The sequence below is a fragment of the Arthrobacter sp. 01N444 genome (assembly GCF_056399305.1).
The window spans coordinates 1-114,155 of sequence record NZ_JBFTRB010000005.1; the positions used below are offsets into that span (position 1 = coordinate 1).

A 114,155-nucleotide genomic window follows, 5' to 3' on the forward strand; every position below is an offset into this window, starting at 1 on the left:
GGCCCGGCAAATTCAACCAATTCAATACAATAAATTGGTATCAACAAACTTGGCACACTATTGAGTTCTCAAACAACAGACACACCCGGCACCACCACAACCAACAAACAGTCAAGGATCGCTCCGGAGCAACTTTTCAAACTTACCCGGCCGCTTCACCCTAGTCAAATCGGCGATCCGGACTCATTCTTGCCATAGGCTTCTGGGTCTTGGTGGCCGTTCAACTCCGGGGAGCAGCGCGGAAATAAACTCTACCACCACTTGGGCCGGCTGACAAAGCGGCACCGAAGACGGTGCAGAAAAGCCCGGAATCACGGGGATTCCGGGCCTCTCGCAAACACTTCCCTACGCGCGCCAGGTCTGCTGTCCGGGCGCTGCGCCTAGCCCAGCGGCTTGAAGTACGCGGCCCCTAGCGGAGGCAGGGTGACGGTGAGCATGGCCGGCTGTCCGTCCAGGCCGTCCTTCGTCGCGGTCAGGGTTCCGGTGTTCTCCACCCCGGAACCGCCATAGCTGGCGGCGTCGGTGTTGAGCACTTCCTGCCACTCGCCGGCGGCCGGGACGCCGAGGAGGTAGTCCGTGTGCGGCCCGCCGGAGAAGTTCACGGCGCAGACCAGCGGGTTGCCGTCGGCGTCACGGCGGATGAACGTCAGCACATTGCGGTCCGAGTCTCCCCCATTGATCCACTGGAACCCTTCGGGCTGGTTGTCCCGCTCGTACAGTGCCGGCGTGGAACGGTAGAGCTCGTTGAGGTCCTTGGTCAGGAGCTGCATGCCGTTGTGTGCCGGGATGTCCGCGAGCCACCAGTCCAGGCCGTACTGCTCCGACCACTCCGCTTCCTGGCCGAATTCGGTGCCCATGAAGATCAGCTGCTTGCCCGGGTGGGCCCACTGATATCCCAGGAATGCGCGCAGGTTTGCCAACTGCTGCCACCGGTCACCGGGCATTTTGCGCAGCATGGAGCCCTTGCCGTGCACAACTTCATCGTGGCTGATGGGCAGCAGGAAGTTTTCCGTGAAGGCGTAGACCATCGAGAACGTGATGGTGCCGTGGTGCCACCGGCGGTTGTACGGGTCCTCGGCCATGTATTTGAGCGAGTCGTGCATCCAGCCCATGTTCCATTTGAGGCCGAAGCCCAGGCCGCCGCCGCTCGTGGGCGCCGTGACGCCCGGGAATGCGGTGGATTCTTCGGCAATCATGACCGCGCCGGGGTGGGTTTTGTAGACCGTGGCGTTGACCTCCTGGAGGAAGGAGATCGCTTCCAGGTTTTCGCGGCCGCCAAAACGGTTTGGCTGCCACTGACCCTCTTCGCGGGAGTAGTCGAGGTAGAGCATGGAGGCGACGGCGTCCACGCGGAGCCCGTCGATGTGAAACTCATCGAGCCAGTACAGGGCGTTGGCCACCAGGAAGTTACGCACCTCCCTGCGGCCGAAGTCGAAGATCAGCGTTCCCCAGTCCGGGTGTTCGCCCAGGTTCGGATCGGCGTGCTCGTACAGTGCTTCGCCATCAAACCGGGCCAGGGCCCACTCGTCCTTGGGAAAGTGCGCCGGGACCCAGTCGAGGAGGACGCCGATGCCGGCTTGGTGGAGTTCGTCAACGAGGTGGCGGAATTCGTCCGGGTGCCCGAAGCGCGAGGTCGGCGCGAAGTACGAGGTGACCTGGTAGCCCCACGAGCCGCCGAAAGGGTGCTCGGCCACAGGCATGAACTCCACGTGGGTGAAGCCGAGCCATTTGACGTATTCCACGAGTTCCTTGGCCAGTTCGCGGTAGCCCAGCCCCACCTTCCAGGAACCGAGGTGGACCTCGTAAACACTCATGGCCGAGTTGTGCGGATCGCGGGCGGCGCGGGCCTGCATCCACTCGGCATCCTTGAAGACGTAAGAGGGCTCCACTACCCGGGATGCCGTCAGCGGCGGGACCTCGGTGCCGAAGGCCAGCGGGTCCGCTTTTTCCACCCAGTATCCGTGCCGGGTCCTGAGTTCAAATTTGTAGCACGCCCCTGCTACAACCCCGGGAATGAAGACTTCCCACACACCGGTGGAACCGAGGGAGCGCATGGAGTGTTCGCGGCCGTCCCAGCCGTTGAAGTCGCCCTTGACGCGCACTGCCTGGGCGTTCGGGGCCCAGACGGCGAAGGACACGCCGTCGACGTCGCCAAGCGAGGACTTGTAGTGCTGCACGTGCGCGCCGAGGACATCCCACAGACGCTCGTGCCGGCCCTCACCGATCAGGTGCAGGTCTACTTCGCCGACGGTTGGCAGGTAACGGTAGGGGTCGTCCATGACCTGGGGCTCGTGGTCTTTGTAGATCACCTCGAGCCGGTAATCCGGCACATGGCCGCGCTCGAGCGGCTCCATCACGGCCACCCATACGCCGCTCGATTCGTGCGTCATGGGCGTCGAACCTGCCGACGTCACGACCGAGACCGCTTCCGCCAGGTGCTTGACCGTCCGGATGGTGACATGGCCATGGTCATCGAGATGGGCGCCGAGGACCGAGTGGGGCGCGTGGTGTTCGCCGCTGGAGACCCTTGCAAGGGTCTCGCCATCCACGGGCAGTGGTGTGCCGGGCCGATCGATACGTGCTGATCCTGTCATTTTTATACCTTCCGCTGCGGCTTCGGCGGCGACGCCGGAACCTGTACTGCCGAGGAGACGACGCGATGCGTTCACCGGGATGGAGAGCCAGTCCGGCCTGTTCCTTAGTTCGTAGATGACTTCGTAGAGGGCTTTGTCGAGCCACAGCGCCACAAAGAGCGGCGAGTCGCGGTCGATGCTGCCGGGAATGACGTCGGCGTAGCCGGCCAGGAAGGCCTCAGCGCAGTCATCCGCCCAGGTCCCGGGCACCACGGCTCCGGGGTTTTCGCGGACGGCGGCTCCGGCGGCGTAGTCGAAGGACCGCAGCATGCCGACTACGTCGCGAAGGGCGACGTCCGGGAAGTTGCGCTCGGAGATGGGGCGCAGGGGCTCGCCCTCGAAGTCGAGGATGGCCCAGCGCGGGGGGCCCCCCGGCTCGCCCGGGACCATGCTGCCAGGCACCTGCAGGATTTGCCCGAGGTGGAGGTCGCCATGGATACGCTGGAGCGGGCCTGCGCTGGTGCCCTCGAGCCGGCCGAGGAGACCGTTCAGCGCTTCTTCGTAAGGCCCGACAGCCTGGCCGGCCTGGGCCCAGGACTGACGGACGCGCTCGGCTACTCCCGGCGCGATGTCCTGCCCCGGCGCAGATTCGGCGGCTGTGCCCAGGGCCTCGGCGAGCCGGCGGTGCACGGTGGCCGTGGCCGCGCCCAGCGCGTGGGCTTCTGCAGCGAACCCGATCCCCCGGCTGGCCGCGTCCACGGCTAGCCGCCACGCATCGAGTCCGCCGGCGAGGAATTCGTGCGCCACAGCCAGCTCACCGGAGGCGGGACGGACAGTGGCGGGACGGCGGGCATCTGATGGCTCCGCCCCTGCTGCGGCCGCCGGCACCTCCCACTCGCCAGCCACCCAGCCAAGGGTTGCCGGGACCTCCGCGGTGTGTCCCGCAGTCAGCGCCGCACCGATTTCAACCTCGGGATTCTGGCCTTCGGACAGCACCCGGAAGAACTTCACGATGGCGACTGTGCCGCCGTCCTCGTCGTCGACGATCACCGAGCTGTTCGATTGCTCGCCCGAGAGGACCTTGACCTTGCCTGTTGCGAACGGCAGGCGGTAGCCGGACTCCACCAGGTGGCCGGTGGCGTTGCCCGACGGCGTCGTTGCGCCGTGCCGCATGAGCTCCAGCCAGGCGGCGACGAAGGAGGCGTCGTGGACGCCGTCGTACACCCACTGGTGGGCGGCATCAGCGCGGGTGCCGGGAAGTTCGCCGATGAGCGCGCGTTCTGCCCCCGGCAGGGGTTCTGGCCGGAAACTGAGCGGCACCTGGACGACGTCGGTGCGGCTGCCGCCGGGCGTGGGGTAGGACACCGCGACCAGCAACACCTCGAACGTGGCCCCGCCGGCGGCGGTCTCAAGGCGCAGGCCGCCCGCCGGTTCGAAGGTGAACTCGGCGGTCTTGACAGGGAACCATCGCTGGCGCGGGAGCCAGGCGCCAAGCAGTCCGCTCAAGGCCGGGGTAAGGGCTGGTCGCGTCATCTCAACCCTCGATGGACAGGACGGGCATCGCCTGTGTGAACGGGGATGCCGGGTTGGAGGCGGCGGAACGGATCCGCAACCAGAAGAAATCGTGGCTGCCCAGGGTCAGCGTCAGCGTTCCGTCATCGCCGATGGCCGGGAAGGCCTGGCCGCCGAAGACGTCCCGGAGGCCGCGGCCGGCGAAGTTCGGCACCCGCAACGTGGCAGCCACGGGGTGCTGTGAGAGGTTGAAGGCGCACAGGATGGTCTCGGCGTCCTCACCGGCGGCGTTGCCTTCCGGGAGCTCACGCAGGTAAGCGAGGACGACGTCGTGGTCAGCCTCCACATGCTTGAATCCGCCGAGCCCGAAGGCGGGGTGGTTCTTGCGGACGCTCAGGATCTGGCGGGTCCAGCGCAGCAGGGACCCCGAATGTGCGGCCTCGGCCTCCACGTTCGCCATGCTGTAGTTGTAGACCAGCGACTGGATCACCGGCAGGTACAGCTTGCCCGGGTCGGCGCTGGAGAACCCGGCGTTCCGGTCCGGGTTCCACTGCATCGGGGTGCGGACCGCGTCACGGTCCTCGAGCCAGATGTTGTCCCCCATGCCGATCTCGTCCCCGTAGTACAGGAACGGGCTGCCCGGCAGGGACAGCAGCAGGGCGTTGATCAGCTCGATCTCGGAGCGGGAGTTATCCAGCAGCGGGGCCAGCCGGCGCCGGATGCCGATGTTGGCGCGCATGCGCGGATCCGGCGCGTACCAGCCGAGCATCGCGGCGCGTTCGTCGGAGGTGACCATTTCCAGCGTCAGTTCGTCGTGGTTGCGCAGGAACGTGCCCCACTGGGCACCTTCGGGAATGTCCGGCGTGTCCTTCATCGTCTCGATGATGGGGGACGCCTTCTGGTCCCGCAGCGCGTAGTACAGCCGCGGCATGATCGGGAAGTGGAACGCCATGTGGCATTCCGGTTCCTCTTCGGTGCCGAAATACTCCACCACTTCGGCGGGCGGCTGGTTGGCCTCGGCAATGATCACGCGGCCCGGGTAGCTTTCATCGACCATCCGGCGCAGCTGGCGGAGGAATTCGTGGGTCTGCGGCAGGTTCTCGCAGTTGGTGCCCTCCTCCTCGAACAGGTAAGGGATGGCGTCCGCCCGGAAGCCGTCGATGCCCTGGTCCAGCCAGAACCGCACGACGTCGAAGAGCGCGTCAATGACCTTGGGGTTCTCGAAGTTCAGGTCGGGCTGGTGGCTGAAGAACCGGTGCCAGAAGAACTGCCGGCGGATGGGGTCGAAGGTCCAGTTGGATTCCTCCGTGTCCACGAAGATGATGCGGGCGTCTTCGTACTTCTCGTCCGTGTCGCTCCACACGTAGAAGTCGCCGAAGGGACCATCCGGGTCCTTGCGTGACTCCTGGAACCACGGATGCTGGTCGGAGGTGTGGTTCAGCGGAAGGTCGATGATCACCCGGACGCCGCGGGCATGGGCCTCGGCCACGAGCCGTTTGAAGTCGCTGATGGTGCCGAACTCGTCCAGCACGGAGTTGTAGTCCGAGATGTCGTAGCCGCCGTCGCGCAGCGGTGACTGGAAGAAGGGCGGGAGCCACAGGCAGTCCACCCCCAGCCACTGCAGGTAGTCCAGTTTCTCGATCAGGCCGTGGAAGTCACCCGAGCCGTCTCCGTTGCCGTCGGCGAAGCCCCGGACGAGCACCTCGTAGAAGACCGCCTTGCGGTACCAGAGGGGATCGTGCTGGAGACCCGGGGCATTCAATTCAAAGCTCCCCCTCGGGCTGAAGTGCTGGCTCGGGTTCTGCGGGCTAAAACTCACTGGCACTACCTCCGGATGCTAAGAATGTGAACGGGCTCGACGTGCGGGTCCAGGCGGACGTAGTTGTACTCCCCCCATTCCCAACTCTCGCCGGTCAGCAGGTCATCAACCATGAAACGGCCGTTGTGCGTGAAGTTCTCCGGGTCCAGTTCCAGCGCCGGCAGGTCCAGGGACACCGTGCTCTCCCGGGTGCCGTGCGGGTCCACGTTGACGACGATGATCAGGGTGTCCTTGGTCCCGTCCGCGAGGGTCTTGTGCTTGGAGAACACCACGGTGGAGCTGTCCGAGCTCTGGTGCACCGTCAGGTTCTGCAAATCCCCCAGGGCCGGGTGCGCGCGCCGGATCCCGTTGAGCCGGGTCAGGTACGGGGCCAGGGTGCGCCCCGATTCTGCCGCCGCGTCCCAGTCGCGGGCCTTGTACTCAAACTTCTCGTTGTCGATGTACTCCTCGGCGCCCGGGCGCGCCACGTGTTCGTAGAGCTCAAAGCCGGCGTACACGCCCCAGATGGGGCTTGCCGTCGCGGCCAGGGCGGCACGGATCTTGAAGGCCGCCGGGCCGCCGAACTGCAGGTATTCGGTGAGGATGTCCGGGGTGTTGACGAAGAAGTTCGGCCGGAAATAGGCCGCCGACTCGTGGCTGACCTCCTGGAAGTACGTCTCCAGTTCTTCCTTGGTGTTCCGCCAGGTGAAGTAGGTGTAGGACTGCTGGAAGCCTGCCCGGCCAAGAGCGTGCATCATGGCCGGGCGGGTGAACGCCTCGGCGAGGAAGACGACGTCGGGGTGCTTCTTATTGACCTTGCCGATCAGCCATTCCCAGAACCAGACGGGTTTGGTGTGCGGATTGTCCACCCGGAACACTTTGACGCCGTGGCTGACCCAGAGCATCACAATCCTTAGAATTTCGTTGGACAGCCCCGCGGGGTCGTTGTCGAAATTCAGCGGGAAAATGTCCTGGTATTTCTTTGGCGGATTCTCCGCGTAGGCAATAGTGCCGTCGACGCGCGTGGTGAACCATTCCGGGTGGCTTTGCACCCACGGGTGGTCGGGCGCGGCCTGCAGGGCCAGGTCCAGGGCCACCTCGAGTCCCAGCTCACCGGCCCGTGCCACGAAGGCGTCGAAGTCCTCGAAGGTGCCCAGATCCGGGTGGATGGCGTCGTGGCCGCCCTCGTGGGATCCGATGGCCCACGGCGAACCGGGATCGTGCGGTCCGGCGATCAGGGTGTTGTTCGGCCCCTTGCGGTGCTGGCCGCCGATCGGGTGGATCGGCGGCATGTAGATGATGTCAAAGCCCATGGCGGCGACGGCGTCGAGGCGCTGCGCGGCGGTGCGGAAGTTGCCGGAGGTCCATTCCCCCGTGTCGTGGTTGCGCACGGCACCTTCGGAGCGGGGGAAGAATTCGTACCAGGCGCCGGCTCCGGCAAGCGTTCGCTCCACCAGCAGCGGGTAGGGCTCGGAAACCGTCACAAGTTCGCGGATGGGCTGGCGTTCGACGACGGCGGCGACGTCGGCGCCGAAGCCGGCGGCGAGGCGTTCCTCGGGTGTCCGGGACGTATCTGAGAGGACGACGACGGCCATCCGCAGCGTTCTGCGGTCACCAGAGGGGCGGGAGGCGTCTTCGGAGGCTTCAGCCAGCAGGGCGGCACCTTCGGACAGCATGAGCTCGACGTCGATGCCGGCCTCCACCTTGACCTCGGCGTTGTGGTGCCAGGTGCCGTAGCGGTCGTGCCAGGCCTCGATGACGAAGGACCAGTTGCCAGTGGCGGGCGGGGTCAGGAGGCCTTCCCAGCGGTCCGTGCCCATTCCCCGGGGTCCGCTCGGCGGGGCGAGGCGGACCCGCTGCCGCTCTTTGCCGCGTGGGTCGAGCAGGACGGCGCTGACCCCGAGCTGGTCGTGTCCCTCCCGGAACGCGGTGGCTCCCACGACAATGGTTTGGCCCTCGACCGCTTTGGCGGGAAACTTTCCGCCCTCCACCGAAGGCTGCACGGCGGTGATCGGAAAGCGGCCAAATCGAAGGCCATCCGTGATCAGGGCCTTGGGCTTTTGCTTGGACACGGCGCTGGTTCGCGAGTTATTCGTCACAGCCTCGACGTTATCTACAAAACGGCCAGAATGCTAAGGCCTCGAACGTTTTCCGGAGGTTTCTGGTTCTGGTCGGAGTGATATCCGTCATTTACGGGAAAGAATCTTAAAGCAGTTCCGGGGCAACGACTTGTCCGTTAGTGTTTCGCTGGTGAAGGCAATCCGCAGATTTACCGTCCGAACCGTACTCCCGGAGTCGATCCGGCCGCTGGCCCGGCTCGCCACCAATCTCCGGTGGTCCTGGCATCCGCCCACCCGGGAGCTTTTCGAGGGGCTCAACCCCGGGATCTGGGCGGAGAGCGCCCACGACCCCGTGACTTTCCTGGGCCTGGTCAGCCGGGAAGAGCTGCAGCGCCTCGCCGCGGACCAGGACGTGGTGCGGCGCGTCCACGCCGCGGCCGACGACCTCGACCAGTACCTGGAACAGCCGCGCTGGTACCAGAGCCTGGGCGACGGCGCGCCGGCATGCATCGCCTACTTCTCGCCGGAGTTCGGCATCACCGAGGTCCTGCCCCAGTACTCGGGCGGCCTTGGCATCCTGGCCGGGGACCACCTGAAGGCGGCCTCGGACCTTGGCGTGCCGCTGATCGGCGTCGGACTCCTGTACCAGGCCGGCTACTTTAAGCAGTCGCTCTCCCGGGACGCCTGGCAGCAGGAAACGTACCCGGTCCTCGACCCCGACGGGCTGCCCCTGACGCTCCTGCGCGAGGCCTCCCCGGACGGCAACGGCAAACCGGTCCAGATCTCCCTGCCGCTTCCCCAGGGCCGGCGCCTGCTGGCGCACGTGTGGCGGGCCGACGTCGGACGTGTGCCGCTGCTGCTGCTGGATTCCAACGTTCCGGGCAACGACGAGGCTGCCCGCGGCATCACCGACCGCCTGTACGGCGGCGGCGGAGACCACCGGCTGCAGCAGGAGCTCCTGCTGGGCATGGGCGGGGTCAAGGCGCTGCGGGAGTTCCAGCGGCTCACGGGTGTCCCCGCGCCGGAAGTCTTCCACACCAACGAGGGCCACGCCGGGTTCCTCGGCGTCGAGCGGATCCAGGAATTGATGTCCGGCACGGCGCCGCTGAGCTGGGAGGAGGCCCTGGCCGCCGGGCGGGCGTCCACGGTGTTCACCACCCACACGCCGGTGCCGGCGGGGATCGACCGCTTCGAAATCTCCCAGATTCAGCACTTCTTCGAAGCCGGCCTCGCCCCGGACGTCCCGGTGGCCAAGATCCTGGACCTGGGCCGCGAGGACTTCGCCGACGGCAACCCGTTCGTGTTCAACATGGCCGTGATGGGGCTGCGGCTGGCCCAGCGGGCCAACGGTGTGGCCAAACTGCACGGCGTGGTCTCGCGCGGGATGTTCTCCGCCCTCTGGCCGGGCTTCGACCACTCCGAAATCCCCATCACCTCCGTCACCAACGGCGTGCACGTCCCCACTTGGGTGGACCCCCGCATCGCCGCGCTGGCGCGGGACCACTTCGGTGCCGAGGCGGAGGCGCAGGGACGGTGGGACCTGGCCTACAACGTCACCGACGAGGACCTCTGGGCGTTGCGGCGCGAGATGCGGGTGTCCCTGGTCGAGGATGTCCGGCGCCGGCTCCGGGCCGCGTGGAAGAAGCGCGGCGCGGCCGACGCCGAGCTGGCGTGGACGGACTCCGTCCTGGACCCGGACGTCCTGACCATCGGCTTTGCCCGCCGCGTGCCGACCTACAAGCGGCTGACCCTGATGCTGCGCGACCCGGAACGGCTCAAGGCGCTGCTGCTGCACAAGACGCACCCCATTCAGCTGGTCATCGCAGGGAAGTCCCACCCGGCGGACGATGCCGGCAAGAAGATGATCCAGGACCTCGTCCGGTTCACCGACGACCCCGCCGTGCGGCACCGGATCGCGTTCCTGCCCAACTACGACATCGCCATGGCCCGGACCCTGTTCCCCGGCTGTGATGTGTGGCTGAACAACCCGCTGCGCCCCTTGGAGGCCTGCGGTACCTCCGGCATGAAGGCTGCCCTGAACGGTTCGCTGAACCTCTCGGTCATGGACGGCTGGTGGGATGAGATGTACGACGGCGAGAACGGCTGGGCGATCCCGACCGCCAACAACGACGCCTCCCCGGAGGAACGCGACGACATCGAGGCGGCGGCTCTGTACGAGCTGCTCGAAACGCAGGTGGCGCCGCGGTTCTACGGGCTGACCGTATCCGACGCCGCGGGCGCTGCCGGACCGTCCCAGCCCGGCCCGCAGGCCGTGCCTACGCACTGGGTTTCGATGATCAAGCACACCATGTCCCACCTGGGCCCGGCGGTTTCCGCGGAACGGATGCTCCGGGACTACGTCAACGTCCTGTACCGGCCCGCCGCGATCGCAGGACGCCACGCTGTGGCGGACAACTACGCCCAAGCCAAGGCCCTGGCGGCATGGAGCTCACGGGTCCGGGCCGCATGGCCGCACATCCAGGTCGAACACGTCGACTCGGTGGGGGTCTCCGAGGACCCGCAGATCGGCGATCTGCTGCAGGTAAATGCATACGTGGCGCTGCGTGAGCTCTCACCGGACGACGTCTATGTTGAGGTGGCCTACGGCCGGGCCGAGGACACCGACGAGCTGACGGACATCACGGTCGCGGAGCTCAAGGCCGCCGAAGACCTCGGCAAGGGCCGGCACCTCTTCAGCGGCACGCTGGTGATCGACCGTTCGGGGTCCTTCGGCTACACCGTGCGTGTGCTCCCCAAGAACGATGCCCTGGCCTCAAAAGCGGAGCTGGGCCTGATCGTCAACGCCTGACCGTCACCACGTGGCGTGCTAGCTCTCTTTAGAGGCAGACGGCGATGACGTCCAGGCTCTTGCCGGCGTAGCCTTCGGCGTCCTGCAGCGTTTCGCAGATGACGCCGAAGGAGCGGTCCGCGCGGAGCGCGGCGGGCACCTGCCAGATGAACGTGACAGGGGCCTCGCCGTCGTCTGTCACGGCATCCGCGACGTCGTGCAGCGAATCGTGCAGGGCATCCAGGTCTGTGCCGTAGTCCTCGGGGACGTCCAGGAGCTCGCCGAACGTGTCCAGGACCGCCTGCTTGGTGTCGGCGGCGGGGACCACCAGGGCGCGCCGGCCGGCGTCGCCGATTTGCGCCGTGAGTTCTTCGATGGTCCAGGTCTCTGCCGAGTAAATCTTCATGGGGTCCTTAATCTCGAATTGTTTAGGTGCGGTAGATATTGATCGTGTTGGCCTGGACGAGGTCGCGCTCACCGGAGGCGACGCGGGCGCCCTGACGCCGGTCATGGAGTTCGGACGTCGTCACGCGGAGTTCGAAGAGCCGGTGCCCGGTGCCGTCCTCGTTGCTCAGCCGTGGCAAGGTGACCTTGACGTCGTCGGCGCCGCCGTTGACCACCACGAGGCCGTCGACGTGCCCGTCGTCGGACCCGAGCAGGAGCTGGATCACCCGGTGGCCGGGGTCATGCCACGTGTCGGCGGACATTGGCCGGCCGTCCACATCGAACCAGTGGAAGTAGGACTGGTTGTCACGCGCCGGGTAATCATGCGGCTGGCTGGCCAGAAACTCCTTGCGCAGCCGGATGACGCGCTTGGTGGTGCGCAGCATCGCATGGGATTCCGTGGTGCTGGTCCAGTCGATCCAGGTCAGTGCATTGTCCTGGCAGTAGGCGTTGTTGTTCCCCTGCTGGGTCCGGCAGATCTCGTCCCCGGCGGTGATCATGGGTACGCCCTGGGAAATCATCAGGCAGGCCATCAGGTTCCGCCTGCTTTGGGCGCGCCGGGCGAGGATCTCGCCGTCTTCAGTGGGGCCCTCGAAACCGTGGTTGTAGCTGCGGTTATCGCCGTGGCCGTCCCGGTTCTGCTCGCCGTTGGCCTCGTTGTGCTTGCGGTCGTAGGCCGTCAGGTCGGCCAGGGTGAAGCCATCGTGGGCCGTGATCAGGTTCAGCGAGGCGAGCCGGGACCGGCCCGAGGACTCGAACAGGCGGGCGGAACCAGAGAGGGCGTCCGCGAGGCGGGCCACCGGGCCGCCGCTGCCGCCGCCGTCGATCGCTGCGCGGTCGGCGAGCCAGAAGCTGCGGACGGCGTCGCGGAAATGATCGTTCCAGTCCACCCACCCGGCGGGAAACCGGCCGGTCTGCCAGCCGCCGTAGCCCACGTCCCAGGGTTCGGAAATCAGCTTGACGCCGGACAGGACCGGATCGGCTCCGACGGCGACGAGGAAGGGGTGCCGCGGATCGAATTCGTTGGCGCTGTTACGGCACAGCGTGACGGCGAGGTCGAAGCGGAACCCGTCGATGTGGAACTCGCTCACCCAGTAGCGCAGGGAATCCAGCACCAGCTGTACGACGCGGGGTTCGCCGAAGTTCAGGCTGTTGCCGCAGCCCGTGGTGTCCACGTACCTGCCGTGGCCGTCGTTGCGGTAGTACTGCATCTCGCCCAGGCCGCGGAAGCTCAGGGTGGGACCGTCCGTGCCGCCCTCGGCGGTGTGGTTGTACACGACGTCGAGGATGACCTCGAGCCCGGCGGCATGCAGCAGCTTGACCATGCCCTTGAACTCGTCCTGGACCGCGTGGGCGCCGGCGGCCTGGGCGGCCTCGGTGGCGTAGCCCGGATGCGGGGCGAAGAATGCGGCCGTGTTGTAGCCCCAGTAGTTCGTTAGCCCGAGCTGCTGCAGGTGCGGCTCGTCCACGTGGAAATGCACGGGCAGGAGCTGGACCGCCGTGACGCCCAGCGAGATCAGGTGCTCGATCATGGCCGGGTGGGCCATCCCGGCGTACGTCCCCTGCAGGTCCTCCGGAATGTCCGGGTGCAGCTTCGTCTGGCCCCGGACGTGGGCCTCGTAGACGATCGTGTTGCGCCACGGGACCCGCGGGCTGCGGTCCAGACCCCAGTCGAAATCGTTGCCGACCCGGACGCTGGTGATCAGCCCCTCGCGTTCGTCGACGGCCCGGCCGTAGGGGTCCATCAGCAACGGCTGCTCGCCGACGGCATCGAAATTCGTGGCGGGCATGGACAGCGGGAGGGCCTCGTGTTCCGGGGAGGACCGGAAGCCATAGCGCGAGCCGGCGGGAATGCCCTCAACAATTCCGTGGTGGACGCCGTCGGTGACGTTGGGCAGTGTCTTCACCTGCCAGGTTCCCCCAGGCGCCTGATATTCGATCTCCAGCGTGGTTACGCCGGGCGCGTAGACGGCCACGTTGGCGAACGCGCCCCGGGGATCGTCCACTGCCGGCGACCCGGTATGTGGAACGCTGATCCCCAGCGGAAACGCCCGCGAAGCGTCTACGGTGGAAGCGGTATCTATGTAAGACATAACCATTGCTTAAAGCTTAGCCGGGCCAGACAAATGGCCCCCGTTTTCGTTTTCATGACGTTTTGCAGTGTACGGACCGCCGCACTGCATACTGTAATGGAGCGCCGAGTTGGAGGTAATTGTGCGCGTTGCACTAGCCCAAATAATTACCGGCCGTGACGTGGCCGCAAACCTGGACCTCGTGGACGCCTATGCGCGCCAGGCCAAGGCCGGCGGCGCGGACCTGGTGGTGTTCCCGGAAGCCACCATGCGGGCCTTCGGCAATTCGCTCCTGGATATCGCCGAGCCGCTGGACGGCCCGTGGGCATCCCGCGTCCGCGCCCTCGCCGCGGAGCTCGGCATCGTGATCGTCGCCGGCATGTTCACTCCCGGCACCGCCGGCAACGGCGCCAAGGTGCGCAACACCCTGCTGGTCACCGGCCGCGGCCTCGAGGCCAGCTACGACAAGATCCACCTGTTCGATGCTTTCGGTTTCGCCGAGTCGGACACGGTTGACGCCGGCACCTCCCCCGTCACCTTCGAGCTCGACGGCGTGACGTTTGGCCTCGCCACGTGCTACGACGTCCGCTTCCCGGACCTGTTCACGGAAAACGCGGACCGCGGCGCCGACGTCAACATTGTGTGCGCCTCCTGGGGCTCGGGCCCCGGCAAGGCCGAGCAGTGGAAGCTACTGGCCCGAGCCCGCGCCCTGGACTCCACCACCCTGGTCCTCGCCTGCGGCCAGGGCGACCCCGCCAGCGTGGGTCACCCGGTCAAGGGTTCCGCCCCCACCGGCGTCGGGCATTCCGTGGTGGTCTCCCCCATGGGCGACGTCCTCGAAGAACTCGACGGCGCCCCCGGCCTGCTATTCGCGGACTTCAACACCGACGCCGTCCAGGAAGCCCGCACCAAACTCCCGGTCCTAGCCAACCGCCACAGGTTCTAAGTATCTGATCTTCTAGGCCAAGGTTTCTGGTTGTGGTCACCCGCCGCGTGCAACGGCGACTTGCCGTCGCTTAGACACCTCCCGCCGCCTACTTCGGCCGCTGGGCGGCCTCATCCGGCTCTGGTCGGCGATGCGCTCCTTTGCAGGACCCCGGCGCCCGCTCGAATTAAGCCCCGCCGTGGGACTACTTCAGCAAAAGAACGCTCCCTCACGTTTCGCACGCTAAAGGCACACGCTCCCTCACGTCTCACGTGCTAAAGGCAAACGCTCCCTGCGGAATCGCGCGTAGGTGACAGAGGCCTCTTCTGTTCGCGCCTTAAATGCAAAGGCTCCCCCACAAGATGTGAGGGAGCGTTTGCCATCCACCCGACAAAGGTGAGGGAGCGTCACAGACGGAACCGGAGTTTTGCAACGGAGCGCATCGCCGACCAGAGACGGTGAAGGCCGCCCGCGGCCGAAAGCGTCGACGGGAGGAAGGGAAGCCCCGAGGGCCCCGAACTGAGCTTGCGAAGTTTGGGAAGGGGCCGACCGCTAAGCGACGGCAAGCCTACGGTTCCGGCGGAACCCAACCCCGACTCAGGTGACTGGGAACTGAACCGCCACCGGAGCACGGACTACTTAGCGGCGCGCTGGCGGGAGATCTCGTAGAGGGAGATGCCGACGGCCATGGAGGCGTTGAGCGATTCCATGGCGGAGTCGATCGGGATGGAGACGATCTGGTCGCAGTTTTCGCGGACCAGGCGGCTCAGGCCCTTGCCCTCGGAACCGACGACGATGCACACCGGTTCGGTGGCCAGGGTGAGCTCGGGCAGCGAGACGTCGCCGTCACCGTCGAGCCCCAGGACGTAGATCCCCATGTTCTTGAACGCCTTGAGCGTGTTGTTCAGGTTGGCCGCGCGGGCGACCGGGACGCGGACGGCTGCACCGGCGCTGGTCTTCCAGGCCGACGCGGTGACGCCCACGGAGCGGCGCTCCGGGACGACGACGCCGTGGCCGCTGAAAGCCGAGACGGAGCGGATGATCGCGCCAAGGTTTCGGGGATCGGTGATGCCGTCCAGCGCGACGAAGAGCGGGGCGTTGGCTACGTGGCCCTTCTTCCAGGCCTCGAGGGTTTCTTCGGCGAGCTCGTACGCGTCCTGGTATTCGTACGGCGGGATCTGCAGCACGAGGCCCTGGTGGATGGCGTCGTCGGTCATCCGGTCGAGCTCGGGCTTGCCGGTTTCCATCAGCGGGATGCCGCGTTCGGCGGCCAGCTTCAGGGATTCCTTGACGCGGTCGTCCATTTCGATGCGGACGGCGACGTGCAGGGCCTTGGCCGGGATGCCGGCGCGCAGGGCTTCGACCACCGAGTTGCGCCCGGTGACGACCTCTTCGGTGGCGCGCCCCTTGGGACCGGAGCGGCCGGTGCGGGCGGCGGCGCTCGTAGTCCGGCTTCCGCTGGCGCGCTTGGCCTCGGAGCGTTCGGCGAGCTGCTTGTTTTTGAACGCCTTGTGGTAGGGGCGGTCCTCCGCCTTCGGCGTGGGGCCCTTGCCCTCAAGTGCCTTGCGGCCGTGACCGCCGGTTCCGACGGAGGGGCCCTTCTTCAATTTGACCGAGCGGCGACCGTTGTTGGCCATGAGTTTCACCCTTTAAATACGCGATTCGTTGATAAGTCTGACCTCCAGTCTACTGACCCGAGTAAAATCCACGATTTCGGGGTGGCCCGGAACGGACGACGGCGGCCCACTTCACCGGCCGCCGGCAACGGGCTTCAGCCGCGCTTGAGGCTCCAGCTCGCCCCGTCCGGGCCGTCCTCGACGACGACGCCGGCTGCGGCCAGGGTGTCCCGGATGGCGTCGGACGCTGCCCAGTCCTTGGCGGCCCGGGCGTGGGCGCGCGCCTCCAGCTGAGCCTCGACCAGGACGCCAAGGGCGGTGTTGGCTTGTTCGTCGGCCGCCGGCGTTGCGGTGGCGTTGAGGCCGAGGACGTCCAGCATGGCGGTGACGCTGGCCAGCGCCTGGCCCGCGGCGTCGAGGTCGCCGTCGGTGAGAGCCGTGTTGCCGGCGCGGACGGTGTCGTGCAGGACGGCGAGGGCCTGCGGGACGTTGAGGTCATCGTCCATGGCCACCCCAAAAGCTTCCGGGACAGAACCAGCGGATGCCTCCGGTCCCGGGTCGGGCAGGACCCGGCTTGCGCGGCTGAGGAAGCCGTCGATCCGCTCGACGGCGGCGGCCGCTTCCTGCAGGGACGTCGGCTGGTAGTCCAGGACCGAGCGGTACTGCGCCTGCCCGAGGTAGTACCGGACAACGCGGGGCGGGGCGATCTCGAGCATTTCCGTCGGGCTGACGGTGTTGCCGATGGACTTGGACATTTTCTCGCCGGCGTAGGTGACCATCCCGTTGTGCATCCAGAAGTTGGCGAAGCCGTGGCCTGCCGCCTGTGACTGCGCCATTTCGTTTTCGTGGTGCGGGAAGCGCAGGTCCAGGCCGCCGCCGTGGATGTCGAACTCGGTGCCGAGGTATTTGGTGACCATCGCGGAGCATTCGAGGTGCCAGCCCGGGCGGCCGGCGCCCCACGGCGAAGACCAGCTCGCCGTCGTCGGCTCCCCGTCCTTGTAGCCCTTCCACAGCGCGAAGTCGCGGGGGTCCTTCTTGCCGCGGGGGTCCGCGTCAGGGGCGCCCTGCATGTCGTCGAGCTTCTGCCGCGTCAGCGAGCCGTACTTGGACCAGGAACGTACATCGAAGTAGACGTCGCCGGAGTCGTCCAGGGCCGGGTAGGCGTGGCCGCGGTCGATCAGCTGCTGGATGAGGGTGTGCATTTCCGGGATGTGGCCGGTGGCGCGGGGCTCATAGGTGGGGCGGGAGACACCCAGGGTGTCATAGGCCTTGAGGAATTCCTGCTCGTAGCGGTAGGCCAGGGCCCACCATTCCTCGTTGCGGAGGGCTCCGGGCTCGTCTTCAAAGTCGGCGCCGAACGAGGCGGCTGACTTGGCAAGGATCTTGTCGTCGATGTCGGTGACGTTGCGGACTGCCGTCACCCGGAAGCCGCGGTACTGCAACCAGCGGGTCAGCTGGTCGAACGCGATGGCCGAGCGGATGTGGCCGACGTGTGGCATGCCCTGGACGGTGGCTCCGCAGTAGTACAGGCTCACCTTGCCAGGTACCAGGGGGACGAAGTCGCGGACTTCGGCGGATGCAGTGTCGTAAAAGCGCAGGGTCACCGCTCCAGATTAGCCGATGGCGCTCCGGGGCCCGACCCGCGGCTTTGCCGGCACGGCGCAGGCCGGCATGCCGGCCGCCGGGGGCCGCCGGGGCGGCGACCTACTTGCAGTATTGGCCGATCTTGTTGATCTGCTCCGTGAGCTGGGCCGTCTGTTGGTCGGTCTTGGTTCCCGTAGGGCTCGCCGCAACCTGCTTCATGATCTCGGCCATCTGCTGGATCGGGGCGCCCACCTCCGGCGCTACCTTGTCCGCAACCTCCTGGTAGTGCTGGCCAATCTGCCCGGCCTGCTCCTTTGCGCTCCCGGAGGGCACGAAGGTGTCGGTGTTGAGGAACTTACAGCTTTCCTCGACGCTGAGCTTCGGAGTGGCGCTAGGCGTTTGGGGCGCTGTCGTGGAGGCGGCACAGCCGCTCAGCATGGTCCCTGCCACGAGTACGACGGCGGTCAGCAGCTTCTTCACGGCAGGTCTCCTGGCAGTTCGGAACGGGTGTCTCGCTTGGGTCTTCACTCAAGCCTAGGGGACCGGGGCCGGCGGTGCTTAACCAGCGGCGCCCAACCGGCGGTGCTTCACCTGCTGTGCTAATCCTGCGGTGCTTAGCCTGCCGGATACACGAGCGCTGTTGCCACGGCCGAGATCCCCTCGCCGCGGCCGGTGAACCCGAGCCCGTCGCTCGTGGTGGCTGTGACGCTCACCGGCGCCGCGGCAGCGGCACTGAGGACCTGCTGGGATTCCTCCCGCCGCGGGCCGAACTTTGGCCGGTTGGCCACGAACTGGACGGCGATGTTGCCGATTTCGAATCCGTGGGCGCGAACAATCCGGGCGGCCTCGGCCAGCAGGGTCACGCCGGATGCTCCGGCATATTCGGGCCGGTCCGTACCGAAGTGCGTGCCCAGATCCCCGATCCCGCAGGCCGAGAAGAGCGCGTCGGCGGCGGCATGGGCCACGGGGTCGCCGTCTGAGTGGCCGGACAGACCCCGCTCCCCCTCCCAGAAGAGGCCGCCGAGCCACAGCGGCTGCGGCTCGTCCTCGGCGGCGAAGGCATGGACATCGATGCCGATCCCGGTCCGGGGAATGACCGGGGAAACGACTGGCGGGTTGGTGGACATGCTCATCCCTCCACCCAGCGCAAGCCCAGGGGTCCTTCGAGAAGGCCTTCTGCCAGGATCAGGTCCAGGGGCGTGGTGATCTTCAGGGACTGGCTGGCGCCGCGTACCGCGTGGACCGGGACCCCGATGAGCTCCACGAGCATCGCGTCGTCCGTGACGAGGGCGGCCTGGCCGGCGTCGAACCCGGAGGCAGCTTCGTGGGCGCGCTTGAGGGTGCTCAGGGCGAATCCCTGCGGTGTCTGCACGGCGCGGAGCGATTCCCGGGGCGCTGTCCCGGTGACCAGTTCGGGGGCCACCGCGGCGCCGTCGCCGGTGGTCGGTTCGACGGTCTTGACGGTGTCGACGACCGGTATCACCGGAATGACGGCCGAGGCACCGGCGCCGAGCGCCGCTGCCACGCGGTGAAAGACGGCTTCAGGCGTCAGCGCCCGGGCGGCGTCGTGGACCAGCACCGATTCGATATTGGGCAGGAGGGCCGCCATCGCTGCGCGGACTGAATCGGCGCGGTCCGCACCGCCGTCGACGACCGTCACCACGGGAGCCCGGACGCCGGAGCCCGACGCCGCGCCGGAGTGTCCGGCCGCAAGCTCCTGCGTGAAGGCCTCGCACAGCGCCCGCAACTCGGTGTCGCCCGGGGGGAGCGCAATGCAGATCTGCTGTGCGATCCCGGCAGCCGCCACACCGCGGAGGGCGTGGGTGAGGATGGTGTCCCCGCCGAGAGGGACTTTTGCTTTCGGCATGCCGTAGCCCAGGCGCTGGCCGGAGCCGGCGGCTACAACTATGACCGCTGTGGCGGGACCGGGCTGTGACGTATTCGCCTGTGACGTATTCGTCGGTGCAGTATCCATGGGCACAAGACTACGTCCCCGCGCCTCGGACCGGGGCGCTCAAAGGGACCACAACCGATAGCGCAACGGAGAGGGCGGCCGCTGAAAAAGGGCAAAAAGAAGCCCCGGCGGCTGACGCCACCGGGGTTCGATTCTTATCTGCGCCGGCCCTGCTGGGCCGGCCCTGTGCTAGGAAGCCAGGACCTCGTCGAGAACGCTTGCAGCCTTCTCTTCATCAGTCTTCTCAGCCAGTGCCAGTTCCGAAATCAGGATCTGACGGGCCTTGGCCAGCATGCGCTTCTCTCCCGCGGAGAGACCCCGGTCGTGATCACGGCGCCAGAGGTCGCGGACGACCTCGGCTACCTTGATGACGTCACCGGAAGCAAGCTTTTCCAGGTTTGCCTTGTAGCGACGCGACCAGTTGGTGGGTTCTTCAGTGAACTCGGCCCGCAGCACGTCGAACACGTGCTCCAAGCCTTCCTTGCCCACTACGTCCCGAACCCCTACCAGGTCAACGTTTTCTGCTGGAACTTCAATGGTCAGATCACCCTGAGCCACCTTGAGCTTGAGATACATCTTCTCTTCGCCCTTGACAGTGCGCATCTTGATTTCTTCAATTTTGGCTGCACCGTGGTGAGGGTAAACTACTGTCTCGCCGACCTCAAAAACCATGTGGACATTCCCCTTTCCCGCAGACCAGTTTATCACGATTAAGGCATACAACTGGCATCAAAAGGTGCCTGGAACCGCATGAATCCGGGGAAAATGGCCTCAATCCGCCCCCTCAAACCCCTTGACGAATGCGGATAATAGTGCCTGCGGCCCTAACTGCCAAGAGGTTTCCGTCCCCCGCCGAGCCGGGTCCCGCCGCCGGTGACGCACGCTTGGCCGCGCTTGTGTGTAGTCGCCGAATCCTTGTTTGCGGCCGATTGCGGCTAGGCTATGGCTGAATAATGTTTCAAGACTCTCAAGGAGTGCGTGACGTGCGTTTCACTGCGATGAACCGGGGCCAGCGCGGCAAGCTGGCAATGGCAACGGCTGCACTTGGCATCGGCCTGTTGTCCCTGACCGGCTGCGGCTACATCAACGCCCAGCAGACCACGGAGCAGTACGCGGCCTCGGACGGAACCCGGACTGATCTCGGTGCGCTGCAGCTGCGCAACTTCATCATCGTCTCCGATGGCGAGGACAAGCCGGGCCGCGTGATCGGCGCCGTGTACAACACCTCCTCCAATGACGTGGTGCTGACCATCAAGGGTGCGGAGGGCTCGCAGACCCAGGTTCCGGTAAAGAAGAACTCCTACACCATGCTCAACGACTCCACCGACGCCGCGATCCTGAACCCGGCCGGCGCCAAGCCGGGCGCCGTCCTCGATGTCACCATCTCCGAGAACGGCACCAACAAGGAAGCCAAGTTCACGGTTCCGGTTATGGACGGCACAATCGTCGACTACAAGTCGTACCTGCCGACGCCGGCGCCCACCGAGTCCGGCACGGCCACCTCGACGGAGACGGCTACGCCGACCGAGACGGCCACGCCGACGCCGAGCAGCACGGCCGGCCACTAGCTTCAACGGCTGGACCTATTGCAAAAGGAGGGGCACCTGCAGGTGCCCCTCCTTTTGTGTGTCCCCTGATGTTCAACTGCACCGGACTTCCAGCGGCCCAGCAGTCCGGCAGCCCGGCAGCAGCGGCCGCCGGGCTGCCTCTTCCGATCTTTAGGGCTCGAACTTGTAGCCCAGCCCCCGGACGGTGATCAGGTACCGCGGCGCGGACGCATCCGGCTCGATCTTGCTGCGCAGCCGCTTGACGTGGACGTCGAGGGTCTTGGTGTCCCCCACGTAGTCGGAGCCCCAGACCCTGTCGATCAGCTGCCCGCGGGTCAGGACCCGGCCGGAGTTCCGCAGCAGCATTTCCAGCAGCTCGAACTCCTTGAGCGGCAAGGCGATCTGCTCGCCCCCGACGCTGACCACGTGGCGTTCAATGTCCATCCGAACAGGACCGGCCTGCACTGTGGTGGAGACAAGTTCCTCCGGCTCGCTCTGGCGCCGCAGGACGGCCCGGACCCGGGCCACGAGTTCCCGCGAGGAGTAGGGCTTGGTGACATAGTCGTCGGCGCCCAGTTCGAGCCCCACCACCTTGTCGATTTCAGAGTCCTTGGCCGTCAGCATGATCACGGGCACCCCGGAGCGTTGCCGGAGTTGGCGGCAGACCTCCGTGCCGGACTGGCCAGGCAGCTGCAGGTCCAGGAGCACGAGGTCGGCGCCGTTGCGGTCGAATTCGGTGATGGCGTCCAGTCCGTTGTCCACCACCTCCACTTCGAAGCCTTCTTTACCCAACAGGTAGGACAGGGGGTCGCTGAAGGACTCCTCGTCCTCGACAATCAGAATCCTGCTCAAGCGGTAGCTCCTTGCTCATGGACGCCTGCGGCGTCACGTCGTTGCGGTCTGGGGTCCCGACTGGAACTTTGGGCTGCCGGCTTGCCCGCCTCGGGGGCGTCGCCGTCGTCCTGCCCTTCTATCTCGGGAAGTCGAATGGTGAACGTGGAACCCTGGCCGAGCCGGGACCACAGGGTCACCTCGCCGCCGTGGTTGGAAATGACGTGCTTGACGATGCTCAGGCCAAGCCCGGTGCCGCCGGTCTGCCGCGAGCGGGCAGCATCCACGCGGTAGAAGCGCTCAAAGACGCGCTCCTGGTCCTCGGCGCTGAGCCCATCGCCCTGGTCCGTCACCGAGACCGCCACGAGACCGTCCTTGGCCCGGATGCCCACGCCCACCTTGGTGTTCTCTGGCGAGTAGCGGATGGCGTTATCGATCAGGTTGCGCAGGGCGGTCACGAGAAGGTCCTGGTCGCCGTAGACCAGGGCATCGGCGTGCCCGCCGACCACCAGCTGGATGTTCTTGCTCTCGGCCGGCAGCACGGAGCGGTCCACGGCCTCGCTGACCACGAGGTTGATGTCCACCGGGCGGCCCTGCTGCGCGACGTTGGCGCCCTGGAGCCGGGAGAGTTCAATGATGTCCTGGACAAGCGCCGCAAGCCGTGTCGATTCCTTGTGCATGCGCTTGGCGAACCGCTTCACCGCCTCGGGGTCGTCAGCGGACGACTCGAGTGCCTCGGCCAGGAGGGAGATCGCCCCGACCGGTGTCTTCAGTTCGTGGGAGACGTTCGCGACGAAGTCGTTGCGGACTTCCTCGGTGCGGGTGAATTCTGTCCGGTCATCGGCCAGCAGGAGGACATATTCCTCCGTGATGACGGCGGCCCGGACCTGGACAACGATCGTGCCCTGGCCGAGCGGGCCTCGCGGCAGTTCCAGCTGCTGTTCGAGGATGACGCCGTCCCGCCGCACCTTGGCCGTCAGTTCCAGCAGCTGCTGGTGCACCACCGTGTGCCCGCGGACCAGGCCGTAGGCGTAGGCGGCGGGGCTGGCGCGGACCACGCCGTCGATCGCATCCACCACCACGAACGCGCGGCCGAGGACGGCGAGCACTTCCGCGGCCCCCTCGGGCAACGAGGGGTCATCGACGTCGACGTCGACAATATGCCGCTGCTGCTCACTGACCCGGAACGCGAGTACGCCGAACATGCCAAACGAGAGGCCGATCAGGCCGGCGATCACGCCGATGAGCATTGGATCCACGGCTCCAGCTTATGCTCTGCCACGTGACCGAATCCGAAATCTCCTGCGATTCGGGCAGCGGTTCAGCTAACGTTCACCTATTGGGGCGTAACAGTTCACCGGACACTGAAAGAGTTGACAGTTGGAGCGCCGGTAGGTGAACCGAAATAGGCCCGCCACTTCGATTGCAGGCAATATTTCCGAGGAAAGGACGCACACGTGCGTAAGGTTTTTCAGGAGGAGCTCGCCCAGGTAAGGGAACAGCTCGTCGAGATCTCAGCGCTGGTCACAGAGGCCATCGACAAGGCCACGACAGCTTTCCAGGGCGCCGATATCGACCTCGCCGAGGACGTGATTGCCGCCGATGCCCGCATCGACTTCCTGCAGAACAGCCTCGACGAGCGGGCCATCGACATCCTCGCCCTCCAGGGCCCGGTGGCGAGCGATCTGCGCATGCTGGTTGGTTCGCTCCGGATGAGCGCCTCGCTCGAACGCATGGGCGACCTCGCCCGGCACCTGGCCCAGCTGGCGCGTCTGCGCTATCCGGCGTCAGTGGTCCCGGACCAGCTGCGGGAGACCTTCAAGGCTTTCGCGGAACAGGACCTGCTGATCGCCCAGAAGCTCACGGAGCTGCTGGCAACCCGCGACCTCGGCGTGGCCCGGGAGATCATGAAGGCCAACGGCGCCGTCAACGACCTTCACCTGAGCGTTTTCCAGGCGATCGCCCGCAGCGACTGGCAGGAGTCGCCGGCCACCACGGTGGACGTTGCCCTGGCCAGCCGCTACTTCGAGCGCTTCGCGGATCACGGCGTCTCCGTGGCCCAGAAGGTCACGTACCTGGTGACGGGCGCGTGGCAGCCGAGCACGATCGAGCACAACTGACTCCGGCCAACTGCGGCTGATTCAGCCGCAGTTACGGCTGAATCAGCAGCAGTTACGGCTGAATCAGCAGCAGTTACAACGGCGCTGATGGCACCGCGCTGATACGAACGACGGCGTCCGGTCACCTTGGGGGTGGCCGGACGCCGTCGTTTGTGCGCTGTGCCTTGCTTAGTGCGTGGCCGGGCGCGGGCCGGTTACTTCTTGCCCTGGTTGGCGACTGCCTTGATGGCCTCGGCGGCGGCCTCGGGATCGAGGTAGGTGCCGCCCGGGTTCAGCGGCTTGAAGTTCTCATCCAGTTCGTAGACCAGCGGGATGCCGGTGGGGATGTTCAGGCTGGCGATGTCCTCGTCGCTGATCCCGTCAAGGTGCTTGACGAGGGCGCGGAGCGAGTTGCCGTGGGCGGTGACCAGGACGGTCTTACCGGCCCTGAGGTCTTCCTTGATGTCTGATTCCCAGTACGGCATGAGCCGGATCAGGACATCCTTGAGGCATTCGGTGCGCGGGACGGCGTCGCCGAGGTCCGCGTAGCGCGGGTCCCCCACCTGGGAGAACTCGGAATCGTCAGCCAGGGGCGGCGGCGGGGTGTCGTAGGACCGGCGCCACAGCATGAACTGCTCCTCGCCGAATTCGGCGAGGGTCTGGGCCTTGTCCTTGCCCTGCAGCGCGCCGTAGTGGCGCTCGTTGAGCCGCCAGTCGCGCTTGACGTCGATCCAGCCGCGGTCGGCCTTTTCCAGTGCCATGTTCGCTGTGTTGATGGCCCGCTTCAACCGCGAGGTGTAGAGGATGTCGGGGAGGATGTTGTTCTCCACGAGCAGCTCGCCGCCGCGGACCGCCTCGGCACGGCCCTGGTCATTGAGGTCAACGTCCACCCAGCCGGTGAACAGGTTCTTGGCATTCCAGTCGCTGTGGCCGTGGCGCAGCAGAATCAGCTTGTAAGTCATGGTTTTCATCCTAGCCGAGCGGTTGGCGGCGGTGCCGAGCGTTACACCGCGCGCGTTTCAGAGCGTGCCTCACCTTCTGCTTCACCGCGTGCTTCAGGGCAACGCGGGGTCGCTCCCGGCCCATCCAACGCCCATCACGGAAATGGGGTGACCCCGCGTTGGAGGATAGGCTTGGGCGGTGGTACAGAAGGCTGAACGGGTGCTGGCCCCCCGAAACAAGGGCGGAACGAGAGGCGGCGCGCGCGGCGGCAGGCCCGTGGGTAACGTGACCCGCGGAACCACGAACCCCAACCGGATGCGCCGCGTGGACCGCTGGCTGACCGGGCCGCAGGCATGGCGGCTGCGGGCCGCGGCCCATCCTCTCGCCGTCGACCTCGGGTACGGCGCCTCACCGGCCACCGCCGTCGAACTTTTCGAACGCCTCGCCGCGGTCCGCGGGGACGTACAAATGGTGGGGATCGAAATCGAACCGGAGCGCGTCCGGCAGGCCCAAGCCCTTGAACGGCCCGGCCTAAGGTTCCAGCTGGGCGGCTTCGAACTGCCCATGACCGGAAAGCCCGTGCTGGTCCGCGCCTTCAACGTGCTGCGGCAGTACGAGGAAACCGACGTGGCGGGCATCTGGCGGCTGGTGCAGGACCGGCTGGCCCCGGGCGGGCTGTTCATCGACGGCACGTGCGATGAAATCGGGCGGCGCGCCGCCTGGGTGGCGCTCGACGTCGAGCGGCCGCTGAGCCTGAGCCTGTCCATGCGGTTCGGTGCCTTCGTGCTGCCCTCCGACGTTGCCGAAAGGCTCCCGAAGGCCCTGATCCACCGCAACGTGCCCGGCGAGAAGATCCACACCTACCTGCAGGCGATGGACCAAGCCTGGCTGGAAGCGGCTCCGCTGGCGGCCTTCGGAAACCGGCAGCGCTTCGGGGCTATGTGCCGCGCACTGCTCGACGCCGGTTGGCCGATCCAGGACGGCCCGTCCCGCTGGCGGCTGGGCGAAGTGACGGTCGGCTGGGAAGCCGTGGCCCCGGGAGCTTAGGCGCCGGGGGGTGGGCCCACGCCGGCGGGGTTCCCTGGGCGAGCTTGCGAGCTTAGGGTGCCGGTGGTGGGCCCACGCCGGCAGGGTTCCCTGGGCGAGCTTGCGAGCTTAGGGTGCCGGGGGTGGTCACCACGGGCCGTAGGGGCCCATGTTGCTGCCGCGGCCGCGGCCGGCGTCCTTGACGGCGGGGCGGACGTCGGCGAGGTACACGGACGCGGCCGTCACCGCCGCAAGGCCGAAAATCCCGAGCGAACTGGCGCCGCCACCGCTGCCCAGCTGCGAGAGCAGGGAGAACAGTCCCACGGCGAACGCGCCGCCGGTCAGGGCCAGCCAGAAGGTCTTGGTCCGCTTCGATACGGCCTCGAACGCGTTGGCCTTGTGCCGGAGGCAATCGAAAAACGCCCATGCCTCAAGGACAAAGGCCACGACAGCCAGGACCAGGTAAACCCCGGATTCGACAAAGTAAATGAGTATGCGTCCGTCCACTCCCCCAGCCTAGCCGTCCAGAGTGCCCAATGCCTGCTCCAAATCGGCCCAAAGGTCTTCCACGTTCTCAATGCCCACGCTCATCCGGGCCAGGTTGTCCGGCACGCTCTCCGGCTCGGCGGCGTGCCGGCGCCGGCGTTCGATCAGGGATTCCACCCCACCCAGGGAGGTCGCGGGGAGCCAAAGCTGCAGGGCGCGGATCATGCGGTCCGCGGCGTCCGCGCCGCTGAGGCCGCTGCCCTGCCCACCCACCGGTGCCACCTCGATGCACAGGACGGATCCGAAACCCTTCATCTGCTCCTTGGCCCGCGCGTGGCCGGGATCCGAGGCCAGCCCGGGGAAGCGGACGCCGGCCACCTTCGGATGACCGTCGAGCCGCTCGGCCAGGATTTGGGCCGACGCCTGCGAACGCTCGATCCGCAGCGCCAGGGTGCGGAGCCCGCGCAGCGCCAGCCACGCCTCGAATGGTCCGGCGATTCCGCCGTGGATGGTGCGGTGGTGCAGCAGGGCGGCGCGGAGACCGGCGTCGGACGTCACCAGGGCACCGAGTACGACGTCGGAGTGGCCGGAGAGGTACTTGGTCACCGAATGCAGCACGACGTCGGAGCCCAGGCTCAGGGGCTGCTGCACCAGGGGCGTGGAAAAGGTGTTGTCCGTGACGACGATGGCGCCGGCCTCATGCGCCGCGGCGGTCAGGGCCCGCATGTCCGCGACGCCGAGCATGGGGTTCGTGGGGCTCTCCAGCCAGAGCATGCTGGCGGCGCGCCCGCCGGCCGGGGCAAGCGCCGCAAGTACAGCGTCGGTGTCCGCGATATCTACCGTCCGCAGCTCGAGGAACCCTTTGGCCGCCAGTTCGGTGGCCATGGTGACCGATCCCGCGTAGCTGTGCGACGGCATGACGAGGACGCCCTGGGCGGGCACCAGAGACAGGGCCGAACTCACGGCGGCGAGTCCCGAGGCGTATAGCAGGCCCGGCAGTTCCGCGCCCTCCAACTGGCCCAGCGCCTCTTCAAAGGGGTCCCACGTGGGGTTGGAATACCGGCCGTAGCCGCGGTCGCCGTCGCCTAGCGGTCCCGTACCGAAGTAGGTCGAGGACAGCACCAGCGGCGGGTTGACCGGTTCGTCTCGGGTGCGCGGCGGGCGCCCTGCCGCGACGACCAGGGAATCCGGCGAAAGCGAGGCGGCCTGTTCTTCAGTAAGACTCATGAGGACAGGGTACGTGGGCGCCCGGCAGGGTACCCAAGCCGTTACGCCGCAGACTTTGCGCAGACTAGAGTGTCGGTGATTGTCGGTACTCTTGAACGGTGACTACCCAGAGCCCCGGAGCGTCCCGCCGAAAGTTGACCGGCCTGTTGCCCGGACTGTTTATTGCCTTCGAAGGCGGAGACGGCGCCGGCAAGTCCACGCAGGCGGCTGAACTCGCCAAGGCCCTGGAATCGGGTGGTTTTACCGTGCTGCGGACCCGGGAACCGGGCGGCACGGCGATCGGTGAGAAGCTGCGGTCCCTCGTGCTGGATCACGGCCACGGCCACATCGATGCCCATACCGAGGCCCTGATTTTCGCGGCATCCCGGGCGGCGCACGCTAGCCAGGTCATCCGCCCCGCCCTGGAACGCGGCGACATCGTCCTCACCGACCGGTACATCGATTCCTCGGTCGCGTACCAGGGCGCCGGCCGAGGCCTCGGAACGCAGGCGGTCCGGGACATCAATGCCTGGGCAACATCGGACCTGCAGCCGGACCTGACGGTACTTCTCGACGTCGAGCCCGCCGTTGGCCGGCAGCGGCGCACCGCCGGCGAGGCCGCCGAAGACCGCCTCGAGTCCGAGGCCGACGAATTCCATGCCAAGATCCGGGCGGCCTTCCTTGACCTCGCCTCGGCCCGGCCGGAGGCGTATCTGGTGCTGCCCGCCCGGCTGCCCGTCGCCGAACTCGCCGCCCGCATCCTCGAGCGCGTCGAGTCCCTGCTGGCCGTCGCCCAAAGCAGCACAGCATGACGGTCTGGGACGACCTCCAGGGCCAGGACGCCGTCGTGGCCCAGCTGCGCCAGGCGGCCCAGAACGAAGGGCTCACCCACGCGTGGCTTTTCACCGGCCCGCCCGGCTCCGGCCGTTCCAACGCCGCGAAGGCGTTCGCCGCGGCCCTGAACTGCGACCAGGAGGACGTCAGCCTGCGCGGCTGCGGCGAATGCCCGGCCTGCCTGACCATCCTCGGCGAAACCCATTCCGACGTCGCGTTCGTGCGCACGGAGAAGGTCACCATCACCATCGACGAGGCGCGCGAGCTCGTGTCCACCGCCGGGAACCGGCCCTCGTCGGGCCGGTGGCGGATCATCGTGGTGGAGGACGCGGACCGGATGGCCGAGCGGACCACCAACGTGCTGCTCAAGGCCATCGAGGAACCCACGCCCCGCACCGTCTGGATGCTCTGCGCCCCCTCCCCCGCCGATGTCCTGGTGACCATCCGCTCCCGCTGCCGGCCGGTGGCGCTGCGGCTTCCGCCGGCCGCCGCCGTCGCTGCCCTGCTGGTCAAGCGCGACGGCGTGGACCCGGCGGTCGCCGAGCGCGCCGCCCGCGCGGCGCAGAGCCACGTCGGGATCGCCCGCCGCCTGGCCCGGGACCCGGAGGCCAGGGAGCGCCGGCTCGAGACGGTCCGGTTTCCGCTGTCCCTTCGCGGCGTCACGGCGGCGGTCATGATGGCCGAGAAACTGGTCAAGATCGCCACCGAGGAAGCCAACAGCTCCAACGACGAGCGCGACGCCGCCGAGAAAACCGCGCTTCTGACCACCCTCGGGGCACCCGAAAGCGGCACGCTGCCGCCAGCCATGCGGAGCCAGGTCAAGCAACTCGAGGACGACCAGAAGCGCCGCGCCAAGCGTTCCGTCACCGATTCCCTTGACCGCACCCTGACGGACCTGTTGTCCTTCTACCGGGATGTCCTGATCATCCAGATGGGGAACGCAGTGGAACTCGTCAACGTTGAACTCAGAAGCGAACTCGAAGACTTCGCCTCCCGTTCCACCGCCGAAGTGACCCTTGCCCGAATGGACGCCATCAACAAGGCCCGCACGCGGATCACCACAACCAACGTGGCCCCGCTGCTGACGATCGAGTCCATGGCTTCCAGCCTTATTTGACGGTTCCGGCCGCTCCAACGATCATCTTCGCTTTCGTTCCTAGCCTCCAAGGAGAACCGCATGAAGCCTGCTCGACCCAAGTCCGCAAGATCCCGATCCCTGGCGATCGGCATGCGGGCCGTCGGCGCCGTGGCCCTGGCCCTCACGCTGGCCTCGTGCACCCTTTTCGGCGGCGGGGGCGGCAACGGGTCCAGTGCGCCGGCATCGGGGACAGCGGGGCAGGCGGACCCGTCAATCGTGGCGGCCGCGCCGGCCGAACTGCGCAGCTACTACTCCCAGCAGGTCGACTGGAAACCGTGTGAAGGCAACTTCCAGTGCGCCAAGATCAAGGTTCCGCTGGACTACAGCAAGCCCGACGGCGAACGCATCGAGCTTGCCGCCATCAAGCTCGCCACGACAGGCGACAAGAAGGGCACCCTGATGGTCAATCCGGGCGGCCCGGGCGGCTCGGGGTACGACTTCGTCAGGGATGCGGCCAACACCAACATTTCGGACAAAGTCCGGTCCGCCTACGACATCGTGGGCTTCGACCCCCGCGGTGTGAAGCGCTCCGCCCCGGTCACGTGCCTCACGGACAAGGAACGCGACGCGTCACGCGCCAAGACCTACGCCCTGGACACCGACGCCGGACTGGACGAGGCCCTGGCCGACAATAAGGCCATCGCTGCCAAGTGCGTGGAGAAAACCGGGCCGGTGCTGGCCCACATCGACACCTTCAGCGCCGCCAAGGACCTCGACATCCTGCGCGGCGTGGCCAACGACTCAAAGCTGAACTACCTCGGCTACTCCTACGGGACCCTGCTGGGCTCCACCTATGCGTCGCTGTTTCCGGACAATGTGGGCCGGTTGGTCCTCGACGGCGCCATGGACCCGTCGCTGAGCAACGAGGAACTGACCCGCGACCAGGCCGTGGCCTTCGACAAGGCCCTCCACGCCTATGTCGCCAAATGCCAGCAGACGTCCGGATGCCCCCTCACGGGAAGCACCGAGGAAGGCGTCCAGCAGATCCACAACGCCATCAGCGCGGCCGAGGCGAACCCGCTGCCGGCGAAGGACGGACGGAAGGTCTCGGGCTCCACGTTTGTCAGCGGCCTCATCATCCCGCTCTACAACGATGACAACTGGCCGATCCTCACCCGTGCGCTCGCCACCGCCCTGGCCGGCGACGGCACGGGCATGTTGCAACTGGCCGACTTCGGCGCCGACCGCGATCCCAGCGGCACCTACACGTCAAACAGCACCTTCGCCTTCAACGCCATCAACTGCCTGGACTACCCGATGGTGTCCGACACCGCGTCCATGCGGGCCGAGGACCAGAAGCTGCGCCAGCTGTCGCCCACCCTGGGCTACTACTTCGCCTATGGCGGCAGCAACTGCAAGGACTGGCCGTACAAGAACGTCCGGACCCCTGCCCCGATCGAGTACAAGGGCTCGGCCCCGATTGTCGTAGTTGGAACCACCGGCGACCCGGCTACCCCCGTGGAATGGGCCAGTTCCCTGCGCAAGCAGCTTGGGAACGCCTCGCTGCTGACCTGGAAGGGTGAGGGCCACACGGCGTACGGCCGTTCCAACAGCTGCATCGGCAACGCGGTCGATGACTACCTGGTGGACGGAAAGGCCCCGGCGGACAACACCGTCTGCTAGGTCCGTGACGGGGCCGCATGGCGGCTTCGGTCGCTCATTTTGACCCGGACGCCGGGACTCTATTACAGTTGTCTCTTGCATGATCCGCCCGGTTCGCCGGGCATTCATGTGGTTGCTTCCTTAGCTCAGTTGGTAGAGCGTCTCACTCGTAATGAGAAGGTCGCCAGTTCGATTCTGGCAGGAAGCTCGGGAAGAACCCCGTATCACCGTTGACTCAACGGGGATACGGGGTTTTTTATTGGTTGCGGCGGACGGGGCCGTACGGCACCGCATAGGGCCAGGGCACACCTGTGGCAGAAGAAGGCCCCGCAGCCCACGAGGGCGGCAGGGCCTTCTTGTAGTTCGTGCGGGGTCAGTGGGTGCGCCCGGATGCTTATGCGGGGACGTCGAAGCGCTGGCCCTCGGGTTTTGATTCCAGCAGCGTGAAGACGAGGAGAATGATGCCGCCGATAAACGGGATGAGGACGATGAGGTACATCCAGCCGCTGAAGTTCGAGTCGTGGAGGCGACGGACCGTCAGGGCCAGGGACGGGACAATGACTGCCAGGAACCAGACGGCTGCCAGGATCAGGCCGACCATATAGGCGGGGCCGGGGACGCTGGCGCCGTTGGGGCCCAGTTTTGCGCCGGCCGCGCCACCGGCAAGCATGATGACGTTCAAGACGATCGAGACGAGTCCGGAGACGAGCATCCACCACCAGTATTCGCTCCGGCTGGCGCGGCCGGAGAACGTCCCGTACTTCTTGAAGAACCGCGACGCGGCCTCTGGCAGGGAAGCGCCGTAGAGCGGTGCCCAGAGTGGCACGGGCCCGGATCCCTGAGCCGGGTACGCCGCGGCGGCGTTCGGGTTCGGCGCCCACCCCGGGTTCTGCCGGGGCTGCTCGCTGGGCCACATCTGCCGGCCGGTGCCTTGCTGAGAATTATGCGGATCTGACATGTGATGCTCCTTCACTGGTGTGGCGGGTGGATCCGGGAGGGTCAGGGGACGTCGGCCGCGGCGGAATCGCTGAAGTGTGGCGCCTGGCTCGGCGGGGGCAGGACATGGGGCTGGGCACGCTCGGCTCCGCGGCGTTGCGCGTTGTGGACCTCGAGGCGGTGACGGCCTGCGATGACGGAGCTTGGGCTGCTGCCGAGTAGCCGGCGCGGTTGTGCCATGGTTCCCCCATTACCGGGCACCCCAGCGGGCCCCCGGCTGTCATGCTACCGGCGTTTTCGTCCCGTGGGCACTATGGCATCCCGGAATGTTTCCGCAGGTCAGGGAGCAGAACGGGCCGACACCTTGGTGTACCGTCCTCAGGGACGGAAGCTGCTCGACGAGACGGAGGTTTGGTCGCGGGTTGGGCGCGGTTTAGGCGGCGCAGACGAAGGTAACCCTCAGGGATGCGGTGCCGCTATTTGCAGGTGGCGAGAATCCCGGCGATGGCGTCGTGCTCGGGACGGGTCATCCACAGTTTGTACTTGGCCTTCACAGCCGTCTGGCGGGCGACGTATTCGCACCGGAACGCCTTGTTGGCCGGGAGCCAGGCATCGGCCGAGGAGTCTGACTTCTGCTGGTTCGCGGGGCCGTCGGCGGACATCAGGTTCAGCGGATCGTTGGCGAGCTGGAGGCGCTGGCCGGCGCTGATCTGCTGGGCGCCGGTCTGCCAGGCCAGCGACAGGGGAATAATGTGGTCGATCTGGACGTCCGCCGAGTTCTCACCACGGGTGAAGGTGATGGTCTTGCCGGTGTATTTGTCGGCAAGCTTGCCGGAGGCGATGACGCAATCCCTGGTCCCGGGCTTGGTCGTCACGTCGGTGAGGTCACGGCGGAGCATGTCGTTGCGCGTGTCGCAGCCGTTGTGGTCCACATCGGACCAGGCGGGACCGAACTGCCCGCGGCTGTACCCGGTCTTTGGGGCCTTGCCCTTCACCGGGATGGACGCCAGCTGGGCTACGGCCGCGGCGGCCTCGCCCGGGTGCGCGGTGCCGGTGCCGGGAGCCTGGGACGCGGCCGCGCTGTGCACGGCGTCAGCGACTTTGGCGCCAACGTGGGCTGCGGCATCACAGCCGGCGAGGGAGCCTGCGAGAAGCAGGCCGGAAAGGACGGTCAGGGACTTGGTGGCGGCGGAGCGGGAGATGTTCATGCCTATCATGAGTGCGGCGAAAATGACCAGATTACCCGCACCCCGTTCCGCGCCCGCGCAGGCCGGAGCATGGAGTCGCTCACGTGCAGCTGTGGCCGCGGCTCCAATCTGCTTCTCGTCAACACGTTGCGCGGTGAGGGCGTCCTTGCACGGCCGGCTATTTCAGGGTGAGCACCGGGTTCACGGGAGCCTTCAGCGAATCCACCTGCAGGCCTACGGACAGTTTCTGGCCGGCGGCGACCTTGGAGGCCCAGTCCGAGCCGCTGCAGGTCACCGACACCTTGGGGAGTACCGTGCAGCTGATGCCCCAGGAGTTGGCCACCCGGGTGACGTTCGGATCGGGCCAGCTCACGCTCCAACCGGCCGCCGCCCGGAGGCCGGTGACCTCAATATTGGCCACGTAGCCGCCGGTCCATGAACTGCCGAGTTTCCAGACTGCGCTGATCGGCGCGCCCGATGTAGGGGTGGGAGACGGCGAGGGCGTCGGCGTGGCGGTCGGCGATACGGTCGGCGTCGCGGTGGCGGTCGGCGTCGCCGTGGCGGTGGCGGTCGGCGACGGCGTGGCGGTTGCGGTCGGCGTCGGGGTGCCGTTCAGGATGGGCGCGAGCGCGGCCAGTTTGGCGGCCTCCGGGGTGCGCCAGTCCGCCTGGACAAGGCCTCCGGTAATGCCGCTGTTCGGGTTGAACGCCCAATACGCGAAGCTCATGGAATTGGTCCCGAGGTAGGAGACGATCTTCTCCATCCACTGCTTGTCCGACGTGGTCTGCAGCGCGGTCCCGAACTCTCCGAGCAGAACCGGGGCGATGCCCTGCTTCTGGATGTAACCCCAGTTGGCATCCCACACGGCCGGCAGGTTGTTGGGGTAGGTAGGGTCGCTGAACCACTTCTGCGCAAACAGCGACGCCGGGTAGTCATGCGGGGAATAGACCACGCGGTTGGGCGTGGCCAGGGTGACCGGCTTGTTCTTGACGTCGGCCAGGCCGCCGCCCCACCAGGTGGAGGTGCCGTTGCCCTGGTTCTCGATGCCCTCAACGATGATCAGCAGGTTGGGGTTGGAGGCCAAGACGGCGTTGCCGCCGCGGGTGGCCGCGGCCTGCCAGTCGGTGGCCGCGGCGCCGCCCCACGTCGCCGCCCCGGCAGGCTCATTGTGAAGGTCGGCGCCGATGACGGTGGGTTCGTTCTTATAGCGGGCGGCGAGCATCTTCCAGTCAGCGATCCACTTCGACTCCGGGTAGGCGGAGGTGTACCAGAGCGGGGACTGGTCGGCCGAGGACGGCCGGTGCCGGTCCAGGATGATCTGCAGGCCGTTGGCCTTCGCGCGGGCGATCACGGTGTCCATCAGGACCAGGGGCGTCTTGCCCTCCAGCGCGTAGGCGCGGTTGGCCCAGTAGTTCAGGTTGCCCTTGATGGATGCCGCTGCCAGGCACTCGTTGGAGAACGGCAGGCGGACGGTGTTGAATCCCATCGATTTGATGTTGGCCAGGGCCTCGTCGATGGTCAGGGTTCCCCAGAGCCCGTGCGGCATGCAGTCGGTGGTTTCCATGCCGAACCAGGACGCGGCCTTGATCGTATACGGGGCGTTGTTCGAGTCCAGGATCCTCGCGCCAGAGGTGTGCAGCCAGCCGGTGGGCTGCGGCGTTGTGGCGGCAGAGGCCAGGGGAAGCGAGGCCGCGGCGACGCCGGTGAGGGCCAGTCCGGCAGCCACAGCGATGCCCAGAAGTGTGGCAGTCAGGCTCGGGCGCCTTCCCCCGGCGTGGAGTGGGGGATTCGAAAACGGTTTCACAGTTCCTCCGTGAGAATGGCGTGCAGGTGCGGCCTGGTTGGTGCGGCTCTTGGCGCGCGGGGCGGCACCGAGGATGAGGGCCCCTTCCGGCGGGTGCCGGTGGGTGCCGTCCGAGCTCATGGGTGTGTTGCCTTTCAGTCCGTCATTGTGGGTCCCCCCGGCCCGCACAATACGGATCGGCTCTCAAAAAGTACCAAGCTGCCGCCCAGAAAGAACCTCTTTGGCCAATATTTCCTTCGGCGCCTCGACCCCGCGACAGGCCCCTGACCTGCGTATTGTCTTTTTCCGGGCCGTCCGTCAGCCTTAGGAAATGGAACGGCCCCGGCGCAGGATGCCAGCCGGCCAGCAATACCCGCCGTCGCGGTCCGGCCAAACCGGGAATTGGCGGCACCGGCTGTGGGGCCCGGTTGTCGGCTTCGGCCTGGTCAGCCTCGCCGCGGACATGGTGTCCGACGGCGCCCGCCCGCTCGGCGGTCCCCTGCTGGCCCAGCTCGGTGCGTCCGCGCTGTTCGTCGGCCTCGTGACCGGCGCCGCCGAAGCCGCGTCCCAGGGACTCCGGCTGGTGTTCGGCCCCTGGGCGGACCGCACCGGGAAGTACTGGACTTTCACGATGGCCGGCTATGTGCTGACGGCGGTGTGCGTCCCGCTGCTGGCATTGACGCCGCTCGCCGGGACCGCCGGGATGGCCCTGGCGGCCGTGCTCATCATCGGAGACAGGGTCGGCAAAGCCGTCCGAAGCCCGGCGAAAACCGTGCTGCTCGCCACCGTCGCCGGGCCGGTTGGCCGGGGCCGCGGCTTCGCCGTCCACAAGTCCCTCGATCTGGCCGGGGCGCTCTTGGGCCCGCTGCTCGTCTCGGCGGTGCTGGTTACCACCGGCTCACTGCCGGCAGCCTTTGCGGTGCTCATCATTCCGGCGGCGGCGGCGCTGGCGATTCTCGTTTGGCTGCGCCGCCGCGTCCGGGATCCCGGCGCGGACAGGCCTGCGGCCGACCCCTCCGACCTGCCGGAGCCGCCCCGCGGGAAACCCGCCGGGCGGCCGCCGTCGGCGCTCTCCAGCGTCTTCATCTTGTTCGCGTTGGCCGGGTTCTTCTGGAGCGCCGGACTGGTCGCCTTCGGCGTCATCTCCTATCACCTGACGGCCGACGTGGCTGTCCCCGTTTCGGTGGTTCCGCTGCTGTACGCCGGCGCCATGGGGGCCGGCGCCGTCGGGGCCCTCGCCAGTGGTGTCCTTTACGACCGCGCCGGGGCGGCCGTGCTCCTGGCACTGCCCGTGATGATTATGGGGGTGCCCGTGCTGGCCCTGGCGCCGAGCGCCGGGCTCGTGCTCGGGGGCGTCCTGGTCTGGGGCGCCGCCACCGGCATCCAGGACTCCACGGTCAAGGCGTTGGTTGCCGATCTGGTGCCCCAACCCCGGCAGGGCACGGCGTACGGGGTGTTCGCGGCGTTCGAGGGCGCCGGCGCCTTGGCCGGCGGCGCCCTGTACGGGTCACTTTACGGCGCACGGCCGGCGCTCATCGCTGCCGTGGCCACACTGCAGGCAACGGCCTTCGTCCTGCTGCTCGTCACGCTGCACCGGGCCCGGCACGCATCACCTGGCCAAGGGCCCGCGGATGGGCTGACTTAGCGCGCCCAGACCGAGGCCGCGCCGGAATGTCCCGTGATGATGCTCTGGTAAATGAAGAAGCCCCCCGCGAGGGCGCCGGCAATCAGGACGGCTCCCCGGACAATCCGGTTGCTCCGAAGGCCGCCAAGGAACGCCAGGCGCCGGCCAAAGGGCTCGTAGGTGACTATCAACATTGCCGCGACCAGGACGAAGAAGATCACGGAAAGCACTTTGAGTACGTCACCTTCCTGGGCGTGCTCGTGGACCACCGCCGACGCCGGACGGACTTTCTCCAACTGCTCGCCTGCCTGCGCGGTCAGGAGTGTTACTGGCACCAGCCCCAGTGACAACACGCCCAGGGGCCAGGCCAAGTAGCCCCACCAGCGCCGTGCCACGGCATAAACGATGGCGGCAAGACCTGCGATGGGCGCTAATACCACTACGGCGTGGACGAGCAGGACATGGGCCGGGAGCCCACCAATTTCGATCAAGTGAAATCTCCTCCAGAACGTGACGGCACCGGGGCTGATGATGGGGCAGCGAACTCGCGGCGGGGCCAGACTCCTATGATTCTTGCATGGGATCGCGGGAACTAGCGGGCATTGCCGGACCGCTCTATGCATTGCCCTACGGGGATTTCGTGGCTGCTAGAACGGCGGCGGCCAAAGACGTCAGTTCCGCGGGCGTCACCGCCGCCGAGCAGCGTGCCCTGGCGGCCGCAGTCCGTGCCCTGCCCAAGCCGTCGGTGGCGGCGTGGGCGGTGAACATGCTGGCGGCGCACAGCCCCGAAATCCTGCGGGAGCTGGCTGTGCTGGGGACGTCGATGCAGGCCGCACAGGATGCCCTGGATGCAGCGGACCTCCGTCGCCTCGCCCAGCAGCGGCGCCAGCTCCTCGGCAGCACGGTGAAGGCGGCACAGGCCTTGGCGGCCCGGCACGGACGGGCCATCAGCGCCGCCGTCGCAACGGAAGTGGAGCAGACCCTGCGGGCCGCCACCGCCGATCCGGGGGCCGCCGCCGCCGTGCAAAGCGGCTGCCTGCTCCGGGCGCTCTCGGCGGACGGGGTCGACGTCGTCGATCTCGCCGGCGCAGTGGCTGTCCCGGGGAGCCATGCGGCGACGGCGCCCGGCACTGGAGCCGCGCCTGGAACGGCCAGCGTCCGCGGGACAGAACCAGCGCCCGGCGCCGGCGGGACAGAACCGGCGGACCGGACCGCACAGCGTGGCACAACTGCCGGCGGAAAGCCGACAACGGAACAACCCCGCCTCCGGGCCGTCGGCACGGCACGGATGACGCCCACGCCGTCGGCGGTGGAACGGGCGCGGGCCGCCCTGGAGGCGGCCGAAGTGGCCGCCGCGGAAGCCGACGAGGAGGCAGGCCGCGCGGCCGCGGAGCTGGCGGAGGCGGCGGCGGAAACCACCCTGCTGGCCGACGAGGTGCGCGAGCTCAGGCGGCGTCTGGACGCGGCAGAAGCCGGGCTCAAAACGGCCCGGAAGAATCACGAGCTGGCGGCGGCTTTGGCGCAGCAGACGGCACGGGCCGCCGACCGGCAGCGCCGCAAGGAAGTCCTGGCGCGGGAACGGGTGCTGCGGCTCGGCAACACGCCGGAGGAGTGAAGTCTTAGTGTCGGAGGTCAGTCGCACACTGGAATCATGGAGAACAACCAGAATTTCCAGCAGAGTTTCCGCCATGATATCGAGTCAGATTTTGAGGCGGATTTCAACAACGCACAGGACGGCGCACTGTATTTCGCGGTCACCTACCTGGACACCGACTGCGGCCGGATCCGCACCGAGAGCTTCGATGACGCTGCCGCCGCAGACCGCTTCGCCAGCCGCTGCGTTGCGGGCGAAGACGGCTGGGCCGTGGTCGATGCAATTCCGGCGAAAGAGCGCCGGGCCGCCGCCTGACTCCGGGGGCTTTCGGGACCGGCGCCTGTGTCCGGGCCGTCTATCTCCGAGCGCGTGGGATTGGCCGGTCACGGTCGCGGACGGCGGGAAGGTCGCGGACGGCGGGAAGGTGCCGGACGCCCGAAGGGCCTCCACCCCGTGCGGGGTGAAGGCCCTGTGCGAACGCCGGCTGGCTGCCGGCGTCTTGGGAGGTGCTTAGGCGAAGTCGGAGACGGCCGGATCCGGACCGATCCTGCCGGCATCTTCGGCGGAACGGTCCAGCCCGTTGATGGCCTGGATGTCGGTCTCGTCGAGGCTGACGTCCAAGGCCGCGTAGTTCTCGCGGATCCGGGACTCGGTCACCGACTTCGGGATGACCACGTTGCCGATGGCCAGGTGCCAGGCGATGACAACCTGGGCCGGGGTGGCGCCGTGCTTGGCGGCGATCTGGGCAATGACGGGGCTCTCGAGGAGCTCGCCGCCCTGGCCCAGCGGCGACCATGCCTGGGTGAGGATGCCCTTGGACGCGTTGAACTCGCGCAGGTCGGCCTGGCTGAAGAACGGGTGCAGTTCGACCTGGTTGATGGCCGGAACCACGCCGGTCTCATCGATCAGGCGCTGCAGGCCCTCCTTGGTGAAGTTGGAGACGCCAATGGTCTTGACCCGGCCCTGCTTCTGGAGCTCGATGAGCGCCTTCCAGGTGTCAACGTATTTGTCCTGCTTGGGCTGCATCCAGTGGATCAGGTACAGGTCCAGGGTCTCGAGGCCGAGCCGCTCCATGGATTCCTCGAACGCCTTCAGGGTGGACTCGTAGCCCTGGTCCGCGTTCCACAGCTTGGTGGTGATGAAAATTTCCTCGGGCTTGAGGCCGGAACGCTCGATGGCGCGGCCAACGCCTGCTTCGTTGCCGTAGATCTTTGCCGTGTCGATGTGGCGGAAGCCGGCCTCGAACGCCTGGACAACCACCTTTTCGGCCACGTCATCTTCAACCTGCCACACGCCGTAGCCAAGCTGGGGGATGGTGTTGCCGTCATTGAAAGTCAGTTCCGGTGAAAAAGTCATATAAGTATCCTGCCAACTTCGGCGCCCTCCGGCCAGCTACAGGGCGCCGCTAAGCTAGGCGCGTAACCGGGAATACCCGGGAATTTCGGGAAATATCGGGAACCCCAGCCATGCCGGGGCGGGCCTGTGCAAGAGACTAATTCGCGTAGCGGCTCAGGCTGGCGTCGGCCCGCCGCCGTCGGCTTCCGCAAGCCGCCGCTCGGCGTCGTGGACCTGTTCCAGCACGGAATCGGCGCGCCGCCGCACCGACGCGGCACCCGCCGGGACCGGCCCCACTGCGAGCCGGAGCATCGCGGCCGCCTCAGCCGTCATGGCCAGGGAGTTGCCAGCCGTCGACAGGGCGCGGTGGACCCCTGCTAGCGGCCCCGGGATATCCAATCCATTGCTGGGAAAGCGCCGCTGGGCCTCCACGCAGACCTGCCGGACCCGGGGCGCGAGCGCGGAGAGCTGATTGGCGATCTCGACGAGCTCGCCGTACAGGGCCTCGTCTTCGACCCCCTCAAGGACCTGGTGGTAGCGGTCAAGTCCGCGGTTGAACCGGTCGTGGGCGCGCCGCCAGAGCCCCTTGCCAAGTTCTGCGTCGTCCCTGCGGCCTTGCCGTGCTGCGCTGAAGAAGCCCAAGGTCGCGCTAAAGGTACTGGCCCGGGCCATGGTCAGGGTCCGCGGGTTCGGGCGGCTCGGGGGCCTCCGCGCCGTGACGCGGCGCGGAGGCGCGGACCGGTTCGCCGTTTTCCCCGATGATGACGCCCGGCGCGATCACGGTTCCGGGCGGCAGCTGGCGCAGCTGCATTTGGGCGTAGGTGTGCTCCCTGGCGGCGTGCTGCGCCGCGATGGCCGTCTGGATGCCGTGGAAGAGCCCCTCAAGCCAGCCGACCAGCTGGGCCTGGGCTATCCTCAGTTCCGCGTCGGAGGGGGTGGCGTTCTCCGGAAAGGGGAGGTTGATCCGTTCGAGCTCCTCAACGAGCTCCGGGGCCAGTCCGTCCTCGAGTTCCTTGATGGACCGGTCGTGGATTTCGGCCAGCCGTACGCGGGCCGCGTCGTCCAGGGGCGCGGACTTCACTTCGTCCAGCAACTGCTTGACCATCGTGCCGATCCGCATGACCTTCGCGGGCTGGTCCACGAGGTCCTGAAGTTCGCTGCCCCGGGGCGGCCTGGGCCCGGCACCGGCTCCACCGGCGCGGCCGGGCGGCACTGCAGCCGGTGGCGCCAGGGGCGTCCCGGGCAGGGCGTCATCCACGGGTGTGCCTTCGACGGGCTCGTCGTCGGCAGTTTGGGCGCTGGGCTGAGTGTCGTGCTGATCGCTCATGGCTTCATACTCTCACGCGCCGGGCGGCCCGGACCCGGCGTCCGCCGGGAGCGGAGGGGCGGCGTCGGACACCGTTGTGCCCCACGCCGCCCTCCCCCGGCCGGGCCAGCTGCCCAGCATCAGCCGCTCAGCAGCACCGTTCAGCAGCACCAGCTCAACAACACCGGCTCAGCAGCACCGCCCTTGCGGGTTGGTGTCCTGCCGGTCGGTCCGGTCACGCCAGAAGTCCCGCTCGGTGAGGGGCGGGCTGGTGTGCCCGGCGGCCTCATGGTGCTCCAGGTACTTCTTGTAGGCATCGGCGCCCAGCACACCGCCGAGGTACCCGGCAAACCCGCGGAACCCCGCGAGGACCGCGTTCACACCCGGCCCCGCATCAGTGGTGCCCGGACTTTTCGAGCCGGTCGCCGGCCGGGAGCTGGTTCCACTCAGCCACGAGGTCACGCTCCGCCGCTGTGGGGACAAACCCTGCCGGGGCGAAGACACGGGAGGCCCGGGCGGGGTCTTCGTTCTCGGCGTTGGGGAGCCCCGCGGCCGTGTTCCGCAGGGCCTTGATGGTCGCCATCCCAGCCGTGACGATGACGACGATGCTCAGCACCACGAAGATGATCGACAGCCATCCCTGGATCATGGTGTTGCGGACCACGGCCTCCATGGCGGCCTGGGTCTTGGCGGTTCCGAAGGACGTCTTGCCGTCCGCAAGAGCCTTGGCGAAGGCTGCGTTGTTGGCGAAGTAGCCCACCGCCGGAACGGGCGAGAAGATCTTGTAGAAGCTCGCCGTGATGGTCACGACGGCGGCGAACGCCAGCGGCGCCGCCACGATCCACAGGTACTTCGGGGCGGTGCGCTTGGCGGCAATGGCCAGGCAGACCGAGAGGGCGATGGCCGCCAGCAGCTGGTTGGCGATGCCGAACAGCGGGAACAGGGTGTTGATGCCGCCCAGCGGGTCGGTGACGCCCATGATCAGGACCGCGCCCCATGCGGCCACCATGATGGCCGTGCAGAGCCAGGCACCCGGGCGCCAGGAGTGTTCCTTGAACTTCGGGACGAAGTTGCCGATCGAGTCCTGGAGCATGAACCGGGCAACGCGGGTGCCGGCGTCGACGGCCGTGAGGATGAAGAGGGCCTCAAACATGATGGCGAAGTGGTACCAGAAGGCCATCATCGCCGTGCCGCCGATGAACTGCTGCATGATGTGGGCAAGGCCTACGGCGAGGGTGGGCGCGCCGCCCGAACGCGACACGATGCTTTGCTCCCCCACGTCCTTGGCCGTCTGCGCGAGATCACCGGCCGTGATGTTGACGCCGGACAGGCCCAGGCTGTTGACCCACGCGGCCGCGGTCTCGACGGTCCCGCCGGTCAGCGCCACGGGGGCGTTCATGGCGAAGTAGATGCCGCGGTCAATGGAGATTGCGGCCACGAGGGCCATGATGGCCACGAAGGATTCCATGAGCATGCCGCCATAGCCGATCAGGCGCGTCTGGCGCTCCTTCTCGATCAGCTTCGGTGTGGTGCCGGAGGCGATCAGCGCGTGGAACCCGGACAGCGCGCCGCAAGCGATCGTGACGAAAAGGAACGGGAACAGGGCGCCGGAAAACACGGGACCGTTGTCCCGGCCGGCGAACTCGCTGAAGGCCGGCACGGTGATTTCGGGGCGGACCACGATGATGGCCAGCGCCAGCATCACAATCACGCCGATCTTCATGAACGTGGAGAGGTAGTCGCGGGGGGCCAGGAGGAGCCAGACGGGCAGGATGGCTGCGATGAAGCCGTAGATGATGAGGCCCCAGGCGATGGTGACCTTGTCCAGGTGGAAGAACGCGGCACCCCATTCGGTGCCCGCCACCGCGCCGCCGCCGATGATGGCGGCCATGAGCAGCACGAAACCGATCAGGGACACCTCCATGACCTTGCCCGGCCGGATGAAGCGCAGGTACACGCCCATGAAGAGGGCGATCGGGATGGTCATGCCCACCGAGAAGACGCCCCAGGGGCTCTCGCCGAGGGCGTTGACAACCACCAGGGCGAGGATGGCGACGATGATCACCATGATGAGCAGGGTTGCGATGAGGGCGGCCGTGCCGCCGACGACGCCGAGTTCCTCGCGGGCCATCTGGCCCAGGGACCGGCCCCCGCGGCGCATGGAGAAGAACAGGACGAGGTAGTCCTGGACGGCGCCGGCAAGGACGACGCCGATGATGATCCAGATCGTGCCGGGCAGGTAGCCCATCTGGGCCGCGATGACCGGGCCCACCAGGGGGCCGGCGCCGGCGATGGCGGCGAAGTGGTGGCCGAAGAGGACGTTGCGGTCCGTCCGGACGTAGTCCTTGCCGTCGGCCTTGTATTCGGCCGGGGTGGCACGGCGGTCGTTGGGCTTGGTCAGGTAACGCTCAATGACCTTGGAGTAGAAGCGGTAGCCGATCAGGTAGGTGCAGACGGAGGCGAACACAAACCAGATGGCATTGACGGTCTCGCCGCGGATGATGGCGAGCATGAACCAGGCGATCCCGCCCAGCAGCGCAATGGCCGCCCACAGCGCGATCTTGGCGGGCGTCCAGGCGCGGTCCGCGGCGTCGCGGACCGACTCATCCACCGACGTCGGCGGGAGGGACGGGTCCGGAACGACCCCGTCGTCGAGTTGCGCGGTGCCACGCGCGCTGCCCTGCGTGAGGTTGTTTGTGCTTTCGCGTTGTGTGCCATCTGGCATTGTGCCCATGTCTCCTCCTTGAGAAACCCAGCTGGGCAGTCCACCGGTACAGAACTGCCCTCCGGCACCCTACCAATGCGGGCGGGTCCCGGTCGGGTCCCTGCGCCCGGCGGTGTGGATTGCGCGACGAGCGGTCGGCCCGGCTACGCCCGGAGGTTGCTGAGCTGCACGAGGCGGGCCTCGCAGAGGTCCAGCCAGCGCACCTCGGCTTCGGTCTGGAAGATGAGGGAATCCAGCACCAGGAGCCTGGCGGTGTCGGCCGGGCGCTGAAGCGCGGCCGTGTCGCGGCGGGACTTGGTGTAGTCCTGCAGCGCGCGGATGGAGACCGTCCGCTGGGCCTGGATGATGGCGCCGACGTCTGTCCCGGGAATTGTGAGGCCGAGGGCGAGCTTGATGGCCAGTTCATTCCGGGGCGGATTCGCGCGGGATACCGGGGCCGTGAACCAGGAGCCGACTTCGGTCCGGCCGGCCGTGGTGATGCTGTAGATGACGTGCCCGTCGCCGTCGCCGCCGTCTTTGCGGACCAGCCCGTCGCGTTCCAGCCGGTCCAGGGTGGTGTAGACCTGTCCGATGTTCAGCGGCCAGGAGGACCCGGTGCGGTCCTCGAATTCGGTCCTGAGCTGGTACCCGTAGCGCGGGCGGTCCTGCAAGAGGGCGAGGAGACTGTGACGGATAGACATGGCGCCCCCCGGAATCGCTAAGTCACGAAATCACACAGCATACACGCGCCCCAAGACGCGTGTATACCGCGTATGGAACCACGCTATCGTCTTTGGTGTCCTTGCCGCAAAACAGCGCATGCCCCGTACGGAATAAGTCGGCCCGGACCTGCGGTTTCAGGCCGGATCCGGCACCCCGCTACATGACCAGCAGGACCTTGCCCACGTGGTCGCCGGAGTCGAAGTAGGTGTGTGCGGCGGCGACCTGGTCCAGCGGGAAGCTCTTGGCCACAAGGGGCCGGATCCTGCCATCGGTCAGCATCGGCCACACGGCGTCGCGGACGGCGTTCATGATCACGGTCTTTTCCTCGACCGGGCGGGGACGCAGCGCGGTGGCGATGATGGCGGCCCGCTTCCGCAGCAGCTGCCCAAGGTCCAGTTCCGCTTTGGCTCCGCCCTGGAGCCCGATCACCACAAGGCGTCCGTAGTCAGCGAGCGCATCGATGTTTTGCGCGAGGTACTTGGCCCCGACGACGTCGAGGATCACGTCCGCGCCCTTGCCGCCGTTCTGCGCGCGCAGGCTCACCGGGAAGTCCTCCTCCGCGTAGTTGATGGCGATGTCCGCACCGAGGAAGGCCTTGGCTGTGCCGACTTTTTCCGCGTTGCCGGCCGTCGTGGCCACCCGGGCGCCGATGGCCTTCGCGAGCTGGATGGCCATGGTGCCAATCCCGCCCGTGGCACCGTGGATCAGGACCGTCTCGCCCGGCTGCAGCTGCGCCGTCATGATCAGGTTGGAGTAGACCGTCGCGGCGACCTCCGGCAGGGATGCGGCCGTGACCAGATCCACGCCGTCGGGAATCCTCAGAACCTGCCCGGCGGGAACGGCCACCTTCTGGGCGTAGCCGCCGCCGGCGAGCAGCGCCACCACCTTGTCCCCCACGGAGAACGCCTTGGTGACGCCCGGGCCGAAGCCTGCAATCCTGCCGGAAACCTCCAGCCCCGGGATCTCGGAGGCACCCGGGGGCGGCGGGTAGAACCCCTTGCGCTGCTGAACGTCGGCACGGTTCAGGCCCGCGGCCACGACGTCGATCAGCACCTCGCCGGGGCCCGCCACGGGGGCTTCGACCTCACGGACTTCCAGGACCTCGGGTCCGCCGGGCTCTGAGATATAGACAGCCTTCATGGAGCACTCCCGATTCCTAACTGGCCCCGCGCACTTGCAGCACGATCACCAGGTCCGTTCAACATCTCTCCCCAGAATAGGGCGGGGAGTTGCCCGCGCCCGCAAGCGCTGCGTGTTTTTGGTTTTTGTGGCAGCCGACTGCCTATGAAAGACTACTCGTTAGGGAAGGTTGTCCGAGCGGCCGATGGAGCTGGTCTTGAAAACCAGTGTGCGGTGACCCCGTACCAAGAGTTCGAATCTCTTACCTTCCGCGGGAGCGCAGATCTTGCGCGGTTCAGAGGCCGGCCCGGGGCGATCGAAAGATCGTTCCGGCCGGCCTTACTCGTCTCCGCCCCGGAGTGAAACTCCCGACCGGCCCAAGAATCATCAGCTGTCAGTGTTGGCCGTGTTGGCGGCCAACTGGCAGCCCAAGGTAACGGTTCAGCACCGTCTTTCAGACCTGACAATAACTTCCGGCCGCATACCTGATACTGAGGTCTCGAGCGGGATAATCACCCCGCCGTCGCAAATATTGGGGGAACAATTAAGTGGGTCTCAACCGCACCGGGTTTTACGCGCATGTCACAATGGCGGGCATTGCGCTCAGCCTCGTCCTTGCCGGATGTGCATCACGGCCAGGAACTGATCCTGCCGCTGCCGCTCCGCGCTCGACCACAGGGTCCACGGCTGGGGCCGCGCCGACCGTGACGGCCATACCAACCGCCACTCCAGCACCGGTGGCGCCGACCGCCAGCGCGGCACCCCCGGTGGCGGCGCCTGCCCCGTCAGCGAAGCCTGCAGCACCTGCGCGGAAGACGTTCACTTTCCCGGATGGCCACATTTCCTTCACGTATCCGTCGACCTGGACCGTGCGCACGGTCCTCCCGCCTGCCCGAACCGTCCCCGGCGTTGAAGCGATCGTTTCCGATGGCGCCGGCAACGATCTGCTCTCACTACAAAATGGCTTTACCACTGGTTGCGCAGCTGCGCCCACCTCCCGCGAAGTGTTCGATAAGGGGCAGGCTCCGGGAATGACCGCACCGGACGGCACTAAACCCGTTTTTGGGTTCGCCGTGGAATCCTCTTCGACCCGCGATTTTTACGGAATGGGTCTCCGCGACCCTCGATACCTGGAGCAGGGCAAAGGCGTCACCTCCAGCTGCGGGCTCCTCGCCACGGGGAACGGCGGGCTCACCACGAGTGTTCTTTTCAACGACCCCGCGTTCCCGACCCGGACCGCCGCTAAGGCCTGGATGGCAACAGACCAATACGCCCAGCTCAAGGCGCTGCTCATCAGCCTGAACTACGTCTAAGGCAACTCCGGCGCCGGGTAACACGCTCTCTGGCGGCACGGAACTTTCCCTCCTTCAGCTGGTTGCCCGGCGCCGTTCGATCGTGGCGTCGTCGCTTGCACTCCAGCTGGCGAGGAGGTGCAGCCGTTCCGCTGAGGGCGAGCCCGGCTCGGCGGTGTAGACCAAGAGGACCAGGCCCGGTTCCGCGGTGATCGCCAGTTCCTCGTAGGCCAGCGTGAGTTCGCCGGCCACGGGGTGGTGAAAGCGTTTCGTGCCGGACCCGTGAGTCCGCACATTATGGGCGCCCCACAGTGTCCGAAACGTCTCGCTGCGGGTCGACAGTTCGCCGACCAGGTCCTGCATGGTGCGGTCGTGGGGGTCGCGGCCGGCTTCAGCGCGCATGATGCCGACGCACATTTCGCCGAACAAGTCCCAGTCGGGGTAGAAGTCGCGCGAGGCGGGGTCGAGGAACTGGAACCGCGCCAAGTTAGGGGTGCGGCCGCCGTCCCCGATCACCGGAGAGTAGAACGCCCGGCCCAACGCGTTCGTCGCGAGCAGGTTCTGGTACGGGTCGCGAACGAATGCGACGCCCTCGGTGATCGCTTCCAGCGCCCACTGCAGGCTCAGACGCGCCCCTGCCTGGACGGTCGCGCGCCTGCGCGACCGTCCAGAGGTCGGGATGCCGTCTGCGGCGCGGGCCAGATCGAACAAGTGGGCACGCTCGGTGTCGTCAAGCCGGAGGGCACGGGAGATGGATTCGAGCACGGACGAGGACGCACCGGCGATCGAACCGCGCTCCAGCTTGGCGTAATACTCCACGCTGACGTCGGCGAGGACCGCAACTTCGCTGCGCCTCAATCCGGCCACCCGTCGGTTCGAGCCTGCCGCAAGGCCCGCTTGTTCCGGCGTCAGTCGTGCACGGCGCGACATCAGGAACTCACGCACTTCACCCCGGTTATCCATGCATCAAGGGTAAATCGCTGCGGCCAAACAAGGGGTTCCCTCCCGGTACACGTCTCACCGGGGACTCCCCCGCCCGCGGAAATCGGGCTTGACTGGCCAGAGGGTTGAGCTGTGCTTCGCGGCCTGCGGAACGGTCGACGACGTCGGGCGAGGCGCCGCTTCCGGTGGCTACGCAGCCACGCTTGACCAACCCCAACGCTGAGGCATTACCGCCACCCACGAAAGGACCCGCATGACGACCGCCCCCACCCGAACACCGGCACAGGAAGCCAGTGCCTTGGTCGACGCCACACCAGAGGGCAGCGCACAAGAAAACAGAGAACAAGAAGACAATGCACAAGAAGACAACGCACAGCAAAGACTGCCCCTGACCGCACTGGTGGTCCTGGCCGCCATGGGATTTATCCTCGTCGCCACCGAGACGATGCCCGCCGGCCTGCTTCCTGTCATTGCCGCCGGCCTCCACACCGGCGAAGGTACGGTGGGTCTGTTGGTCAGCGCGTACGCCCTCGGAACGGTCATCGTCACCATCCCCGCGATCATGCTGACGCGTGGCATGCGACGAAAGCCGCTGCTGCTCGGCGGTATCGCCGGTCTCGTGCTTGCCACCACGGTCACCGCAGTCTCACCTGATGTGACGTTGTCACTCGTGTCACGATTCTTTGCGGGCGCGTTCTCGGGAATCATCTGGGGAATGCTCGCCGCTTACGGGCGCCGCATCAGCCCGCCCCGGCACGCAGGGTTGTCCTTGGCCATCGTGTCCACCGGGGCGCCCCTCGGATTCGCGTTCGGCACCCCACTCGGCGCCTGGATCGGAACAGCTTTCGATTGGCGCTGGTCCTTCGGTGCCCTGTCCGTCCTCGGGATCATCGTGGCTGCGCTGGTCCTGGGATGCGTCCCCGACGCCGCCGGCCAACCGCGGGCGTCACGGCTCCCCCTGGGCCGGGTGTTCAAGATCCCCGGCGTCGCCGTCATCCTGGCCGTCATCGTCGCCTGGATGCTCGCCCATAGCACCATCTACACCTACATCGCCCCCTACCTCCGGGCCACCGGCACCGGCCTCTCCGCCAGCCTGGTCCTGCTGGTCTACGGCATCGCGTCCGTCGTCGGGGTCGCCGTCACCGGTGCGCTGCTGGACCGCCACCCGAGGCCCCTCCTTCACCTCAGCGTCACCGTGTTCGTCGCTTCCGGACTCATTCTGCTGACCGGACATGCATCGGCAATGGCCATCCTGATCGCCGCCGCGCTCTGGGGCCTCACCTTCGGCGGCGCATCAGCCCAGGTCCAGGGACCACTCACCACCGCCGGAGGCGACAACGCCGACGTCGCCAATGCATTCCTCCCGGTCGCCTTCAACCTGGCTATCTTCGGCGCGGGCATTCTCGGCGCGATTCTCCTGACGCCATTCGACGGGCTGGTGCTCCCGGTCGTCATGATCGCCCTCGGCATCACCGCCCTGCTGCTCACCCTGTACGGCCGACGCTCGGCATTCCCGCGCCGGCTCTGACTGGCTATTGGTGCCAAGAACAGCTACGGCAATGATCCCCGGAACGTTCCGGGCTGACCGGTGTCCATGCCTTGCGACAATGGTGACGGGACAAGAACGGCCGGCTGGTAGGCCGGCCGTTCCGGTTTCTCCTCGGCAAAGGAAACGGATTCAGCCCAGCTGAATCCTTCTTGTCCTGCGTCCAGGCCGCGATGGAGGTTGTTGCCCCTGGTTAGCGCGGCACGGTTCCGCAGCTGGTGAGTGGTTGCTGTGCCCCTAGCCTCAGGCGCCTGCTTCCGCTCCGTAAAGCCTGTCGAGCAGCCGCAATCCCCGGTGCGTCCAGGAAATTTCGGCTTCAGAATCGAGAATCAGCCCCTCGTAGGCATAGCGTTTGAAAGCCCGGGTACCTTCTCGGTCCTCCGGTGCCATTTTCTCGAGCCGACGGTTAAGTATGGGGAAGGCGCCGGAGTCGATCTGGTAAAGGATTTTCTCCCATCCTTGGATCTGGTCACTGTGGTGCTCTATATGCGCCCGAAGCTGTGCCCGAGCTGCCGAGGGCTCCGCGGTTTCCATGTAAGTCGCACGCAGGCGGACCTGGTCGCGCTCAGGCTGATAGGTGTTGGGTGTGTTCATCCAGGCCGCAAAGGCCTCTTTCCCTGACGCCGTGATGTGGTAACGGCGTTTGGTTCCGGAGCGACCGCCCGGCATCTCCTCCCCCTCAAGGAGCCATTCACGTTCCATCTTGCGCAGTTCGGGATAAATCTGGGAGTCAGGCGCGTACCAGACATGGCCGACCGAGGCCTCAAAGTGCTTGTACAGGTCGTAACCAGACATCGCGTCGGCCTCGAGGATGGCCAGCAGTGCGTAACGCAGACTCATTGAACTCCTAGTGGTGGCGGTGCTGCGACGTCGGTTGTAGCGTCTCGCTCCGGCCAGGCCACTTTAGCCCCTATGGGTCCTGTGCACCCCTGGCTGAAGGTAAGCGCGGAACCATCGAAAGATCGTTCGGGCCGGCCTATACTCGTCTATTCAGTCAGCATCTTTGGCCGGATTGTTGGCCACAGCATTACTTCTTGAACCATGCAGCGCGCACAGGAGTTCCGTGTTGCAGGGAATCCCGCAGCGACCAGGCACCCAGTCCGCGATCTTCGCACGCATCGACGATCCCGGCGGTTAGCTCTCCCCTGTCCAGCGATGGTGAGGGTCCGTCGTCGACCCCGTCTGCCGGGCCAGCGTGACCGTCGTGCGAAAGGAGGATAGCCCCGGGGACCGCACCGGTCATTGCCTTGCGGATACGGTCGGATTGGGGCATCTCCCTGGAATCCCAACTCGTGGCACCCCACATGACGGGCATAAGCCCGGCGGACTGGACCGCGCGCCAACTAGCCAATGTCTGCCGGCCGTATGGCGGACGGACCCACTCGACCCGGCTGCCGATCAAATCTTCGAGCTCGGCGCGGCCATCCCTGGTCCTTTGAGCAACTTCACGAAAAGAAAAGCCAGTGAGCCGCCGATGGTCAAGTCCGTGGAGGGCTATCTCATGGCCCGCAGCTGCGACTTCGCCCAGCAAGCCCGGATGCCGGCGTGCTCGGCTGAGCAGCACGAAGAACGTGGCGCTCAACTGCCGTTCATCAAGCACCTTCAGGATGCTGTCTGTCCCGCCTGGCTCTGGGCCGTCGTCATAGGTCAGGACAATATTCCGGACCGCCGTGTCGACGGCCACGACCGAGCCGACAAAACCTGAATGTGCGCGGATGATGGGCTTGGCTGCGCGAACTACAACCCGCGCCAGGTGCTTCATCCGCTATTCCCCGGCCGGCGGACGGCTGGCCGCCTGAACCACGTCTGCGAGCGTCTTTCGCGCGAGTACTCAAGATAGGCGACTCCAATCGCCCCGGCGAGCATCCCTGCACCGCGGTAGGCTGTCCGCAATCCTCGCGCCTGATGGCGGTGGGATGCCATGAGCGTCCCGAAGCCGAACCGCAAGGACCCGCCGCACATTCGCAGTATGCCGCGGAAAACCGACATCAGGCGCGCCACCCCCCTTTGCATGGCTCTTTCCGCCGAGTGGATGTCGACCAATGCGGCCGAATTTCCGTGGCTCCATGCTCTTCGGAGAACCCAGTTCCGGGTCGTGCGATCAGCGGGAACGAAGTCCGTCGCCACCGATTCGTCGCACCAGAGAATCGTTCCGCCCGCCCGCACAAGCAACCGACTGAAAAGAGTGTCCTCGCCTCCTGAGAGACCGAAATTATTGTTGAAACGTACACCGGCTTTCCGGACTTGGCGCATGTCTAGCAAGAGATTGCCCGCCGCCGCCACCGGCACCACCGTCCCGGTCGGCAGCCTCCGGCGGCGGAAGAAAGAACCAGCGGCAATCCAGGGATCAAGTTCAGCATCAAACTGCGAAACCACTCTTCCCATGACTGCGGCTGGACGGGTCTGCCGCCACGTGTCCAGCAGCGGCTCCAGCCAGAGTTCCTGCGGCTCCTCGTCGTCGTCGATGAAGACGAGCAAATCATGGTTGGCGGCTTCGTCCAATGCTCGATTTCGACCAGCCGATATGCCGGGTACCGGCTCGGGAACGTACCGGATCAGGTCGGAATGAAAGCCGATGACTGTGCTTCTCGCGCTTTCAGCCGGATCGTTGTCGACGACGACGATACTGGGCGAAATCGCCCGGTCCGTGTCCCGAGCGAGTTTCTCAACATGCCGGAGCATGGTTGCGAGGCCCCGTTCAAGTGTTGCGGGGCGTCGATACGTCAGCACTGCGACGAGCAGCGTCTGTTGTTTCACGGGTGGCCCGCATTCTGCGGCTGCGGTGAGCGGCCAACACCATTGGCAAGCGACCGTTCATAGACCTCCCTGTGGGCCACCGAGCCCGCTTCCCAGTCCCGCGAAGAGAGGTCCGGGCGCCTGCGGCGACCCTCCGCTGCAATTGACGACAACGTTTGAAGGATTATTTCGGGCGTTAGCGCCCCGGTGTACTGAAACACCCATCCCGGTCCGACTTCGACGGCCAACGCTTGGTTGACGTCATTGGCCGGAACCAGCACAGGTCGATCCAAAGACAGGGCGGCCAGGGTTCCGCCGGAATTGTGCATAAATCGGTACGGGAGGACCACGAGTTCCGAGCTCGAGATGGTGTCAACGAGCTCCGCGTCGGAGACATACTGCAAATTGAGGCTTATCCTTGGGTCGTCTTGCGACAAGGCCGTCATGGCTTGCCCCAGCTCCCCGGTGGAGGGTTTACCCCCCAACCGAAGTGATAGCTCGGGGTGGGTGTCCGCCGTTGCCCTAAACGACGTGATCAGGTCCTCAACGCCCTTATAGCGCCGGATCAGGCCGACGTAGCTTATGCGACCCGGTATCTGCTGCGCCTTCGGAAAGTCGGCGAACCATTCACGATAGTGGCCATGTGGAATCGTGGCGCTGGGCCGGTCCGTCGGCAGCTGCGTCCTCGAGTTCAGCCGAACGTAAAACGTGGTTTTGCGGTCAATAAGGCGGAGGAGAAACACCTCCCGGACGGAGATGCCCTCGGGCAGCTCTACGTTGTGGACAGTTCGCACTATGGGCGTCCTAGCCAGAGCGAGCCTCCCGAGGAGAGCCAGCGTGAGCACCTGTCGCCCGAGTTTTTTCAGCGGACTATGACCGCTGACCAAGATTTCAGGCCAGTGGATGTGGAAGACGTCGTACTTGGCAAAGAGAGCAGCGCGCCAGCTGAAGTTAATGACGCTGATATCGGGCAGTTCTTGCAGGCCGCCGGCCAGTTGCACCAAATAGGGATTGGTCGTGGATCGCGGCGCTGGGAAAGACTGCAGGACTGTTAGCGAAGTGTTCAATGGTCACCTCTCGCATTCGAGCAACATTAATGCGACACCCCGCCATTGGCATGCGGCGTGGTCGTATCCTCTCACAATCTGGCCAAATTGCTAGACACTGCAGCGTCGGGCATCAAGGTGGCCATGGTTGGGTACAGCGTCAACGACACGCCGGCGTTGGCCGCTTCCCCAACCCCTCGCTCGACCCACCTGTTGAAACTGTCCGTGCCCCGTCATAGTCTCTCTGTGTCTCCACCACCCCATCTCCACACAAACCAGAGTCCGGCGGCCGCACGTCAACGGCCGCCACAGAGAGCAGGAGCCTCCATGCCCACACCCGAGCACTCCAACGGCGCACCATGTTGGATCGACCTCATGACATCCGATGCCGAGAAGGCCAAGTCGTTCTACGGTGCGCTGTTCGGTTGGACGTACCAGACCGGCGACGAAGCAAAATACGGCGGCTACATCACGGCCTGGAAGGACGGCAAGTCCGTCGCCGGCCTGATGCAGAAGCAGGAGGATCAGGCCGCGTGGCCGGACATGTGGTCCACGTACCTGCGCTCGGAGGACGCCGCCGCCACCGTCAAGGCGGCAACGGAACACGGCGGCCAGGTCTACATGCCGCCCATGGACGTCCCCGAACAGGGCAGCATGGCGATGATCGCCGACGCCACGGGCGCGTCGGTCGGCGTGTGGCAGCCGGCGGAGATGAAGGGCTATGAACTGGCGGCCGAGCCCGGTGCCCCGGCGTGGCACGAGCTCCACGCCAAGGACTACGCCGCCGCCGTCAAGTTCTACCAGGACGTGTTCGGCTGGGACACCGACGTCATGAGCGACACCCCGGAGTTTCGCTACACCACCCTGGGCGCGGGCCCGGCGGCCAAGGCCGGGATCATGGACGCGTCTGCCTACCTTCCCGCCGAGGTCCCGTCCAACTGGCAGGTTTACTTCGCCGTGGAAGACGCCGACGCCTCCATCGAGACGGCAGTGTCCCTAGGCGCCAAGGTCATCGACGGGCCGGACAACACCCCGTTCGGCAGGCTCGCCACACTGACCGACCCCACGGGCGCGATGTTCAAGATCGTGGCTGACACCGGACAGGGCGGGCAGTCCCCCACGGACGCCTAACCGGCCAGGACGCCAGAGCTCTTCCCACCTAATTACAAAAATTGTTGTAGGAAATACCGGCCAGAGCCTTCCCCGAGGGCTACTGGCCGGTATTCTGCTGTGGAGCGTCCGGTGGAGGCACCCGGACACCGCTCACCCGTATCACCAGTCACCATTGCCCGGGGCTTTCGAGCCGCTCCGGGAAGGCTGCGGCGCGTCCCGCTGGGGGGCGTCCCGCCGAATGCACGTTTAGTCCATACGTTGTTCATTCACCCCTGTTTGGATGGGCCCGGCACGACTTGACCAGGAGTTCTGGCCGGCCACTGTCCGCTGCACCCTGCGGACGCACTGCACCCTGCCCTTTACCCGGGGCACCCTAATGAGAGTTAGAGCGGATGAAAATAACACCCTGGAAAACAGCGCTGGGCTCAGCACTGTCGGCGGCGCTGATAGCAGCTCCACTGGCGGCGGCCGCGCCGGCTAACGCCACCGAACCCTTGCCGGCAGCAACCGGAACCTCGCCGGTGGTCATCAACGAGGCCTATCTCAGCGGCGGCAGCTCCGGCGCGGCCTTCAAGAACAAGTTTGTCGAGCTGTACAACGGCTCCGACGCACCGGTCTCACTGGAGGGCTGGAGTCTCCAGTACCGCTCAGCCCCGGGCACCGGTGCGCCGAGCTCGGTGGCAGCCCTGGCGGGCAGCATTCCCGCCAAGGGCTACTACCTGCTCAAGGGCGGCAGCAACGGCACGGCCGGCACCGACCTGCCGGCCGCCGACGCCACCGCCACCGGTTTCAACCCGGCCGGTGGCGGCGGCACGATCGTGCTGGCCAAACAGGCCACAGCACTCAACCCGCTGCCGACAGGCTCGGTCATCGAACCGGCCAACGTCGCGGACCTCCTCGGCTACGGCACCTCCTACACCTTCGAGGCCCAGGCGGCCGCGGCGCCGTCGGGAAACACCGACGTCAAGAGCATCAACCGCAGCAACGGCGGGGACACCAACAACAACGCCGCCGACTTCGCACTGAACGCAGCCATCACGCCGACGGCGGCCAGTGGCGCTGCCGGACCCGTGGACCCGCCCGTGGATCCACCCGTGGACCCGGGGCCGGGCACGCCTCCGGCCGCCAAGACCATTGCCGAAATCCAGGGCAACGGCACCGCAAGCCCGCTGGCAGGATCCTCGGTCACCACCCGCGGCAGGGTCACTGCCACGTTCCCCACCGGCGGCTTCGCCGGCTACTACGTCCAGACCCCCGGCACAGGCGGCGATCTCACGCCGGCCAACCACGCGGCGTCGGACGCGGTGTTCGTCTACTCGCCGTCCACAGTCGACGCCGTCAGGATCGGCGACTACGTCGAGCTCACCGGCGCAGTCAGCGAATTCTTCGGCATGACCCAGCTGAACGTCGCCGCGGCTGCCGATCTGAAGAAGCTCACCGAGGCCGCCCCCGAGGTCAAGGCCACCGGCTTCGCCCTGCCCGCCGACGAGGCCTTCCGTGAGTCCCTCGAAGGCATGCTGCTCACCCCGCAGGGCCCCGTCACGGTGGCGGACAACTTCTCGCTGAACCAGTACGGCGAGATCGGCCTGGCCGGCGGCACCACCGCGCTGGCGCAGCCCACCGCCGTCGCGCCGTTCGGTTCTGCGGAGTACACCGCCACGGTCGCGGCGAATGCCGCCCGCGGCATCAAGCTCGACGACGGCGCCACCACGAACTTCCTCAAGGACGCCGCCACGAAGGCCCAGGTGCTCCCGTATCTGACCACGGCCGATCACGTCCGGGTCGGCGCGCCGGTGGCGTTCAAAACCAACGTGGTGCTCAGCTACGCGAACAATGCCTGGAAGTTCCAGCCCCTGACCCAGCTGACGGCCGCCAACGCGGACACCGTCCAGCCGGCCAGCTTCGGCGCCACCCGCGCGGACACCCCCGCGGCGGTTGGCGGCAATCTCAAGCTTGCCTCCTTCAACGTGCTGAATTACTTCCCCACCACCGGCGACCAGATCTCCGGCTGCACGTTCTACCCGGACCGGGACGGCAACCCCATCACGGTCAAGGGCGGCTGCGACGTCCGCGGCGCGGCGAACGCGGAGAACTTCAAGCGGCAGCAGGACAAGATCGTCGCGGCGATCTCCAAGTCCGGGGCCGACGTCGTCACGCTCATGGAGGTCGAGAACTCGGCCCAGTTCGGCAAGAACCGGGACGACGCCCTCGCCAAGCTGGTGGATGCCCTGAACATCGCCACCCCGGGAATCTGGGACTACGTCCGCACGCCCGCCAACGCGCCCCCGCTGGCGGACGAGGACATGATCCGCACCGCGTTCATCTACAAGTTGGCCGCCGCCGAACCGATCGGCGAATCCATCATCCACAACGACACGGTCGCGTTCGCCAGCGCCCGCAAGCCGATGGCCCAGGTCTTCAAGCCGGTCGGCGCCGCCGATGACAAGAAGTTCATCGCGATCGCCAACCACTTCAAGTCCAAGGGCTCCGCCGCGACGCCGGATGACACCGACAAGGGCCAGGGCGCCTCGAACCTGGCGCGCACCGCCCAGGCCAAGTCCCTGCTGGCGTTCGCCGACGAACTGCAGAAGTCCAAGGGCACGGACAAGGTCTTCCTGATCGGTGACTTCAACTCCTACGCCAAGGAGGATCCGATCAACGTCCTCACGGGCGCCGGGTACGTCAACCAGGATGAGAAGGCCAAGAACGCCGACGGGTCCGCCAAGCACTCCTACCTGTTCGGCGGCCTCGTGGGCTCGCTGGACCACATCCTCGCCTCCCCGGCGGCCAACGCCGCCGTCACCGGCGCGGACATCTGGAACATCAACTCCGTGGAATCCGTGGCGCTGGAGTACAGCCGCTACAACAACAACGTCACCGACTACTACGCTCCGGACCAGTTCCGCGCCAGCGACCACGATCCCGTGGTGGTGGGCCTGAACTTGCCCGTCACCCCGGCAAGTGTTGAGCTGAACTTCCTGGGCATCAACGACTTCCACGGCCGCATCGATTCCAACACCGTGTTCTTCGCCGGGACCATCGAGAAGCTGCGCGCCGCTGCCGCCCCGGGCGCCACCGCGTTCATCTCGGCCGGCGACAACATCGGCGCCTCGCTGTTCGCCTCGGCGATCGCCAAGGACCAGCCGACCATCGACGTGCTGAACGCCCTGGAGCTGCGCACCTCCGCGGTGGGCAACCACGAGTTCGACGGCGGCTGGGCTGACCTGCGCGACCGCGTCACCGCCGGCGGGACCAACGCCAAGTTCCCGTACCTGGGCGCCAACGTCTACGCCAAAGGCACCACCACCCCGGTCCTGCCGGAATACACGGTCCTGGACATGAACGGCGTGAAGGTCGCCGTGATCGGCACGGTTACGCAGGAGGTGCCGTCCCTGGTCACGCCGTCAGGCATCGCGGATCTTGAATTCGGTGACCCCGTCGACGCGATCAACCGGGTCGCGGCGAAGATCAAGGCGGGCAAGCTCGCCGACGTCATCATCGTGGAGAACCACGACGGCGCCGGGTCGGGCGCGCCCGACGGCGCCACTTTGGAGCAGGAAATCGCCGCCGGCGGCCCCTTCGCCAAGATGGTCCAGAAGGTCACCCCGGATGTGGCGGCGATCTTCAACGGCCACACCCACAAGCAGTACGCGTGGGACGCCCCGGTCCTGGATGCGGCGGGCCAGCCCACGGGCAAGACCCGCCCGATCGTCCAGACCGGAAATTACGGCGAGTTCATCGGCCAGATCCAGCTGACCATCGACACCAGGACCATGTCGGTGACCGGGTACAAGGCCGGCAACGTCCAGCGCACCACCAGCGCCGCGCAGCCGGCAGCCGATCTTGTGGCGCAGTACCCGCGCGTCGCGGCCGTCAAGGCCATCGTGGACAAGGCCCTGGCCGACGCCGCGGTGGTCGGCAACCAGCCTGTCGGCAAGGTCACGGCGGACATCACGACGGCGTTCGCCGGTTCCCCGGCTGTGCGCGATGACCGGAGCAGCGAGTCCACCCTCGGCAACCTGGTGGCGGACTCCCTGGTGGATGCGCTGAAGGCGCCGGACCTGGGCGCCGCCGAAATCGGCGTCGTCAACCCGGGCGGCCTGCGCAACGAGCTGTACTACGCGCCCGACGGCACCATCACGTACGCCGAGGCCAACGCGGTGCTGCCGTTCGTGAACAATCTGTGGACCACGTCCCTCACGGGCGCGCAGTTCAAGACCCTGCTGGAGCAGCAGTGGCAGACCAACCCGGACGGCACGGTTCCCAGCCGTGCGTACCAGCAGCTGGGCCTGTCCAAGAACGTGAACTACACCTACGACGCCGCCCGCGCCGCCGGTGACCGGATCACCTCGATCCGGGTCAACGGTGCAATGATCGACCCGGCGAAGTCCTACCGGATCGGGACGTTCAATTTCCTGGCCACCGGCGGCGACAACTTCCGCATCTTCAAGGAAGGCGCGGGCACCAAGGACTCCGGGCTCGTGGACCGCGACGCCTGGATCAAGTACCTGCAGGCCCACAACCCGGTCTCGCCGGACTTCGCCCGCCGCTCCGTGGCTGTCGTGAACACGACGGCGGCCGAGGTCAAGGGCGGCGAATCCATCACACTGGCGGTTTCGAAGCTGGACCTCACCTCGCTGGGCAGCCCGGTGAATGCCTCGCTGCGCGCCGAGTTCACGGACGCTGCGGGCACCGTGACGGCCCTGGGTACGGTACCGGTGACCGCCGGCGCTGCCAACGTGAGCGTATTGGTTCCCGCTGGCGCCGCCGCCGGCACGGGCACCCTGGTGCTTACCGCCGTCGAATCCGGCACTGTGGTGAAAACGGCGGTGAAGGTCGCGGCCAGCGTCCCCGTCCCGCCGAAGTGCACGCCGCCGGTCAAGCCGACCAGGCCCGGGGATCTCGTGGGCCAGGTGAACTACGGGACAGCCATGGCCGCCTACCGGAAGTGCCTCAAGGGCTGATGCCTTAGCCCGGACTTCCTGGTCCCCCACCACGGCACATGCCCTCCCCTGGCCCGCAACACTGGACATAAGCACCAACTGTCCACTGCCCGGCCCCAGGGGAGGGCATGCCCACTCTTGGAGGCAGGCGCGCCGGAGGACATGTCCACTTTTGAGCGGCTCCTGAGCCGCGGGCTACGGGCTACGGGCTACGGGCTACGGGCTAGGGGCTACGGGCTGCGGGCTAGGGGGTGCGGGCTACGGGCTAGGGGCTACGGGCTACGGGCTACGGGCTACGGGCTACGGGCTACGGGCTACGGGCTACGGGGCCAGGATGTCGCGGGCGATCTCGTCGGCGTCGCGCAGGGTGCGCTGGCCGCTGCGGTAGACCGGGCCCGACTTCGGCCGGGCCTCGGCGGCGATGGCCGTGCCCCATTGCGTGGCGGAGAGCTGAAGCCCGAGCACGTAAAGCCCCGGCGTCACGGACCCGTTGGCACCCAGCGGCCGGTACGGGTGCGGGACGACGTCCAGCCCGGAAGTCTGCACCGGGGTCCCCTCCACGCTCATCATGAGGCGCGGCCGCACCAGCCCCTCGGCGAGCAACTGCTCCACCAAGGGCGAAGAGTTGACGGCCACCCGGTTGGCCGGGGCCAGCGCCTCGATCATCGCCGCCGCGGACACGGCCCCCGCCCCGGAACCGGACGCGGCGGCCGCCCCAAATCCGGACACAGCGTTCTCCGTCCGGTCCCTTACCGCACCCGCGTGCGCCGTCCCTGATGCAGCACCGATCACGCCGGCACTGCCCACAAAACCGCGGACCCCAGCACCGCCCGCGGCAGCACCACCGACGCCGGCAGGCTCCATCGCGGCACCTTCCGCCCCGCCGTCGGCGCTTTCATCCATTCCGCCGCCCACCCATGGTGACGCCGCGGTGAACATCCGGGCCCGCCGGTCCACGCCGAACTTGGGGTCAGGGCCCACGAAGCGCACGATGCCCGCCCGGGCCAGTGCCGCGAGCTGCGCGGAGCGCAGCGCCGGCGGACCGCTCGCCAGGCCTTCCACGAATGATTCGAACCAGCCCCGGAGGCCCGCGACCCAGGATTCGTCCGTGATGCCGCTATCGGCCACAGCGGTCTTGAGCACGGCCCGGCCGTGGTGCAGCGCGCCGATCGCCATCTTCACCGGATCGTCCTCACCAAGGGCCGAGCGCCGGGCGTCGTCGAGCAGGTAGTCGACGACGGCGGCGTCCAGTTCGGCTCTGGAGTCAAACGAGCGCCCGGCCAGGGGCGCCGCGAGGCCGAGCAGGTCCAGGCGGTGGGATGCCCGGACATGGACGGCAATCACCGATTCCGCCGTGTGCTCCCATTTGACGGTCGAGTGAGCGTGCGGCCGCAAAGACTCGTCCAGGGCGCGCAGGAACTCGGCCGGGCCGGTCAGGATGGCATCGGGCTGCGAGCGCGCGAGCGTGGAGTAGTAGGCCCAGACCGCGTCCCGGTGCAGGAGCGGCCAGAGGTCGTAGTCGAAGGAGGGCCGGATTCCGGAGTCGGCGAACTTCGCGATCGCGCCCTCAGTGCAGTAGCGCAGCCGGACCGTTCCGGGGTAGTAGCCGGTGAGTGTCGCCTTCGCCCGGTAGGGGGTGCCGCGGCGTGAGGCGGCGATGATGAGCGGTTCGCGGCCGGACGGCAGATACGTCAGTTCAGCGTTGCCCTCTCCGGCAACGAACCGGCCGCCGCGCCCTTCCGTCAGCTGTCCCATCACGTCAAAGAAGTTCAAGCCCATGCCGCGCACCAGGACAGGTTTGCCTCCCGGCACCCGGGACCAGTCGACGTCGGCGGGCGCCGCCGGCGGCACGTACAGGAGACCGAGTTCCTCCGCCGCGGAAAGCAGCTCCCGCTGTTCAGGGTTCAACCGCGCGTCGAGGTGGCCCACGGCCAGCACCACAGAGTCGACGGTAAGTACGGTGCCGTCGTCGAGCACGACGTCGAACCGCACCGCAGCGTCCTCCGCGCCGGCCGGCCCGGAGGCGGCCAGGTCCGGGCCCGGCGCCGCGGCGGCCTCCGCGGCGGCGTGGCGGACGGACGTCGCCCTCGCCGCGTGGAAGTCCACGCTGACGCCGGCCGGCAGCACGGTGAGCAGTTCCTCGAGGGTGGACCGCAGGTAACGGCCGTAAAGGGCCCGGCTGGGGAAGTCCGCCTCGCCGAGCCGTGAGAGCTCGGCACGTTCGTCGTCAGTGAGCGAAGGGTGCGGGTGGGCCTGCTGGAGTTCGCGCCACTGGTCGAATGTGCGCCCGGCCAGGGGCGGCACGAGTTCCGGGTCTTCGGGGACCACGGTGGGATAGAAGGACTGCGTGTTCATCAGGTACAGCCGCGACTGTCCGGGCTGCCAGACGTGCCCCGGGCCCGCCGGATAAGGGTCCACCACGTCGATGTGCAGGGTGCCCGCGGAGCCGGCGGAGGCCCAGTTGGCGAGGAGCCGTTCCAGCACGCTCGTGCCCCGGGGACCGGCGCCTATCACTGCCGTCCGGATGCTTCGAGATATGCCCACGGCATCCAGCGTATCGGCAACCGGCCGCCGGCTTGACCTCGGTGTGACTTGCCACTGCCGCACCGATGTTCTTGGATGGGAAAATGACCACCACAGAAGCTGACCACCCGTCCGCGTCCGGCGAGGCCACCGGCGCCCTCCCTGCTGGAGGGACTTCCCCCGAACCCGTCGACGAAAACATCTGGCTGGAGGACATCTACGGCCAGGAGCAGCTGGCGTGGGTCCGGGAACAGAACGCCCGCACCGAGGAGCTCCTCGAGGACGCCGACTACGCCGATCTGGAAGGCCGGATCCTGGAGGTCCTCGACTCCACCGACCGGATCCCCATGGTGGGCAAGCACGGCGAGTGGTACTACAACTTCTGGAAGGACCGGGACAACCCCCGGGGCCTGTGGCGGCGCACCAGCTGGGACAGCTACCGGGCCGGGACCCCCGAGTGGGATGTCCTGCTGGATGTCGACGCCCTCGCCGCCGCCGAGAACCAGGACTGGGTCTTCCACGGCGCCAATTTCCTCCGCCCGGCCCCGGGTGAACCCCACCGGCGGGCCCTGCTGGCGTTCTCCCCCGACGGCGGGGACGCCAACCGCCACCGGGAGTTCGACGTCGAGGCCCGCGGCTTCGTGGACCCGGCCGACGGCGGCTTCGACCTCCCGACCGGCAAGGGCAACGCCTCCTGGCTGGACGGGGACACCCTGCTGGTCGCCACCACCGCCCACGATCTGCCGCGGACCACCTCGTCCTATGCCCGCACCGGGGTGAAGCTGCGCCGCGGCGAGTCCCTGGCCCAGGCCGAGCAGCTGTTCGACATTCCCGAGGACCACATGATGGCGATCGTGGCCCACGACTCCACGCCGGGCTTCGAACGAACGTTTGCCGTCGACTGGATCAGCTTTTTCGAGAAGAACACCTCGGTGCTGCGCGATGGTGCATGGGTGCAGGTCGACGTGCCGGCGGACGTGAACCTGAGCTCGCACCGTGAATGGCTGCTGTTCCGCCCGCAGCGTGACTGGACCGTCAACGGCACCACCCACCCGGCGGGCTCCCTGCTCGCGGCCGGCTTCGAGGACTTCCTCGCCGGCTCCCGGGACCTCGGCGTGCTCTTCACCCCCGATCCGCACACCTCCCTACAGTCCTGGAGCTGGACGCGGGACTTCCTGCTGCTGAACCTGCTCCGGGACGTGTCCTCGGAGATCCACGTCCTGGATCCGCGGCGCCCCGGTACGGACGCCGCGTGGGCCGCCACCGTGCTGGACGCCTGCCCGCCCCTGCACGACGTCAATGCCTTCGCGGTGGATGACGAAGACGACGCCGAAGGCTCGGACGACGACGGTACCGGCGGCGCCGCCTCGGTCGCCGAAGGCGAGGCACCGGGTGCAGGGAACGACTTCTGGCTGGTGGCCACCGGCTTCACGACGCCGACCACCCTGACCCGCGGGACACTCGCCCGCGACGGCGGATCGGTGACCAGCACGCACGAGGTGATCCGGACGTCGCCGTCGTTCTTCGACGAGGCGGGCTACGAGGTCCAGCAGCACTTCGCGGCCTCCAGCGACGGCACGAAGGTTCCGTACTTCCAGGTGGCCGCCAAGGACCTGGTGCTGGACGGCCAGAACCCGACCCAGCTTTCCGGCTATGGCGGCTTCGAGATTTCGCGGACGCCGGCGTACAGCGGCGCGATCGGCCGGGCGTGGCTGGAGCGGCGGACCGCGGAGTCCAGCGGCGAAGAGGGCGAGGGCACGCACCGCCGCGGCGGCGTCTACGTGGTGGCGAACATCCGCGGCGGCGGCGAGTACGGGCCGGACTGGCACCGCGCCGCGCTGCAGGGCAACCGCCACCGGGCGTACGAGGACTTCGCCGCCGTCGCGAAGGACCTGATCTCCCGCGGCGTCACGTCCCGTCAGCGGCTCGGCTGCGTGGGCGGCTCCAACGGCGGACTGCTGGTGGGCAACATGCTCACCCAGTACCCGGAGCTGTTTGGCGCCGTGTCCTGCGGGGTCCCGCTCCTGGACATGCGCCGGTACACCAAACTGTCCGCGGGCTATTCCTGGATCGGCGAATACGGCGACCCCGACGTGCCCGAGCAGTGGGAGTTCCTAAAGACGTTTTCGCCGTACCACCTGCTCAAGGACGGCGTGGACTACCCGGAGACGTTTATTTGGACGGCGACTTCAGATGACCGGGTGGGGCCGGTCCAGGCCCGGAAGATGGCGGCCCGCATGCAGGCCATGGGCATCCCCAATGTCTGGTTCCACGAGGCGCTCGAGGGCGGCCACGCGGGGGCTTCGGACAACCGGCAGGCGGCGGCCCTGCAAAGCCGCAGCCAGCATTTCCTGTGGCGGGCCCTCGCCGGCACCGAGGCGTAAGGCCCACACCCAAGCAACGCGGGGTCACTTAGCGCCCATCCGGGGGCCCCGCATGGGCCGGATCTGACCCCGCGTTGCTCTGGAGCGGCCGTTTTGCACTGCGTGGCACCTTCTGCGTATCCTTGGTTGGCTAGTTATTAGCAATTGGAGACGTGCCAGAGCGGCCGAATGGGCTTCACTGCTAATGAAGTGTGGGGCACAACTCCACCGGGGGTTCAAATCCCCCCGTCTCCGCGTTTGGCCCCGGTCCTCGGACCGGGGCCTTTTGCGTTCCCGGGCAGATCAGGGCGGATCGACGTCGTTCATTCGCGCTGGCCTGCCCCCAGCAGTCACGTCCCCCCGGCCCGGCCCGTCCGGTGGCCGGACGCCTCACGCCCGCCGGCGGATCCGGATGGCAGGATAGGCCCATGTCGAGCAACACGGAATTTGACGCCATCATCGTCGGCGGCGGCCACAACGGACTGGCCGCGGCCGCGTACCTGGCCAAGGCCGGGCGGGACGTCCTGGTCCTGGAAAAGCTGGAACACGCCGGCGGCGCAGCGGTATCCGCGCACGCGTTCGACGGCGTCGACGCCCGCCTCTCGCGCTATTCGTACCTCGTCAGCCTCCTGCCCCGGCAGATCATCGACGACCTCGGCCTGCGCATCACGCTGGCGCGGCGGCGCTATTCCTCCTACACCCCGGACCCCGCGGACGGCAGCCGGGCCCTGCTGGTGGACAACGGGGACGAGGCCGCCACGGCCGCGTCGTTCGCCGCCGTCGGCGCTCCCGACGGCGAGTTCGGCGCCTTCACCGCGTTCTACGCCGCGTGCCGGCAGCTCACGGAGGCACTCTGGCCCACCATGACCGCGCCGCTGCTGGCGCGGTCCGACGCGCGGGCCCTCGCCGCCAGGGCCGGGGCCGACGCGGCGTGGGAGGCCATGATCGAACATCCCATCGGGCAGGCGATCCGCCGGGAGCTGGGCAGCGACCTGGTCCGCGGTGTGGTCCTGACGGATGCGCTGATCGGTACCTTCGCCCGGGCTGACGATGAGGACCTGCAGCAAAACATCTGCTTCCTCTACCACCTGATCGGCGGCGGGACGGGGGACTGGGACGTGCCGGTCGGCGGCATGGGCGCGGTCTCCGGCGAGCTGGAGCGGGCCGCGCGCGACGCCGGCGCGACCATCCTGACCTCCGCGGACGTGACCGCCGTCCGGCCCGGCGGCGCCGTGGACTACCGCCACGGCGGGCAGGACCATTCGTCTTCCGCCCGGTGGGTGTTGTCCAATGTGGCGCCGGTGGTCCTCGACCGGCTGCGCGGCCGGCCTGCCGCCGACCTGTCAGCCGGCGCCGCCGCCGGCGACCCTGGCATTTCAGCGGTCGCCGCCACCAATCCGAACCATCAGCGCGAGGGTGCGCAGGTCAAGGTCAACCTCCTGCTCAAACGCCTCCCGGAGCTGCTGGACGGATCCGTCAGCCCCGAGGCCGCGTTCGGCGGGACGTTCCACATCAACGAGACCTGGTCCCAGCTCGACGCCGCCTACAGCACCGCCGCCGCCGGATCCGTGCCCTCGCCGCTGCCGTGCGAAATCTACTGCCACTCGCTGACCGACCCCACCATCCTGTCCCCGGAACTGCAGGCCGCCGGCGCCCAGACACTGACCGTCTTCGGCCTGCACGTCCCGGACCGGCTGGTCACGGCGGAGAACAACGAGGACCGCCGCGCCGAACTGCAGGCGGCCGTCCTGGCCTCCCTGAACTCCGTCCTGGCTGAGCCCGTCGAGGATCTGCTCATGACGGATCCGGACGGGCGGCCCTGCATTGAAACCAAGACCACCCTGGACATTGAACGCGCCGTCGGGATGCCCCGCGGCAATATCTTCCACGGCGGCCTCGACTGGCCGTTCGTGGAGGACGGCGAACCGCTGGACACCCCGGCGCGCCGCTGGGGCGTGGCGACGGATGATCCGCAGATCCTGCTCTGCGGCTCCGGTGCCCGCCGCGGCGGCGCCGTCAGTGCGATCGGCGGACACAACGCCGCCATGGCTGTGCTGGAATCGGAACCACCCCTGCGCCATGGGTGAACCGGTGCAACGGGTGAATCAGTGCAATGGATGAGCCGGCGCTATGGGTGAACCGGACCGTGGAGACACGCGCATGAACGCCTCCCCGCGCGGCCCGGACCCGGCCGGGGGCAGCTGGAGCCCGCGGCTGGCCCTGCTGGTGGCCGCGACGTTCTTCATGGAGTTCCTCGACGGGACCGTCCTGACGACCGCCATACCCAGTATCGCCGCCGATTTCGCGGTGCCGGCCGCCGACGTGAACATCACCATGACCGCCTACCTGATGACGGTGGCGATGGGCATCCCGCTCAGCGGCTGGCTCGCGGAGCGGCTCGGTGCCCGCCGGGTGTTCTGTCTTGCCATCGCTATCTTCACGGCCGCGTCATTGCTCTGCGCGCTCAGCCAGGACCTGACCATGCTGACGCTGAGCCGTGTCCTGCAGGGTGCCGGCGGCGCCATGATGGTCCCGGTGGGCACGCTGGTGGTGCTCCGCGGCACCCCGAAGAAGGATCTGCTGCGGGCTACGGCCTTCCTCGTGTGGCCCGGGCTGCTGGCCCCGGTCCTCGCCCCGCTGGTGGGCGGAGCGCTGACGACCTACCTGTCCTGGCACTGGATCTTCCTGGTCAACCTCCCCCTGGGCTTGGCGGCCTTCCTGGCCGCGCTGCGCCTGGTCCCCCCAGTCCGCGGCGACAGCACGCGGCGCCTGGACTGGCTCGGACTGGTCCTGACCACGCTCGGGGTGGGATCCCTGCTGGTCGGCCTGGAATTGATGGGCGGCCGGGACGCCGGACTGCTGGCGGCCGCGGGGATCGCTGCGGGCCTGCTGTTCCTGGCCGCCGCCGCGGCCTGGATGCGGCGGACCAGCACGCCGCTGTTCAATCTGTCCGTCTTCGGCACGCGGACGTTCCGCGCGACGGCGACGGGAGGCTTTGTGTACCGCCTGACCATCAGCGCGGTGCCGTTCCTGCTGCCGCTGATGTTCCAGGTCGGTTTCGGCTGGGACCCGCTGCGCGCCGGGGCGATGGTGTCGGCCGTGTTCGTGGGGAACATCGGGATCAAGCCCGCCACGACGCCCCTGATCCGGCGTTTCGGGTTCAAGCCCGTCCTGGTGTTCGCGTCGCTGGCCTCCGCGGCCACTTTTGCGCTGTGCGCGCTGCTCGACGCCGGCACGCCGGAACCGCTGATTGTCGCGGTGCTGGTGGCCAGCGGGGCGTTCCGCTCGATCGGATTCTCGGCGTACGCGTCCGTGCAGTACGCCGACGTCGTCCCGGCCCAGCTGCCGTCCGCCAACGCCGTCTCCGCGACGCTCGTGCAGCTCGCCACCGCGGCCGGGATCGCGGTCGGGGCGCTCCTGCTGCGGGTCTTCGAGGCAAGCGGCCGCGCGGGATCCACCGGGGTCCCCGGTGATCCGGCGGCGCCGTACCGGGCGGCGTTCCTGGCCATCGCGGTCCTGATGCTCCTGAGCACCCTGGACAGCCTGGTCCTCCCCCGCCACGCCGGTGCTGAGGTCAGCCGGCCTGGCCCAGCACCAGCGGCAGAACGGCGCCGGCGCCCGCGAGCCTGAGGGCCCGCCCGGAGACGGTCAGGGTCCAGCGGCTGTCCACGAGGTCGTCCACCAGCATGACGCTCTGGCCACGGATTCCAGCCAGGGCCTCCTCCAGCTCCGGTCCCACCACCAGGCGGTCCCAGACGCCAGCGAGCCGGTAGGCGCTGTTCCCGCCGCGGCCGCCGGTGGGTCCGCCGTGATTGAGCTGCAGCTGGCCCAGATACGGGATGCGGCCAATCTCCGAGATCCCGCGGGCCAGGGAATCCACCAGCAACGGCTTCCCGCGGGAGGGCAGGCTGATGATCGCGGCAGGCCGGCCGGCCCCGCTCCAGCCAGCGGTCCGGGCATCTCCGGTGCCCCACTCCCGGAGCACCTGGACGCAGGCCTGCAGCATGCCCGGGTCCACGGGCCGGTCGGGCGCACCGGCGGCGAAGGCCTCCCGCAGGGCCCCGCCCCAGCCAAGGTCCGTCAGGCGCGCCAGCACCCGGCCGTCCGCGAGGGCCTCATCCGGCTTGATCTTGCCCTTGACCGGCACGCCCAGGCGGTCCATGCCGCTGGGCCACTGCAGCCGCGGTTCCAGGGCGACGCCGGCCCGGCGCAGGGTCTGGCCTGCGGTCTCCGTGGCGTCCTCGGCGATGTCGGCGCGGAACCAGCGGCCCGCGCAGTTGTCGCAGCGGCCGCAGGCGCGGGCCGTTTCATCGTCCAGCACCGAGGTGATGTATTCCATCCGGCAGCCGGCCGTGTCCTGGTAGATGACCATCGAGTCCTGTTCATCCACCCGGGCCTCGGCGATCCGGCCGTACCGCTCGGCGTCGTAGTTCCACGGCTGTCCCGTGGAACGCCAGCCGCCGCCGACGCGTTCGACGGCGCCGTCCACGGCCAGGACTTTCAGCAGCAGCTCCAGGGGGGTGCGGCGCAGGTCCACCCGGGCCTCGAGCGCCACCGTGGACACCGCCGTGCCTGCCTCGGCGAGGGCCGTCAGAACCGCGGCAGCCTTCTCCTCGGACGGCATGGACGCCGTGGCGAAGTACTGCCAGATGTCGCGGTCCTCGGATCCCGGCAACAACAGGACGTCGGCGTTCGCCGCGCCACGGCCGGCGCGGCCCACCTGCTGGTAGTACGCCACCGGCGACGACGGCGCGCCAAGGTGCACCACGAAGCCGAGGTCCGGCTTGTCGAAACCCATGCCGAGGGCCGAGGTGGCCACGAGCGCCTTGACCTGGTTGTCCTTCAGGAGCTGCTCGGCTCGTTCCCGGTCCGCGGGGTCCGTGCGGCCGGTGTAGGCGAGGACCTCGTGCCCCGCCTCAGCCAGCAGGCGGGCGGTGTCCTCGGCGGCCGAGACCGTGAGCGTGTAGATGATGCCGCTGCCCTGCAGATCCTGCAGGTGGGTCAGCAGCCAGCCGAGGCGTTCGCGGGAATCGGGCAGGGTCAGGACACCGAGCCGGAGCGAATCCCGGCCCAGGGCGCCACGGATGGTGAGCACGTCCTTGCCGAGCTGTTCCTCGATGTCATGCACCACCCGGGAGTTGGCCGTGGCGGTGGTGGCGAGCACCGGGACGGTGTCCGGGAGCTGCGTGATGAGGTCCGCGATGCGCCGGTAGTCGGGGCGGAAGTCGTGGCCCCAGTCCGAGATGCAGTGGGCCTCGTCAATCACCAGCAGACCGGTCCGGCGGACGAGCTCGGGCAGCTGGTTTTCCCGGAAGGACGGGTTGGTGAGGCGTTCGGGCGAGACCAGCAGGACGTCCACTTCATCGGCGGCGAGCTGCTCGCGGACAGTGTCCCAGTCCAGCTGGTTTGCTGAGTTGATCGCCACCGCCCGCACCCCGGCCCGCGCCGCGGCCGCGACCTGATCCCGCATGAGGGCCAGGAGCGGGGACACGATCAGGGTGGGCCCGGCGCCGCGGCGGCGCAACAGCAGGGAGGCAACAAAGTACACGGCCGACTTCCCCCAGCCGGTGCGCTGCACCACCAGGGCCCGCCTGCCGCCGTCGACCAGGGCCTCAATGGCCTCGAACTGGCCGTCATGGAACTCGGCTTCAGGATGGCCCACGAGCTCCCGCAGTACATTCTGGGCCTGTTCCCGGGTCGAGGATGGGGTGCCGGCTAGGGCCGTGCTGGAAAGGGCGTTCTGGTTACTGGCCATTGCTTCAGTATCCCAGCCCCCTCCGACAGCCACGAAGCCGGTACCCGCTATGTGCACAATCCGGCGTGTAGACAAGGGCGGGGACAGGCCGGCGCGTCAGGGCCGCAACGTAAGATAAGACGCGTGACTACGGACAAGACAAAGACTTTTGACCTCTCGACCTCGTTCAAGGCCTACGACGTGCGCGGAATCGTGGGGCAATCCATCACCGCGGAGATCGTCGAAGCCGTCGGTGCCGCCTTCGTCGACGTCCTGGAACTCACAGGGCAGACCGTGCTGGTGGGCGGGGACATGCGCCCCTCCTCCCCCGAGTTCGCCAAAGCCTTCGCGAACGGCGCAGCCACCCGCGGCGCCAACGTCCAACTGCTGGACCTGATCTCCACCGACGAGCTCTACTACGCGTGCGGGGCCCTCAACGCCGCCGGCGCCACGTTCACCGCGAGCCACAACCCGGCCGAATACAACGGCATCAAGATGGCCAAGGCCGGTGCCGTGCCGATCTCCTCCGAAACCGGGCTCATGGAAATCCAGGCCCGCGCCGAGGAATACCTCAACGCCGGCGCCATCCCCGCGGCCGGCAGCACTGGCCTGATTGGCGTGCAGGACGTCCTCAAGGGCTACGCGGAGTACCTGCGCTCCCTGGTGGACCTGCGCGGTTCCCGGCCGCTGAAGGTTGTGGTGGATGCCGGCAACGGCATGGCCGGCCTCACCACCCCGGCCGTGCTTGGCGATGCCCTGCTGCCCAAGCTTCCGCTGGAGATCGTGCCGCTGTACTTCGAGCTCGACGGATCCTTCCCGAACCACCCGGCCAACCCGCTGGAACCGGAAAACCTGCGCGACCTGCAGGCCGCCGTCGTCGAACACGGCGCGGACATCGGCCTGGCCTTCGACGGCGACGCCGACCGCTGCTTCGTGATCGACGAGAAGGGCGAGCCTGTCTCGCCGTCGGCCATCACCGCCATGGTGGCCCGCCGCGAAATCGCCCGTGCCCAGGGCCTCGGTGAAGACACGCCCACCGTCATCCACAACCTGCTGACCTCCCGCGCGGTGCCCGAACTCGTCGAACGCCACGGCGGCCGGCCCGTCCGCACCCGCGTGGGGCACTCCTTCATCAAGGCCGTCATGGCCGCGGAAGGGGCCATCTTCGGCGGGGAACACTCGGCCCACTTCTACTTCCGCGACTTCTGGAATGCGGACACCGGCATGCTGGCCGCCATGCACGTCCTCGCCGCCCTGGGCGAACAGGGGGGCCCGCTCTCCGAACTCGGCCGCGAATACGAGCCGTACCGGTCATCCGGCGAGATCAACTCGGAAATCGAGGACAAGGCCGCCGCGGTCGAGCGGGTCCGCGAGGACTTCCACGACGAGGACGTCGAGGTCGACTACCTCGACGGCAGCACCTTCATCGCCACCGACGGCAGCTACTGGTTCAACCTGCGCCCGTCCAACACCGAACCGTTCCTGCGCCTCAACGTTGAAGCCACGGACGCCGCCACCATGGAACGCGTCCGCGACCGCGTCCTGGCGCTGGTCCGGGGCTAGCGGTGGCAGTACACCCGGAAGAATCCGCCAACACCGGATCCTGGCGCGAGTCCGTGCCGGACGCCAGCGCCACGGACCTGGAGAACCTGCTCGGCACCGGCGTCGGTGCCGCGCAGGAGCAGCTGGAACGCAACGGCGGCTTCCTGCCCTTCGCCCTGGTGGTGCAGAACGACGGCGAAGTCCGGCTGGTGGCCGTGACACCCGCGGACGCGAGCGACGGATCGGACGCCGACTTCGACGCGGACGCCATGATCCGGGACCTCCACGAGTTGCTCCGGCAGCACCGGGAGGAGTTCCGGGCCGCCGCCGTCGTCTGCGACATCACGCTGCTCGAGGAAGACTCGGACGCCATCCACGTCGCGGCAGAGCACCAGGACGGCTCCCTGTTCGCCGCCGTGCTGCCCTACGCAGCGAACGCCGGGACGCACGAACTCGAGTTCGGCCAGCTGGCCGCCGATACCAACGAGCCCGCCGTCTGGGTGGACTAGACCGCCCTTAGGCTGGGGATATGAAGATCAATGCGTTCGCCGATGTGAGCCTTCGCGCTTTGCTGGTGCTCGCGGCCGCTCCGGACGGCGGGCTCCTGACCACCCAGAGCATCGCCGACGCTGTCGGCACGCCGTACAACCACGTCAGCAAGGCGATGGCGAAGCTGCGCGCACTGGGCCTGATCGACGTCGAACGCGGCCGCAACGGCGGATCCCGGCTGAGCAGCGCCGGCCGGACCGCAACGGTCGGCCAGCTGCTGCGGCAACTCGACACCCGCATGGACCCGGCCGACTGCATTGCCACGGGCGGGACGTGCCCGCTCATCACCGAATGCCGGCTCCGGGCCGCGCTGGCCCGGGCCCGCGAAGCCTTCTATGGCGAACTCGACGGGATCGTGATCGCGTCGCTGCCGACCTCCGGGCAGATGGCGCCCGTCTTTGCCGCGATCGGGCTGCGCCCGGGGCTTTGAAGCGGCCCGGCAGGTTCGGGCCGCTGTCCGGCGGGATTCCGGCCCAATCTGGGGAAAACCTTTGGTTTGGCGTCCAAACGCCCTTCCTGGCGGGCCTGGCCATTGACTTCAGGCAGGCACGGGATGACCGGCATGCCAGGCTCAGGCACGGTACCGGCGCTCTGCCCCACCGGGATCCGGTTCCTTCTCCGGCAGCGACACTTGTCACTGACACCCGCCTTCTCCCGCCGCCGCCACGCCCGGAATCCGGTCGATTTGGAATAGATTTCTACGCGGTGTAGAAATGAGGCATAGATATTTGTATTTGAAATGCAAGTATCGCCGCGGACCCGGCTGAAGACGCCGGGCCACTATCTCAGGAGTCAGCATGCTCTCGGACAAGTCCTTCCCCGTCATCGAGGCCACCCTGCCGCTGGTCGGTTCCCGGATCGGGGACATCACCCCCAAGTTCTACGCCCGCCTCTTCGCCGCCCACCCCGAACTGCTGGACGGCCTGTTCAGCCGCTCCAACCAGCGCTCGGGCAATCAGCAGCAGGCCCTGGCCGGAAGCATCGCCGCCTTCGCCAGCCACCTGGTGAACAACCCGGACACCCTGCCGGAGACCGTGCTGTCCCGGATCGCGCACCGCCACGCTTCCCTCGGCATCACCGAACCGCAGTACCAGGTGGTCTACGAGCACCTCTTCGCCGCCATCGCCGAGGACCTGGCCGAGGTCATCACCCCGGAAATCGCCGAAGCCTGGACCGAGGTCTACTGGCTCATGGCGGACGCCCTCATCAAGCTCGAGAAGGGCCTCTACGCCGCACAGGCCAACGCCAAGATGTGGACCCCCTGGAAGGTTGCCGCCAAGACTCCAGCCGGCACCGGCTCCATGACCTTCACGCTGGAACCGGCAGACGACACCCCCATCACCGCGGCGCTGCCGGGCCAGTACGTCAGCGTCAAGGTCACGCTTCCGGACGGGCTCCGCCAGGTCCGCCAGTACTCCCTCTCCGGCGACGCCGGCACCAGCCGCAGCTTCACCACCAAGCTCGACGACGGCGGCGAGGTCTCCCCCGTGCTGCACAACAATGTGGCCGTGGGCGACGTCATCGAAATCTCCAACCCCTACGGCGAAATCACGCTCAAGGAAGGCGACGGCCCCGTGGTCCTGGCCTCGGCCGGCATCGGCTGCACGCCCACGGCGTCCATCCTGCGCTCCCTGGCCGAGTCCGGCTCGGACCGCCAGGTCCTGGTGCTGCACGCCGAAAGCAACCTGGACAGCTGGGCGCTGCGCTCCCAGATGACAGACGACGTCGAACGCCTGGACGGCGCCGACCTGCAGCTCTGGCTCGAGCAGCCCGAAGCCGGTTCCAACGCGGGCTTCATGTCCCTGCGCGAGGTGGACCTCCCGGCCAACGCCTCGCTCTACCTGTGTGGCCCGCTGCCGTTCATGAAGAACATCCGCAACGAGGCCATCAACGCCGGCATCCCGGCCACGAAGATCCACTACGAGGTCTTCGGCCCGGATATCTGGCTCGCCAGCTAAAACACTCATCGACGGCGGCCCCGCACCTCTTCGTAAAGGTGGGGGCCGCCGTCGTGAAGCGGTGCAACGGAGCCCGCGCAGAGCGTCAACCCGCCGACGGCACCCCGGTGATCGCGTGGCCGAAGCGCAGGAGGTTGCCGGGGTCGTACGTGGACTTCGCGGACCGCATCCGCTCGTAGACCGCGGGCGTCCAGGCCCGGGCCCGGTCCTCCTCGTCGCCCGGTGCGCCATGGAAATTGACCAGCGTGTACCCGGTGGAGTGGGGAGCCATCGCGGCCAGGATCCCGCTGATGGAGGCCGATACGGCCTCGGCAAGGGGCGGTATGTTGAACCCGACGAGGAACAGCAGGAAGGCCGCGTCCCGCCCCGACACGGCGTCCGGCACCGCATCCGGCATAGCCCCCGGCCGGGACAGTGCAGTCCGGGCCAGCGCGCCGCCGAGCGGCCGCACCTCCACGAGCAGCAGCGGGCAGTCCGAACCGTCCCCGGTGAGCTCGAGCAGGTCAGCCACCGCATCTTCGCCGAAATCCTTCAGGAGCGCGCCGCCGTCCATGAAGGGCAGCGGGTCCGCCGGGTCCATGTGGATCTGGTCAACGTCGAGGTAACTCATGGGCCCGGCCGTGTCCATCAATGGGGTCGAGACCGCCCGCATCGGGGCAAGCAGCGCGTCGCCGGCCTCGCGCTTGCCCAGGAAGGCAAAGCGCAGGTGAACGACGAACTGGTTCCGCAGCGGCTCGGGAACGAAGTCCATGTCCGGAAGCCGCAGCAGCGAGATCGAGGGTGAGGCATCTTCGGGCAGCGTGGGCAGCCAGTGACGGAAGGCAGCCAGGACGGTGGCCGCATCCGCCCCGGGATAGATGATGCCGCCGCCGTAGAAATCACTGAACGGAAAAAGACTGAACTCGAGGGCGGTCACGATCCCGAGGTTGCCCTTACCGCCGCGCATCAGTGCAAACAGCTCGGCCTCGGCGTCGGCGTCGATCCGCCGCAGCGCGCCGTCGGCCGTGACAATCTCCATGCTGCGGACATGGTCCGCCGCGAAGCCGTGCGCGCGGCCGAGCACGGGCAGCCCGCCGCCGAGCGTGTAGCCGACGACGCCGACGTCGGTGCTGGAGCCGTGCAATCCGAGGAGCCCGTGCGGCACGCTGGCCTCCAGGAGGGTGCGCCACTTCACCCCGGCGCCGACGCGCGCGGTGCGTTCATCCGGATCGATCTGCACGTCCTGCAGCCGGCGCGTGTTAATGAGCAGGCCGCCATCGATCGCAGATTCGGCGCCGTGCCCGGTGGACTGGACGGACACGGGAAGCCTGCGCTCGGCCGCCCACTTAACCGCGGCCACGACGTCCCGGGCATCTGCGGCCCCCAGAACGACCTCGGGCCGGTGCACTGTTGCAACGTTGAAGGCGAACGTCTCCGCCGCGAATTCGGGGCTGTCCGGCAACGCGACCGGACCGCTGACAGCCCTGGACAAAGCATCGATGTCGTCGTTGACAAGCATGAGGAACTCCTGAATCTCGCTTACCGCGAGCAGGTCGGGGGCGCGGCCGCACCCGCCCGGAATGCCCCCAGCGCACGCTCCAATCGTCGGCCGGCCCGGCTAATGGAATGCGGACAAGCCTAGGGATCTGGCCGGACGCGGCCTAGGGACCTAAGTCCCGGCGTCACGCACCCAACGAAAGCGGCGGCCCTGCATCTTGCGAGAGATCCTGGGTTCTAACGGTCGCTGGTTAAACCGCAACGCGGGGTCACTTACGGTCCATCCACAGAGGTGGGATGGGCCGTAAGTGACCCCGCGTTGCTTTGTGTTGTGCCGGCTGCTACTGCTCGGCAGCCATGCGCTCCTTCAGTCCTGCGAGTTCGGCGCGCAGCGCCTCGGGCAGCGAGCTGCCGAAGTTGGCGAACCACTCCTCGATCGAGGCCAGCTCGGTGGTCCACTCTGCGGGGTCGACACGGACGGCCTCTTCAACCTGGGCCGGGGTCATGTCCAGGCCCTTGAGGTCGATCGCGTCAGCGGTGGGGACGAACCCGATGGGGGTCTCCACGGCGTCGGCCTTGCCCTCGAGGCGTTCGATGGCCCATTTCAGGACCCGGGCGTTGTCACCGAATCCGGGCCAGGCGAATCCGCCCTCGGAATTGCGGCGGAACCAGTTGACCAGGAAGATCTTGGGCAGCCGCTCCGGGTTGGCCTTCGCGGACAGGTTGACCCAGTGGTTCAGGTAATCGCCTGCGTCGTAGCCGATGAAGGGCAGCATGGCCATCGGATCCCGGCGGACAACGCCGACGGCACCGGCTGCCGCGGCGGTGGTCTCCGAGGACAGGGTGGAGCCCATGAAGATGCCGTTGGACCAGCTGCGCGCCTCGGTGACCAGCGGGATGGTGGTCTTGCGGCGGCCGCCGAACAGGATCGCGGAAAGCTCCACGCCGTCCGGGTTGTAGTACTCCTCGGCCAGCATGTCGATCTGGTCGATCGGCGTGCAGAAGCGGGAGTTCGGGTGGGCGGCGGGCTTGTCCGAATCCGGGGTCCAGGAGTTGCCCTGCCAGTCGGTCAGGTGCGCGGGCACCTCGTCGGTCATGCCCTCCCACCACACACCGCCGTCGTCCGTCAGGGCGACGTTGGTGAAGATGCTGTGGCCCTTGGCGATGGCGCGCATCGCGTTGGGGTTGGTGCCCCAGCCGGTGCCCGGAGCCACGCCGAACAGGCCGGCCTCGGGGTTGACGGCGCGGAGCTCGCCTTCCTTGCCGAACCGCATCCAGGTGATGTCGTCACCGAGGGTTTCGACTTTCCAGCCCTCGATGGTCGGATCCAGCAGCGCGAGGTTGGTCTTGCCGCAGGCCGACGGGAAAGCGGCGGAGATGTAGTAGTTCTTCTGCTCCGGCGAGGTCAGCTTGAGGATGAGCATGTGCTCGGCCAGCCAGCCTTCGTCGCGTGCCATCACCGAGGCGATGCGCAGGGCATAGCACTTCTTGCCGAGCAGGGCGTTGCCGCCGTAGCCGGAGCCGAAGGACCAGATGGAGCGCTCCTCCGGGAAGTGGACAATCCACTTGTCCGGGTTGCAGGGCCACGGGACATCGGCCTGGCCGGGGGCCAGCGGGGCGCCCAGGGAGTGCAGGGCGGGGACAAAGAACGCGTTGGTCGCGGTGATCTTGTCCAGGACCTCGGTGCCGATGGTGGCCATGATCCGCATGGAGGCGACAACGTAGGCGCTGTCGGTGATCTCGACGCCGAACTTGGGGTCCTCGGCGTCGAGGTGGCCCATCACGAAGGGGATCACGTACATGGTGCGCCCGCGCATGGAGCCGGCGAACAGGCCGTGCAGCTTTTCCTTCATCTGCGCCGGGGCCATCCAGTTATTGGTGAAGCCTGCGTCGTGCTCGTTCTCGGAGCAGATGAAGGTCTGCTCTTCGACGCGGGCCACGTCGGCGGGGTCGGAGAATGCCGCGAACGACTTGGGGAAGAGGTCCTCGTTGAGGCGGGTCAGGGTGCCGGCGGCAACGAGCTCGTCCGTCAGCCGGGTGTTTTCCGCTTCGGACCCGTCAACCCAGTAGATCCGGTCCGGCTGGGTCAGTTGAGCTACCTCTTCTACCCATGCCAGTAGACCGGCATGTGTGGTGGGTGCTTTTTCAAGCAACGGCAGTCGCGCCAGATCTCCCATTACGGTTCCCTTCCTCGGGTTCAGTGGTGTGTCCTAAATGCTAGGGCTCGGCAGGGGGCCCATTTCGGGCCCGGACGTGGGATGACCGGGGCGGAGCAAATCAAAAACCGCGGAAATTCAAGGAACTGGCCGGCCATCATCCCTCCTTTTTGTGACTAAGGTCACGTAGACCGGTCTAGTCAGCTAGATTACACCCGCTTCGATTTGTAACTGGGCCCGGGCTCGCGTAAAGTAATTCGAGGTTCGGGGAGAGAGAAGTTCTCCAAGAGCCGAGAATGCGCCCATAGCTCAGCTGGATAGAGCGTCTGTCTACGGAACAGAAGGTCAGGGGTTCGAATCCCTTTGGGCGCACAGATGAAGATCCGCCCCGGTTCGCCGGGGCGGATCTTTTGCTTTAACCGCCGGATGCCCTAGGCGCCAGGGCGCCGGCCCGGCTGCTTTAGGCGCCAGGCTGGGCGCCGGCGCGGCCGCCTTAGGCGCCGGCGGCAGCTGTTGGGCCGGAGCGGCCCGGCAGCAGGTCTCAGGCCGTGGACCGGACGATGATGTTGCGGATGTCGTCGAAATGCGTGCTGAGCCGCTCGGAGGCGAGTGCCTTGTCCGCCGTTGCGACAGCCTCATAGATCCCCCGGTGCACTGCGGCCGTTGCCTGCAGGTCGACGGCGTACGGCCCGCCGAGTTCGAGGTGGATCCGGCGGTAGACCTTCCAGAAGACGTCCATCAGGCTGATCAGCAGGTCGTTGTTCAGCGGCTCGAAAAGCCTGCGGTGGAACTCCGCGTCGGCCTCGATGAACGGCTCCCCCGCGTCGGCCAGCGCTTCCATGCGGTTCACGGACTCCTCCACGGCGGCCAGCTGTTCTGCGCTGATCCGGTCCATGGCGGCGCCGACCAGTCCGGATTCGAGTGCTTGCCGGACCTCCACGAGCTGCAGGGCTTCCTCGCCCTGATGGCGCAGCGACAGCCGGGCGCGGAAGGTGAGCCCATCGGTCAGGGCCTCGAAATTGCTCGGCGCCACGAACATGCCGAATCCGTGGCGGATCTCAATGACGCCCAGCGCCTGGAGCGCCTTCAAGGACTCCCGCAGGGTGTTGCGGCCGACGCCGAGTGCCGCCGTCAGCTCGTTTTCGGTCGGCAGCGGATCGCCGGGAACCAGGTCGCGTTCCAGGATCAGCTCCAGGATGTCCGACTGGAGCGCCCGGAGCCGGGCCTGGGCGCTGAACCTTGCCAGCGGTATGGCCGGTCCTGTTGTCATGTTGCGTGCGGCCATGGCCGCCTCCTCCCCCAAGTATGGTCCCAACAGTATCGACCGTCCCCCGTCCTGCAAAGGGTTCGGCCCGGCACATTACGCCGGAAGCCCGCATCGCCGGAGCCCGGAGCTCCCCCGGATCCGGCCGTGGCCCCGGCGTAGGCTGGTGCCATGACGGCACAGATTGAGCGGGAATTCGATGTCATTGTGATCGGCGCCGGGGCCGTGGGCGAGAATGTGGCGGACCGCGTGGTCCGCGGTGGCCTGACAGCAGTGCTCATCGAGGCGGAGCTGGTCGGCGGCGAGTGCTCGTACTGGGCCTGCATGCCTTCGAAGGCCCTCCTGCGGCCGGGCACTGCGCTGCATGGCGCGCAGACGGTCCCCGGCGCCCAGGAAGCGGTCACCCGCACCCTGGATCCGGCAGCCGTACTGAAGCGCCGGGATTACTTCACCTCGAACTGGCAGGACGACAGCCAGGTCAAGTGGGTGGAGGACACAGGCATCGAACTGATCCGCGGCCACGGCTGGATCACCGCCCCGCGGCACGTCGAGGTGGCCGGGCTGGACGGCAACGGCTACGCACTCACGGCCCGGCACGCCGTGGTGGTCGCCACGGGCTCCGCCCCGAACCAGCCGCCGGTCGAGGGGCTTCACGACGTCGAGTACTGGACCACGAGGGAGGCGACCTCAGCCCGCGCGGTTCCCCCGCGGCTTGCGGTCCTCGGCGGCGGCGTTGCCGGCGTCGAACTCGCCCAGGCCTATGCCCGGCTTGGTTCGTCCGTGACGCTCGTGGCCCGCGGCGGGCTCCTGGGCGTTTTCCCGGAACAGGCCGCAGACCTGGTCGCTGCCGGCCTGCGCGCCGATGGCGTGGACCTCCGCCTGCACACCGGTACGCGGAGCGTGCATGAGAACGACGACGGCTCCCTCACCGTCGTGCTCGACGGCGGCCCCAAGAGCAGCCCCACGGGCGGCCCCAAGGACGGCCCGGGCGCCGGTCCCGCTGACGGCACGGCCCATGGCGCCACGATCACGGCGGACAAGCTGCTCGTCTCCACCGGCCGGCACCCCGCCCTTGAGGGACTCGGCCTGGACAGCGTCGGCCTCCCGGCACCCGAGGGCCGGACCCTGCGGCTCACCACCGATTCCACCGGACTAGTCCACCACGCCACCGAGAACGATGTGTCCGGCAACCCGTGGCTCTACGCTGCCGGCGACGCCGCCGGACGGGCCATGCTGACGCACCAGGGCAAGTACGGTGCGCGGGCCACCGGAGACGCCATTGCCGCCCGGGCCAAGGGCGAACTCCGCGGCGAGCCGGCACCGTGGAGCCGCTTTGCCCAGACGGCCTCCGAGCACGCGGTGCCGAACGTGGTGTTTACCGATCCGGAACTGGCGAACGTCGGCCGGACCATGGCGCAGGCGGAGAAGGACGGCTTCCGGGCCTCCGCCGTGGAACTCCCCATCCAGGTGGCCGGTTCCTCGCTGCACGCCGAACACTACGAAGGGTGGGCGCAGCTGGTCATCGACGAGGACCGCAAGGTGCTGCTGGGCGCCACGTTCGCCGGCCCGGATGTCGCTGAGCTCCTGCACGCAGCCACCATTGCGGTGGTGGGGGAAGTTCCGCTGGACCGGCTGTGGCACGCCGTGCCCTCCTATCCGACCATCAGCGAAGTCTGGCTCCGCCTGCTCGAAAGCTATGGCCTGTGATCCGTTGATCACAAGCGACTAACTCTATTTGAACTGACCAGTCAGTTCGGTTAGCCTTGAAGCAGACCAGACCCTGCGAAAGGCTTACATGCTCTCCGTGCAACAGCTCCGTGTGAACGGGCGCCGGAATGACCTGCTCCCACCCACGTCCCTTGAGGTACGTGCCGGGGAGCTGCTCTTGGTTGAAGGCGACGGCCAGGACCAGCGAACAGCCCTCGCCCTCACACTCAGCGGCCGGATGAAGCCCTCCGGGGGAGTGCTCAGCTGGGACGGAAATTCCAAGATTAAGCGCCTCCGGTTGGCCAGTGCACTCGTGGACTCCCCCGGTGTCAACGAGCCCGAACAGCATCTCAGCGTGGGCGACCTCGTCACCGAGGACCTCGCGCTCATCCCCCGGCGCTATCGGGGTGCTCTGCTGAGCAAACCCTGGCTCAAGGTCAACCGCTTCGAGGACATTGCCGGCCTCTGGACCGAACAGATTCCGGCCCGGCGACGCGTCGAACTGCTCACCGCCCTTGCCCTGGCCAACCCCGGAACAGATCTGCTGGTTGTCGATTCTCCGGACAGGCACAGCGCAGATCCCGCGGACTGGCTTCCCAGGCTGGAAGATCTGGCGCACGACGGCGGCCGGCCGCTCGCCGTCGTCGTCACCGTCGCGGCACTGCCGGACGGCTGGACCGGGCCCTCCGCCGCAATCGGGAACGCCGTTGAGGCTGCCGCCGCAACGGTTTCCATCGTTGACGCATCCGCGGACCCCTCCCAGCCTGATGCGCAGAAGACAGAAGGCCATCCCGCGAAACACCGGAACCCTGAACACATCCCGTTCGAAACCGAGGCCCTAAAGTGACTGTTCTGCGGCTGGCCCGCTCCGAGCTCAAGCGCATGACTGGCGGGCTCCTGCCCAAACTGACCATCCTGGCGCTGACCATGGTGCCTTTGTTGTACGGCGCGGTGTATCTCTACGCCAACTGGGATCCGTACGGGAACCTGGATCAGATCGACGCCGCCTTGGTAGTCGAGGACACCGGCGCGTCCGCCAGCAACGGGACCCGGCTCGAGGCGGGGAAAAAGGTCGCCGACAGCCTCGTGGACGGCCACGTCTTCAACTGGCAGAAAGTCACCACCGCCGCGGAAGCGGACCAGGGCGTGAGCAGCGGCAAGTATGCGTTCGCGCTCAAGATTCCCAAGGACTTCTCGGCCAACCTGGTTTCCCCGGGCAGCTTTGACGCCGCGAACCAAGCCATGCTGAATGTCACCACCAACGATGCCAACAACTACGTCCTCAGCAACATCGTGGACAAGCTGACCACTGCCGTGCATTCGACGGTTGCCAAGGAGGTGGGCGAGGAGACTGCGAACCAGCTCCTGACGGGCTTCGGCACAATCCATACTCAAATAGTCCAGGCCGCCGACGGGGCCGGAAAACTCTCCGACGGCATTGCCAGACTCCGGGACGGGGCAGCCAGTTTGCATTCCGGAACGAGCCAGCTGAACGGCGGAGTCGCAGAACTCGCCGCCGGCCAAATGAAGCTGCGCGATGGCGCCAACCAGCTCAATTCAGGCGCCGGCCAGCTCAGCGCCGGCCTGACGCAGCTGAAGGACAGGACGGCCACACTCCCTGCCGACTCACAGAAACTCGCGGACGGCGCCGCGCAAGTCGCGGCGGGAAACGCGGCATTGAACACGAAAGTCCAGGACGTCGTCGGGCAACTCAGCGCTGCCGACAAGGGCCTCCGGGACCGTGTGGTGCAATCCAACAGCCGTCTGGTTGCCGCCGGGATCATCACCCCCGACCAGGCCGGCAAAATCCTGGCCGATTTCGATACCGCCGCAGCCTCAAGCCCGGTGGCCGATGCGAAGTCCAGAATCCAAACGGATGCAGCCCAGATCCAGCAGCTTGCCGACGGATCCGCCGCCGTAAGTTCCGGGGCGGCCAAACTTGCGGGAGCAACGCCGGCCCTTACCGATGCCATCTCAAAGGCTTCAGCCGGCGCCAACCAGCTCTCGGCCGGCTCGGCCGCGCTGGCCGCGGGCGAGCAGAGCGCTGTCGACGGCACTGCCAGGCTCGCAGATGGCGCCCGGCAGCTCGACGACGGGGCGGGCCAGCTGGAGGACGGCGCCCGCACGGCCTCGGATGGCGCCGCCACCCTGGCCTCAGAGCTGGACAAGGGTGCCGGGAAGATCCCCAATCCCGATGATGCCCAGAAGAACAGCCTGTCAAAGGTGATCGCGGACCCTGTTGCCGTCAGCGACGTCTCTCAGGCCAAGGCTGCGTCGTACGGTGCCGGCCTGGCGCCATTCTTCCTGACCCTGGCCCTGTGGATCGGCGTATTCATGCTGGTCCAGGCCATGCGGCCCATCACGCAACGCGCACTGGCGTCCAACGCCCCGTCATGGAAGATCGCCGTCGGCGGCTGGCTGCCATTCTTTGCCGTTTCAGTCATCCAGGCCACGCTGCTCACTCTCGTGGTGGACCTGGGCCTGGGCCTCAAGCCCGCCCACCCGGTGCTGATGTGGTTGTTCATGTTGGCGGCCGCCATGGCCTTCAGTGCCATCATCCAGGGCGTCGTGGCCCTGCTGGGAACTCCCGGAAAATTCGTGGTGCTTATCCTGCTGGTCCTGCAGCTGGTTTCCTCCGGCGGAACCTTCCCGTGGCAAACCACCCCGCAGCCGCTGCACTTTGTCCACGAGGCGCTGCCTATGGGTTATGTGGTGGCCGGCATGCGGCACCTGATCTACGGCGCGGACCTTTCCTTGATCGTGCCCACGGTGGTTGGCCTCCTTGGGTACACTGTGCTCGGGGCGGCGCTTTCCACACTGGCCGTTCACAAGCACAAGTTCTGGACCCTGAAGTCCCTAAAACCGGAGATCGCCGTATGAGCACAGTGGGGGCCGGGGAGAAGAAACTCCGTCCCGCCCGCACGAACGCCACGAAGCAGAAACTGTTCGAGGCGTCCATGGATCTGATCGGGGAGCGCGGCGCGGCGGGCGTGACGGTGGACGAGATCGCCACGGCAGCCGGGGTGTCCAAGGGCACGGTGTATTACAACTTTGGCAGCAAGTCGGACCTGATCGCCCAGCTGCTGCGCCACGGCGTGGACATCCTCCTGGCGCGGCTGCTGAGTGTCCGCGACGGCTCCGCCGACCCCCTCGCCGCCATGGAGGAAATGATCGGCCAGGCCATGGACTTCATGGCCGAGTACCCCTCCTTCGCCAGGCTTTGGGTCAGCGAAAGCTGGCGGACCCCGAGCGAATGGCAGGACACCTTCGCCGAGCTCCGCGGGCGCCTGCTCGCGGTGATCGGCTCTGCCATCGACGGCGTCGCCGCCGTCTATCCCGTGGATTCCGCCGTTTCCCGGGGCAGCCTGGAAACGGCAATCTTTGGGGCCTGCTTCGTGGTGGGACTGGACCGCCAGACGTACAACCCGGAGCGGACCAGGGAGCAGAGTGTGGCCGCAATCATGGCCTCCATGCGCGGCTACGTCGTGAAGCAGCCGCCTGCTCAGGCATGATTATTCACATGCGTCACATGGGTACCAACGGGAAAGTCGCCATCGGAGCGTTTCTCACTGCCCTGGCACTTCTGGTCCTGACCGGAATCACCCTGCAAGAGTGGGTGCTGGTGTGGTTCGTCGGGGCTGCCGCGACGGCCTATGTGGCCTGCGTGGCGGAGGTGGTGGTCCGGCGCCGGCACAAAACTTTGGCCGCGAGCGGGGTCGGCAGCATCCTCTTCATCGCGTTCGGGGTCGCTTTCCTGCGCCAGTGGGGGCTGGCCTTCAACCCCGATCCCGACGCCCTGTCCACGCGCGTCGATTCCGAGCATCCGGATTTGTACTTCTATCTGGCCGCGGCCGCCGGAGCCGTCACCTTACTGTTGCTGTTCGCCGGCACTGTACTGCCTGGCAGGAGCCGCGGCCGGCGTTCCCCGGGCCGTGCTAAGCGACGCCGGCCGGCGGCCGGCGCGCGGGGAGCGGGGGCCAGGTCTGCGAATCCGCGGCCCTCCGCACCGCGGCCGACGTCGAGAGGAACCGCCCCGCGCCCGGCGGCTCCGCGGGCGGCTGCTCCGCGGGCCACTGCCCGGCCCGCGGCCAAGTCACCGGCGAAGACACCGGCGAAGACACCGGTCAAGCCAGCTGCGAAGACACCGGCCAAGTCGCCTGCCCCCAAATCACCAGCCCGGGCCTCGGCCCGCCGCTGAGTCCCGCGCATCACCACCCGGCGGAGAGGTTCAGCACAGGAGTTTCCGCCGGAAGGCAGCCCAGGAGTTCAGCTCAGAGGTTTCGAGGCCTGTCTTCCCGTGGGGTGGCATCCGGACCCGGGGCCGTGTCGGTCCGGGTTACGTCCTCGCGGCTGCGCTGGTCGGCTGACACTGGCTCGCCGGACGCTTGCTCGCCGGAAGACACTTGCTGGCCGGACGTTTGCTGGCCGGGGACGTGGCTGCCCGTTGTGGGTTCGGCGGCGGCCCTCTCGGCGCGCAAATCCCCGCGGGTCGGCATCTGCCCGCTTTCGCCGCCGCGTTCAGATGTGACTACGTCCGGGTCCACTTCGTCGGCTTTGCGCAGTTGCTCCTGCGCGCCGGAGCGGACGCTTTCGGCTTCTTCCTGGCGCTTGCGGGCTTCCTGCCGCAGCCGCTCGGCCTCGAGGTCGGCCTCCTGCGCGTCGGCCTCGGCACGGGCCGCCTTGGCGTCGCGTTCCCGCGCAGCGAATTCGTCGGCCTTGGCCTGTTCACGCATCTCGGCCGCACGGTTCCGGTCCGCGGCCACCTTGCGTTTGCGGCTGACCATGACCGCCACCGCTACGATCGCGAGCACCACGACGATGCCGACAATAATTCCTATGAGCTGCCCTGAATCCACGTTGATCACCTTTTCTCCGGGTTGCAACACATGCCCCAAAACCACTGGAAAAAACCACATGACTAGACAGCATCAGTAAACCGCAGATCGGCGCAGGTTGCTATGGATTCCGCAGCGCTCACCGGGCGGACCTGCGGCTATTTGGCGCGGGGGACCTTGAAGTGGGTCAGCTTGGCGTCCTGCCCGTCCAGTTCGGCCCAGGACTTTTCCGTTTCCAGGATGGTCAGCCCGCTGGTCGGATAGCGCGTGGCGGCGTCCATGTAGGCATCGTGGTCGGAGTCGCGCGACGCCAGATGCATCGCAAGGTCCTGCACCCCGGGCATGTGGGAAATCACCATGAGGGTGGTGACGGTGTCCGGGACGTGGTTGATGACGGCCAGCATGCGCAAGGCGGAGGCGGCGTACAGCCCATCCTCGAGCTTGGGCGTCGGCGCCTTGTCTCCGAGTGCGTGGCACACCCACGTGCAGGTCTGGCGGGTCCGCAAAGCGCTGGAGCAGAGGATGAAATCAGGGACCACGCCGTGCTTGAGCAGCCACTTTCCGGCGACTGGGGCGTCCTTGTGGCCGCGTTCTTCGAGCGGCCTTTCGTGGTCGGCAACCCCGCCGGGCCAATCGGACTTGGCGTGCCGCATGATCACCAGCCGTTTGATGTGATGCGCGCTCATGCCCCAATCCTAGTGCGGCGGCTGGCCCACGGGCGCGAATCCCACCAGCGTCCGTTCAGTCTTCAAGGACAGTCCGTTCAGTCTTCAAGGACAAAGGTCACTTCCAGCACGACATGCCAGGCAACGACGGCGCCGTCGCTGATTTCGACCTTCTGTTCCTTCACCCATGCCCCCGTGACATTGCGAAGGGTCTTATTGGCCCGGTCGACGCCCTCCTTGATGGCGGCATCGAACGAGGTCTTGGAGTTCGCGCTCAGGGTAGTAATCCGTGCAACTGACATGTCTTCCTCCCAATAGTCGGCTCAACGGTCCGAGACTACGCCGGACCCCCGAAAGGCAACAGAGTCCAACCAAAACCACCAGCAGCGGCGGCAAAGGCCCGTCAGCCAGCCCACCCAAAGCGCCCGTCGGGGAATGTGGCTGCCGGCGGAAAGCCGCTGAAGCTTCCGGAAACGCGAAAGCGCCCGCTCCCTATGCAGGGGACGGGCGCTTTGCGTGAAGCTGAGGCTAGATCGAGTATTCCGGAGCGGCCCAGACAACCACTTCGGGGTGCTCGTAGAACCGGTAGCCCTGGCCGCGCACGGTGCGCACGGTGTTGGCGAGGCGGCCCAGCTTGGAACGCAGGCGGCGGATGTGGACGTCGATGGTCCGCTCATTCGGGACCTCTTCGGCGTTCCGCCACAGGCCTTCGAGGAGCTCGTCGCGGCCCACGGTGCGGGTGCCGTTCTCCACGAGGTAGTTCAGGAGCTCGAATTCCTTGAACGTGAGATTTAGGGATTCGCCGTCGAGGTGCACCTCACGGCGGGCGAGGTCGATCAGCACCCCGGACGGCCGCGGATCCTGCGGCTGCTGCAGGCGGGCGGTCTCGGTGCGCTGGCGGGCCCCCGCGGTGGGATCACCGAAGGTCGAGCGGACGACGTCGAGGGCGGAACCCGGGGCACTGGCCGGCGCGACGGCGACGGCGGCATAGCTTTCGGCACCGGCCACGAGCGACTGTGCGTAGGCCCGAATTTCCTGGGCAAGCTTGGCGATGGATGTGCCGGCTGCAGCCGCGGTTTCCTCGTCGATGCCCATGTACAGCACGAAGCCGCGGGCGACGTTGTCGCTGGGGGCCGGACGGACCGGGCTGCCGGCACCCGGGGCGATCACCGGGGTGGGCGCCGTGGCGGGGGCGGGGGGGACGGCACGGAGCTGGCCGTAGGAGTCAGGGTTGTAGCCCTGCGCTGCATATCCGGGGGCGGGGAAGCTGCCCGTGGATCCGGCGGGGGCGAACGCGGAGCGCCCGCCAAAGCCCTGGCGGATCCCTGAGGCCTGGCCGGCCTTGCTGGCGTTACGGACGGAGATGTGGACGTATCCGGATGCAACTGACATGGAATGCTTACCTCAATGTGAATGGCCGTCATCGCGGCTCGAATGCTTCTTTCCCCGCAATGAAATTGGGGAGGGGCGCCCGACTCTGGGCTGGGGGGCGAATACCTGGAAACCTTTAGGGGTGTAAAAGTTAGGCGTGCATTCGACAACAGCGCATCTCGGTACCAGCGGGTGTGCTGATCCAGGAAGCTGCGGCTGCAGGTGCTGTTGAGTTCTTGTTCACAATTGAAGTGTGCAACGTAACAATGTAAACGTGCAAGTAACAATGGACCCCAGGTTCCACATAGTGAGACAGATCCAGGAATTGTAGCGCAAGTCACAATTCTGCAGCGGCAATAAAATAACAAGTGTTTTACTGACCGGAAGGTCAGCAAGTGCGCTTTCTCGAATATTATTCGGTCAAGGCCGACTACATCAGGCAAATCATTCACAGCACGGCGAGTTGGGCCAAACCGCGCCTGCCCACCGCCGCCTGCGAGGCGGTCCACGGAGTGGGCAGCCGGCATCGCCGCCGGCCAGGCACGGCGGCGATGGCGGCTGCGGCGGGTCAGTTCGACTGGCCGGTGGCCGTCGCCGCGACCACCATGACGGAGGCCGCCGTGTAGCCGGAGCCGTCCTTGGCCGCCACGATCCGCACCGTCCCGCCCGCCACGATGTCCGCGAGGCTCAGCTGCGTGCCCGCGCCGCCGGCCTGCTGGCGCCGCTGTTGCAGATTACTCACCACGACGTCGCTGCCCAGCGCATAGCTGCGCGTGAAACCGTCGCTGCTCTTGACCGTCACGGAGGACGAGCTGACCTCGCTCACTGTGCCCAGCTGCTCGGCCATCGTGGTGTACGCGCTTCCTTGCAGCACCACGTATTCGGCGTGCACTGCCGCGGTAAGCCCGCTGCCCATCCCACCGGCAGCGAAGTCGCCGGGACCGCCCTGCCCCGGGATGCCGCCGCCCGCGAAACCACCTTGCGCGGAACCGTCTTGCGCTGAACCGGGCGCGCCCGGGGCGAAACCCTGGCCGCCGGGTCCGCCGGCGCCCGCCCCGCCGGCCGCACCGGTGGCTGCCGTTGCGCTTGAGGTGAGGGCATAGACGCCCGCCCCGGCGCCGACGGCCAGGACTGCGGCGGCTCCGGCGACGGCGAGCGCCCGCTTGAGGGTCCAGGGCTTTGCCGCCGAGGCCGTCTTGGCGGAAGTTCCCGGCGCGCCCCAGCCTGTGGCTGCGGCGGGCACAGGTTCCTGCCGGGGCATGCCCCGGGCCGGTTCCGATGTCGGAACCTTCCAAACCGGCGGTGCGCCCCAGCCGCCGGCAGCGCCTGCTTCCGGCCGCCCGCCGTCGGAGTGTCCGGCGTCAGCGTGTCCGGTTTGGACTGTTCCGGCGTCGGTGGGTCCGGCGTCAGCATGTCCGGTTTGGACCGTTCCGGCGTCGGTGGGTCCGGCGCCGTACTTCCAGGCAGTACGGGGTGTGGTTACGGGCGCGGGCGCCGCTGGCGCGCCGGTGGTGGGGGCGGGTACGGGGGCTGGCTCGGGGGCTGGTCCGGAACCGGCTCCGGGATGCTGACCGCTCATGGTATTTCTCCTTTAGGGTGCGGATCGGTGTTCACCCCAGAGTGGTGAGCGATCCTGTGCCTGGGCTGTGCGGGCCGACAGCCCGGCCTGTGACGTTGGCGCCGGACGGTAAAGGGGTTTGAACATGGCCGGTGCGGCCCGTAGGTCCCGCAACGGCATCCAGCTCGCTAGGCTGGGATTCACAGGTGCCGCACAGGGTCCCCAAAGCCCCGCCTAACCGGCAGATCGGAGAGTTGTCCCCATGGCCACTTCGCACTCCATGACCAACAACCTTCCCCAGCTCACGCATCCGGACGGCTCCCCCATCCGCGCCCTCGTGGTGGATGACGAGCCCAGCCTCTCCGAGCTCATGAGCATGGGGCTGCGGATGGCCGGCTGGTCCGTGGCCGTGGCCGAGGACGGGCCCGGAGCCGTCCGGCTAGCCAAGGAGTTCCGCCCCGACGTGCTGGTGCTGGACGTGATGTTGCCCGGGTTCGACGGCGTCGAACTGCTGAACAGGATCCGCGCGTTCGCGCCGGAGGTGCCGGCGCTGTTCCTCACCGCCAAGGATGCCGTCCAGGACCGCATCACCGGACTGGCGGCCGGCGGCGATGACTACGTCACCAAGCCGTTCAGCATGGAAGAGGTGCTGCTGCGCCTGCACCGGCTGGTCCAGCGCTCCGGAGTGGCCGCCATGGACACCGCCGAACTCGTGGTGGGAGACCTCGTGCTCAACGTCGACACCCGCGAAGTCACCCGGGCCGGTGAGGAAATGCACCTGACCGCCACGCAGTTCGAGCTGCTGCGCTACCTCATGGAAAACCCGAAGCGGGTCATCAGCAAGGCCCAGATCCTGGACCGTGTCTGGGACTACGACTTCGGCGGCCAGGCGAACATCGTGGAACTGTACATTTCCTACCTCCGCAAGAAGGTCGACGCCAACCACGCTCCGATGATCCACACGGTGCGCGGAGCCGGGTACGTCCTGAAACCGGCGGACTGATCCGTGCCCTCACTTTCCGGCATGACCCGCGTCCCCGGACGCGACTGGCGCAACCCGTCGACGTGGCATTTGCGCACCCGGCTGGTCTTGGTCGCCATGGCGCTGCTCGTGGCCATCTGCGGCGCTGTGGGCTTGTTCAGCTACGCCTCCATGGACCTCTTCCTCACCCGGCAACTCGACACCCAGCTGGACCAGGCCTCCCACCGTTCGAGCGAATTCGGCCGGCCCTCCTCGGACGATTCGGGCAGACGCCCCGACCCCCTCGAAGCCCGGGGACAGGGCGTCGGGACGCTTAACGCACGGATAGTGGACGGCGAAGTCAGCAGGGCAGGATTCCTGGCCGGGGACGGCGCGGTCAAGAACCTCTCCCCCGCCGACAACAAGGTTCTCCTGGCCCTCACCCCGAGCGGCGTGTCCGTGGACCGCAGCCTTTCGGCCGGCGCCTACCGGCTCACGGCGGCGCGAACACCGTACGGCGACGTGATTGTGACCGGACTCCCGCTGGCAGAAAAACAAAGCACCCTGGCCTCCCTGGTCTGGACCATGGTGGTGGTGTCCGCAGGCGGGCTCGTGCTGATCGGGCTCGCCGGCACGGCCCTGATCCGGCGGACCATGAAGCCGCTGGAACAGCTCTCCGAGGTTGCCACCAAGGTCTCCCGTCTCCCGCTGGACGCCGGCGAGGTGGCGCTCGGGGTCCGCGTCCCGACGTCGGCGGCCCATCCCGGAACGGAAGTGGGCAGCGTTGGCTACGCGCTGAACAAGATGCTGGACAACGTCTCCAACGCTCTCGAGGCGCGGCAGGAGAGCGAGATGAAGGTCCGGCAGTTCGTCGCCGACGCCTCGCACGAACTCCGCACCCCGCTGACGGCCATCCGCGGCTACACGGAGCTGATGCGGATGACCGAGCATTTCACCCCCGACGGCGAGAGGTCCCTCGCCCGTGTGCAAAGCCAGTCCGAGCGGATGACCACGCTCGTGGAGGACCTGCTGCTGCTGGCGCGCCTGGACGAGGGACAGCCGCTCAAAATCTCCGACGTCGACCTCACCCAGCTGGCCATCGAGACGGTCAGCGATGAGAAAGTCATGGCCCCGGACCGCATCTGGCAGCTGGAACTTCCGGACGAGCCCGTGGTGGTGCGCGGTGATGCGACCCAGCTTCACCAGGTCCTCGCCAACCTGCTGTCCAATGCGCGCAAGCACACGGAACCCGGGACCAAGGTGGTCACGGGCGTTATGCGCTCGGCTGACGGCAGTGCCGTGGTCACCGTGACAGACAATGGCAGCGGCATCGCCCCGGAATTTATCGGCCGGGTCTTCGCCCGCTTCACCCGGGCCGACGCCTCGCGCACCAATCCGGCGTCGAACCCCGCAGCTGTCCCCGCCGATTCTGCCGTCGCGACGGCGAGGGTCGGGTCCGGGGCTCCCGCACGCTCGTCCTCCGGCGCTGTTTCCGGCAGCCGCGGAGGTCACGGCACGGCGACCGCCGCGCCGACGTCCGAGGGCACCAGCGGGTTGGGCCTGTCCATTGTCCAGTCGATCGTGGAGGCCCACGGAGGAACAGTCGAGGTCACGTCCCGGCCGGGCCGCACGGAGTTCGCCGTGCGGCTGCCCGCCTCGCCGCCGCCGGCGTAACCGGAACGGCCGCCGCCGGCGCAAACGGCCCGGACGGTCGACCGGCGAGCCCGGCGCAACCCGACACCCCGGCACTGTGACTCCTGTTACCAAAATGTGACTTAAGCGGCCGGGTCCTGTAGCGTCGTTAGCGTGCGCCGCCATCGGTGCCGCATATCCGGACGGACGCCAAACTCTGCCGCTTCCCGGATTCCGCTGGACCAGGCAGAGGCGGGGGACCCAGAGTTCCCGGGCAATCTGCTTTCATGCGCCCTCGGGGTGAAGCCGACACGTGATGTTCCGTGCGGCCGGATGACCTCATCCGAACCCGACAGCTAACTCCGCCGGCGTTGAGAGGCCACCATGACTGAATTCCAGGTACAAACACGCCCTGACGGCGGTTCGCATTCCCGCTCAGTTGGCGCCGCCAAGTCGCGCCACCGCGCCGAACCGGTCAAGCAGGCATCCGCCCTGTCGCGGTTCGCCGCCGGGCTCGGTGTAACCGGCCGCCGTGCCGCCGTCGTCACCGCCGCGTGCGCGCTGCTGCTGGGTGGCGGCGCCGCGAGCCAGGCGGCAGAGCCGGGCGCCCACACGGCGAACGTTGCGAGCCAGACGGCCACGATGGCTGACCCGCTGGCCAAGCTCAACTTCGAGCGGGTCCAGGTGGCTGGGCCGACCGCTGCCACGGAAAAGAACGTGGCTCCCCAGATCTCGGAGGTTAAGGCAGCCGAAGCGCTGATCCACGCGCCCGCTGCTGCCGCACCGGCAGCCGCGGCAGCACCTGCTCCGGCCCCCGCGGCAGCCCCCGCACCTGCTCCGGCTCCCGCGGCGGCCCCCGCTCCGGCACCGGCAGCCGCTCCGGCACCGGCACCGGCAGCCGCGCCGGTCGCAGTCGACGACCCCGCCGGCGCGCAGGCCTACGCCGCGTCCCAGCTGGGAAGCTATGGCTGGGCACCCGGCCAGATGCAGTGCCTGCACAAGCTGTGGACCAAGGAATCCGACTGGAAGACCACCGCCACGAACGCCAGCAGCGGCGCCTACGGCGTGGTCCAGTCCCTGCCCGCCTCGAAGATGGCGAGCGCCGGCGCCGATTACATGACCAACTACCGGACCCAGATCAACTGGGGCCTGAACTACGTCAAGTCGCGCTACGGTTCCCCCTGCGGTGCCCTGAACTTCCACTACGCACACAACTGGTACTAAACCGGCACTAGCCGCCCCCCGCCCTGGAGGCCCCGGATCCGCATGGATCCGGGGCCTCTTTGCGTCTCCACGGCCGGACCGGCCCCGGCGGCCCGGACTTCCACAGCCCCCGCACAGCTTGACCCTAAAGCCCTCATATGGGCCGCCGGGAAAGTTGAGCCATGACATTCACAGACCAGGCCACAGGAACCCTGCCCCGCTCCACGGCGACGCCGGCCGGCCCGGCGGCCCCCGGGGCACCCTCGGGGCTTGCCCTGGCCGACGCACCCGTCCCGGGCCCGATCGCCGGGGCCCTGACCGTCCCCGGCGGCTGGCGCACGGCCATTGATACGCGCGCCAGCACGCCCCTGCTGGACGTCACCATCCCGGTCTTCAACGAGGAACGGGACCTCGAGGCCTGCCTGCGCCGGCTCCACGCGTACCTGCTCGGCGCCTTCCCGCATTCCTTCCGGATCACCGTGGCGGACAACGCCAGCACCGACGGAACGCTCAAGGCCGCGGAACGGGTAGCCCGCGAGCTGCGCGAAGTGACGGTGGTCCATATGGCAGAAAAGGGCCGCGGAAACGCACTCCGCAAGGTGTGGCTGGCCTCGCCGTCGCCGGTCCTGGCGTACATGGATGTGGATCTTTCCACTGATCTGGCGGCCCTCGGCCCGCTCCTTGCCCCGCTCATTTCCGGGCACTCCGACCTGGCGATCGGGACACGGCTGTCCCGCAACTCCCGCGTGGTCCGCGGACCCAAACGGGAATTCATCTCGCGCAGCTACAACTTCCTGCTCCAGGCCCTCATGGGCGCCCACTTCAGTGACGCGCAGTGCGGCTTCAAGGCGATCCGGGCGGACGTGGCCCGGCAACTGCTTCCCCACACGCTGGACAACGCCTGGTTCTTCGACACCGAGCTGCTGGTCCTGGCAGAAAAGTGCGGCCTGCGCGTCCACGAAGTCCCGGTGGACTGGACCGACGACCCGGATTCCAGCGTGGACATCGTCCAGACGGCCCTCGCGGACTTGCGCGGCATGGCACGGTTGAGCCGGGACCTGGTCTCGGGCCGGATCCCGGTTCCCGACCTGCGCGCGGCCCTGGCCCGCGGACCGCTGCCGGCCGCCTCGCGGGCACAGGAACAAAGCCCCGGCGGAAGCCTCTTCGGACAGCTCGTCCGCTTCGGCAGCATCGGGGTGGCCTCCACCCTGGCCTACCTGGCGATTTTCCTGCTCTGCCGCGGGTTCATGGACCCGCAGCTGGCAAACTTCCTCGCCTTGCTCACCACCGCCGTGGCCAACACTGCCGCCAACCGGCGCTTCACGTTCGGCATCCAGGGCGGCAGCCAGGCGGCTCGCCACCATTTTGAGGGGCTGCTGGTCTTCGGCATCGGGCTGGCCCTGACCTCGGGCGCACTCGCCCTCGTTCACGCCGCGTCGGGAGCGGCCCCGGACCGCTGGCTTGAACTGCTCACGGTCACCGCCGCCAACCTGGCCGCCACGGCCGTGAAGTTCCTGCTCTTCCGGCTGGTGGTCTTCCGCCACAGGCCCGCCGCTGCCGTTCCGGCGCCCGGTGCCCCCGATCATTCCCTCCCCCGCACAGAAAAGGCCAAGTAAATGACGGCAACCATCAGTCCCACCGCCGGAGCCCAGGGCGGTTCCCCGGCCGGCAGGCCGCCGGCCGCCGAGGAACAGCCGCACCCGGTTCCCGGAGACGGCGGGACGGCGCCCCATCTGCCCGCGTCCCCGGCGCCGGCCGCCCAAGGCCGCCGGGACCGGCTGCTGTTCGGACCGCAACCCCGCTGGGTGCGGCCCTCGGCAGCGCTGCTCCTGGTGGTCACCGCGGCGTTGTACCTGTGGAATCTGGAGGCCACCGGCTACGCCAACTCCTTCTATGCCGCGGCGATCCAGGCCGGGACCAAAGACTGGACCGCGCTGCTCTTCGGCTCCCTCGACGCCGGCAATGCCATCACGGTGGACAAGCCCCCGGCCGCACTCTGGATTCCCGCCCTCGCGGGACGGATCTTTGGTTTCTCGGCCCTGAGCATGCTCATTCCCCAGGCGCTCATGGGAGTGGCCGCTGTCGGGCTTCTCTACCTGACCATCAAGCGGGTGTCCGGGCCGGCCGCGGGCCTGCTCGCCGGCGGCGCCCTGGCGCTGACCCCGGTGGCCGCCCTCATGTTCCGGTTCAACAACCCGGACGCGATGCTCACCCTGTGCCTGGTGCTGGCGGCCTACCTCACCACCCGCGCCATCGAGAAGGCCGGCTGGAAGTGGCTCGCCGCGGCCGGCGCGGTCATCGGCCTGGCGTTCCTGAGCAAGATGCTGCAGGGCTTCCTGATCTTTCCCGGGCTGGCCCTGGCCTACCTGTGGGCGGCGCCCACCACCCTCGGCCGCCGGCTCCTGCACCTGCTGGCGGCCGCCGCCGGGATCGCCGTCGTGGCCGGAAGCTACGTTCTGCTGTTCCAGCTGACGCCGGCCTCGGTCCGGCCGTACATGGCGGGGTCGGAGACCAACAGCTTCCTGGAACTGACGTTCGGCTACAACGGCCTGGGCCGGATCACCGGGTCAGGCGGGGGCATGCCCGGCGGAGGAAACCTGGGAGGTATCGCCGGCGGCCCGGGAGGCAACGGAAACGTCGGCTTCGGCGGCGCGGCCGGGATCACCCGGATGTTCGGGACCAGCTTCGGCGGCGAGGTGTCCTGGCTGCTGCCGGCGGCCCTGATCCTGCTGGCCGCCGGGCTGTGGTTCACCCGGCGCGAGGCCAGGACCTCAAAAACCCGTGCGGCGCTCCTGCTTTGGGGCGGCTGGCTGGTCATCACTGCGGGGATCTTCAGCTTCATGAGCGGCACCGTCCATCCGTACTACGCCGTGGCGCTGGCCCCCGCCATCGCGGCGCTGGCCGGCATCGGTTCCCTGGAACTGTGGCGGGGCCGGGCCTACTGGCCCGCCCGGGTTGTCCTGGCCGTGACGGTGCTGGCCACCTCGGTCTGGTCCGCCGTGCTGTTGGGCCGCGACCCGTCCTGGCTTCCCGGGCTCCGGGTGATCATCGTGGTCCTGGGCGTGCTCGCCGCCGCGGCCCTGCTCCTGCGGGTGGACGGCATGGCGGCTCTCCCGGCGCGGTTCCGCAAGGCCGCCACGGCCGGCGTCGTGATCCTCTGCCTGCTTGCCGGCGGCCTCGGAAGCACCGCGTGGACACTGGCGACCGTCGCCCAGCCGCATTCCGGTTCGATCCCCACGTCGGGCCCCACCGCGTCCGCGATGGGCGGCGGCTTCGGGGCGGCAGGCAGGGCCGGCACTGACGGCGCCGGCACTGACGGCGCGGGCAGTGCCGGAATGGGCGGCGGCCCCGGCGGGGAAACATCCTCGGCGGAGTTGACCGCGCTGCTGAAGTCCTCCGGCGCCAAGTGGTCCGCGATTGTCTCCGGCGCCACCCAGGCCGCGAGCCTGGAACTCGCCACCGGCACCAGCGTGATCGCGCTCGGCGGCTGGAACGGCGGCGACCCCTACCCGACGCTCGCACAGTTCCAGGCGATGGTGGACCGCGGCGAGATCGGCTACTTCATTTCCGGCGGCATGGGCGGCATGGGCGGAGGCCGCGGAGGCAACTCCGAGGTCGCCACCTGGGTCGCGGCCAACTACCAGGCCCAGACCGTGGGCAACGCCACCGTCTACAAACTGGGAGCGTAGACCGCCATGACTGACACCCTGAGCCCCCGCCCCGACACGGCCCCGGCCCGCACGCCGGGGCGGCCGCGGCCGCAAGCCCGGGACCGCCGTCGGCGACTGGAGCCCCCGGCTGCCGGCGGCACGCGAGCCGTCCCTGGCGCCCCGGCCCTGCGGATGCGGCTGGAACTGGCGGGGCTGCTGCTGGCCACGGCCGTGCTGTACCTGTGGAACCTGGGCGCCTCCGGCTGGGCAAACGCGTTCTACTCCGCGGCGGCCCAGGCCGGGTCGCAGGATTGGGCGGCCTGGTTCTTTGGCTCCTCCGACGCCGCCAACGCCATCACCGTGGACAAGCCGCCGGCGTCGCTGTGGGTGATGGGCCTGTCGGTGCGGATCTTCGGGCTGAGCTCCTGGAGCGTCCTGGTGCCGCAGGCGCTCATGGGGGTCGGCACGGTCTGGCTGGTCTATCTGGCCGTCCGCCGGGCCGCGGCCCCCGCCACGGCCGACGCCGGTCTGGCCCACCGAGCGGGGCATCTCGCCGGTGCGGTCATGGCGCTGACACCGGTGGCCGTGCTGATGTTCCGGTTCAACAACCCCGACGCCCTGCTGGTGTTATTGATGACCGCGGCCGCCTACGCCGTCTTGCGCTCCATCCAGGACGCGCGCGTGCGCTGGCTGCTGTTCGCCGGGGTGCTGCTGGGCTTCGGGTTCCTCACCAAGCAGCTGCAGGTCCTGCTGGTTGTCCCCGGTTTCGCCGTGGCCTACCTGCTCGCGGCGCCGGCAGCGGCAGGCAGGCGCATTCTTCACCTGCTCGGCGCGGGCGCGGCGATGGCCGTCGCCGCCGGGTGGTGGCTGGCCGCGGTCGAACTCATTCCGGCGGCGGACCGCCCGTACATTGGCGGCTCGCAGAACAACTCCATCCTGGAACTGACCCTGGGCTACAACGGCCTGGGCCGGCTGAACGGCGATGAAACCGGGAGTGTGGGCGGCAGCAACGGCTGGGGCACGCCCGGGCTGTTCCGGCTCTTCAACAGCGAGTTCGGCGGCCAGATCGCCTGGCTGCTGCCCTCGGCGCTGCTGCTCGGAGCGGGGCTGCTCTGGCTGGGCCGCCGCGCGCCGCGCACCGACCCGGTACGGGCCTCGGTGATCATCTGGGGCTCCTGGGTTGCCGTTACCGGGCTGACGTTCAGCTTCATGGCCGGGATCATCCACCCGTACTACATGGTGGCGCTGGCGCCCGGGATCGCCGGGCTCGCCGGGCTCGGCGGCGTCCTGCTCTGGCAGCGACGGAACCAGCCCGTGGCCGCCGCCGTCCTCGCGGTGGCGATCGTGGCGGCCGGGGCCATGGCCGCCGAACTCCTGGTCCGCACCGCGGCGTACATGCCGTGGCTGCGCTGGGTGACGCTGCTGGGCGCGCTCGCCGCCGCGGGCCTGGTGCTGGCCGCCGCGGCCCCGGGCGACAAGGGGGCCGCGGGGGTGAAGGGGACGGGGATGATGGCGTCCAAGACGGTGGCGCGGACGACGGCGGCGCTCGCCGTCGCCGCGGCCCTCGCCGGTCCGCTGGCCTACTCGCTGTCCACCGCGGCCACGGCCCACAGCGGCTCGATTGTCAGCGCCGGGCCGGCCGTGTCCGGACGGGGCGGGGCCGGGATACCGCCGGCCCTCGGCGGCGCGGCAGGAGGCGGCTTCGGCGGTGCCGCGACGGCCAACGGTACTGGCACAGGCACAGGCCGCGGACAAGGGGCGGGCGGAATGGGCGGCCTGCTCGGGGCCAGCACGCCGTCGGCGGCGCTCGTGGCCGCGCTGCAGACAGATGCCGGGACCTACACGTGGGCCGCCGCCGTCGTCGGATCCAACAACGCCGCCGGCTACCAACTGGCGACGCAGCTCCCGGTGATGGCCGTGGGCGGGTTCAACGGCACGGACCCCGCACCGACCCTGGCGCAGTTCCAGCAATACGTGGCCGACGGCAAGATCCACTACTTCATCGCCGGGCGCCTGATGCAGGGCGAAAGCGGAGCCAACGACGCCGCGCAGATTGCCGCGTGGGTGCAGGACAACTTCACCGCCCGGACCGTGGGCGGGACCAGCGTGTACCTGCTGGCCGGGTAGGCGGGCGACGCCGTCGGGTCCGGGCCGGGCAGCGGCGGGGCTAGAAGGTGGGGGCTAGAAAGTGAAGGACAGGGTGCGCAGGCCGGCGCCGGTGACGTGTGTGGTCACGGCAACCCCGGAGTAGTCGGGAATGTGCAGCACACCGTCCGGCAGTTCGCCGGCGTTGGGCCCCACGGCCACGGTCCGGACGCCGGCGGCGATGCCCGCGGCAATGCCTGCCGGGGCGTCCTCGAACACCACCGCATCGGCCGGGGCGACACCCAGCAGGGAGGCCGCCCGGAGGTATCCCTCAGGGTGCGGCTTGCCCCGCATGACGTCCTCCGATGTGACCGAGACGGCCGGGACGCCGATCCCCGCGGCTGCCATCCGGACCCCGGCCAGGTCCCGTGACGCGCTCGTCACCAGCGCCACGGCATCCGGCGGCAGGCTCGCCAGCAGCTCCGGCGCGCCGGGAACCGGAACAATGCCCCGGGTCTCGGCCAGCTCCATCCGGCCGAGCTCGGCCGCGAGGGCCTGGATGTCGGAACCGGCCGGAGCAAACCTGCGGACGGTGTCCATGGCCTGGACGCCATGGGAGGAGCGCAGGATCTCGCCGATGTCCAGGCCGTAGCGGGCCGCAAACGTGGTCCACACCTGCTCCACGATGCTGGTGGAATCCACCAGCGTGCCGTCCATATCGAACAGGACGGCGCGGGCGGTCAGGGTGGTGGTGCCGGAACGGGATGGAGAGCTCATGCCTCCATCCTGCCGCATGGCCCCGGGTCAGCCTGCCGCGCGGAGCCTGCCGGGATCAGCCGTTGGGCCGGTGGGGGATGTACTGCACTGCCCACTTGTTGCCGTCAGGGTCGGCGAAGTGGACAAAGTGCCCCCAGTCCTGGACGTCGACGTCGCTGACGTCCACTCCGTTGTCCTTGAGCTGCTTGTGCGCGGCCTGGATGTCGCTGACCACAAGCTGCAGGCTCGGTGCGCTACCGGGCGGGGCGTCGTTGAGGCCCTCACCGATGGCAATCGAGCAGCCGGAGCCCGGAGGCGTCAACTGGACAAACCGGAGGCCCTCCATGGGCCGTTCGTCGTAGTCGGCGTTGAAGCCCACCTTATTGACGTAGAAATCCTTGGCCCGGTCCACATCGGACACCGGCACAAACACGAGTTCAAGTTTCCAATCCATGGCGCACAGGCTAGCGCGGTCCGCGGCGACGCGGAAGGGATCCTCCGTGTTGCGCCTCGGCGGCGCCGCTCCTAGCCGGCGATGCCGTACAGGCGGTCTCCGGCGTCGCCCAGGCCGGGCACGATGTAGGACTTCTCGTTGAGCTTCTCGTCGATCGAGGCCAGCACGATCGTCACGTTGGCCTCTGACAGCTCTTCCTCCAGCTTGGCCAGGCCCTCCGGGGCGGCAAGCAGGCAGATGCAGGTGACGTCGGAGGCGCCGCGCTTGAAGAGGAACTTGATGGCCTCGCGCAGGGTCCCGCCGGTGGCCAGCATGGGATCGAGGACGAAGATCTGCCGGTCCGTGAGGTCCTCCGGGAGGCGCTCGGCGTACGTGATGATGTCCAGGGTCTCTTCGTCCCGGGCCATGCCCAGGAAGCCGACCTCGGCCGTGGGGACCAGCTTGGTCATGCCCTCGAGCATGCCCAGCCCGGCGCGGAGAATGGGGACCACCAGGGGGGTGGGCTTGGTGAACGCGGTGCCGACGGTGGTGCTGACGGGGGTCTCGATGGTCACCGGTTCGGTGCGGACGTCACGCGTGGCCTCGTACGCGAGGAGCGTCACAAGCTCCTCGGTGAGCTGGCGGAAGACCGGGGACGGGGTGTTCTTGTCCCGCAGAACGGTGAGCTTATGGGCGACCAGCGGGTGGTCCACAACGAGAGTGCGCATGGGTCAAAACTATCACCCGGATGCTGAAGACCGTCCCGCGGGGCCGGAGGTATCGGCGTCGTTCGTCCCTGCCTGTGCAGTGCCGACGGCACTGCCTTTGGTGGCGCCTTCATGCAGGTGGGCGGGGTGCTCAAAGGTCGGTGCGGCGCCGGCGTGTTCGCGGTGCCGGAGCACGTGGAAGAGCCGGTGGGCCAGGATCACGATCCCCACCCACGCCAGACCAATGACCCACCCGACGATCACATCGGTCATCCAGTGATGGCCCAGGTAGACCCTGCTCAGGCCCATCGCGACGATGAAGATCACACCAGCGGCGATCAGGGCGATCCGGGCGCCGGTCCGCTTGATATGCAGGCAGGCCAGGTACACCACGAGCGCGATCACCACCGTGGTGTTCAGCGTGTGGCCGCTCGGGAACGACGGCGAGTTCTCGTAGGGCGGCACGGCGTCGGCATGGTCCGGGCGGGTCCGGCCGATCAGTTTCTTGCCCAGGGACGTGGCCGTCACGGAGACCGCGGCTGCGCCGCCGATCAGGATCAGCGGCCGCCACGACCGGGAGGTGTAGATGAGCACTGCCGTCAGGATGCTTGCCAGGATAGGCATCCCGATGCCGCCGCCGATGTTGGTGAATCCCGTGATGAACGCGTCGAGGCCGGGGTTGCGAAGCTGCTCCATGAACGCCAGCGCCGGCTTGTCCAGGTTCGCCAGGCCCGCGTCGTCCACCACGTTGTCGTAGACCTCGGCACTCGTCAGGGCCAGGATCACCACCACCACGCCGCCGATCAGCATGGTGATCCACAGCGCCGCGTAGGGCACCACCCATTTGCCCCAGCGCTCCGTCAGCCAGTTCTCTGTTCTGGTGGTCACGGCCGTCTCCCGAATACTTGACTATTTGAACCCGTGGACTGCGCAGCCGGGCTGCACAGCATGCTTAGGATCGAAACTATCATTGACCCATGACTGCCCCTGAGCCCCGCCATGCGCAATGGATGAGCCTTGCCTTGGCGGAAGCCCGGAATGCCCTGGCCACCGCAGACGTGCCGATCGGCGCCGTCGTGATCGGGCCGGACGGTTCGGTGCTGGGCACCGGGCGAAACGAACGCGAGGCCCTCGGGGACCCGACGGCCCACGCCGAGATGGTCGCCATCCGGGAGGCCGCCGCGCGGTTGCGGTCGCACCGGGCCCTGGAGGGCAAGGGCGACGACGGCTGGCGGCTGGAGGACTGCACCCTGGTGGTGACGCTGGAACCCTGCGCGATGTGCGCTGGAGCGATCGTCCTCGCCAGGATTCCGCGGGTGGTGTTCGGTGCCTGGGACGAGAAGGCCGGCGCCGCTGGTTCCGTGTTCGACATCCTCCGCGAGCGCCGGCTCAACCACTGGGTGGAAGTGGTTGCAGGCGTCCGTGAGCAGGAGTGCGCAGCGCTGCTGCGGGACTTCTTCGCCGGGCACCGCGCCTGATCCGTTCCGGCTAGCCTGCGCCGCCGGCAGATGACGCGCCGGCCGGTGACGCTGAGGCTACAGCGGAAGCCGCGAGCCCATCGATCCGCTTCTGCCGGGAGGCCGGAGAGTCCAGGCTGAAGGCCCGGAAATCACCGAGGTCCTTGCGGATCCAGGCTTCCACCTCGGCGATCCGCTGCCTCACCGCGGGCGTGGGGCCGTGGAACAGCCAGGGCACGATCCGTTCCTGGGCCGGATCGTACTGCCAGAGTCCGATGATCCGGCCGCGGTCCAGGATCGGGTGGTCCGGGAGATCCGCCTGCAGCGCGAGCGATCCCAGCGCCGGCTTGTGCAGGTCCTCCTCGGCCAGCAGGTCCGCCGCGTTGCGGCGCAGCAGGAACAGGGAATCCGTTCCTGCCAGCAGCTGGATCTGTTCCCCCGCCGGCTCCTCAAAGGCGGCGAGGCCGCCGAGGTCCTCGGGCAGCATCCACAGCGGGTCCCCGCCTGCGGCATGTGACCCGGCCATTACTGTGGACAGGGCGGTGGGCACCTCGACGGCGCCGACGGCGGCGAGCGCCGCCTTGGTTTGCGCCACGGTGAACCCCGTGAACCATTGCGACTGTTTGAAGGTGGCCCCGCCGGTCCAGCCCAGGTAGCGTCGGATCAGCTCAGTGCGCGCATCCTCGTCGTCAAGATCGCTGGGCGGCAGGCCCCAAGGCTGGTAGGCGTAGCGCTGCTGGTCCAGGCGCCCGTTCGCCGGGACCCTGCGGATCCGTCCGTCGGACTGCAGGATCCCGAGTGCGGTAGGCAACGTGGTGGTGGCGCCCTTTTTCTTGCCTTCCTCGCCAAGGTTGCGCACTGAATCGCCGAGCTCGTCCTTGAGCTGCCGCGGATCCATGGGCCCCTCCGCCTCGGCGAGGGTGTGCAGCACCTGCTCTTCCAGCAGCGTGATCTCGCCGCGGTCCACGCCGAGCCGGCCGACCACCTTGAACGCGGACTCGGCCGCGTCCCGGCCCAGCTGAAGCGCCCAGGCGAAGTCTTCCCGGCCCAGGACGTAGGTGCAGCCGCGGGCGACCGGAAGTTCCAGGATCCGGTGGGCGAGGACGTCGGCGTCCACCTGTTCGCGTCGGATCCCGGCGCGGGCGAAGAGCGTGAGGTAGGGGTTGGCGCCGCCCACGGACCGGGCCCAGCCTGCCCGGGCAAGGACCTGCTCCGCCGTGCAGCCAGCCAGCGAGCCATCCAGGCCCTGCCGGTGCCAGGACCATGCCCGGAGCCGCTCCGGGGTCAGGCTCTGCGGCTCCGGCAGGTTGACGGGCTTTTCTACCGACGGCGATTGCGTGGCGACAGGGTGGGTGCTCATGGGCTCATTCTCCAACAGCTTCTCTGTCAGCGGTATCAAGAAGCCGTATCAACCCGCGCCGTCTGGTTTCTGGGTGTCTCTGTTTCACCGAGTTCCGCGGTTTCCGCGGTTTCGGTGGGTTCCGTCGGTTCCGTGGGTTCCGTCGGTTCCGTCGACAGGAAGCCCAGAACGGTCCGGGCGGTGGCGTCCCAGCCGGGCAACCGGCCCCGGGCAGCCGCTGCCGCCTCCCGCCAGCGGTCCCTGAGACCGGGGTCGTCCAGCCAGCGGCGGAGCAGGTCCGCCAGCGGAGCGGGGTCCGTTCCGAGCCCGACGGCGGCGCCCGGCAACCCGGGCACCGGAGTCCCGGGCGGAGTGTCCGGCGTCGGAGTGCCGGCCGCCGGCGGCCCGGGCAGGGTGCCGGCGGCGAGCGCCTCGACGGCTCCGGTGCCCTGGCGCACCACCACGGGAATGCCGCGGGCCAGCGATTCGGTGACCACCAGGCCGTAGGTTTCGGCCCGGGAAATCAGCAGGCTGAGATCGGCCGCATCCCATTTAGCATCCAGTGCCGGGCCACGGAGCTCGCCCGGGATGCGGATCCTCCCGGCCAGGCCCAGGCGTTCCACGGACTTCCGGAGCTGCGCGGCGTAGGCCGGATCGGCGGTGTCCGAGCCGATGAGGGACGCCGTCCAGGGCACATCCGTGAGCCGGGCCAGCGCGTCCAGCAGGAGCGACTGGTCCTTGTTCGGCAGCAGGGCCGCCACGGCGATGAGGTGCGGCGCGCCGGTTGACAGGCTGCCGGACGCGAGCGGCGCGGGGGCGGTCCCGGGCAGGGCCACCCGGAGGCCGTCGAGGCCGTGGCGGGCGCGGATGCCCGCCGCGGCCGAACCGCTCGTGCAGATGACGCCGGCAGCGGCCCGCAGGGCCCTGCGTTCGCGCTCCGCGTGGTCCGGCTGGGGCATGTGCAGCAGGATCCAGACCCGGACCCCGGCCGCAGCAGCCGCTTCCAGCTCGTCGGGCGCACCGCAGGCCAGAAGGCTGTCGACCACCGTCACCGTGCCCCAGGTTGCGGAACCGGCAGTTGCAGCGCCGCCGCCCCCGGCCCGGCCGCCGTCGGGCCCGGCGTGCAGCAGCGTGGCCAGGCGCCGCCGGTCCCCCGCGCTGCCTCCCGGCCAGTCGCCGTCGAGCGGGCAGGTTTCCACCGCGGCACCGAGGGCCGCCAGTTCGGCGGCGAGCGCCGCGTTGTAGACGTTGCCACCGGAGTTGTGCCGGACGTTGCCGGGCACCACAAGACGGATACGAGGGCTGGCCGGCGGCATCTGCGGCGCCTAGCGGGCGTCGAAGTCCAGCGAGTAGCTGGCCCAGGCATCGGGAGTCTCGCGCAGGGTGACGTCCAGCCCGGCGAGGTCGCGCCCGTCGTTGCCGACGCGGATCTGGGCGGCGACGGCGTCGGCGATGTACCGGGCGAGGGCTTCGGTGGTGCTCAGCTTGCCGGAGAAGTCCGGATGCTCGTCGAGGTTCTTGTAGTTCAGCTCGTCCAGGATCTCGTCCACCGCGTCCCCTGCCGCGCCGATGTCCAGCACAATCGCGTCGTCATTGAGCTCACGACGGCGGAAGGTCACCTCCGTGACGAACGTGGCCCCGTGCAGGCCCTGGGCCGGGCCGAAGACTTCGCGCGGAAGGCTGTGGGCGATCATGAAGTTGCGGCGGACGGTCAGACTAAACACGGGCTACCTCGTGGCTTCGGTGGGCTGGTCGGCGGATTTGAACTCGGTGGGCTGGTCGGCGGATGGAGCGTCCCAGGACGGGTATTCGATGACGTGGCACAGGGCGTCCAGGTTGCCGTCGGCGAGGCGCTGGACGACGCCGGGGAGCTCTGCGAACGTCGAGGAGCCGGTCAGGAAGACATCGAAGACCGGCTCCTGCAGCAGGGACACGGCGAGCGCGAGGCGCTCGGCGTTGGTGCGGCGGTGCCGGCGGGCGCGGGCCACCATCCCCACCTGGCTGGCGCGGATGGACAGACGGCGGGCGTGGAAGTCCTCCCCCAATGGGAGGGAGATTTTCCGGTCGGCGTACCAGGACATTTCGATGATGTCGCCGTCGTCGCCCACCAGCTGCAGGCTCCGTTGCAGTCCTTCCTGCGAGGCCGAGCAGTGGATCACGATGTCGCAGTCCGGGAGGGCATCGTCGGGGTGGCTGAAGTCGACGCCGAGTGCGTCCGCGAACGCCCGTTTGGCGGGGTCGACGTCGATCAGCTGCAGCCGCGCGAGCGGAAACCCGGCCAGGAGCTTGGCCACCATGCCGCCGACCAGTCCGGCCCCAATCACAGCAACCCTGTCGCCCAGGCGGGGTCCGGCCTCCCAGAGGCCGTTGATCGCGGTTTCCACGGTGCCGGTGAGCACCGCGCGGCGGGCCGGGACGCCGTCGGGAATGATAGTGAGGGCTTCGACCGGGACGATGAAGCGGTCCTGGTGCGGATAGAGGCAGAAGACGGTCTTCCCGGCCCAGCCCTCCGGTCCGTCCTCGACCACCCCCACGGTGAGGTAGCCGAACTTCACCGGGTACGGGAAGGACCCCTCCTGGTTGGGGGCGGCCATCGCGCCGGCGACGCACTCCGGGACACTCGCGCGGTGGACTACCAGTTCGGTGCCCTTGCTGATGCCCGAATACAGGGTCCGGACCAGTGCCTCGCCGGGTCCGGGGGCGGGCAGGTCCTCGCTGCGGAGCTCGCCTTGTTCGGGGCCGACGGTCCAATAGGCGGTGGCCGTGGCGTGCTGTTCAGAAGTCGTCATTGTGCTTACGAATCTAGTGCCCGGGCTGTTCGCGGGGAAGGGTGCCGGGTTCCGGCGAGTCGGCGGGCGGGTGCCGTTGGGGCTCGTTTTGTGGATGGGCGCCTTGCTCCGGTACCCTAGTCAGGTTGGTGACGTGTCCGAGCGGCCGAAGGTGCAACACTCGAAATGTTGTTTGGTGTAAAAGCCAACGTGGGTTCAAATCCCACCGTCACCGCCAATGAAAACCCCCGGGAAACCGGGGGTTTTCTGCATTCTCAGCCGCTTCGTGGTGCACTTTTGGTGCATATTTCGAAGAATCGCTCCCACATCGAGGTACTGCCGCACGCGCCACGGGGCGTGGCCGAGGGTACCGGGGCGGCATCCTGCGTCTTTACCCGAGTGATGGAAGCTTTCTCTGGGCAAGTCGCTTTACGGCCTCGGGCGTCGGCCGGCCGCGTGCCTCATCCAGGGCGGCCCTCAACTGCGCGGCCAGAATATTACGTCGCACATGGAGAGCCAATTCTTTCCGAGCCTCCGGATCCGTCCGGAGCTCTCCATCCGGCGTTCTCAAGGTATCGAATGGGGACGGCAGGTTCGGGGCCGTTCGCTGTGCCAGTCGCACCCCCGCTTCCGGCGTCCGTCGTCCCCGGGCCTCGTCCAGCGCGACCCGGAGTTGGGCCGCCCGGATTCCCCTCCGTATACGCAGAATGGTTTCTTCCCTCGACGCTCGGGCTTCCCCATCCGCAGCAGACATTGGATCGCCCCTCTCAGTCCGTTGCATTCATCATCTCCGAGACGTCCATAACCGCCAAGGCTTTGCGTCACCGAGGCGGAAGATGCACGAGCTCTGGGAAGGTCGTCGGGACGGAAGCCAGCGATCGCTGGCAGGGGACGGCATGGGGCTACAAACCAGATTCTCGGCACAGGGTTTCGCAGGGTAAAGACCTCAGTTATACCGACTTCTAGGAAGTTCTAGCGGGTTATACGGATTTTCCTAGAACCCGCTAGAACTTGGTACAACTTGCCAGATTTCACGTACGTACGGTGCGTGAGGTGAAGGGTCTGGCGTACACAACGACCGTCGGCAATACCCCCAAGCCATCGCACGGGAACGACTCGACCAAACGTTCCAACTGTCGCCCCGGTTGGCGCGAAAACAGGAGTTCCTAAAGATAGTTTAGAAACCACCGGAGCCGCTCGCGAACCTACTGAAGGCCACCCACCTCGTCATCCGCCAGCTCCAGGGCCTCGGCTACGGCGTCATCATCATCCAGCAAATGCCTGACGTCGCCTCATACTCACGCATGCGACTCGAAGGGGCCCCTTGTGCAATGGCGGAACGCCATGCAAGAGTGCGCCCATGAATGAATCCGCTGCTAAGGTCGCGCGCAAACTCAGCACAATTCCAGTTCGTGTGTCTCGCCAAATGACCGCCACCGAGTATCAGGTTCGCGTGGCCGAGGTCCTCAATCTTTTTGACATAGAAGCAGTGGGTGACGAAACGGGTGTGCATTACGGGGGCGAGGGCGTTGCGCTGGAAGATCAGCCTCTACTCGCGGCCATTCGCGTACTCGTTGGAAGGCGATTCGGCGTCCCGGATAATCTACAGTAGCCCGACAGTAGGTGTCCTTCGGATCAAGTGTCGCGTTCCCGGGTCTTGGCCCGGACGAAGGGGTGGCATCGTTTTTTCTAGCGGTCACACCGGTCCTGAATCAAAGTGCCATATCCACCTCGCCGGGGCCATAGGCGTTCCGCCGGGTTCAACCCCGCAGTTATACCCAGTTCTAGAACTCCGTATAAATGTCTAGAACTCCGTATAAATGGAAATATTGGTGCGGCGAACCGGCCGAGGTGCTCCACTCACCGCTGGACACCCACATCCGCTATCGCCGCGTAAGTCAACTCCGCAGGCACGGCCGGTTACCGCTCGGCAGGACTGTCATTCACCCGGTTCGGGGTGGTAGGTGGCGAAGCGAGACGGTCGGTGGACCAGCACAGCGCGGTGGCGGGGTGGACTGCGGGTCTCACAACCAGAGAGGTACGCAGTGGGGAGCGGGACGAGAATGAGCAGGGGCCGCAAAATATGGCTCGGTGTGCTGGCAGTAACGGTTGCCTTTGTCACCGCTTTCTTCCTCTGGTCATCGTGGAAGAGCGATCAGATTGTCGCTGAGCTCAAGACGATTGCCGACCGCCTCCAGCCAGAGCCGGGATGGGAACCCTTAAGAACGCAGGAGCCGGTGGGCAGTGCGCTGTGCATCCCGCTCGATGGGCCTTGCTCCCAGTACGCATACCGTTGGGACACTCACCGGAAGTACCGGGAGGGTGACCTGGAGCGGTACGTTCAGCAGGTGGGTTTGACGCCACAGGAGTACAAGCCATGCGTACGGGAGCAGAGGATCAATGCAGGCGGACTGGACTGCCGGGGCATTGGCGTCATCGACGGATGGAACGTACGCATCACGATCACTGACGACGGTCGGGACGACGACACCAACATTGTGCAGGTCGTGGTCAACAAGTACGGCTACTGATCCTTGTTTTGTGTTCGCGATTGCCGCAGAGCGGAGGCGGCCACCCCGTTGCCGGGGTGGCCGCCAGTTTCAGTGCGATCTTGGTGTTAGTGCTCCGCTTCAGCGGCAGCCTTCTTGGCGTCTTTCTCGGCGTCCTTCTCGGCGCGCAGAGCCTCCGCGTCGTGCTGTTCCTCGGCTTTTTCCTGATGGATGACCGCTGCGAAGAGCTTCTCCATCTCCTTGGCCACGCCGGCGGCTGAGGCCGGGTTCTGGCCGGTCACCAGCCGGTCGTCAACCACGACCTTCTCCTCGAAGACGTCAGCGGAGACGTGGGTGGCGCCTTGTTCCTCAAGTCGGTCGGCCAAGAAGAACGGGATGACCTTGTCCTTCCCTGCGGCAACCTCCTCGTCGTTGGTGAAGGCCGCCACCTTCCTGCCCTCGACGAGGCGAAGCCCGTTCTTCAATTCCACGTTCAGCAGGCCGGCCGGTCCGTGGCAGACCGCGCCGACCAAGCCGCCGGCGTTGTAGACGCTGGCCACCAGATTCTGCAAGCCTTCGCTGTCCGGGAAGTCCCACATGGTGCCGTGGCCGCCCACGAGGTAGACGGCGTCGTACTGGTCGGGGTCAACGACGTCGACGCGGGCAGTGTTGTAGAGTCCGGCGCGCGTGGTCTCGTCCTCCGTGAAGGCGACCTGGATGGGATCTTCTGAGTCCACCTCGTCGCGCGGGGGCTGGCCGCCCTGGATGGACGCGAAGTCGACGAAATGCCCGGAATCCTTGAAGACCTTCCAGGGATGTGCAGCCTCGGCCACGTTGTAGCCGGTCTTCTCTCCGGTATCGCCGATCTCGGAAACGCTGGTCAGTACCATGAGGATTTTCTTCATGAAGTGCTCCTTTCGTCCAACTTCCACCCTACGCCCAGCCCCATTCGGGCCCCTCCCAGCTGTCTTTTGCCTGCCGGCAGGCTTGCTTGGCTCTTGACCATTGAGGCAGCGCCCTAGAGCCTTGGGGCATGACAGCTCGATACCACTTAGGCTTCGCAGCCGCTGCAGGGTTGGCGCTGCTGTGCGGGTGCGCGATGCAGGGGGATCCGGCAAGTGGGACCCCGGCCAACCCAACAACTATGGCCGCCTCAGGCTCGCCGTACAGTCTGTACACACACTGCGGCATCCATGAAGCGCTCGTGCAGGGCACCTATTTCGTCGCGGACGAGGCGCTGGACGACGGCCACGGCAACCCGCCTGAAGGCTGGAAAAACCCTTACCAGCCCGGCGCCATGACCGTGACCGGCCCAAAGGCCATCTTCCGAGATGACGCCGGCCACACGTTGACCTTCCATGCCCGCCCTGGCGCCACAGGTTTCCTCAACACCTGCTCCTAGAACGCAGGCAGCGGCATCCGAAACGCGCGGTTCCGTCGAGCGCTGCCAGCCGTTCACAGCTCCCCGTCGAGGTGCTCCATCTCCAGGCACGCGTCCTCGTAGGAAACGTCGCCGTTCCGGAATGCCTGCTCAAGTTCCTTGGCCCTGCGCCGTGAATGGGCCGTGCTCAGTGTTCCCGTGAGGCCAGCCTCCAGATAGTCGAACCTGGAGTGCGTGGGCTGCTGGTCGCGGGCGTGGTCGCTTGCCGGGACGTGCCGGCGGATTGTCGCGCGGAACCAGGCGCCAGGGTGCATTAGGCGATGCGCATAGGCTCTGGGGTCGACTAGGTACATGCTTCCATGGTTCAACTCCCTGCTGAGAAGACCATGAGTTTCCTCTGAGTGATCGGGGCAAACGACTTTCCGGGGCCATCACCGCCAACCAGGAGGCCCCGCGTCCCTCGTGCTGGCAGGAAGCGGGCCCCGGCCTCCCGCCTACCTCCGGACGATCACGACGTCCAGGGTCCGGGGGCCGTGGACGCCTTCGACGCGTTCGAGTTCGATGTCGCTGGTGGCGCTGGGGCCGCTGATCCAGGTCTGCGGGCGGGTGCCGTCGAGCCGGCGGAGGGCCTCCGGCAGGATGGCGGTAATGTCCCCGGCCCGGACGATGCAGATGTGCCGGTCCGGGACGAGGCTGATGACCCGGCGCCCCTGGTCCGGTGCGGCATCGAGGATGATGGTGCCGGTTTCGGCGACGGCGACGGCGCTGCCGGTGACGACGGCGTCAATCCCGTCGAGCTCCTCGACGCTGAGCCGCTGCCCGGGGGCGTCCGTGACGCGGCGGCCGGAGCCGCCGTCGTGAGCGTCCGCCTCCGAGAACAGCGCCTGGTCCAGACCGTGTGGCACAGCGTAGCGGCCGGTGCCCTCGAGGAGCGCGGCGAGCCGCTGCGGCACCGCGGCGGCTTCCTCGATGAAGACATTCGCCTTGTAGTCGAGGAGCCGGTCCGTCAGCAGCTCGATGAGCTCTTCTCCGCCCAGCCCGGAGGAGCGCCGGTAGTCGCGGGGCACCTCCGGTACTGCCGGGGCGTCCCGGAGGGCCGACCGGATCCGGTCGAGTATTTCTGCGCGCGCGCTCACGGGTTCTCCTCTGTTCCGGCTGGTCCTGGGCCGGCGGTCTCCGTGCCGGGGGCACCGGGTCCGGCGGCCCGGTGTTCCTTGTCCCACCACTGCCGGAAGGACTGTGCGGGCGGTGCAGGGATGTCCCGGCTTTGGGTCCAACCGGCGGCGATGCCGGGCAGTTTGGTGATTTTCCGGTCCGGGCCGGCGGCGATCCGGCCCAGCGGCAGCACCTTCTCGACCATGCCAAGGTTCTTTCCGGAGGACAGCGCCCAGGAGGCCGCCTTCATGCCCAGGTCCATCTGGCTCGGCAGGCGCTCCCTCCCACGCTTCCCGCGCTTGCCGCGCTTGCTGTCCACGTCCTCGCCGCGCAAGTGCACCAGGATGTCCGGGATGTTGATCTTCACCGGGCAGGCGTCGTAGCAGGCGCCGCACAGGGAGGACGCGTAGGGCAGGGAGTTGTTCTCCTCGGCCGTGATCCCGGTCAGCAGCGGCGACAGGATCGCGCCGATCGGGCCCGGGTAGGTGGATCCGTAGGCGTGCCCGCCGGTGCGTTCGTAGACGGGGCACACGTTCATGCAGGCGCTGCAGCGGATGCAGTGCAGCGCGGAGCGGCCCATTTCGTCGGCCAGGGCGGCGCTGCGTCCGTTATCCAGCAGGACCAGATGGACGTTCTGCGGCCCGTCGTCAGGCGTGACGCCGGTCCACAGCGAGGTGTAGGGGTTCATCCGCTCGCCCGTTGAGGACCGCGGGAGCAGCTGCATGAACACTTCGAGGTCCTCCCAGCCCGGCAGCAGCTTTTCGACGCCCATGACGGTGATGAGCGTTTCCGGCAGCGTCAGGCACATGCGCCCGTTGCCTTCGGATTCGACGACGGCGAGGGTCCCGGAGTCCGCGAGGGCGAAGTTCGCGCCGGACACGGCCACCTTGGCGCTGAGGAACTTGCGGCGCAGGTGTGCCCGGGCGGCCGCGGCGAGGCGCGCCGGCTCGTTGGTGAGCTCCAGATCCACCCCCTCCATTTCGCGCAGGAAGATGTCCCGGACCTGGCTGCGGTTCTTGTGGATGGCCGGGACCAGGATGTGGCTGGGCTTGTCGTGGTCCAGTTGGACGATGAGCTCGGCGAGGTCGGTCTCGTAAGCCGCGATGCCCTGTTCTTCGAGGTATTCGTTGAGGCCGATTTCCTGCGTGGCCATGGACTTGACCTTGACCACCTCGTCGGCGCCCTGGTCCCGGATGAGGGCGGCGACAATGCCGTTGGCTTCGCCGGCGTCCCGGGCCCAGTGGATGGTCCCCCCGCGGGCGGTGAAGTTCGCCTCGAACTCTTCGAGCAGCTCCGGCAGCCGGGCCATGACGGATTCCTTGATCGCCCGGCCCGCCTCGCGCAACTCCTCCCAGTCGGGGAGTTCGGACACGACAGCCAGCCGCTTGTCCCGGATGGTCCGGGTGGCGTGGCCGAGGTTGGCCCGCAGCTGGGGGTTGCCGAGCTCGCGGCGGGCGGCTTTCGGGAAGGGCTCGTGTTCGTGCAGGTTGCCGATGCCGAAGACCGGCAGGGACGGCATCCCCAGGAATGTGCCGCTCATCGCGCGGTCCTTCCGGTGGTGAGGCGGACGTCGCCGGAGACGGCGGCGGGATTCTCGAGGGTGCTGGCCAGGATCTCGGCGAAGTGCATCGTGGTGACGCCGCTGCCCTGCCGGGACAGTCCGCCGCCGATGTGCATCAGGCAGGACGCGTCGCCGCCGGCGCAAAGTTCGGCGCCCGTGCCGCAGATGTTGGCGGTCTTGTCCGCCAGCATCGCCGAGGACACGTCCGCGTTCTTCATCGAGAAGGTGCCGCCGAAGCCGCAGCACTGGTCGGCCTCGGGCAGTTCGGCCAGTTCGATGCCGCCGACCGAGCGCAACAGGTCCAGTTGGCGGTCGCCGAGCCGGAGCAGGCGCATGCCGTGGCAGCTGGGGTGGTAGGTGATCCGGTGCGGGAAGTACGAGCCCAGCTGCGCCGCCGCGTCGGTGACGCCCAGGACATCCACCAGGAGCTGGGAGAGCTCGTAGGTTTTGGCTCCGACGGCGGCGGCCCGGGCTTCCAGCCCGGCGTCCCCGCAGCGGCGGGCGACCATGGGGTGCTGATGCTTCACCGAGGCGACACACGAACCGGAAGGTGCGACGGCGACGTCGTACTCATCTTCTTCGAAGGCCTTCACATGGTTGGCGACGACGGGCAGCGCCTCCTTGAGGTAGCCGCTGTTGACGTGCATCTGCCCGCAGCAGGCCTGGCCGGCCGGAAAGATGACCTCGTGGCCGAGGCGTTCCAGGATGGACACCGTGGCGCGGGCCGTGGCCGGGTACATGGCGTCAACGATGCACGTGGCGAAAAGCGCGATCCTCACTGGGCACCTCCGCTGGGGACGACACTCTGGTGTGCGGCCCGGGCTGAGGGCACGTACTCCGCCGGGTGCTGGGAGGCACGCACCACGGCTCGCAGCTCCCCCAGCCCGCCGCTGAGCACGCCTGCGGCGCGGGCCTGGACCAGGACGTTGCCCAGGGCCGTGGCTTCCACAGGTCCGGCGATCACGCGTTTGCCGGTGGCGTCGGCGGTGAGCTGGCACAGGAGCCGGTTCTGGGATCCGCCGCCCACAATGTGCACGACGCCGGCCCGGACGTCCGCGAGCCGTTCGGCGTCGGCGATGGTCCGGGCGTAGCCGGCGGCAAGGCTGTCCAGGATGCACCGCACGATGTGCGCGGGATGCTCCGGCAAGACAGCGCCGGTGTTCCGGACCGCGCCCCGGATCCGTTCGGGCATGTTGTCCGGAGCGATGAAACAGGGGTCGTCGGCGTTGATGACCGGGCCGCCGGGCGGAAGAGTCGCGGCCGCGTCGAGCAGTTCCTCGAGCCCCGGCCGGTAGCCGTCGGCGGCCCAGGTGCGCTGGCATTCGCTGAGCAGCCAGAGGCCGCCGACGTTGCGCAGGTAGCGGATGGTGCCGTCCACGCCGCGTTCGTTGGTGAAGTTCGCGGTCCGGCTGGCCTCGGTCAGGACCGGGTGGGACAGTTCGACGCCAACCAGAGACCACGTGCCGGAGGAGACGTAGGCGAAATTGTCGTTAGCATCTCCGGCGCCAGCACCTCCGGCGTCCGCCGGTACGGCGGCGACGGCTGAGGCGGTGTCGTGCGAGCCGACGGCCACCACGGCCGTGGTTTCGGGAAGTCCCAGGCATACCGCGATGTCCTTGGTGAGGGTGCCGACGGTCTCGCCGGGCTGGATCAGCGGCGGGAACAGGTTCTGGGGCAGGTCCAGGGCGCTGAGGAACTCCGTGGCCCACTCCCCCGCGACGGCGTCGAAGAGCCCGGTGGTGGAGGCGTTGGTGGCCTCAGTGCGGCGCTGGCCGGTGAGCAGGAACCCGATGAGGTCCGGGATGAGCAGCGCCTGCAGCCCCTCCAGCGCCGGCTCCGTGGCGAGCTGGTAGATCGTGTTGAACGGCAGGAACTGCAGCCCGGTGGTGGCGTAGAGCCGGGCCGGATCGA

The 114,155-nt window shown here is 67.8% G+C and carries 94 protein-coding genes, 5 tRNA genes and 1 riboswitch (1 of these 100 running past the window's edge); of the genes, 42 read left to right on the plus strand and 57 right to left on the minus strand.

Features of this window, described 5'->3' with window-relative positions:
• Positions 1-380: 380 nt before the first annotated feature.
• The 3 genes from AC1DKN_RS07725 to AC1DKN_RS07735 are packed head-to-tail and all read right to left on the minus strand — an operon-like array spanning position 381 to position 7,982.
• Positions 381-4,106: a 1,4-alpha-glucan branching enzyme gene (locus AC1DKN_RS07725; protein ID WP_476870936.1), complete on the minus strand. Its 3,726-nt coding sequence runs from the start codon at positions 4,104-4,106 to the stop codon at positions 381-383.
• Position 4,107: 1 nt separating this feature from the next.
• Complete coding sequence (gene treS / locus AC1DKN_RS07730; protein WP_018774200.1) at positions 4,108-5,904, minus strand: maltose alpha-D-glucosyltransferase; 1,797 nt, start codon at positions 5,902-5,904, stop codon at positions 4,108-4,110.
• A 5-nt stretch (positions 5,905-5,909) separates the two neighbouring features.
• Positions 5,910-7,982: an alpha-1,4-glucan--maltose-1-phosphate maltosyltransferase gene (locus AC1DKN_RS07735; protein WP_476860385.1), complete on the minus strand. Its 2,073-nt coding sequence runs from the start codon at positions 7,980-7,982 to the stop codon at positions 5,910-5,912.
• A gap of 151 nt (positions 7,983-8,133) precedes the next feature.
• Between AC1DKN_RS07735 and glgP the strand changes: the two genes are divergently transcribed.
• Positions 8,134-10,752: an alpha-glucan family phosphorylase gene (glgP, locus tag AC1DKN_RS07740; RefSeq protein WP_476870937.1), complete on the plus strand. Its 2,619-nt coding sequence runs from the start codon at positions 8,134-8,136 to the stop codon at positions 10,750-10,752.
• Between the two features lie 28 nt (positions 10,753-10,780).
• On the opposite strand, the gene AC1DKN_RS07745 is transcribed toward glgP, so the two are convergent.
• The gene (locus AC1DKN_RS07745) at positions 10,781-11,137 is read right to left on the minus strand and encodes a barstar family protein (protein WP_079552073.1); all 357 of its coding nucleotides are present in this window, start codon (positions 11,135-11,137) and stop codon (positions 10,781-10,783) included.
• Positions 11,138-11,159: 22 nt separating this feature from the next.
• Positions 11,160-13,274 (minus strand): glycogen debranching protein GlgX, encoded by a 2,115-nt coding sequence (gene glgX / locus AC1DKN_RS07750; RefSeq protein WP_476850585.1) that lies wholly within the window; start codon positions 13,272-13,274, stop codon positions 11,160-11,162.
• Positions 13,275-13,389: 115 nt separating this feature from the next.
• Between glgX and AC1DKN_RS07755 the strand changes: the two genes are divergently transcribed.
• Positions 13,390-14,193, plus strand: coding sequence for a carbon-nitrogen hydrolase family protein (locus AC1DKN_RS07755; RefSeq protein ID WP_476870938.1), 804 nt, complete (start codon positions 13,390-13,392; stop codon positions 14,191-14,193).
• A gap of 614 nt (positions 14,194-14,807) precedes the next feature.
• On the opposite strand, the gene rlmB is transcribed toward AC1DKN_RS07755, so the two are convergent.
• The 6 genes from rlmB to AC1DKN_RS07785 all read right to left on the minus strand — a co-directional run bounded on the left by rlmB (position 14,808) and on the right by AC1DKN_RS07785 (position 19,998).
• A complete protein-coding gene (gene rlmB / locus AC1DKN_RS07760) occupies positions 14,808-15,809 on the minus strand; it encodes a 23S rRNA (guanosine(2251)-2'-O)-methyltransferase RlmB (protein WP_028276342.1) in 1,002 nt (333 codons plus the stop codon).
• 134 nt (positions 15,810-15,943) lie between these two features.
• Entirely contained in the window at positions 15,944-17,392 is a 1,449-nt protein-coding gene (gene cysS / locus AC1DKN_RS07765) for a cysteine--tRNA ligase (RefSeq protein WP_476870939.1), read from the minus strand.
• 100 nt (positions 17,393-17,492) lie between these two features.
• The gene (locus tag AC1DKN_RS07770; RefSeq protein WP_223914369.1) at positions 17,493-17,852 is read right to left on the minus strand and encodes a hypothetical protein; all 360 of its coding nucleotides are present in this window, start codon (positions 17,850-17,852) and stop codon (positions 17,493-17,495) included.
• 134 nt (positions 17,853-17,986) lie between these two features.
• On the minus strand, positions 17,987-18,505 hold the full coding sequence (gene ispF, locus AC1DKN_RS07775) for a 2-C-methyl-D-erythritol 2,4-cyclodiphosphate synthase (protein ID WP_476870940.1): 519 nt from the start codon (positions 18,503-18,505) through the stop codon (positions 17,987-17,989).
• On the minus strand, positions 18,502-19,347 hold the full coding sequence (ispD, locus tag AC1DKN_RS07780) for a 2-C-methyl-D-erythritol 4-phosphate cytidylyltransferase (protein ID WP_476870941.1): 846 nt from the start codon (positions 19,345-19,347) through the stop codon (positions 18,502-18,504). Before ispD ends, ispF begins: the two co-directional genes overlap by 4 nt.
• 168 nt (positions 19,348-19,515) lie before the next feature.
• Positions 19,516-19,998 (minus strand): CarD family transcriptional regulator, encoded by a 483-nt coding sequence (locus AC1DKN_RS07785; protein ID WP_026266570.1) that lies wholly within the window; start codon positions 19,996-19,998, stop codon positions 19,516-19,518.
• 326 nt (positions 19,999-20,324) lie between these two features.
• Between AC1DKN_RS07785 and AC1DKN_RS07790 the strand changes: the two genes are divergently transcribed.
• On the plus strand, positions 20,325-20,894 hold the full coding sequence (locus tag AC1DKN_RS07790; protein WP_223915304.1) for a hypothetical protein: 570 nt from the start codon (positions 20,325-20,327) through the stop codon (positions 20,892-20,894).
• Positions 20,895-21,044: 150 nt separating this feature from the next.
• Here the strand turns inward: AC1DKN_RS07790 and AC1DKN_RS07795 are convergent, their stop codons facing one another.
• Together AC1DKN_RS07795 and AC1DKN_RS07800 are read right to left on the minus strand one after the other, a co-directional pair.
• Entirely contained in the window at positions 21,045-21,725 is a 681-nt protein-coding gene (locus AC1DKN_RS07795) for a response regulator transcription factor (RefSeq protein ID WP_018774213.1), read from the minus strand.
• The gene (locus tag AC1DKN_RS07800; RefSeq protein WP_476871059.1) at positions 21,722-22,954 is read right to left on the minus strand and encodes a sensor histidine kinase; all 1,233 of its coding nucleotides are present in this window, start codon (positions 22,952-22,954) and stop codon (positions 21,722-21,724) included. Before AC1DKN_RS07800 ends, AC1DKN_RS07795 begins: the two co-directional genes overlap by 4 nt.
• A gap of 207 nt (positions 22,955-23,161) precedes the next feature.
• Between AC1DKN_RS07800 and phoU the strand changes: the two genes are divergently transcribed.
• The gene (gene phoU, locus AC1DKN_RS07805; protein WP_079552056.1) at positions 23,162-23,824 is read left to right on the plus strand and encodes a phosphate signaling complex protein PhoU; all 663 of its coding nucleotides are present in this window, start codon (positions 23,162-23,164) and stop codon (positions 23,822-23,824) included.
• A gap of 194 nt (positions 23,825-24,018) precedes the next feature.
• On the opposite strand, the gene AC1DKN_RS07810 is transcribed toward phoU, so the two are convergent.
• Complete coding sequence (locus AC1DKN_RS07810) at positions 24,019-24,765, minus strand: phosphoglyceromutase (RefSeq protein WP_230009468.1); 747 nt, start codon at positions 24,763-24,765, stop codon at positions 24,019-24,021.
• Between the two features lie 178 nt (positions 24,766-24,943).
• On the opposite strand from AC1DKN_RS07810, the gene AC1DKN_RS07815 reads away from it, so the two are divergent.
• Positions 24,944-25,792 carry a class I SAM-dependent methyltransferase gene (locus AC1DKN_RS07815; protein ID WP_476858136.1) on the plus strand — a complete coding sequence of 283 codons (849 nt, stop codon included), beginning with the start codon at positions 24,944-24,946 and terminating at the stop codon, positions 25,790-25,792.
• Positions 25,793-25,918: 126 nt separating this feature from the next.
• Here the strand turns inward: AC1DKN_RS07815 and AC1DKN_RS07820 are convergent, their stop codons facing one another.
• Together AC1DKN_RS07820 and AC1DKN_RS07825 are read right to left on the minus strand one after the other, a co-directional pair.
• The gene (locus AC1DKN_RS07820; protein WP_028276353.1) at positions 25,919-26,278 is read right to left on the minus strand and encodes a DUF2516 family protein; all 360 of its coding nucleotides are present in this window, start codon (positions 26,276-26,278) and stop codon (positions 25,919-25,921) included.
• A gap of 9 nt (positions 26,279-26,287) precedes the next feature.
• A complete protein-coding gene (locus tag AC1DKN_RS07825; RefSeq protein ID WP_476870942.1) occupies positions 26,288-27,484 on the minus strand; it encodes a trans-sulfuration enzyme family protein in 1,197 nt (398 codons plus the stop codon).
• Positions 27,485-27,618: 134 nt separating this feature from the next.
• Between AC1DKN_RS07825 and tmk the strand changes: the two genes are divergently transcribed.
• The 4 genes from tmk to AC1DKN_RS07845 all read left to right on the plus strand — a co-directional run bounded on the left by tmk (position 27,619) and on the right by AC1DKN_RS07845 (position 31,245).
• On the plus strand, positions 27,619-28,275 hold the full coding sequence (gene tmk, locus AC1DKN_RS07830) for a dTMP kinase (protein ID WP_476860416.1): 657 nt from the start codon (positions 27,619-27,621) through the stop codon (positions 28,273-28,275).
• Positions 28,272-29,414, plus strand: coding sequence for a DNA polymerase III subunit delta' (locus tag AC1DKN_RS07835; protein WP_223914375.1), 1,143 nt, complete (start codon positions 28,272-28,274; stop codon positions 29,412-29,414). Before tmk ends, AC1DKN_RS07835 begins: the two co-directional genes overlap by 4 nt.
• A gap of 60 nt (positions 29,415-29,474) precedes the next feature.
• A complete protein-coding gene (locus AC1DKN_RS07840) occupies positions 29,475-31,058 on the plus strand; it encodes an alpha/beta hydrolase (RefSeq protein WP_476870943.1) in 1,584 nt (527 codons plus the stop codon).
• 114 nt (positions 31,059-31,172) lie between these two features.
• Positions 31,173-31,245, plus strand: a tRNA-Thr gene (locus AC1DKN_RS07845).
• A 186-nt stretch (positions 31,246-31,431) separates the two neighbouring features.
• Here AC1DKN_RS07845 and AC1DKN_RS07850 read toward each other — a convergent pair.
• The 4 genes from AC1DKN_RS07850 to AC1DKN_RS07865 form a co-directional block, all read right to left on the minus strand.
• Positions 31,432-31,995, minus strand: coding sequence for a DUF805 domain-containing protein (locus AC1DKN_RS07850; RefSeq protein ID WP_476870944.1), 564 nt, complete (start codon positions 31,993-31,995; stop codon positions 31,432-31,434).
• Between the two features lie 41 nt (positions 31,996-32,036).
• Positions 32,037-32,213, minus strand: coding sequence for a hypothetical protein (locus AC1DKN_RS07855; protein WP_476857931.1), 177 nt, complete (start codon positions 32,211-32,213; stop codon positions 32,037-32,039).
• A gap of 236 nt (positions 32,214-32,449) precedes the next feature.
• Positions 32,450-33,190, minus strand: coding sequence for an HNH endonuclease family protein (locus tag AC1DKN_RS07860; RefSeq protein WP_476870945.1), 741 nt, complete (start codon positions 33,188-33,190; stop codon positions 32,450-32,452).
• A 148-nt stretch (positions 33,191-33,338) separates the two neighbouring features.
• The gene (locus AC1DKN_RS07865) at positions 33,339-35,084 is read right to left on the minus strand and encodes a cellulase family glycosylhydrolase (RefSeq protein WP_476870946.1); all 1,746 of its coding nucleotides are present in this window, start codon (positions 35,082-35,084) and stop codon (positions 33,339-33,341) included.
• 190 nt (positions 35,085-35,274) lie between these two features.
• Between AC1DKN_RS07865 and AC1DKN_RS07870 the strand changes: the two genes are divergently transcribed.
• Positions 35,275-36,588 (plus strand): MFS transporter, encoded by a 1,314-nt coding sequence (locus tag AC1DKN_RS07870; protein WP_476870947.1) that lies wholly within the window; start codon positions 35,275-35,277, stop codon positions 36,586-36,588.
• On the opposite strand, the gene AC1DKN_RS07875 is transcribed toward AC1DKN_RS07870, so the two are convergent.
• Positions 36,585-37,058, minus strand: a complete 474-nt coding sequence (locus AC1DKN_RS07875) for a hypothetical protein (protein ID WP_476857935.1) — start codon at positions 37,056-37,058, stop codon at positions 36,585-36,587. The two genes, AC1DKN_RS07870 and AC1DKN_RS07875, sit on opposite strands and share 4 nt — an antisense overlap.
• Positions 37,059-37,144: 86 nt before the next feature.
• On the opposite strand from AC1DKN_RS07875, the gene AC1DKN_RS07880 reads away from it, so the two are divergent.
• Positions 37,145-38,182, plus strand: a complete 1,038-nt coding sequence (locus tag AC1DKN_RS07880) for a hypothetical protein (RefSeq protein WP_476870948.1) — start codon at positions 37,145-37,147, stop codon at positions 38,180-38,182.
• Positions 38,183-38,218: 36 nt separating this feature from the next.
• The gene (locus AC1DKN_RS07885) at positions 38,219-38,476 is read left to right on the plus strand and encodes a hypothetical protein (protein WP_476870949.1); all 258 of its coding nucleotides are present in this window, start codon (positions 38,219-38,221) and stop codon (positions 38,474-38,476) included.
• A 195-nt stretch (positions 38,477-38,671) separates the two neighbouring features.
• On the opposite strand, the gene AC1DKN_RS07890 is transcribed toward AC1DKN_RS07885, so the two are convergent.
• From AC1DKN_RS07890 to AC1DKN_RS07920, 7 genes are all read right to left on the minus strand, one after another.
• Positions 38,672-39,517, minus strand: coding sequence for an aldo/keto reductase (locus tag AC1DKN_RS07890; protein WP_028276361.1), 846 nt, complete (start codon positions 39,515-39,517; stop codon positions 38,672-38,674).
• A 153-nt stretch (positions 39,518-39,670) separates the two neighbouring features.
• Positions 39,671-40,138, minus strand: a complete 468-nt coding sequence (locus AC1DKN_RS07895) for a hypothetical protein (RefSeq protein ID WP_243181865.1) — start codon at positions 40,136-40,138, stop codon at positions 39,671-39,673.
• 7 nt (positions 40,139-40,145) lie between these two features.
• Positions 40,146-40,823, minus strand: a complete 678-nt coding sequence (locus tag AC1DKN_RS07900) for a bacterial proteasome activator family protein (protein ID WP_476870950.1) — start codon at positions 40,821-40,823, stop codon at positions 40,146-40,148.
• A gap of 168 nt (positions 40,824-40,991) precedes the next feature.
• Positions 40,992-41,183 carry a YbdD/YjiX family protein gene (locus AC1DKN_RS07905; RefSeq protein WP_476870951.1) on the minus strand — a complete coding sequence of 64 codons (192 nt, stop codon included), beginning with the start codon at positions 41,181-41,183 and terminating at the stop codon, positions 40,992-40,994.
• 13 nt (positions 41,184-41,196) lie between these two features.
• Entirely contained in the window at positions 41,197-43,536 is a 2,340-nt protein-coding gene (locus AC1DKN_RS07910) for a carbon starvation CstA family protein (protein WP_476870952.1), read from the minus strand.
• A gap of 134 nt (positions 43,537-43,670) precedes the next feature.
• Positions 43,671-44,207 carry a PadR family transcriptional regulator gene (locus tag AC1DKN_RS07915; protein ID WP_223914389.1) on the minus strand — a complete coding sequence of 179 codons (537 nt, stop codon included), beginning with the start codon at positions 44,205-44,207 and terminating at the stop codon, positions 43,671-43,673.
• Positions 44,208-44,385: 178 nt separating this feature from the next.
• The gene (locus tag AC1DKN_RS07920) at positions 44,386-45,369 is read right to left on the minus strand and encodes an NAD(P)H-quinone oxidoreductase (protein ID WP_476870953.1); all 984 of its coding nucleotides are present in this window, start codon (positions 45,367-45,369) and stop codon (positions 44,386-44,388) included.
• 163 nt (positions 45,370-45,532) lie between these two features.
• Between AC1DKN_RS07920 and AC1DKN_RS07925 the strand changes: the two genes are divergently transcribed.
• Together AC1DKN_RS07925 and AC1DKN_RS07930 are read left to right on the plus strand one after the other, a co-directional pair.
• Positions 45,533-45,620, plus strand: a tRNA-Ser gene (locus AC1DKN_RS07925).
• A 759-nt stretch (positions 45,621-46,379) separates the two neighbouring features.
• Positions 46,380-46,661, plus strand: coding sequence for a hypothetical protein (locus AC1DKN_RS07930; protein WP_476870954.1), 282 nt, complete (start codon positions 46,380-46,382; stop codon positions 46,659-46,661).
• Positions 46,662-46,715: 54 nt separating this feature from the next.
• Here the strand turns inward: AC1DKN_RS07930 and AC1DKN_RS07935 are convergent, their stop codons facing one another.
• Complete coding sequence (locus AC1DKN_RS07935) at positions 46,716-47,603, minus strand: helix-turn-helix transcriptional regulator (protein WP_476850606.1); 888 nt, start codon at positions 47,601-47,603, stop codon at positions 46,716-46,718.
• A gap of 232 nt (positions 47,604-47,835) precedes the next feature.
• Here AC1DKN_RS07935 and AC1DKN_RS07940 point away from each other — a divergent pair, with 232 nt between their 5' ends.
• Positions 47,836-49,110 (plus strand): MFS transporter, encoded by a 1,275-nt coding sequence (locus AC1DKN_RS07940; protein WP_476870955.1) that lies wholly within the window; start codon positions 47,836-47,838, stop codon positions 49,108-49,110.
• A 261-nt stretch (positions 49,111-49,371) separates the two neighbouring features.
• On the opposite strand, the gene AC1DKN_RS07945 is transcribed toward AC1DKN_RS07940, so the two are convergent.
• The 4 genes from AC1DKN_RS07945 to AC1DKN_RS07960 form a co-directional block, all read right to left on the minus strand.
• Positions 49,372-49,968: a PadR family transcriptional regulator gene (locus AC1DKN_RS07945; protein WP_476870956.1), complete on the minus strand. Its 597-nt coding sequence runs from the start codon at positions 49,966-49,968 to the stop codon at positions 49,372-49,374.
• A 187-nt stretch (positions 49,969-50,155) separates the two neighbouring features.
• Positions 50,156-50,890 carry a polysaccharide deacetylase family protein gene (locus tag AC1DKN_RS07950; RefSeq protein WP_476870957.1) on the minus strand — a complete coding sequence of 245 codons (735 nt, stop codon included), beginning with the start codon at positions 50,888-50,890 and terminating at the stop codon, positions 50,156-50,158.
• Entirely contained in the window at positions 50,887-51,885 is a 999-nt protein-coding gene (locus tag AC1DKN_RS07955; RefSeq protein ID WP_476870958.1) for a glycosyltransferase family 2 protein, read from the minus strand. Before AC1DKN_RS07955 ends, AC1DKN_RS07950 begins: the two co-directional genes overlap by 4 nt.
• Complete coding sequence (locus AC1DKN_RS07960; RefSeq protein ID WP_476871060.1) at positions 51,882-52,865, minus strand: glycosyltransferase family protein; 984 nt, start codon at positions 52,863-52,865, stop codon at positions 51,882-51,884. The genes AC1DKN_RS07955 and AC1DKN_RS07960 overlap by 4 nt, the downstream gene beginning before the upstream one ends.
• 372 nt (positions 52,866-53,237) lie before the next feature.
• Between AC1DKN_RS07960 and AC1DKN_RS07965 the strand changes: the two genes are divergently transcribed.
• Positions 53,238-54,041 (plus strand): VOC family protein, encoded by an 804-nt coding sequence (locus AC1DKN_RS07965; protein ID WP_476870959.1) that lies wholly within the window; start codon positions 53,238-53,240, stop codon positions 54,039-54,041.
• A 374-nt stretch (positions 54,042-54,415) separates the two neighbouring features.
• Positions 54,416-58,987: an ExeM/NucH family extracellular endonuclease gene (locus tag AC1DKN_RS07970; protein WP_476870960.1), complete on the plus strand. Its 4,572-nt coding sequence runs from the start codon at positions 54,416-54,418 to the stop codon at positions 58,985-58,987.
• A 300-nt stretch (positions 58,988-59,287) separates the two neighbouring features.
• Here the strand turns inward: AC1DKN_RS07970 and AC1DKN_RS07975 are convergent, their stop codons facing one another.
• Positions 59,288-61,510: an FAD/NAD(P)-binding protein gene (locus AC1DKN_RS07975; protein WP_476870961.1), complete on the minus strand. Its 2,223-nt coding sequence runs from the start codon at positions 61,508-61,510 to the stop codon at positions 59,288-59,290.
• Between the two features lie 83 nt (positions 61,511-61,593).
• On the opposite strand from AC1DKN_RS07975, the gene AC1DKN_RS07980 reads away from it, so the two are divergent.
• The 4 genes from AC1DKN_RS07980 (at position 61,594) to AC1DKN_RS07995 (ending at position 67,482) form a co-directional block, all read left to right on the plus strand.
• On the plus strand, positions 61,594-63,873 hold the full coding sequence (locus AC1DKN_RS07980) for a prolyl oligopeptidase family serine peptidase (protein WP_476870962.1): 2,280 nt from the start codon (positions 61,594-61,596) through the stop codon (positions 63,871-63,873).
• 146 nt (positions 63,874-64,019) lie between these two features.
• Positions 64,020-64,107: transfer RNA gene (locus AC1DKN_RS07985), tRNA-Ser, on the plus strand.
• A 173-nt stretch (positions 64,108-64,280) separates the two neighbouring features.
• On the plus strand, positions 64,281-65,939 hold the full coding sequence (locus tag AC1DKN_RS07990) for a phytoene desaturase family protein (protein ID WP_476870963.1): 1,659 nt from the start codon (positions 64,281-64,283) through the stop codon (positions 65,937-65,939).
• Between the two features lie 73 nt (positions 65,940-66,012).
• Complete coding sequence (locus AC1DKN_RS07995) at positions 66,013-67,482, plus strand: MFS transporter (protein ID WP_476870964.1); 1,470 nt, start codon at positions 66,013-66,015, stop codon at positions 67,480-67,482.
• Here AC1DKN_RS07995 and AC1DKN_RS08000 read toward each other — a convergent pair.
• Complete coding sequence (locus AC1DKN_RS08000) at positions 67,427-69,607, minus strand: RecQ family ATP-dependent DNA helicase (protein WP_476850613.1); 2,181 nt, start codon at positions 69,605-69,607, stop codon at positions 67,427-67,429. The genes AC1DKN_RS07995 and AC1DKN_RS08000 overlap by 56 nt on opposite strands.
• Before the next feature lie 123 nt (positions 69,608-69,730).
• Here AC1DKN_RS08000 and AC1DKN_RS08005 point away from each other — a divergent pair, with 123 nt between their 5' ends.
• The 4 genes from AC1DKN_RS08005 (at position 69,731) to AC1DKN_RS08020 (ending at position 73,635) form a co-directional block, all read left to right on the plus strand.
• Positions 69,731-71,149 (plus strand): phosphomannomutase/phosphoglucomutase, encoded by a 1,419-nt coding sequence (locus tag AC1DKN_RS08005; RefSeq protein ID WP_476870965.1) that lies wholly within the window; start codon positions 69,731-69,733, stop codon positions 71,147-71,149.
• Positions 71,150-71,151: 2 nt separating this feature from the next.
• Positions 71,152-71,637 carry a hypothetical protein gene (locus AC1DKN_RS08010; RefSeq protein ID WP_028278122.1) on the plus strand — a complete coding sequence of 162 codons (486 nt, stop codon included), beginning with the start codon at positions 71,152-71,154 and terminating at the stop codon, positions 71,635-71,637.
• A gap of 20 nt (positions 71,638-71,657) precedes the next feature.
• Positions 71,658-72,107: an RrF2 family transcriptional regulator gene (locus tag AC1DKN_RS08015; RefSeq protein ID WP_476870966.1), complete on the plus strand. Its 450-nt coding sequence runs from the start codon at positions 71,658-71,660 to the stop codon at positions 72,105-72,107.
• 367 nt (positions 72,108-72,474) lie between these two features.
• Positions 72,475-73,635, plus strand: coding sequence for a globin domain-containing protein (locus AC1DKN_RS08020; protein ID WP_476860419.1), 1,161 nt, complete (start codon positions 72,475-72,477; stop codon positions 73,633-73,635).
• Between the two features lie 85 nt (positions 73,636-73,720).
• Here AC1DKN_RS08020 and AC1DKN_RS08025 read toward each other — a convergent pair whose 3' ends face one another.
• Positions 73,721-75,133, minus strand: coding sequence for an FAD-binding oxidoreductase (locus tag AC1DKN_RS08025; RefSeq protein ID WP_476870967.1), 1,413 nt, complete (start codon positions 75,131-75,133; stop codon positions 73,721-73,723).
• A gap of 319 nt (positions 75,134-75,452) precedes the next feature.
• On the minus strand, positions 75,453-77,288 hold the full coding sequence (locus AC1DKN_RS08030) for a phosphoenolpyruvate carboxykinase (GTP) (protein ID WP_223914403.1): 1,836 nt from the start codon (positions 77,286-77,288) through the stop codon (positions 75,453-75,455).
• A 277-nt stretch (positions 77,289-77,565) separates the two neighbouring features.
• On the opposite strand from AC1DKN_RS08030, the gene AC1DKN_RS08035 reads away from it, so the two are divergent.
• Positions 77,566-77,639 (plus strand) — tRNA-Arg (locus AC1DKN_RS08035).
• Positions 77,640-77,808: 169 nt separating this feature from the next.
• Here AC1DKN_RS08035 and AC1DKN_RS08040 read toward each other — a convergent pair.
• Positions 77,809-78,537: a FadR/GntR family transcriptional regulator gene (locus AC1DKN_RS08040; RefSeq protein WP_476850662.1), complete on the minus strand. Its 729-nt coding sequence runs from the start codon at positions 78,535-78,537 to the stop codon at positions 77,809-77,811.
• A gap of 165 nt (positions 78,538-78,702) precedes the next feature.
• Between AC1DKN_RS08040 and AC1DKN_RS08045 the strand changes: the two genes are divergently transcribed.
• From AC1DKN_RS08045 to AC1DKN_RS08065, 5 genes are all read left to right on the plus strand, one after another.
• Positions 78,703-80,238, plus strand: a complete 1,536-nt coding sequence (locus tag AC1DKN_RS08045) for a dihydrolipoyl dehydrogenase family protein (RefSeq protein WP_476870968.1) — start codon at positions 78,703-78,705, stop codon at positions 80,236-80,238.
• 88 nt (positions 80,239-80,326) lie between these two features.
• Positions 80,327-81,085 carry an ABC transporter ATP-binding protein gene (locus AC1DKN_RS08050; protein ID WP_230008012.1) on the plus strand — a complete coding sequence of 253 codons (759 nt, stop codon included), beginning with the start codon at positions 80,327-80,329 and terminating at the stop codon, positions 81,083-81,085.
• Positions 81,082-83,118 carry a YhgE/Pip family protein gene (locus tag AC1DKN_RS08055; protein ID WP_476857759.1) on the plus strand — a complete coding sequence of 679 codons (2,037 nt, stop codon included), beginning with the start codon at positions 81,082-81,084 and terminating at the stop codon, positions 83,116-83,118. Before AC1DKN_RS08050 ends, AC1DKN_RS08055 begins: the two co-directional genes overlap by 4 nt.
• Positions 83,115-83,750 carry a TetR/AcrR family transcriptional regulator gene (locus AC1DKN_RS08060; RefSeq protein ID WP_230008014.1) on the plus strand — a complete coding sequence of 212 codons (636 nt, stop codon included), beginning with the start codon at positions 83,115-83,117 and terminating at the stop codon, positions 83,748-83,750. Before AC1DKN_RS08055 ends, AC1DKN_RS08060 begins: the two co-directional genes overlap by 4 nt.
• Before the next feature lie 17 nt (positions 83,751-83,767).
• Positions 83,768-84,436 (plus strand): hypothetical protein, encoded by a 669-nt coding sequence (locus AC1DKN_RS08065; RefSeq protein WP_476870969.1) that lies wholly within the window; start codon positions 83,768-83,770, stop codon positions 84,434-84,436.
• A 73-nt stretch (positions 84,437-84,509) separates the two neighbouring features.
• Here the strand turns inward: AC1DKN_RS08065 and AC1DKN_RS08070 are convergent, their stop codons facing one another.
• The 5 genes from AC1DKN_RS08070 to AC1DKN_RS08090 form a co-directional block, all read right to left on the minus strand.
• Entirely contained in the window at positions 84,510-85,094 is a 585-nt protein-coding gene (locus AC1DKN_RS08070) for a hypothetical protein (RefSeq protein WP_476870970.1), read from the minus strand.
• A 137-nt stretch (positions 85,095-85,231) separates the two neighbouring features.
• A complete protein-coding gene (locus tag AC1DKN_RS08075) occupies positions 85,232-85,759 on the minus strand; it encodes a SixA phosphatase family protein (RefSeq protein WP_018774262.1) in 528 nt (175 codons plus the stop codon).
• Positions 85,760-85,836: 77 nt separating this feature from the next.
• Positions 85,837-86,040, minus strand: coding sequence for a dodecin family protein (locus AC1DKN_RS08080; RefSeq protein ID WP_230012628.1), 204 nt, complete (start codon positions 86,038-86,040; stop codon positions 85,837-85,839).
• A 226-nt stretch (positions 86,041-86,266) separates the two neighbouring features.
• Entirely contained in the window at positions 86,267-87,130 is an 864-nt protein-coding gene (locus AC1DKN_RS08085; protein WP_018774264.1) for a winged helix-turn-helix domain-containing protein, read from the minus strand.
• A gap of 547 nt (positions 87,131-87,677) precedes the next feature.
• Positions 87,678-88,688: a hypothetical protein gene (locus tag AC1DKN_RS08090; protein ID WP_476870971.1), complete on the minus strand. Its 1,011-nt coding sequence runs from the start codon at positions 88,686-88,688 to the stop codon at positions 87,678-87,680.
• A gap of 241 nt (positions 88,689-88,929) precedes the next feature.
• Here AC1DKN_RS08090 and AC1DKN_RS08095 point away from each other — a divergent pair, with 241 nt between their 5' ends.
• The 6 genes from AC1DKN_RS08095 (at position 88,930) to AC1DKN_RS08120 (ending at position 98,240) form a co-directional block, all read left to right on the plus strand.
• Positions 88,930-89,670: a response regulator transcription factor gene (locus AC1DKN_RS08095; RefSeq protein ID WP_079551963.1), complete on the plus strand. Its 741-nt coding sequence runs from the start codon at positions 88,930-88,932 to the stop codon at positions 89,668-89,670.
• A 21-nt stretch (positions 89,671-89,691) separates the two neighbouring features.
• Complete coding sequence (locus AC1DKN_RS08100; RefSeq protein ID WP_476850623.1) at positions 89,692-91,302, plus strand: sensor histidine kinase; 1,611 nt, start codon at positions 89,692-89,694, stop codon at positions 91,300-91,302.
• A 183-nt stretch (positions 91,303-91,485) separates the two neighbouring features.
• A riboswitch (cyclic di-AMP (ydaO/yuaA leader) is annotated at positions 91,486-91,645 on the plus strand.
• Entirely contained in the window at positions 91,645-92,484 is an 840-nt protein-coding gene (locus AC1DKN_RS08105) for an aggregation-promoting factor C-terminal-like domain-containing protein (protein ID WP_476850624.1), read from the plus strand. (Overlaps the previous riboswitch by 1 nt.)
• 161 nt (positions 92,485-92,645) lie before the next feature.
• Positions 92,646-94,079: a bifunctional glycosyltransferase family 2/GtrA family protein gene (locus AC1DKN_RS08110; protein WP_476870972.1), complete on the plus strand. Its 1,434-nt coding sequence runs from the start codon at positions 92,646-92,648 to the stop codon at positions 94,077-94,079.
• Positions 94,080-96,152, plus strand: a complete 2,073-nt coding sequence (locus AC1DKN_RS08115) for a glycosyltransferase family 39 protein (protein ID WP_476870973.1) — start codon at positions 94,080-94,082, stop codon at positions 96,150-96,152. It begins immediately after the preceding gene.
• Positions 96,153-96,158: 6 nt separating this feature from the next.
• Complete coding sequence (locus AC1DKN_RS08120) at positions 96,159-98,240, plus strand: ArnT family glycosyltransferase (protein ID WP_476870974.1); 2,082 nt, start codon at positions 96,159-96,161, stop codon at positions 98,238-98,240.
• Positions 98,241-98,294: 54 nt separating this feature from the next.
• On the opposite strand, the gene AC1DKN_RS08125 is transcribed toward AC1DKN_RS08120, so the two are convergent.
• The 4 genes from AC1DKN_RS08125 to AC1DKN_RS08140 all read right to left on the minus strand — a co-directional run bounded on the left by AC1DKN_RS08125 (position 98,295) and on the right by AC1DKN_RS08140 (position 100,982).
• A complete protein-coding gene (locus AC1DKN_RS08125) occupies positions 98,295-98,975 on the minus strand; it encodes an HAD-IA family hydrolase (protein WP_476870975.1) in 681 nt (226 codons plus the stop codon).
• Between the two features lie 55 nt (positions 98,976-99,030).
• A complete protein-coding gene (locus AC1DKN_RS08130) occupies positions 99,031-99,408 on the minus strand; it encodes a glyoxalase superfamily protein (RefSeq protein ID WP_476870976.1) in 378 nt (125 codons plus the stop codon).
• Between the two features lie 71 nt (positions 99,409-99,479).
• On the minus strand, positions 99,480-100,115 hold the full coding sequence (gene upp, locus AC1DKN_RS08135) for a uracil phosphoribosyltransferase (RefSeq protein ID WP_018774274.1): 636 nt from the start codon (positions 100,113-100,115) through the stop codon (positions 99,480-99,482).
• A gap of 12 nt (positions 100,116-100,127) precedes the next feature.
• Positions 100,128-100,982 (minus strand): phosphatase PAP2 family protein, encoded by an 855-nt coding sequence (locus AC1DKN_RS08140; RefSeq protein ID WP_476870977.1) that lies wholly within the window; start codon positions 100,980-100,982, stop codon positions 100,128-100,130.
• An 89-nt stretch (positions 100,983-101,071) separates the two neighbouring features.
• On the opposite strand from AC1DKN_RS08140, the gene AC1DKN_RS08145 reads away from it, so the two are divergent.
• Complete coding sequence (locus tag AC1DKN_RS08145) at positions 101,072-101,572, plus strand: nucleoside deaminase (protein ID WP_476870978.1); 501 nt, start codon at positions 101,072-101,074, stop codon at positions 101,570-101,572.
• Between the two features lie 10 nt (positions 101,573-101,582).
• Here the strand turns inward: AC1DKN_RS08145 and AC1DKN_RS08150 are convergent, their stop codons facing one another.
• Genes AC1DKN_RS08150 through AC1DKN_RS08165 form a run of 4 tightly spaced genes read right to left on the minus strand, consistent with a single transcriptional unit; the run spans position 101,583 to position 105,679 of the window.
• Positions 101,583-102,911, minus strand: coding sequence for a DNA glycosylase AlkZ-like family protein (locus tag AC1DKN_RS08150; protein WP_476870979.1), 1,329 nt, complete (start codon positions 102,909-102,911; stop codon positions 101,583-101,585).
• A gap of 35 nt (positions 102,912-102,946) precedes the next feature.
• Entirely contained in the window at positions 102,947-104,206 is a 1,260-nt protein-coding gene (locus AC1DKN_RS08155; RefSeq protein WP_476870980.1) for a glycosyltransferase, read from the minus strand.
• 9 nt (positions 104,207-104,215) lie between these two features.
• Entirely contained in the window at positions 104,216-104,614 is a 399-nt protein-coding gene (locus tag AC1DKN_RS08160; RefSeq protein WP_230010077.1) for a 6-pyruvoyl trahydropterin synthase family protein, read from the minus strand.
• A 3-nt stretch (positions 104,615-104,617) separates the two neighbouring features.
• On the minus strand, positions 104,618-105,679 hold the full coding sequence (locus AC1DKN_RS08165; RefSeq protein WP_476870981.1) for a zinc-dependent alcohol dehydrogenase: 1,062 nt from the start codon (positions 105,677-105,679) through the stop codon (positions 104,618-104,620).
• 127 nt (positions 105,680-105,806) lie between these two features.
• Between AC1DKN_RS08165 and AC1DKN_RS08170 the strand changes: the two genes are divergently transcribed.
• The 3 genes from AC1DKN_RS08170 to AC1DKN_RS08180 all read left to right on the plus strand — a co-directional run bounded on the left by AC1DKN_RS08170 (position 105,807) and on the right by AC1DKN_RS08180 (position 108,189).
• Positions 105,807-105,896, plus strand: a tRNA-Ser gene (locus AC1DKN_RS08170).
• A gap of 1,122 nt (positions 105,897-107,018) precedes the next feature.
• The gene (locus AC1DKN_RS08175) at positions 107,019-107,270 is read left to right on the plus strand and encodes a hypothetical protein (RefSeq protein ID WP_476857774.1); all 252 of its coding nucleotides are present in this window, start codon (positions 107,019-107,021) and stop codon (positions 107,268-107,270) included.
• A 481-nt stretch (positions 107,271-107,751) separates the two neighbouring features.
• Complete coding sequence (locus AC1DKN_RS08180) at positions 107,752-108,189, plus strand: hypothetical protein (protein ID WP_476870982.1); 438 nt, start codon at positions 107,752-107,754, stop codon at positions 108,187-108,189.
• Between the two features lie 86 nt (positions 108,190-108,275).
• Here the strand turns inward: AC1DKN_RS08180 and AC1DKN_RS08185 are convergent, their stop codons facing one another.
• Positions 108,276-109,052 (minus strand): type 1 glutamine amidotransferase domain-containing protein, encoded by a 777-nt coding sequence (locus AC1DKN_RS08185; RefSeq protein ID WP_476850637.1) that lies wholly within the window; start codon positions 109,050-109,052, stop codon positions 108,276-108,278.
• Positions 109,053-109,291: 239 nt separating this feature from the next.
• Between AC1DKN_RS08185 and AC1DKN_RS08190 the strand changes: the two genes are divergently transcribed.
• On the plus strand, positions 109,292-109,549 hold the full coding sequence (locus tag AC1DKN_RS08190) for a hypothetical protein (RefSeq protein ID WP_476870983.1): 258 nt from the start codon (positions 109,292-109,294) through the stop codon (positions 109,547-109,549).
• A gap of 53 nt (positions 109,550-109,602) precedes the next feature.
• Here AC1DKN_RS08190 and AC1DKN_RS08195 read toward each other — a convergent pair whose 3' ends face one another.
• The 5 genes from AC1DKN_RS08195 to AC1DKN_RS08215 all read right to left on the minus strand — a co-directional run.
• The gene (locus tag AC1DKN_RS08195) at positions 109,603-109,842 is read right to left on the minus strand and encodes a hypothetical protein (RefSeq protein ID WP_476857777.1); all 240 of its coding nucleotides are present in this window, start codon (positions 109,840-109,842) and stop codon (positions 109,603-109,605) included.
• 180 nt (positions 109,843-110,022) lie between these two features.
• Complete coding sequence (locus AC1DKN_RS08200) at positions 110,023-110,664, minus strand: LutC/YkgG family protein (protein ID WP_476850640.1); 642 nt, start codon at positions 110,662-110,664, stop codon at positions 110,023-110,025.
• Positions 110,661-112,223, minus strand: a complete 1,563-nt coding sequence (locus tag AC1DKN_RS08205) for a LutB/LldF family L-lactate oxidation iron-sulfur protein (protein WP_476870984.1) — start codon at positions 112,221-112,223, stop codon at positions 110,661-110,663. Before AC1DKN_RS08205 ends, AC1DKN_RS08200 begins: the two co-directional genes overlap by 4 nt.
• Positions 112,220-113,023 (minus strand): (Fe-S)-binding protein, encoded by an 804-nt coding sequence (locus AC1DKN_RS08210; RefSeq protein ID WP_223914436.1) that lies wholly within the window; start codon positions 113,021-113,023, stop codon positions 112,220-112,222. Before AC1DKN_RS08210 ends, AC1DKN_RS08205 begins: the two co-directional genes overlap by 4 nt.
• Positions 113,020-114,155, minus strand: partial view of a rhamnulokinase gene (locus tag AC1DKN_RS08215; RefSeq protein WP_476870985.1) — the 3' portion only. The gene runs 409 nt beyond the window's last position; only the last 1,136 of its 1,545 coding nucleotides appear in the window; its start codon lies off the right edge, out of view; it ends in the stop codon at positions 113,020-113,022. Before AC1DKN_RS08215 ends, AC1DKN_RS08210 begins: the two co-directional genes overlap by 4 nt.

Excerpts from the sequence above, each read along its gene's own strand:
- AC1DKN_RS07725 (WP_476870936.1), bottom strand. The coding sequence starts at position 4,106 with ATGACGCGACCAGCCCTTACCCCGGCCTTGAGCGGACTGCTTGGCGCC.
- AC1DKN_RS07745 (WP_079552073.1), bottom strand. The coding sequence starts at position 11,137 with ATGAAGATTTACTCGGCAGAGACCTGGACCATCGAAGAACTCACGGCG.
- glgX (WP_476850585.1), bottom strand. The coding sequence starts at position 13,274 with ATGGTTATGTCTTACATAGATACCGCTTCCACCGTAGACGCTTCGCGG.
- rlmB (WP_028276342.1), bottom strand. The coding sequence starts at position 15,809 with ATGGCCAACAACGGTCGCCGCTCGGTCAAATTGAAGAAGGGCCCCTCC.
- ispF (WP_476870940.1), bottom strand. The coding sequence starts at position 18,505 with ATGAGCATGTCCACCAACCCGCCAGTCGTTTCCCCGGTCATTCCCCGG.
- ispD (WP_476870941.1), bottom strand. The coding sequence starts at position 19,347 with ATGGATACTGCACCGACGAATACGTCACAGGCGAATACGTCACAGCCC.
- AC1DKN_RS07785 (WP_026266570.1), bottom strand. The coding sequence starts at position 19,998 with ATGGTTTTTGAGGTCGGCGAGACAGTAGTTTACCCTCACCACGGTGCA.
- AC1DKN_RS07790 (WP_223915304.1), top strand. The coding sequence starts at position 20,325 with ATGAACCGGGGCCAGCGCGGCAAGCTGGCAATGGCAACGGCTGCACTT.
- AC1DKN_RS07800 (WP_476871059.1), bottom strand. The coding sequence starts at position 22,954 with ATGCTCATCGGCGTGATCGCCGGCCTGATCGGCCTCTCGTTTGGCATG.
- AC1DKN_RS07810 (WP_230009468.1), bottom strand. The coding sequence starts at position 24,765 with ATGACTTACAAGCTGATTCTGCTGCGCCACGGCCACAGCGACTGGAAT.
- AC1DKN_RS07825 (WP_476870942.1), bottom strand. The coding sequence starts at position 27,484 with ATGAGTCTTACTGAAGAACAGGCCGCCTCGCTTTCGCCGGATTCCCTG.
- AC1DKN_RS07835 (WP_223914375.1), top strand. The coding sequence starts at position 28,272 with ATGACGGTCTGGGACGACCTCCAGGGCCAGGACGCCGTCGTGGCCCAG.
- AC1DKN_RS07840 (WP_476870943.1), top strand. The coding sequence starts at position 29,475 with ATGAAGCCTGCTCGACCCAAGTCCGCAAGATCCCGATCCCTGGCGATC.
- AC1DKN_RS07850 (WP_476870944.1), bottom strand. The coding sequence starts at position 31,995 with ATGTCAGATCCGCATAATTCTCAGCAAGGCACCGGCCGGCAGATGTGG.
- AC1DKN_RS07855 (WP_476857931.1), bottom strand. The coding sequence starts at position 32,213 with ATGGCACAACCGCGCCGGCTACTCGGCAGCAGCCCAAGCTCCGTCATC.
- AC1DKN_RS07860 (WP_476870945.1), bottom strand. The coding sequence starts at position 33,190 with ATGATAGGCATGAACATCTCCCGCTCCGCCGCCACCAAGTCCCTGACC.
- AC1DKN_RS07865 (WP_476870946.1), bottom strand. The coding sequence starts at position 35,084 with ATGAGCTCGGACGGCACCCACCGGCACCCGCCGGAAGGGGCCCTCATC.
- AC1DKN_RS07870 (WP_476870947.1), top strand. The coding sequence starts at position 35,275 with ATGGAACGGCCCCGGCGCAGGATGCCAGCCGGCCAGCAATACCCGCCG.
- AC1DKN_RS07880 (WP_476870948.1), top strand. The coding sequence starts at position 37,145 with ATGGGATCGCGGGAACTAGCGGGCATTGCCGGACCGCTCTATGCATTG.
- AC1DKN_RS07885 (WP_476870949.1), top strand. The coding sequence starts at position 38,219 with ATGGAGAACAACCAGAATTTCCAGCAGAGTTTCCGCCATGATATCGAG.
- AC1DKN_RS07890 (WP_028276361.1), bottom strand. The coding sequence starts at position 39,517 with ATGACTTTTTCACCGGAACTGACTTTCAATGACGGCAACACCATCCCC.
- AC1DKN_RS07900 (WP_476870950.1), bottom strand. The coding sequence starts at position 40,823 with ATGAGCGATCAGCACGACACTCAGCCCAGCGCCCAAACTGCCGACGAC.
- AC1DKN_RS07910 (WP_476870952.1), bottom strand. The coding sequence starts at position 43,536 with ATGGGCACAATGCCAGATGGCACACAACGCGAAAGCACAAACAACCTC.
- AC1DKN_RS07915 (WP_223914389.1), bottom strand. The coding sequence starts at position 44,207 with ATGTCTATCCGTCACAGTCTCCTCGCCCTCTTGCAGGACCGCCCGCGC.
- AC1DKN_RS07920 (WP_476870953.1), bottom strand. The coding sequence starts at position 45,369 with ATGAAGGCTGTCTATATCTCAGAGCCCGGCGGACCCGAGGTCCTGGAA.
- AC1DKN_RS07930 (WP_476870954.1), top strand. The coding sequence starts at position 46,380 with ATGACCGCACCGGACGGCACTAAACCCGTTTTTGGGTTCGCCGTGGAA.
- AC1DKN_RS07935 (WP_476850606.1), bottom strand. The coding sequence starts at position 47,603 with ATGGATAACCGGGGTGAAGTGCGTGAGTTCCTGATGTCGCGCCGTGCA.
- AC1DKN_RS07940 (WP_476870955.1), top strand. The coding sequence starts at position 47,836 with ATGACGACCGCCCCCACCCGAACACCGGCACAGGAAGCCAGTGCCTTG.
- AC1DKN_RS07945 (WP_476870956.1), bottom strand. The coding sequence starts at position 49,968 with ATGAGTCTGCGTTACGCACTGCTGGCCATCCTCGAGGCCGACGCGATG.
- AC1DKN_RS07950 (WP_476870957.1), bottom strand. The coding sequence starts at position 50,890 with ATGAAGCACCTGGCGCGGGTTGTAGTTCGCGCAGCCAAGCCCATCATC.
- AC1DKN_RS07965 (WP_476870959.1), top strand. The coding sequence starts at position 53,238 with ATGCCCACACCCGAGCACTCCAACGGCGCACCATGTTGGATCGACCTC.
- AC1DKN_RS07970 (WP_476870960.1), top strand. The coding sequence starts at position 54,416 with ATGAAAATAACACCCTGGAAAACAGCGCTGGGCTCAGCACTGTCGGCG.
- AC1DKN_RS07980 (WP_476870962.1), top strand. The coding sequence starts at position 61,594 with ATGACCACCACAGAAGCTGACCACCCGTCCGCGTCCGGCGAGGCCACC.
- AC1DKN_RS07990 (WP_476870963.1), top strand. The coding sequence starts at position 64,281 with ATGTCGAGCAACACGGAATTTGACGCCATCATCGTCGGCGGCGGCCAC.
- AC1DKN_RS07995 (WP_476870964.1), top strand. The coding sequence starts at position 66,013 with ATGAACGCCTCCCCGCGCGGCCCGGACCCGGCCGGGGGCAGCTGGAGC.
- AC1DKN_RS08000 (WP_476850613.1), bottom strand. The coding sequence starts at position 69,607 with ATGGCCAGTAACCAGAACGCCCTTTCCAGCACGGCCCTAGCCGGCACC.
- AC1DKN_RS08015 (WP_476870966.1), top strand. The coding sequence starts at position 71,658 with ATGAAGATCAATGCGTTCGCCGATGTGAGCCTTCGCGCTTTGCTGGTG.
- AC1DKN_RS08020 (WP_476860419.1), top strand. The coding sequence starts at position 72,475 with ATGCTCTCGGACAAGTCCTTCCCCGTCATCGAGGCCACCCTGCCGCTG.
- AC1DKN_RS08025 (WP_476870967.1), bottom strand. The coding sequence starts at position 75,133 with ATGCTTGTCAACGACGACATCGATGCTTTGTCCAGGGCTGTCAGCGGT.
- AC1DKN_RS08030 (WP_223914403.1), bottom strand. The coding sequence starts at position 77,288 with ATGGGAGATCTGGCGCGACTGCCGTTGCTTGAAAAAGCACCCACCACA.
- AC1DKN_RS08040 (WP_476850662.1), bottom strand. The coding sequence starts at position 78,537 with ATGACAACAGGACCGGCCATACCGCTGGCAAGGTTCAGCGCCCAGGCC.
- AC1DKN_RS08045 (WP_476870968.1), top strand. The coding sequence starts at position 78,703 with ATGACGGCACAGATTGAGCGGGAATTCGATGTCATTGTGATCGGCGCC.
- AC1DKN_RS08050 (WP_230008012.1), top strand. The coding sequence starts at position 80,327 with ATGCTCTCCGTGCAACAGCTCCGTGTGAACGGGCGCCGGAATGACCTG.
- AC1DKN_RS08060 (WP_230008014.1), top strand. The coding sequence starts at position 83,115 with ATGAGCACAGTGGGGGCCGGGGAGAAGAAACTCCGTCCCGCCCGCACG.
- AC1DKN_RS08065 (WP_476870969.1), top strand. The coding sequence starts at position 83,768 with ATGGGTACCAACGGGAAAGTCGCCATCGGAGCGTTTCTCACTGCCCTG.
- AC1DKN_RS08075 (WP_018774262.1), bottom strand. The coding sequence starts at position 85,759 with ATGAGCGCGCATCACATCAAACGGCTGGTGATCATGCGGCACGCCAAG.
- AC1DKN_RS08080 (WP_230012628.1), bottom strand. The coding sequence starts at position 86,040 with ATGTCAGTTGCACGGATTACTACCCTGAGCGCGAACTCCAAGACCTCG.
- AC1DKN_RS08085 (WP_018774264.1), bottom strand. The coding sequence starts at position 87,130 with ATGTCAGTTGCATCCGGATACGTCCACATCTCCGTCCGTAACGCCAGC.
- AC1DKN_RS08090 (WP_476870971.1), bottom strand. The coding sequence starts at position 88,688 with ATGAGCGGTCAGCATCCCGGAGCCGGTTCCGGACCAGCCCCCGAGCCA.
- AC1DKN_RS08095 (WP_079551963.1), top strand. The coding sequence starts at position 88,930 with ATGGCCACTTCGCACTCCATGACCAACAACCTTCCCCAGCTCACGCAT.
- AC1DKN_RS08100 (WP_476850623.1), top strand. The coding sequence starts at position 89,692 with ATGACCCGCGTCCCCGGACGCGACTGGCGCAACCCGTCGACGTGGCAT.
- AC1DKN_RS08105 (WP_476850624.1), top strand. The coding sequence starts at position 91,645 with ATGACTGAATTCCAGGTACAAACACGCCCTGACGGCGGTTCGCATTCC.
- AC1DKN_RS08110 (WP_476870972.1), top strand. The coding sequence starts at position 92,646 with ATGACATTCACAGACCAGGCCACAGGAACCCTGCCCCGCTCCACGGCG.
- AC1DKN_RS08115 (WP_476870973.1), top strand. The coding sequence starts at position 94,080 with ATGACGGCAACCATCAGTCCCACCGCCGGAGCCCAGGGCGGTTCCCCG.
- AC1DKN_RS08120 (WP_476870974.1), top strand. The coding sequence starts at position 96,159 with ATGACTGACACCCTGAGCCCCCGCCCCGACACGGCCCCGGCCCGCACG.
- AC1DKN_RS08125 (WP_476870975.1), bottom strand. The coding sequence starts at position 98,975 with ATGAGCTCTCCATCCCGTTCCGGCACCACCACCCTGACCGCCCGCGCC.
- AC1DKN_RS08130 (WP_476870976.1), bottom strand. The coding sequence starts at position 99,408 with ATGGATTGGAAACTTGAACTCGTGTTTGTGCCGGTGTCCGATGTGGAC.
- upp (WP_018774274.1), bottom strand. The coding sequence starts at position 100,115 with ATGCGCACTCTCGTTGTGGACCACCCGCTGGTCGCCCATAAGCTCACC.
- AC1DKN_RS08145 (WP_476870978.1), top strand. The coding sequence starts at position 101,072 with ATGACTGCCCCTGAGCCCCGCCATGCGCAATGGATGAGCCTTGCCTTG.
- AC1DKN_RS08150 (WP_476870979.1), bottom strand. The coding sequence starts at position 102,911 with ATGAGCACCCACCCTGTCGCCACGCAATCGCCGTCGGTAGAAAAGCCC.
- AC1DKN_RS08155 (WP_476870980.1), bottom strand. The coding sequence starts at position 104,206 with ATGCCGCCGGCCAGCCCTCGTATCCGTCTTGTGGTGCCCGGCAACGTC.
- AC1DKN_RS08165 (WP_476870981.1), bottom strand. The coding sequence starts at position 105,679 with ATGACGACTTCTGAACAGCACGCCACGGCCACCGCCTATTGGACCGTC.
- AC1DKN_RS08175 (WP_476857774.1), top strand. The coding sequence starts at position 107,019 with ATGAATGAATCCGCTGCTAAGGTCGCGCGCAAACTCAGCACAATTCCA.
- AC1DKN_RS08185 (WP_476850637.1), bottom strand. The coding sequence starts at position 109,052 with ATGAAGAAAATCCTCATGGTACTGACCAGCGTTTCCGAGATCGGCGAT.
- AC1DKN_RS08190 (WP_476870983.1), top strand. The coding sequence starts at position 109,292 with ATGGCCGCCTCAGGCTCGCCGTACAGTCTGTACACACACTGCGGCATC.
- AC1DKN_RS08195 (WP_476857777.1), bottom strand. The coding sequence starts at position 109,842 with ATGCACCCTGGCGCCTGGTTCCGCGCGACAATCCGCCGGCACGTCCCG.
- AC1DKN_RS08205 (WP_476870984.1), bottom strand. The coding sequence starts at position 112,223 with ATGAGCGGCACATTCCTGGGGATGCCGTCCCTGCCGGTCTTCGGCATC.